We start from the raw sequence: 115,343 nt of genomic DNA, 5'->3' as shown, positions 1-115,343 counted from the left end.
CCGAAATCTATTGGTGTGGGTCAATACCAGCACGATGTAAGCCAATCTATGTTGGCAAAACGCCTAGATGCGATTGTGGAAGACTGTGTAAACGCGGTTGGTGTTGATGTGAACACTGCTTCTGCGGCGCTACTGACGCGCGTAGCAGGCTTATCAAGCACCATCGCGCAGAACATTGTCGACTTCCGCGATGAGAACGGCCGCTTCGAAGCACGTACAACCTTGAAGAAAGTACCTCGTTTAGGTCCTAAGGCGTTCGAGCAGTGTGCGGGCTTCCTGCGTATTATGGATGGTAAGAACCCACTTGATGCGTCTGCGGTTCACCCAGAAGCGTACCCAGTGGTCAAAGCGATTTCTGAGAAGAACAACAAAGATATCAAAGCACTGATTGGTGATTCAAGCTTCCTTAAAGGTCTGCATGCGGTCGATTACACCGACGATAACTTCGGCGTTCCAACCATTACAGACATCATCAAAGAGTTAGACAAGCCGGGTCGTGACCCACGTCCAGAATTCAAAACGGCGACCTTTGCAGAAGGTGTAAACTCGGTATCTGACTTGGAACCGGGCATGATTCTAGAAGGCGTGGTGTCTAACGTAGCCAACTTCGGTGCCTTCGTTGATATCGGCGTTCACCAAGATGGTCTTGTGCATATTTCTGCACTGACAGATCGTTATGTGTCTGACCCACGTGAAGTGGTGAAAGCAGGCGACATCGTCAAAGTGAAAGTGATGGAAGTGGACGTGCAGCGTAAGCGCATTGGTCTATCGATGCGTATGAACGACGAACCGGGTCAAGACAACCGCAGCCAACGCTCATCAGCAGCGCCACGTCGTAATGACCAACCGCAGCGTCGTCAGCCTCGCCGTGATGATTCGTCATCGAACAGCGCGATGGGCGGTGCGTTTGCTGCAGCGTTTGCTAAAGCGAAAAAGTAACCTTACCTAGGCTTCACCGCTAACGAGCTTTCATAACTAAAAAGAAAACGCTCCAATCAGTCAACCTGCTTGGAGCGTTTTTGTTTGAGTAGGATATTGAGTCGTCATAATACTGCTATCACTTCTGACGGGGTATGGGGAGCGACTGCATGACCATAATGAAACTTGATCACCTTCCTGCGCTTTTCCATTAATCCTTCATTGATCGCAGCATCCAAAATGCGCTTTGGTAAGCGAAAGCGGATCGCGTAGCCTTTCCCCTGGTCTTCACTATACGATTTGAGCGCAAGCAAACTAAAAAGCCGTTCTAGTGTATCTTCCGGCTCTTCTTGATAACGCGTGTCGACTTCCGTTTCCATATCATAATCAGGATGCTCTGAAGGATCCCAAGAAGACTGACGTCGGCGCTTGTCATCACCTTTTACTTTTCGCTCTGCATTGGTTTTGGCCAATGCGACCGTTGGCGTTACAGGCTCTCGGACTTTATTGTCGCGAGCTGCTTGTTCCGTCTGCACATTCACGGATGGGGCGATCAGTGGCACACTTACGTTGGTCGGTGACACAATCATTGCGAACCCTCCTCAGAGTCGCCCAACTCGTCAATATGGCTTAGCTTTATTGGCTAATAAAACCTCACCAGCTTTTATATCGACCACTTTTTAAACAACTTGAGGTGTTTCCGCTCGCACTTGCTCAATCGTGAGCAAACTCTCGGATTTGAACACAAAATTCGTCATGTTCGGTGATAAAAGGCGCATGAGAGGACTGATTAAAAACAAACTGCTGGGTATGAGGCAACTGTTCACTTAAATCGTTAGCTACTTTAATTGGCACCAACCCATCTAAACGGCCATAAAGACGCAACATTGGAACAGAAAGAGACGTCAACGCATCGCGCAGATCCACATCAGCAAGGATGTTTAGCCCAACCAACAGCGATTCAGGGTTTGGCTGAGGGCGCGATAGTATCGCTTGCTTGAGCTGTTTAACGTCTTTACGCGCTGATGGGCTGCCCATCGCTTGCAACGCCATAAAGCGCTCAATGGTCAGTGAGAAATCTTCTAGCAACTGAGAGGTGAACGCACTCAGTACATTCGGTTGAATGCCGCGCCACGGTTTTTCTGCGGCAAATTTTGGTGAGCTGGCAACCGTAATCAACTTAGCCACGCGCTCGGGCATATTTAATGCCACATGCGTCGCCACTAAACCTCCGAGGGACCAACCAAGCCAAATCGCTTTCTCTGGCGCACCTTGCACCACCAAGTTAGCAATATGGTCTAAATCTTCGGCATGAGATTCGGCGCTATGTCCGTACCCCGGAAGGTCAACCACATGAACTCGGAAATAAGGTTGAAGAGACTCGACTGTCTGCTGCCATACCGCACCATTCATGCCCCACCCATGAAGTAACACCAAATCTGGTCCCTGACCAAATGACTGCCAGTGTAATTTCGTGCTCATGCTCTCAATCTCTCCCACTTATTTTATTCCCTACGGCTTCAGCCAAGCGTTAGGCTGAGTAAAATATCACCATGAATAAACGCTATGTTATCTCATCACTGGCAAAACATCATGCATCGCGTATTGAGCAGTCAATGCGGCCTGTGTCGGCTCCCTATTCAAACACTAAGCCACACAAATACTCTGCGCTGGTGCGAGCACTGTTTAAAATACCTAACTCCGGTAAAACGATGTCAACGCTGCGGTTTATCATTACAGAAAGAAGAAATGAGTACGGATAGTATTTGTGGTGAATGTCTTTCAAAGCCACCGCCATGGCAAAAGCTATACACGTTAGGCGATTACGACTTTCCCCTTTCACGGGAAGTACAACGCTTTAAAGATCACGGAGAGTCTTGGCATGTAAAAGCATTAACCGAGCAACTGGCACAGCGCATCACCACGCCAGCTCCAATCATTACCAGTGTGCCATTGCACTGGCAGCGTTACCTGCGCCGGGGTTTTAATCAAAGTGATGTTTTAGCCCGACACCTCGCCAAGCAATTGCAGACTAATTTTGATGCGAAGGTCTTTCGTCGAGTAAAGCTCGCCCAATCACAGCGTGGTAATACCAAAACAAGCCGTGAACAAAACTTAAAAGGCGCGTTTATTCTCAATAAGCAACCTCACTCTTCCCATGTTGCCATCGTCGATGACGTAGTCACCACAGGCAGTACCGTCCGACAATTATGTCATTTACTACTTGAAGTTGGCGTAGAAAGCATCGATATTTACTGCATCTGCAGAACACCTGCTCCTCGTTCTCTCTAGATCGCTTCGCCATGCCTTAGCATCAAAAAGACTAGACCCATACGTCAACAAGAGTAGAATAGCAGCAGTAACCTACAAATTTACTCGGGTATTCGTCGTGTCAAATATTACTATTACAGAAACTGCGCAAACGCATTTCGCTAACCTTTTAGGTCAACAACCTGAAGGCACTAACATTCGTATTTTCGTTGTGAACCCAGGTACACAAAACGCTGAGTGTGGCGTGTCTTACTGCCCACCAGAAGCAGTAGAATCGACCGACACTGAACTCTCTTACAGCGGTTTTTCAGCTTACGTGGATGAGCTAAGCCTGCCATTCCTTGAAGACGCTGAAATCGATTTTGTTACCGATAAAATGGGCTCTCAGCTAACGCTAAAAGCACCTAACGCTAAAATGCGTAAAGTTGCGGACGACGCACCACTGGTTGAGCGCGTTGAGTACGTTATCCAAACTCAAGTGAACCCACAACTTGCTGGCCACGGTGGTCACGTAAACTTGGTTGAGATCACTGAAGACGGTGTTGCGATTGTTGCATTTGGTGGCGGTTGTAATGGCTGTTCTATGGTTGACGTAACACTAAAAGAAGGCATCGAGAAAGAGCTGCTAAACCAGTTCATTGGTGAACTAACCGCAGTTCGTGATGCTACAGAACATGACCGTGGTGATCACTCTTACTACTAAGAGTAAACACTGTCAGAAAATGGGAGGCTTCGGTCTCCCATTTTTGTATCGATACTGAGGTGATGCTGAGATGCTTAGCTCGACTCGTAAAATCCGCTAGAAACTCAGGCGGAGTTCTCATATATTAAGAATCTTACGCATCTCGTAAACGCCAACGACACCAAGGAGCCAGCGTCATGCCGAAACGAACCCCACCAGAGATACTCTCATGCCAGACGGTTGCAAAATCCAAACTGTTTGCTGTGGAAGCGCTCGACCTTCGTTTTTCCAATGGTGAGCACCGTACTTATGAGCGTATGAAGCCAAGTGGACGAGATGCTGTAATGGTAGTCCCTGTAACAGAACAAGGCGATTTATTACTGGTGCGTGAATACGCCGCTGGAACTGAACGTTACGAGCTAGGTTTCCCAAAAGGGCTGATTGACCCAGGAGAAACACCACACCAAGCTGCGGATCGTGAGTTAAAAGAAGAAATCGGCTTTGGCTGTAATCAGTTAACCCCGTTGAAACAAGTTATCCTCGCGCCATCTTACTTTTCGAGCAAAATGACTCTATTTTTAGGACAGGCGCTTTATCCAGAGAAGCAAGAAGGCGATGAGCCTGAACCACTGGAAATTGTGCGTTGGCCACTTGCGCAAGCCGAAGAGTTATTAACTCACATGGATTTCTGTGAAGCACGAAGCATCACAGCGCTAATGTTGGCACTGAAACACTTACCAAACACCACTCACAAGCATAACCAATAACGGTCATTAGAACCGAATAACACTGTGAGTAAGGACTATCACTTATGCCAATGACAAAAGATCTATCTCACCTACTTCCTCAAGTCATCGAGATTGCCCGCAGTGCTGGGCAAATGATCCTCGAAATATATGAAAAGAAGCAATACGAGGCCTACACCAAAAGTGACGAAACTCCCGTAACAAGTGCAGATATTGCAGCTCACAAGTTCATCACTGAACGCTTGAGTGATCTGACGCCTGACATTCCCGTGTTGTCAGAAGAAGACGCAGACATAAGCTTAGAGCAACGCGCTCAGTGGGAACGTTATTGGTTAGTCGACCCTCTTGATGGTACTCAAGAATTCATCGCTCGCAGTGGTGACTTTGCCACTATTATTGCGTTGGTCGACAACAATCGACCAACCATGGGCGTCGTTTACGGCCCTGTATCTGGCGTGACTTACTACGCTTATAATGGCAAAGGCGCCTGGAAAATTCCCGACATGTCGGACAGCGTCAAAATCCATACACACAAACACGAACAGCCAGAGCAAAGCATCGCAATTGCTATTAGTCGTCGCCAAGACATCAATCGTATTACTAACCGTATGAGCAGCGCCTGGAATTACGACTTAATACCGCTCGGTTCTGCAGCATTGAAAGCATGCCTCGTCGCGGAAGGGGCGGTAGATTGCTATCTCCGACTAGGTCCAACAGGTGAGTGGGACACCGCTGCGACACAATGCATTGTTGAAGAAGCTGGCGGACGTATTCTCAGCACGCAATTAGAACCGCTGTCATATAACGAGCGGGAAACACTAGAAAACCCGAACTTTATTGTTCTTGGTGATGCGGATTTACCTTGGAATGAGATTTTACAACGCAAAGATTAAGCGCCTTATCGGTAAAATTTAGAGCACAAAGTTCTAGCAATAGAAAGGCCACGAATATCTTCGTGGCCTTTTCTTTTTGACCTTCTGTACAGCACTTGGAGCATTTGGCCTACTATGTTCCAACTGCTTGCAAAGCTGAACGAAAGAAAAAATTAATTAAAAATCAATTAAAAATCAAGGCTTTAAACTTTCACTCATTCCCAATCAAGATCGAATGTACAGCGAATAGAGGTTTTAGCTTACGATGATCCAAAAGCAAAAAGAGCTGCGCAATAGCAGCTCTTTTAAGATATTGGATTTTGTCACGATAGGTTAGAAGCGCCCTTGGTAATTAAACTCATATTGACCTTGAGCATTCGGCTTACCCAACCATTTCAGTTGCTCCCCCATGCTGGATGGGAACTCTGCACCAGGTTTGAACCACGCTTTGGTTGAGTACCGTTGATTAGGCATCAGTTCAGCGGAAAACGCCGCAGAGACTTGTTTGCTGCTCTGCTCACCAGTTGCCGTCAATACACTATCCTGACAGTTTATATCGGCAATCACAGGACCGAGATCTAAGCTGCCAACGGGGCTTTGAATACCACTGGCATTCCATACTAAAGTGCCTTCACCGTTCTTACACCAAGGCACAGCATAAGTCGCATGACGAATATTCAGCTCAAGCTGCCCATCAACACCAACAGGCACAGGGAGGCGCGCTTGCTCAACAACTTTTACCGCCGGAATCGAGGCAACTAAGTTTTTGGCATAAGGGCCATCACTTAAGCTATAGCCGACAAAACCGCGCCCACGAACGTCCATTTCACTACCACGACCAAAGCGCACAGCAAACTCAGCTTTACCTGTCAGTAGACTCGACCATTGGAAATCCCAATTAACTTCTCCAAGGTTCTGGCGCTGCCAACGAATACTAGCAGCTTGACCTTGCCATACCGAACCGTTGGCTCCTTGAATGTCCAGGCCTCTCACTGTTGGTGCTTGTTGTAACACCCAAGAGACTGGTAATCCCATTAAAAGACTGACTGAAAAAAAGACGATAAAGATAACAACGTAAAGTACTGCTCGCTTCACCTTAACCTCGCTTAAACTGAAGGCGGTTTACATCGATCATGCCCGCTTGCTCTGTTCGGTCGATATCTAAAAATTCGACTTCAATACCCTGTTGCTCTTTCAAGTAACGTAACCAATCCACTAGTTGATTAAACGCGAGTGGTTTGATCCACACTTGAACGCTCTCATTACGAGGTTGTACGCGAATCAACTCAACTTTATAACGACGAGCTGAAGAAGAAACCAACTGATTCAACGGTTGACTAGAGTAGCTCACACCGCTGCTTTTTCGCAGTGCAGTGATGCCATCCGCTTTATCTTGTACCCAAGCTAGCAACTGTTTTTCGCTTTGAATACGTGACTGAGCTAGCTCCGCACGTTGGCTCATTGGCTGTAATAAACCCCAATAAATAATACCGATAGCGGCAATAGCGCCACATCCCATGACCAAACGCTGCTCACGCTGCGAGATGCTGCTCCACCAAACCTGAGCTTGAGAAATTAAGTTTTTCATCATCACCTCACAAACGCTTCAAAACAAAGCTGCCAACCACAACGTTATCGCTACGGTTCAACTGACCTTGCTCAACATTAAACTTCTCTGCCAATTTCACACGAGCCTGCTCAAAAGGTTGGAAGTCTGAACTACGAGCCTGAATACGTACTTCGCCACGTTGTCCGTCGTATTTAAAGCTAGTGATCTCCAAGTCACTGACCTGACCAAGCGTCGCGGGTAATGCCGCCAACCATGACAACATTGCCTGCTGACCACTTCCACCAGATAAGCGGCGCTCTTCATCATCCATTTGTCGTTTGAGGTAACTAACGGTAGGAATGCGTCGTTTATTTGGGAACACCTGGCGGAAAATACGCTCACTCTCCTCACGATACGCTTGAGCTTGTGCTTCGTACTTGTGGACCACGAGCAACTGCTGCGCAACCATAACGACGATAAGCACCCCCGCAGCAATGGTGGCTTTTTGCCAGAGCTTCCAGTATTTACCCCAAGAAGATTTCGGCTTGAAGATCCCAGTCAGCAAATTGGCTTTGCTTTCTGTCACCCCCTTCGCCAGTATAGCCATCGTCATTTCTTCTGGTTGCGGCTCCCATATTTCAGGTAACGCAGATTCCGGGACCGAGCTATAGCAATCGAGCTTCCAACCTCCATGATTTTGTAGATAAGAAGAGAGGTAAAGGTCTAACCAAGAAGCGTCGACAACCGCGCCCTCTGTCGCAGAGTGACGAATTAGCCATTGCTCGCCAATCATTGCAGCACTGCTGTGATCTCCACGAACCGGTAACGCAAGCACATCGGGTAAAATGCGTTTAATGGCGATACCTTGGCTTGAGAAACGTTGCAGTACAGTCTGAATCCAAGCACGTTCAACTGCGCAAATCTGCGCTTTATCCGCTTGTTTACCCAACACGCTAAAGTGCAGGCCATCAACGTCCTGAGCAACTTCGTCTTCCACTAAGTACGGTAACATCGCCTCGAATTGGCGTGTTGCACCAGGTGGTATATCCACTTGCGTCAGGACTACATCATTACTCGCCAACAGCGCCACAACTTGGCGCTGACCAGCATATGAGACCAATTCATCTAAGTGTTCCCATCCGGCGATTTCACCGCTAGCAATCACTTCCTGTTGATCTGTCGACCACACCACCCAAGGAATGGTACTTTGTTGTTCGCTACTCAGCCGAACGGTCAGAAACTCGCTCACTGATCCCTCCAAAACGACGGCGAACTACGGTCACCGTTTCTCTATTTGTACTTTGCAAAAGGCTTCGGATACGTACACGTGATTCATCCACCAACACTTGTGCATCCAATTCAAAAAAGGCGCTATCTACACCCAAATAGCCTTTGGCGTTTTTCTTTACATCTTCACTTAAGCCAGCCATTTCTGACTCTGCTAAAAATTCATCAATGCTATCCCACCCATCAAATGGGCGTTTTTCAATTAGCTGAATCGCATCACTACTGCTTAAGTTTGGTGAGAACATTGCCACCAAAATCGGAGCTTGCTCAACATCAATCGTATTCACGTTTAAACGCCAGTCATCACTTGGCAATGCACAGACCAACGGCTCCAATTTTTGGAAAATTTCACCACTCACCTGATAGACAGCCCGTAACTCGGAAGCATCTGCCATCCAACCATTTGGTGCCAAATAGGAAGGTTTCATCGCTTCATATGTGCTGTCTTCAACCCCAGTAGTCGAACGGACAGAGTCATCAGCATCAATGTATTCCCAAGTAGAGTCTGCAATGATTTCTGCTTGATATGGCTCGACATCCAACTCTTCTAATAGGCGCTGCAATACATTCACTAAATATGGTCTTGTAATTTGCTGACCCGTTGGTTGCACACGACTCAATACATTTAGATTAAAGCACGCTTGCTTGTCTCTAATTCGTCCCGCCGCTTGACCATAATCTAACGGATAGACTTGCTCTTTTATCGCCCACGGTTGACTCATATTAATCGTGTCGGTGTCTTTATAACTTTGCTCGATACCCACTTTTGCTAGCGCCTCGACGCCAAGGCTGTACCAATACGCTTGCTGGTAATTGATTTGATTAGCGCCTCGCTGAAACTGCAAGAACAAACGTTCTGACATACTGGCAGCAACCGTCGCCATAATCGCCAGCAACATCAACACTATAATCAAAGCAACACCGCGCTGACGGTTAACCATTATTGCTGTCTCCTGAACTTTCCTCTTTCTGACTCAATGTGCCATCAGGAGTGAGATAAGTGCGGACAATTTCTCCATAGTCTTTGAGAGTGAGAACAACAGAAACCGCTTTCGGCAGCGCTTTTTCTTCAGCCCACTCTTTTTTCCATTGCTTACCATCATAGAAACGCATATCAAATGACTCGACCTGCGTTAGCAATGGAGTAACAGTGCCTTGTTGCCCAACCGGCGTATCAGGGTAGCGCCACCATACTCGCTGCAGTGTTTCTTCTTTTAAGCGATAGCCAACCTTGGTTACTTCTCCACGAGGGAACTGCTGCTGAGGGTTGTGCCAACCTAAACGGGCAAACATCAGCCCTTTAGTATCGGAGTCCAACAGGTAATCGGACCAAAAAATTAGCCGGCTAGCAGGCTCTTCACCATTAGTACGTGTTTGACGCATCGCCATTTGACGAAAATCGTTATCCATCATCACCATGGCACGCTGAATTTCGTTTAAGCGTTGGGTTCGTTCTTGTGATAGCGCATTGCTACGCTGTACTTGCGATACCACTTGGTACGCAGCGACACTTAAACTGGCAAAGATGGCAATCGATACCAACACTTCAATAAGTGTAAAACCTTTTACCCTTTGGCGCGTATTTGCGCGGGGATTATTATTGCGCCACATAGCTTCGTACCGTTACTATAGGGCTCGCGCTTTTCTCTACCGAGACGCTTACATCAAATGCTTTCAGCAATGGCTGCGTCGTGGCGACTGGCGTGACTTTCCAGAACCAAGTGCGTCCTGCCAGCTCTTCTGTGCCGTTTTTCGCTTTGAGTTCTCCGGTATTCAACATCACATTTGCCATCTGATTATCCACAACCATGGCTGCAAACATTTTTTCTTCTAAATAACTGATTGTATTAATATGCTGGCTCACAGAGCGAATGACACTGATGGCAGCGGTAGCGAAAATTGCCAGTGCGACCAATACTTCCAGTAAGGTCATGCCTCTCGTCCGGCGATGACTCAAATTTAGGCGAGCTTGCTTAAAATTGCGCATTCTCATCCTCTTTCACTTCTTCGCCCGGAGCTAATAACAAAATTTGTCCACTTTCTTTGCCAATGACTCGCCAACCGTCATTAAAGGCATCACCATTTTGCGGAAAAAAAGACAGGGTAAATGGCGTGACTTCGGCGCTGGAAAAGATAAACACTTGCGGTGGCTCAATTTTCTTTTCGTCCTCTTCTTCTGCGAACATGTCTTCATCAAAAAGAGAACCTGGTTTGAATAAGCGCTCATCATTATCCCAAGCACCACCGCCGAGCTCGAGTTGTAGCGTAATATCTTCTTCTAGCTTGGTTTTGCTCGGAATCTGCTTTAATTTCAGAGGCTGCCAACCTTCTGAGGTTAAACTCAGTAGAGCGTAGGTCGATTTGGCATCATCCACTCGAACGCCAAAATCTTTACCGCTCAGCACCGCTTCTTCATTGAGCAGCTGTAAACGCTGAAAAAAGCTTTGAGCATACTGTTTGGAAAGATCTTTTTGGCTAGTCGGTAACGTCGAGATCACGGCCACAGCCGTAAGAGATAGCAAAACCAGCACCAATAGAATTTCTATCAATGTAAAACCGTTATGTTTTCGCATTTGTTTCATTAGTGCTGGCTTAGGCTCAATTATTGGAAGTCTTGCATGTTCCAGTTGCCAATATCTGCAGCTGGACCTTCTCCACCCTCTTGGCCATCTGCGCCTAGAGTGAAGATATCGATTGTACCGTTATCACCTGGGCTTAAGTATTGGTACTGGTTGCCCCAAGGGTCATTAGGAAGACGTTTGATGTAACCACCATCACGGTAGTTGCGTGGCTCTGGGTTAGATGGCTTACTAACCAATGCTTCTAGACCTTGGTCCGTTGTTGGGTAAACGCTGTTATCCAACTTGTACATATCTAAGGCATTTTCCAACGCGACAATGTCCGTAATCGCTTTTTGTTGGTCTGCCTTCTCTTTGTTACCCAATAGGTTTGGAACAACAAAACTTGCCAAAATACCTAGGATAACCACAACAACCATCACTTCTAAAAGTGTAAAACCCTGTTGTTTACTACGCTTAAACTTCATTTTTTTCTCCGAAAGTTAGATTAAAGCCATGCCGTTAGTAGACACGTCTTAATTCGAAATTATCCGCTCATCAAGTTATTCATTTCTAACATTGGCATCAAGGTCGCCATCACAATGAACAACACTAATCCAGCCATTAATGCAATCAGCGCAGGAGTAAACACACCCAGAGCAATATTGACTGTTGATTCAAAGTTTTGATCTTGGTTATCGGCTGCCCGCGTCAACATGCTCTCTAATTCACCACTTTGCTCACCACTGGCGATCATGTGTAGCATCATTGGTGGAAACAAGCGGGTTTGGTCCAACGCCTTACGCAGACTAGCGCCCTCTCGAACGTTATCCGCTGCAAGCAACACTTGCTGCTTCACATAACGGTTAGACATAACATCTACCGCAACGCGCATACCCTCTAGAATTGGAATCGCACTGGAAGTACAGATCGAAAGCGTTCGTGCGAATCGTGCGGTATTCAAACCTCGAGAGATCTTACCTATTAGCGGTAAGCTCAAGATTTTTCTGTCCCAAGCTAAGCGAAAGTCTGGCTTTTGCAACGCCAGTTTGAGGCCATAGAAAAGCACCACCAGCACAACGAAAATAATCAGCCCCCAATCTTGCACAAACTCACTGGCTGCCAGTAAAAATTGCGTCGATTGAGGTAACTCTTGGCCCATCTGAATGATGGGTTCAATGATTTTAGGAACCACTGTCGCCAATAAGAACGAAACGATGACAACCGCGAATACCACCAAAACTACAGGATAAATCATGGCTTGAAGCAATTTAGATCGCATCTTTTGGCGGTTTTCGACATAGTCTGCCAAACGCTCTAATACGGTATCGAGGTGACCTGATTTTTCACCCGCCGCAACCATGGAGCGGTACAGTTCATCAAACACGTGTGGGTAATCGGCAAAACTGTCGGCAAGCGGATAACCCTCTGTTACTTTCGAGCGAACCGCAGCCAACATAGAACGAATCCTCGGCTTTTCAGCCTGCTCAGAGACCGCACGCAAACACTCTTCCAAAGGCATTCCTGATTGGACTAGCGTAGACAATTGCCGTGTGATGAGTGCCAGCTCAGATGTCGAGATGCCGCGCTTAAAGCTGACTGAACCTGAAGACTTAGCCGATTTAGCTTTCGTCTCGACCACTTCAATCGGGATCATCCCTTGCTCTTTGAGTCGCTGGCGCACTTGTCGGGCGTTGTCCCCTTCTATCGTGCCTTTTTTATGCTTGCCTTTTGCATCTAGCGCTTTGTACTCAAATGCCGCCATTAGGTTTCCTTCGTCACTCGCATCACTTCTTCAAGTGACGTAATACCACGACGTACTTTGCTTAAACCATCACTGCGAATACTTGGCGTATGGGCGCGAACGGCTCTCTCAATTTCTTGTTCACCAGACTCTCGATGAATCAACTCTTGCACTTGCTCATCAACCATAATGAGCTCGTGGATACCTGTTCGACCTCGGTAGCCTTTTTGGTTACACGCTTCACAGCCTTTTGCTCGGTGCAGTTCTAACGGTTCATGCGCTTCCATACCAAACAGTTTTTTCTGTTCCGCATCGGCTTCATACGGCTCTTTACAGCTTGGACAAAGCGTTCGAACTAAGCGCTGCGCTAGCACCCCTAATAACGAAGAAGAAATAAGGAATGGCTCAATACCCATATCACGTAGACGCGTAATCGCACCCACTGCGGTGTTGGTGTGGAGAGTAGACATTACCAAGTGACCCGTTAAGGACGCTTGCACTGCAATTTGTGCGGTTTCTAAGTCACGGATCTCACCGACCATCACCACATCCGGGTCCTGACGCAGAATGGCACGCAAGCCACGCGCAAACGTCATGTCGACCTTTGGGTTCACCTGAGTTTGACCGATGCCATCAATATCAAATTCGATCGGGTCTTCAACCGTTAAAATGTTGCGTTCGTTGCTATTGATCTCTTGCAAGCCAGCGTACAAGGTGGTTGATTTACCAGAACCTGTCGGGCCCGTCACCAAGATGATACCGTGAGGGCGGCCAATCAAGTGACGGAAGTTGTCATGCACTGAAGGGGTCATGCCCAAACTATGTAAATCAAGACGAGTCGCGTTTTTATCCAACAAACGCATTACCACGCGCTCACCATGTGAGGACGGCATCGTCGATACACGCACGTCCACCGCACGACCACCGATACGCAACGAAATACGGCCATCTTGAGGCACACGCTTTTCTGCGATATCTAGTTTAGCCATAACCTTCACACGAGAAACCAGCAAAGGCGCTAGCTTACGACTTGGGGTCAGAACTTCACGCAATACGCCATCGACACGGAAACGAATCGAAAGGGTTTTCTCGAACGTCTCAATATGAATATCCGACGCACCTTCTTTGATCGCTTCGCCCAACATGGCGTTGATCAATTTGATGATTGGCGCATCGTCTTCCGATTCTAATAAGTCTTCATCATGCGGCAGTTCTTCAGCCAAAGAGAAGAAATCATCGCTATCAGCACCAATATCTTCCATCAACTGACGCGCTTCAGACGAGTCGCGTTGATATGCTTCAGTCAGCTTTTTATCAAAGGCTTCTTTATCGATAGGTTGCGGTACGAAGCTTTTCTTTAATACACGACGGACTTCAACCAGAGCCGCAGGGTTAAGCGGCTCGACATAGTAAAGAATAGGTGGACGCTCAGGATGCTCTGTCTCCAGCACCAGTTTAAAGCGGTTGGCAAAACTGAATGGCAGACGACGCATACTTGGCGCTGTGTCTAACATATCAACCATTAGTTGTTTTCCATTTGATCAATAAACGCTTGGATCTCTGTTGGGTGCTGACGCTCCTGGCCAAAGGCAGGCATAACCGGGATCTTCTCGTCAGCCATCAACTTCAACCCTTGATCCGCTTTGTAAAGCTGTTCTGCGCGAATAAAGTTGTATTTACGCTGCGTAATACCGTCGGCCGTCACACCATCGCGAATAATCGTCGGCTTGATGAACACCATCAAGTTACGTTTTTCTGTTTGCGTGCTAGTTGACTTGAACAGATGGCCAAGTACCGGAATGTCACCCAATAGCGGCACTTTGGACTCACTTTCAAGTGCGCGTTCATCGACCAAACCACCAAGAACCAACATCTGACCATCTTGGATCATGACAGAGGTGTTTAACTGTCGTTTAGCAAAGCGAACGTCAACCGCACCGTTTGCGCCTAATACGTTGGAAACTTCTTGTTCAATGTTTAACTGTACAGAGTCACCTTCGTTAATTTGTGGCACTACTTTGAGTTTGATACCGACTTCTTTACGGTCAACCGTTTGGAATGGATTGTCGTTGTTTGAGCCAGCCGTAGAGCCCGTAATAACCGGAACCTCTTCACCCACAATAAATGATGCTTCGCCATTATCCATTACGGTAATACTCGGCGAAGATAGAATGTTTGAGTTGGAGTCAGAAGCAACAGCACTAATTAGCGCTGTCCAGTCACCCATGACAATACTCATTGCCGCACCATTTACTCCGCTAAGTGCTGACGCTAGCGTAGAGTAGTCACCTGATTCAGTAACATCATATGGCGTTCGTTCGCCATTAGAGTTGGTATAGTATTCAGTTCGGGTTTGATCTTTTGCTTCTTCTAGACCAACCATCACCTGACCAATCGGGGCTCCTGAGTTACCGTACTGAATTACAGCACCCGTTTCTAATGAACCCCACTGAACACCTAGGTTAATACCATCACCTTCAGACATTTCGACAATTAACGCTTCAATAAGAACCTGAGCACGACGAATATCGAGTTGAGAAATGACGTCTTGTAATGCCATCATAATATCTGGTGGCGCTGTTAAAACTAACGAGTTAGTTGCAGCGTGAGCAGCAATGACGACCTCACCACGCGATGCACCTGATGTTTTCTGACCGGCTTGCTTTTCAGCTTGCAGGTTATCGGAAACACCTTTCAATACATCCACCAAGTCTTCAGCTTTCGCATTTTTCAGGTACACGACTCGGTTGTTACCTTTTGTCGCCATTTCAACATCAAGTTGACGAATTAAACGTTTCAAGCGGGCTCTTACTTTTGGATCACCAGAAATTAAAATCGCGTTAGTACGTTCATCGGCCACAATTTTAGGTTCAAGGAACTCTGGCGTGCTTTTCTGATTCGCACTTTTATTCAGTGCTTCGACAATGCGTACCATTTCAGCAGCAGATGCATTACGCAGCTCCACCAATTCAATTTCTTTATCACCGGCTTGGTCAACACGCTTGATGATCTCTGCTAAGCGATTCACTACTGCCGCACGACCAGTGATCAAGATAATATTCGCTGGATCATAATGAACCACGTTACCGGCACCGGCGTTATCAATCAGCTGACGAAGTAGAGGAGACAACTCTCGAACCGACACATTACGCACCGCGACAACTCGAGTGATAACACTATCGCCTTGCGCGCTGCCATCACCTAACACAGGGATTGCTGAGGTTTTTGAGTCTTTTGCTTTGATAACCTTAAGTACCCCATTGTCCATCTCTACGACTGCGTAACCGTATACTTCAAGGACATTAAGGAAAAAGCTGTAATATTGCTCTTCGTTAAGTACGTCATAGCTGCGGACATCGATCTTACCGCGTACTGAAGGATCAACAATGATGGTCTTTTCGAGGTTACGACCCACTATGTTGATGAATTCTTGAATATCAGTGCCTTTAAAGCTCGCACTAAATTCGTTTGCCATTGCACCTGGTACGCAGAGTAAACTTCCTGCTAGTAGCCAAGCACTTTTGCTGAACCAATGTTTCACGTATGTCTCCCTGAACTTACGCCGGTTGCCTAAGTCTTACAATTGGATATAGATATCGTACTGTTGGCCGTCTCGCTCAACAGTTAAATTTAATTCTTGCGGATCGCTCATCACTTGCATCAGTTGTACTGAAGAAGACGGATCACTTAAATCGATCCCGTTCAGTTGAACCGCAATATCACCAGGTTGTAGCCCTACATCATTAAATAATGCGGCATCACGACCAGGTGATACTCGATAACCAACAATGTCTCCGTCTTTTTTGACGGGTGAAATGGTGATGTATTTAAAAACGCTTTGTGGATCTTTCGCAATTTCCTCGCGGATTTGCTCTAATTTCTCTCCAACGTCAGACGTCGCTGCTTCTGCTCGCTGAGCTTGCGCCCTAGCTACCTGCGGCGATTCAGATAGCTTCTTATATTCTATACCTTCCATCATTAAGGTCTCGTCTCGACCTTGGTTATCAATGATGACGCGATCCACCAATACCGCTTTTAGTGTCGCACGTGTCCCTTCGATTTCTTCACCCAAACCGTACGTAGCTTGCTTACCTCGGTTAGCAATAACAGCAAGGCTGGTGTTGGCATCACTACTTGCAACCGCACCGACCAGCGTAAGGTTAAGGCGCGTCTTAGGGGCGTCTTTAACAATAGGCTGTTCTACAACCGCCGCTTTTTGCTCAGTGTATTTACCGAATAGGTTGGCATTCTGAAGGGCATTAAAATCTATCGCGTCGCCTTTATTGCTCGCAGCAACGCTACTCGCCGATGGACGCCATTGCGGCACTTCCGACGATTGAGGTATGGCTAACCACACAATTTTGCCAAGTATCCATCCGGTTATCGCAATAAACAGACAGGTAAGCAACAAGCTAAGTTTGGCTTGAATGGTATAATGATTGGACTTGATCTGAGCCAGTAGCGGTCTGCTTGATAATCCTGCACTTAGCTCTAAACGTTTCACTGAATGGATTCCTTTATTCTAACGTCCGTCATTTAAGCTATAACGATAGCTATCGACTTTAAATTGCTAAATTTGCAATAAAATTATTACTCAACAAAGAGCAGTGAACTATATCACAAGTTGTCTTTCATACCTTTTTCTTATGCAGTTTTTGCCAACTCCCTTGAAAAAAATACGCCTTGACTCCATCTGTAGGTGAATAATCCATCACTCATTGCCGTATTCGGGCAGTGATTAGATAGCGTAGTGTTCTATGAGTTCCCTAAATGAAGCCGTTAGGCTAGATAAATGGCTATGGGCCGCAAGATTTTACAAAACCCGCTCCATCGCGCGTAACATGGTCGATGGCGGTAAAGTCCACTATAATGGCCAACGAAGCAAGCCGAGTAAAATCGTTGAAGTGGGCGCTGAAGTCAGACTTCGTCAAGGCAACGAAGAAAAAATCGTGATAATCGAACAAATCTCAGATCAACGCCGAGGCGCTCCCATCGCACAAACCTTATATCGCGAAACCAATGAGAGTATCGCGAAACGTGAGGAACACGCGACTCAACGTAAGCTTAATGCCCACAACCCAAGTCCGGAACGCCGCCCAGATAAAAAGCAGCGCAGAGACATCATTAAGTTCAAACACCAATAAAAGCCGGAATTACCAACGAGGAAAGCACTCCATGGCAAATAATGTTTTAAACCGCTACCTATTCGAAGATCTTTCAGTACGTGGCGAGTTGGTACAATTGGATGAAGCGTACCAACGTGTTATCTCCAGCAAGGAATATCCGGCAGCAATAGAGAAACTGCTGGGTGAGCTACTCGTTTCAACTACTCTTTTAACTGCCACTCTTAAGTTCGAAGGTTCGATCACCATCCAGCTACAAGGCGACGGTCCTGTGTCTCTTGCCGTTATCAACGGTGACCATAACCAACGTGTTCGTGGCGTAGCTCGCTGGGAAGGCGATATTGCCGATGACGCAAACATTCACGATCTAATGGGTAAGGGCTACCTTGTGATCACCATCGAACCGAAAAACGGCGAGCGTTACCAAGGCGTCGTTGGATTAGAAGGTGACACTTTAGCAGAAGTGCTAGAAGGCTACTTTGCAAACTCAGAGCAGTTAAAAACGCGCCTATGGATCCGCACTGGTGAGCATGAAGGCAAAGCACACGCAGCAGGTATGTTGATTCAAGTGATCCCTGACGGCACTGGCTCTCCAGATGATTTCGAACATCTAGAGCAGCTCACTGACACAGTAAAAGATGAAGAATTGTTTGGTTTAGAAGCGAACGAGTTATTGTATCGACTATATAACCAAGACAAAGTACGTCTGTACGAGCCGCAACCTGTCGAGTTCCATTGTGGCTGTTCTCGTGAGCGTAGCGGTGCAGCAATCATCACCGTTGAGAAAGCTGAAATTTATGACATTTTGGCAGAAGTTGGATCAGTTTCTTTACATTGTGATTACTGTGGCACAACTTATACGTTCGACGAATCTGAAGTCACTGAACTGTATGCACAAGCTTCTACAGACAAGAAAACCCTGCATTAATTTACATAGCTTATCAAGCACGTAATTTACCCTACAAAAGGCCAGCTTAATGCTGGCCTTTTTGTGATCAACCCCTCGTAATAACTAGCCTCAAGCGTAATAAAACAACTGCTTAATTTTAAACAATTAATAATGATTTTGCCCTAGCGCAAAGGATTGCGTGCACGATAGACTATTCCCACCAATATGTGACGGGTTACCTAAAACCTTATTGAAATCATGGGTAAATTTTGAGCTATCTCCCTGTTTTCTCCCCGCCCCGTTGCTAGCATGGTGAGCAGATTAAAATTAAAACATTCTTACAAAATCCCTACAAAATCCTTATAAGGAGCACCTATGACCGTTATGGAACATACTAAGGCTGCAACACTTGATCTAACCAAGCACGGACTGCATAACGTAAAAGAGGTTATTCGCAACCCAAGCTACGAAATGTTGTTTGAGGAAGAAACGCGTGAAGACCTAACCGGTTATGAGCGCGGCGTGGTTACTGAACTAGGTGCGGTTGCCGTTGACACTGGCATCTTTACTGGTCGCTCACCAAAAGATAAATACATCGTCAAAGACGCTACGACAGAAGAACATATGTGGTGGACGTCTGATCAAGTGAAAAATGATAACAAGCCAATCACTCCTGAAGTGTGGGACGAGCTAAAAGAACTGGTCACAAACCAGCTTTCTAACAAACGCTTGTTTGTTGTTGACGGTTACTGTGGTGCAAACCCAGATACACGTTTGAGCATTCGTGTTATCACAGAAGTCGCATGGCAAGCGCACTTCGTTAAAAACATGTTTATTCGCCCGACAGAAGAAGAGTTAGCGACATTTGAACCAGACTTCGTGGTAATGAATGGCGCAAAATGCACTAATCCAAAATGGGAAGAGCAAGGCCTGAACTCAGAAAACTTCACCGTATTTAACCTAACTGAGCGCATGCAACTTATCGGCGGTACTTGGTACGGCGGTGAAATGAAGAAAGGTATGTTCGCGATGATGAACTACTTCCTTCCACTAAAAGACATCGCATCAATGCACTGTAGCGCTAACATGGGCAAAGATGGCGATGTAGCGGTATTCTTCGGTCTATCTGGTACGGGTAAAACGACCCTGTCGACTGATCCTAAACGTGCGCTAATTGGTGATGATGAGCACGGCTGGGATGATGACGGTGTCTTCAACTTCGAAGGTGGTTGTTACGCAAAAACCATCAAACTTTCGAAAGAAGCGGAGCCGGACATCTACAATGCAATTCGTCGTGATGCACTGCTAGAAAACGTAACAGTACGTGGCGATGGCTCTATCGACTTTGATGATGGTTCGAAAACAGAAAACACACGTGTTTCTTACCCTATCTACCATATCGATAATATCGTTAAGCCAGTATCAAAAGGCGGTCACGCGAATAAAGTGATCTTCCTATCAGCCGATGCATTTGGCGTACTGCCTCCAGTATCTAAATTGACACCTGAGCAAACTAAGTACCACTTCCTGTCTGGCTTTACCGCCAAACTAGCGGGAACAGAGCGCGGTATTACTGAGCCAACACCAACTTTCTCTGCTTGTTTCGGCGCGGCGTTCCTAACGCTCCACCCAACAAAATACGCGGAAGTACTGGTAAAACGCATGGAAGCAGCGGGCGCTGAGGCTTACCTAGTGAATACTGGTTGGAACGGCACTGGCAAACGTATCTCTATTCAAGATACACGCGGAATTATTGATGCCATTCTTGATGGTTCGATTGAAGAAGCACCAACTAAGCACATTCCAATCTTCAACCTTGAAGTACCAACGTCACTACCAGGTGTGGATCCTAGCATTCTAGACCCTCGCGACACGTACGTTGACCCACTTCAGTGGGAAAGCAAAGCGAAAGATTTAGCAGAGCGCTTTATCAATAACTTTGATAAATACACAGACAACGCTGAAGGTAAATCCCTGGTTGCGGCTGGTCCTCAGATTGATTAAATCGAGTAACAGCGACGTCGCGTAAACGCAGTGAAAAGTTGGCATTAACTTATCACCTTTACGTAGGCCAAGTTACAAAAATTGCTTCAAGCCCCTCTTTTGAGGGGCTTTTTATTGAATACCACAGAATATTGATACAAGCTAAAGCCTATCTAGTTTTATTTCATAACACACGTAGGTTCTAGCAAAGATGAAAACAGCGCGTCGAGTTCTACTTCTGTTACTGGTTATCTTAGTTGCCATTCCAGCCGCTACGATTGCGCTGCTAACAACATCTTACGCGGACGCAACCTGGCGCTTGCTGTCAAACACCTTTTCTCTTCCCTTCCGGGCCGGAAGCGTGCGTTATGGCTTTCCCTATCACCTAACTTTACAACGCGTGAACACCAGCGGAGACGATGCGTCTTACATCGAGCAAGTCGATTTATGGATGAATCCCGATGTTTATCGCGATGGTAAATGGATCGTTGATAGTTTATTGATTGATGGTATGAGCTTGCAGTATGGCGCACCAAAGCTCCCACCTTTAGACAACGTTTTATTCCATCAAATCGCGCTCAAAAATATTGATTACGCCGACGAGCAGTTCTCTGCCAATGGCATTGACCTTCAAATTCAATCACCACAATGGAATGGTCAATTAATACCATATGGCGAAGTTCAACTTGCAGCTGACCAACTCTATTGGAATGGCGAAGCCTTTAATCAAGTCTTAGTCGATATAGACTACAAACCGCAAGACAGTACGCTTTATGGCACCTCTTTTAACTGGCGTAACAGTCAAATATCTGGGCAAGGGGAGCAGTATCCTCAAGGCTGGTCTTTAGTAAATGTGACCATCAACAAGCTGAAACTGAGTAATACGCAGCGCCAATCACTGCTTGCAAAACCTTGGCACGATCTACCATTTAACATTAATCATATTAATAGCTTAGATTTGCTTAACGCCGATATTGAATGGGGCGACTGGCACTGGCAGAACTTGGATCTTTCTGTGGAAAACGCCACACTGCCACTGTCTCTCTGGAAGACAAAAGCTCAAGTGTCATTGCAGGCGGATAGCGTTCGATTCCAGCAGCAAACCGCAATAGAGCCACGTTTGAGTGCCGCTATCGAGCCAGGAGTAATCCAGCTCAACGAGCTCAGCTTAGATTGGCAGCAAGGTCGAGTGCAAGTTTCTGGATTGTTCACGCCAACACAATGGAAGCTCAAAGAAGCCTCTATTCAAGGCCTCAAGTGGGCAACACAGCCAGAAGACAACCTAAATTGGTGGCACGCCGCCACCAGCGAGTTAGAGCATGTTGCAATCGAACGACTCGACATTGAGCGCAGCCAAATTATCCAGCTATCTCACGAACCTTATTGGCAACTTTCCGGTTTAAATATCGAAGGGCAACAGCTTGATATTAAACAGTCGGCTCAACGTTGGGGCCTTTGGCAAGGCGAATTGGAAGTCAGCGTTGTCAATGCCAGCTATGACCAAATACTCACGTCTCACGCAGCACTTGCCATGCAAAGCAAAGATGGCTTTTGGCAATTGACTCGCCTTTTTGCGCCACTCGAGCAAGGCTACGTAGAAGGCATCGGACAAATAGATTTGAGTACCCCGAGCCAACCTTGGGCGCTCAACGTCAATGCTGATGGTATTCCCTTATCGCTCTTCCACGATTATTTTTTACCCGACACACTGGCTATTGATGGTTTTTCCGATCTCAGCCTCGATCTACAAGGGTTATCAGGTGATCGCAACATGCTGGCCTACAGCTTATCGGGTGAAGTGGAAGCCAATCTCCGAGATACCCGCTTGAAGTCCCAAGCGGATCATTCGCTCAAAGCCATTACCTTAAGTCCACTGCGTTTAAGCGCGCAACGAGGGGAAGTATCCATAAAGCCGGTCACAATCTCAGGAAAAGCCATAAGTGGTAAGGTTTGGGGAACATTTGATATGGCCAACAACCCGCTAAGTGGCATTACTTATCAATTGGAAGAGTCGTGCGGAAACATTGAAGGCGATCTACTAAGTGGTGAAACCCACCGTAATGAGTGCGTGAACGCATCAAAACTGGCCGAGCCTACTGATATTGAGACTCCACAGAAAAATGAACCTTCCATCGAGCAGCCAACCGTAATTGATAACATCAATTTGGAGACTCAAGAGGAAGAGCTTTACGAAGAAGTTATCGAAGAAGATGAAGTACCCGACACGAATTCCGCAGCAGAACAAACCCTCTCACCGACAGAGCAAGAAGGTGAAACAGATAAGCGCCCAGCAGATCAGTCGGCGTTTACCCCATCAGCAACTGAGTAACTGCGAGTAATTCGGTATCAGCATATAGGTACCGACAAAATCCACAGCGGGCGTGTCACCACTATAAATCACTACGTGAATAACGATGCGTGCTTTGCGTCCCGACTCCAATCGGTCTAGGTCACCACTGATCCCATCCAACGAAGTACTCGCCACGGGGTTTTGTTCGACTGGTTGACGATAACGAATCGAGCTGTCGGCTAACACAATATCACCGTGCAGCCCACGCTCTTTAAGCAGCAGCCACGTCATCCCCCACCCTGTCAGGGTTGCTAAGGTAAAAGCTGACCCGGCGAACATGGTGTTATGGGGATTAAGGTTAGGATTAAGCTGCGCACAGCATTCAAACTGGTAACCCGTGTACTGGTTAATTTTGATCCCCATTTTGTCGCTAATTGGGATTTGTTGCTCCCAGCGCTGTTGAAGCTCAGTACACCATTCAGGGCGACGTAACACATTGGCCATCGGATCCAGTTGCTTCACCATTTGCTGATGGCGCACAGGGCCACGCTCATCGGTTAGCTCGCCTCGACGCTCAAAGCCATTTTTTTCATAAAAGGCGATGGCATCTTCACGGGCATTACACACCAAGCGTTTCGCTCCTTCTTGGCGCGCTAACGACTCTAGTGCAACCAAAACCAGCGAACCCATCCCTTTGCTACGGCGATTATTTTTAACCGCCATATAGCGGATCTGGCCATCATTATCCGGCGTAATGTATAAACGTCCAATCGCCATAGGACGACCTCGACCATCAACAATCATGCGGTGATGGCTCATTTCGTCGTATTCATCGCGCTCAGAGCCGATCGGCATACGCCATGGCTCACGAAGCAGTTGCCAGCGAAACTGATAATACTTGTTTATCTGATTATCGGTTTTGGGAGTAATGAGTTTGAACATATCAATCCTTTGAAAGCACAACACTAATCAGTGTCGGAAAAATTACTCCAAGCCAATTCCATGAGCTTGGAGTTAAAGCTTAGACTATGGCGCCTGTGTTACCAGATTAGACCTGCAACCAAAACGTTACTGGACCGTCATTCACCAAGGACACTTTCATATCGGCAGCGAAGCGGCCACGCTGTGTGGGTAAAACTTCTTCACACAAGTCAGAAAAGTAATCATACAAGCGCTCTGCATCCACAGGATGCGCACCACGAGAAAAGCCAGCTCGCGTGCCTTTTTTTGTATCCGCTGGCAGCGTAAATTGAGAAACCACCAGCACTTTTCCTTCCACCTGTTTAACGTTCAGGTTCATCTTGCCTTCGTCATCTTCGAACACACGGTAGGTTGTAACACGCTCCATTAAACGCTTTGCTTTAGCTTCATCGTCGTCCTTCTCTACGCCCAATAAGACCAGCAGACCACGATCAATTTCTCCTACGACTTCACCATCCACACGGACGGCTGCTTCACTGACTCGTTGAATTAGCGCTATCACTACTCTCGCTTCCTTCATCTGTTAACTGAGATTCAGCGGTCGAGTGTATCATGTCTAAATCTTCACTCCAGTGCTCTCGCTCACCAAGCGCAGCCGTAACTTCCGCCCCCAATAACACGATCATCCAGCATAAATACACCCAAACAAATAAGATAGGAATCGCCGCTAACGCGCCGTAAATGAGCTGATAAGACGGAAACTGAGTGATGTAGAGTGCAAAGCCTTTTTTACTCAACTCGAACAGTATCGCGGCGACTGCTGCCCCCATGGCACCATGAGCGAGGTGTACTTTTTTATTCGGCACTAGAATATACAAGCCAAGAAAAGCAAAAAAGGACAGCAACAACGGTAGCCAACGCAGAAATAAATTAAACGCACCAGATAATGTCTCGTTCTCTAAAATTTGCAGCGAAGTCACGTACGACGTCGCCGCAATACTCGCACCGACCATGATCGGCCCTAACGTGAGTACCATCCAATACATAGAGAATGAAAAGACTAAACGGCGCTTGTCTTTAACTCGCCAAATGTAGTTTAAGTTCTTATCAATGTTGGAAATCAGCATGACCGCTGCGATGAATAAAAACCCACCGCCAACCGCGCTCATTTTGCCCGTATTCGCCACAAATTCCTGTAATGCCGTATGTACAGCTTCTCCAGAAGCTGGCACAAAATTCTCAATAATGTAGCCTTGCAGCACTTCACCAACGTTCGCAAAAACGGGAAATTTCGACAATATTGATAACAATACCGTCAGCATTGGCACGATGGATAACAAGGTAATGTAGGCAAGATAGCCCGCGTTCACATTCACACGGTCATGCGTTAATCGCTTAAGAAGATACTTAAAAAACGCGACGCAACTTGGCAGTAGATTGATTAATCTCGCCTTGTAACTCTCTGATAACTGGTTCATAGTTCATCCCATAATTAGCGCCGAGGACATAAGAATGCCTTATTTATTAGCAATTGTACTATCAATTTTCACTTTAACAGGGTGTCAATCTGCTTATTACTCAGCAATGGAGCAGGTTGGGTATCATAAACGAGATATTATGGTCGACCGCGTCGAAGATGCCAAAGAATCTCAACAAGATGCACAAGAAGAATTCACCAGTGCACTTGAAGCCTTATCTGCGATCACCAACTTTGATGGTGGTGAGCTAGAAAATGTCTACAACAACATCAATGACAAATACGAAGATAGCGAAAAAGCGGCTCAAGACGTACGTGACCGTATTGCTGCGATTGAAGACGTATCCGGCGCACTGTTTGATGAGTGGCAAGATGAGCTAGAGCTGTACTCGAGTGCGAAACTGCGTCGTTCAAGCGAGCAAAAGCTACGTGAAACCAAAGCCTCGTACAAAACCATGCTTAGCGCTATGAAGCGTGCAGAGAAAAAGATGACACCGGTACTGGATACGCTGCGTGACAACACGTTGTACTTAAAACACAACCTTAACGCTAGTGCGATTGGTTCTTTGCAAGGTGAGTTCTCTAGCTTAGAGAAAGACATTCAGTTTGCGATCAAACAAATGAACGAAGCGATTGCAGAGTCCGATAAATTCCTACAAAAGCTCAATCAAAAGTAAATGATTTAGACCTCCTCCTAGTGAGGAGGTTTTAGTCGGCGACCTTACCGAGTAAACCGATGACTCTTCGAACAAAGCCTACTCTCTCTGGCACAGTTCCCCATGGTACTTCTATCACTTCATAACCCAACTCAGTATAGACACTCACTAACGACTGATGAATCTCCAATGCTTCTTCAAAGCTGTGCGGACGCACTTCATCTTGCACGTAAATGGATGCTTCAGGTCGACAAGTAAACACCTGACTATGGTACCCAGCGCTTCCGGTTAAGAAAGCTTGGTCAACCTTACAGCCGCCCACTTGTAGATATGCAATGATGTCGGGGATGGCGCGATCAACAAACGCAACATCATGACAACGCGCATCACTCTTTTGTTTGTCCATCAACCCAAGGCATAACTTGGCAAACTCAGGTAAATTCGTCCACGGCAAAACACCATTTTCTAACTGGCTTTGCTGCTCAATCAAATCGCGAGACCCTTCAGGAAACGTGGCGTAACCACACGCGTCTAGCGCATTCAGCAGTGTTGTTTTTCCCGCACCAGGCCCACCGGTGATAATAATCGGGTTCATATTCAACTCCAGAAAACAAAAAGCCCCGAGCATAACTCGAGGCTTCTTCTTAATTGAATCGCTTAACGAAAATTATTTCGCGCCACGAGAAGCACGCTTACGGTCGCTTTCCGTTAGGAACTTCTTACGGATACGGATGCTTTCAGGCGTTACTTCTACTAGCTCATCGTCATCGATGAATTCTAGTGCTTGCTCAAGAGTCATCTTGATTGGCGGAGTAAGAACCTGTGCGTCATCGGTACCAGATGCACGAACGTTGGTTAGCTGCTTACCTTTCAGTGCGTTTACCGTTAGGTCGTTGTCACGGCTGTGAATACCGATAACCATACCTTCGTAAACTTCAACACCGTGACCGATAAATAGACGACCACGCTCTTGAAGGTTGAACAGTGCGTTAGTTAGCGCTTTACCCATCGCGTTCGCGATTAGTACACCGTTTACACGTTGACCGATGTTACCGCCTTTGTGCGGGCCGTAGTGATCAAACGTATGGTAAAGAAGACCTGAACCTGAAGTCAGTGTCATGAATTCCGTTTGGAAACCGATCAGACCACGTGATGGCATAACGAAGTCCATACGCACACGACCTTTACCGTCTGGAGACATGTCTTTCAGCTCACCTTTACGTAGGCCGATGTTCTCCATGATGCCGCCTTGGTGCTCTTCCATTACGTCGATAGTTACCGTTTCGAACGGTTCCATCAACTGACCATCTTCTTCTTTGATGATTACTTCTGGACGAGATACTGCTAGCTCGAAGCCTTCACGACGCATGTTTTCGATCAGGATAGAAAGGTGAAGTTCACCACGACCTGATACGCGGAATTTATCTGGATCGTCTGTTTGCTCAACGCGTAGTGCAACGTTGTGTACCAGTTCCTTCTCAAGACGCTCAAGGATGTTACGTGACGTTACGAACTTACCTTCTTTACCCGCGAATGGAGACGTGTTTACTTGGAACGTCATTGTTACTGTTGGTTCATCAACAGACAATGGTGGTAATGCTTCTACTGCGTTTTGTGCACAGATAGTGTCAGAAATTTTCAGCTCGCCAAGACCAGTGATTGCGATGATATCACCCGCGTTAGCTTGTTCAACTTCGTGACGCTCTAGGCCAAGGTAGCCCATTACTGTACCCACTTTACCGTTGCGAGTTTTACCATCAGCACCAATAATGGTTACCTGCTGGTTTGGTTTAACGCTACCACGAGTTACGCGAGCCACGCCGATAACACCAACGTAAGAGCTGTAGTCTAGCTGAGAAACTTGCATCTGTAGTGGACCATCAAGGTCAACATTTGGCGCGTCAACAACATCAACGATAGTTTGGAATAGTGGTTCCATGTTCTCGCCAGTTTCGCCTTCTTCTAGAGAAGCCCAACCGTTAAGTGCTGATGCGTAAACTACTTTAAAGTCTAGCTGGTCATCAGTTGCACCTAGGTTGTCGAACAGGTCGAACACTTGGTCCATAACCCAATCAGGACGTGCGCCAGGGCGGTCAATCTTGTTGATTACAACGATTGGTTTTAGACCGTGAGCAAACGCTTTTTGTGTTACGAAACGCGTTTGAGGCATTGGACCATCAACTGCGTCAACGATAAGTAGTACAGAGTCTACCATCGACATGATACGCTCAACTTCACCACCGAAGTCCGCGTGTCCCGGAGTATCTACGATGTTGATACGGTAATCGTTCCAGTCGATTGCTGTGTTTTTAGCAAGAATGGTAATACCGCGCTCTTTCTCGATGTCGTTCGAGTCCATGACTCGCTCTTCAGCTTCACCGCGAGACTCAAGCGTGCCTGATTGTTGTAGCAGCTTGTCAACCAACGTGGTTTTACCGTGGTCAACGTGCGCGATGATCGCGATATTTCTTAATTTATCAATCTGTGGAGTAGCCATGGATATTGATTCACTTAGATAGATGAAATGCCCCCACGCTGAGAACGGGTGCTCTCTGGCGACATTTGCTGATTAAAAAAACGGCCATAATGTACCAGATTTTAGCAAAAAGCCTAGAAATATGTGATCTACTCCCGAGCATTTCTGCGATTTTTACGCTTAATGCCCATTTTCTTCCTCAGAACGAATTGATTAAACGCAACTTTATTCTAATCGATGCATAATTCAAATTGACTCTTGCTCAAAAACTGGGCTGAATACGCAATGTACCTGTCACATTATGGTGCAACAATGATTTTTAGCACCATAATAGTGCAATCAAAGATCATTTTGGTGCAAGCAACTGCACCAAACTAGCATTCAAAAACACAATTGCTTGAAATTAATGGAATATTTTTTTTGGCACGGTTTTGGCTTTAGTTAAAACAGCATCGATTAATGAAAAGTCAAATTGATTAATCAATGCCAGGTTTCATGAATAATTCATAAATCGAGCTTTTACCGCTTATTAACACTGGAGGTTATCCAAGATGTCAGTAGAAAACGTTCTATCGCTGATCCAAGAAAACGAAGTTAAGTTTGTTGACCTACGCTTCACTGATACAAAAGGTAAAGAGCAGCACATTTCGATCCCTGCTCACCAAATCGACGCAGACTTCTTCGAAGAAGGTAAAATGTTCGATGGTTCATCAGTTGCTGGCTGGAAAGGTATCAACGAATCAGACATGGTAATGATGCCTGACGCATCTTCTGCTGTGCTTGACCCATTCACGGAAGACGCAACACTAAATATCCGTTGTGACATCTTAGAGCCTGCAACAATGCAAGGCTACGACCGTGACCCACGCTCTATCGCAAAACGCGCTGAAGACTTCATGCGTTCTACAGGTGTTGCAGATACTGTACTTATCGGTCCTGAGCCAGAATTCTTCCTATTTGATGACGTGAAGTTCTCGACAGACATGTCAGGCTCTTTCTTCAAGATCGACGACGTAGAAGCAGCATGGAACACAGGTTCTGACTACGAAGAAGGTAACAAAGGTCACCGTCCAGGCGTTAAAGGTGGTTACTTCCCAGTAGCTCCAGTAGATTCATCTCAAGACATCCGTTCTGCTATGTGTCTAGTAATGGAAGAGATGGGTCTTGTTGTTGAAGCGCACCACCACGAAGTGGCAACGGCGGGTCAAAACGAAATCGCAACTCGTTTCAACACGCTAACAACCAAAGCTGACGAAATCCAAATCTACAAGTACGTTGTACACAACGTTGCTCACGCGTTTGGTAAAACAGCGACGTTTATGCCTAAACCACTTGTTGGCGACAACGGCAGCGGTATGCACGTTCACCAGTCTCTAGCAAAAGATGGCGTAAACCTATTTGCTGGTGACAAGTACGGCGGTCTATCTGAAATGGCGCTTTACTACATCGGTGGTATCATCAAACACGCTCGTGCAATCAACGCATTCGCTAACCCATCAACCAACTCGTACAAACGTCTTGTACCAGGCTTCGAAGCACCAGTAATGCTAGCTTACTCAGCGCGTAACCGCTCTGCTTCAATCCGTATCCCAGTGGTACCAAGCCCGAAAGCACGTCGTATCGAAGTTCGTTTCGGTGACCCAGCGGCGAACCCATACCTATGTTTCGCAGCAATGCTTATGGCTGGTCTTGACGGTATCAAGAATAAGATCCACCCAGGCGAAGCGATGGATAAAGACCTTTACGATCTTCCAGCTGAAGAAGCAGCAGAAATCCCAACTGTTGCATACTCACTAAAAGACGCGCTAGCAGAGCTAGATGCTGATCGTGAGTTCTTAACAGCGGGCGGCGTATTCTCTGACGACTTCATCGATTCATACATCGACCTTAAGTCTCAGGACGTAGAGCGTGTGAACATGACAACTCACCCTGTTGAGTTCGAACTTTACTACTCTGTGTAAGGTCGACACTGTGTAAAATGTAAACACAGCAATAAAATATTAGGCTCGCCTCGCAGGCGGGCCTTTTTTGTATTCGCCACTCAAGCTTCGACGTTTAACATGAGGGGATAATAAAAATACGCTTAGAATTTTTCCTTACAGGTCAAAGAGCTAAGCCATTGAAACGTGAAATCATCGAACAAGAGAAGGTGAGCAATGAAAGTTCAGCTTATTCCATCACTGTGTGCACTCAGCGGATTGTTAATCGCCTCTATCGCCTTCGCGCAGGTCGCGTATACGTGGGTAGATGAAAATGGCGTGGTTCACTTTAGCGATACGCCAAACAAAGGAGCAAAAGCGATCGCACTGCCAAACCTTGAAGCCAGCGCACCAGCTCCTGAGGTAGAAAGTACTGAATCGCTCGCACCTCAGACTACGCCATCTACTGCATCACAAAACAAGCCAGATAAAACAACCGAGAAGCCTCTCCCATTACAACTCTCGATGCTGGCTCCCAAGCACAACGAGACCATCCGCAGCAATCGAGGCATCATCAATATTCAATTAGAAACCAATCGCAAGCTTGGTATCGGTGAGCAATTGCAATTGTTACTCGATGGAAAACCTTATGGTGCACCACAAAACCATATAGTGTGGCAGTTAAACAATATTGACCGAGGCACTCACACACTTGCTGTGCACGCGAAAAGAAGCGGCAAGCTTATTGCATCTACTAGCCCTATAACGGTGCATTTACATAGAGCAAGTGTTAAGCCGACCGTAAAAGGGGCAAAATAGAATATCTGGTGAAAAAAATCACATCACAGCGATGCTTTTCACTTTTTCTTCTAAGATTTATTCGCCATACTTAACGTTCAATTGCACCATTATTGTGCATCGCACAATCTTAAAGCAAAACAAGGACGTAATGTGGATACCAGTCTTCCTAGTGCCATTCTCAACAATATGGTGACAGCAACGCTGATTCTTGATGATGGATTGGCCATCCGTTATGCCAATCCGGCTGCCGAATTGCTGTTTTCTCAAAGCGCCAAACGAATTATTGAACAATCACTTTCTCAATTGATTCAGCATGCGTCGCTGGATCTCGCGCTGCTCACTCAACCGTTGCAAAGTGGTCAAAGCATCACCGACAGTGACGTCACTTTCGTTGTTGATGGCCGCCCTTTAATGCTAGAGGTGACGGTTAGCCCTATCACTTGGCAAAAGCAGTTGATGCTTCTGGTCGAGATGCGCAAAATTGATCAGCAGCGCCGACTCTCTCAAGAACTGAACCAACACGCCCAACAACAAGCAGCGAAGCTGTTAGTCCGAGGGCTTGCACATGAGATTAAAAATCCGCTTGGCGGCTTACGCGGTGCGGCGCAATTGCTAGAAAAAATGCTGCCAGAGCCCTCTCTCACCGAATATACACACATCATCATTGAGCAAGCAGACCGTTTAAGGGCGCTCGTGGATCGATTACTAGGACCGCAAAAGCCTGGTAAGAAGACACAAGAGAATCTGCACCAAATTCTTGAAAAGGTTCGCCAACTGGTTGAATTAGAGTCACAACGCTCAATCATCATTGAACGAGATTATGACCCAAGCTTGCCAGAGATTTTGATGGATACAGACCAAATCGAGCAGGCAATGCTTAATATCGTCAGCAACGCCGCACAAATTCTTAGCCATCAAGAACACGGGAAAATAACCATTCGCACCAGAACGGTGCATCAAGCCAATATTCACGGCAAACGCTGTAAACTCGCTGCTCGTGTCGAAATCACAGACAACGGCCCAGGTATTCCACCGGAACTACAAGACACGCTGTTCTATCCCATGGTCAGTGGCCGCGAGGGAGGAACTGGATTAGGGCTATCTATTTCGCAAAATTTGATCGACCAGCACAATGGAAAAATAGACGTAGAAAGCTGGCCTGGTCACACAACATTTACTATTTATCTGCCGATCTGAGTGCGCTAATGGACTTCAAGTCGCGTCAGTTTTTCGGTTTGCTGCAAGGATTACTACATGAGTAAAGGATATGTTTGGGTCGTTGATGACGACAGTTCAATTCGCTGGGTAATGGAGAAAACGCTCTCCTCTGCCAACATCAAATGTGAAACCTATGCCGATGGAGAAAGCGTGTTAATGGCGCTCGAACGCGAAGTGCCGGATGTTCTAGTATCAGACATTCGCATGCCAGGTATTGATGGGTTGGAGCTACTAAAGCAAGTACAGCGCGATTACCCAGACCTTCCCGTGATTATCATGACCGCGCATTCAGATTTAGATGCGGCAGTGAATGCGTACCAAAAAGGTGCTTTTGAATATTTACCAAAACCTTTTGATATTGATGAAACTTTAACTCTGGTTGAACGAGCCATTGCACACAGCCACGAAAACAAACGCGAGCAGCTCTCTCCAGAAGACATTCCAGCAGAAACGCCTGAAATTATCGGTGAAGCACCAGCGATGCAAGAGGTGTTTCGCGCCATTGGTCGTCTTTCTCGCTCCTCTATTTCAGTCTTGATTAACGGTGAATCGGGCACGGGTAAAGAACTCGTTGCTCATGCACTGCACCGTCACAGTCCACGTGCTAACAAACCTTTCATTGCGCTCAATATGGCGGCGATTCCCAAAGACTTGATTGAATCAGAACTGTTTGGCCACGAAAAAGGCGCGTTTACGGGGGCAAACAATGTTCGTCAAGGACGATTCGAACAAGCCAATGGCGGCACTCTATTTTTAGACGAAATCGGCGACATGCCATTGGACATTCAAACTCGTTTACTACGCGTTCTAGCTGACGGGCAGTTTTATCGAGTGGGCGGTCACTCTCCGATCAGTGTCGATGTACGAATTGTCGCGGCAACACACCAGAACTTAGAAAAGCTGGTGCACGAAGGTGACTTTCGTGAGGACCTATTTCATCGCTTAAACGTGATTCGCGTTCAGATCCCGGCACTGCGTGAGCGTAAGCAAGACATTGAAAAGCTTACACAGCATTTTCTTATCCGTGCGGCTGATGAGCTTGGTGTGGAAACAAAAACTCTCCACCCGTCGACTGTAGAGATTCTTAACCGCCTTGATTGGCCTGGCAACGTGCGTCAATTAGAGAATATTTGCCGTTGGTTAACCGTTATGGCCAGTGGTAGCGAGGTGTTACCAAATGACTTGCCAAGCGAACTACTAGAAGAGAAAAAATCCATTTCAGACTCTGCACATGGTAGTTGGCAAGAACAATTGGCGGATTGGGCACGGCATTCACTCGCAGCAGGAGATAAAGAACTACTTTCTTACGCTTTACCAGAATTTGAACGCATTTTATTAGAAGCAGCCTTAGAGCACACTAAAGGTCATAAGCAAGATGCCGCTAAAGTATTAGGCTGGGGGCGAAATACACTCACCAGAAAATTAAAAGAATTGTACTGACAATCACTTACGTGGTGCGTTAACAACGAGCGTCGTTTGTCACTCGATATTAATAAAAACATCAGTACAATTGTGGCGCACCACCATCTATGTGATTAGGCGATGTCTACTGCTACGACTCAAATTACACTGCGTACTGCTGTTCTGATTCCATTTGTCATGATCTTCTTACTGGCGATCGGTGTCATTGTCTACGTCCAAAAACAAAGTTACGAAGAAGTGGTCACGGATATCAGTGACAAGCAACTTTCCGTGTTAACCGAAAGTGTCCACGACCACCTCAATAGCTATCTACGTAAGCCTTTTACTGCGGTTATGGCTCTCGCGCACAACGTCAGCTATCACAACCTTTATCGCCCTCACGATACCTCAGACATTCAAAACTACCTGCTAAGTGCATTCAAAAATCTTTACCAATCGATACCGCAGTTGGATGTAATCGCATTTGGTTCAGAAAACGGCGACTTTGCAGGCTTTCGCCGCGAACTTTCCGACGATTACACCTTAATGGTGCAAGATCGCCACACCGATGGTGATCTGGTTATTTATGGAACCAACCATGTGAGTAACAACATTCGAACGGTTATCTCCCAATACGATCCTCGCACTCGCCCATGGTATAAGCCCGTTGCAGAGAGCCAAAACGCCACTTGGTCTGAAATTTATACCAATGCTGATGAACGCCAGGATATTACGCTATCAGCCATGACGCCGGTGTACAAACACGACCAATTTGCTGGTGTTTTGGTGACAGACATTCGTATCAATACATTCAACGAATTCCTGCGCGAGTTAAAATACAACACTAAAGCGTCGGTCTACATCATGGACCCAGATCATCGTTTAATCGCTCACTCAGGCCCGGGAAGCGTCATCTCATGGGGCACAAAATTTTCGGATAAAGGGCAGCGTTTGCTTGCCGCTGAAAACGCAGACCCGATCATCAAAATCAGTGCGAGCCGAGTCCGGTCTTTCGATCTCAACAACACCAAGCAACCTTATACTTTTTCATTTGAACATGATGGCCAACGTATTTTCAGTCGGCTAACCCCGTATCGAGACCAAGACGGCTTAACATGGTTTATCGGCACCTCCATTTCGGAGTCTGAGCTTCTCGGCCTGTTACCAAAAAGCCAGCAAGAGAGCTGGCTCGTTGGCATTATTGTAAGCCTATTTGGTATCGCCATCAGTTGGATCATTTTCAACCGAGTTACCAGACCAATTAACGCGACGGCCGCCGCCGCTCAGCACCTGGCAAATGGGGATTGGGATAGCGGCATGCCAAAGCCTGGTTATGTGTATGAGACAACCGTACTGGTCCATGCTTTTAATGAAATGGCGAACAATCTAAGAGCTTCATTCAAAGCATTGCGTGAACAGTTGGTTTATGACTCTCTAACACGCTTATATAGCCGTCAGGGTTTGGTCGAAATCTGTGAAAATCAGTCTGATCTTTGTCACGGCAGTTTATTTTTACTTGGTATCAACAAATTTAGAGATATCAACGACAGTGTGGGTCATCACAACGGCGACCAGCTGTTGGTCAGCATCGCTGAAAGGTTAAAACAGCAGTTTCGTGACAACGCATTATTGGCTCGGATTGGTGGTGACGAATTCGCGGTGTTTCTCTCAAATGTCGACACGGAAACCAAAATTAAACAAACCGAGCGTCGATTACAGCAACTCTTTTCCACCCCATTTATGGTGGAAGGCGAAAATGTAGTGATGAAGATTTCACTTGGTATTGTACAAACCCAGCCAAACGAAACCATGCCTTTATGGTTACGCAACGCCAGCATCGCATTAAGTTACGCTAAACAAGACTCACTGACTGGTGTTTGTCACTACAGCCCAGAACTAGCGAGCGCTTCAAAGTTTCGTACACAAATGCTGACCAAGATCCAAACTGGCATTGAAAACCGAGAGTTTATTCCTCATTACCAACCGATTGTGGATCTCGTCAGTGGCACAGTGTGTGGCGCCGAAGCACTTGCGCGTTGGCATAGCGACTCAGGTATGGTGTCACCATTAGATTTTATCCCAATCGCGGAAGAAAGCGGCATGATCAAAGCCATCGGCCAACAGATTCTGTTACAAGCTTGTCGCGACACTTACCAAGCGATCGAAAGCAAACAGTGGCCGTCGGACTTCCAACTGCATGTGAATATCTCCGTTAATCAACTATCCTGCCCAAGTTTTGTTGATACGGTGACAAGCGTATTGGATATCACGAAATTACCAGCAAGTAACCTCACACTAGAGATCACAGAATCACGTATCATTGATAGCGCACCGACCACACTAGAAAATATGACTAAACTGCGTGAAATGGGTATTGGTATCGCGATAGATGACTTTGGCACCGGCTACTCATCACTGGGTTACCTCCACTCTCTGCCGTTTACCTGCTTGAAGATTGATCGCACCTTCATCAATCAACTCACACAAGAAAACTTAAACAGTTCAGTCGTCGCTGCCGTCATCAATATCACAGCAGGTCTCAAAACTAATGTCGTCGCGGAAGGTGTCGAGGATAGCAATCAAGCACAATTACTGCGCTCTTTAGGCTGTAATCAGGTGCAAGGCTTCTACTACAGCCGCCCTATGCCACTAGAAGAATGGCCAACACATTTGGTGAACATGAAGTAGAAAAGAGCGAGAATCGTTGATTTCCTAGTCATCCTCTACTGACAATCTACCCAACTGTTATTTATACTTAACTGCAAATCTTACCCATGTATTGTCACAGATGATGTTTGGGCCCTGTTCCAGTTCATAACTATCCGGATCGACAAAATGATAACGAAGAACCTTCCTCTTACTGATTTGCACCGTCACCTCGACGGTAACATTCGTACTAAAACGATTCTTGAGCTAGGCCAAAAGTTTGGCATTGCCCTACCAGCGTACGATATTGAGTCTCTCACTCCTCACGTTCAAATTGTCGAAGCGGAACCCTCTCTTGTTGCTTTCCTTTCTAAGCTCGACTGGGGTGTTGCTGTCCTGGGCGATTTAGATGCGTGTCGTCGTGTCGCGTACGAAAACGTAGAAGACGCGCTAAACGCGCAAATCGATTACGCTGAGCTGCGTTTCTCTCCTTACTACATGGCGATGAAACACAAGCTACCAGTAGCGGGGGTTGTTGAAGCCGTCGTGGACGGTGTGCAAGCAGGTATGCGCGATTTTGGCGTGAAAGCCAACCTGATCGGTATCATGAGTCGCACATTTGGCACTGACGCATGTCAACAAGAACTGGACGGCATTCTGAGCCAGAAAGATCACATCGTTGCCGTCGACCTTGCGGGTGACGAGCTAGGCCAACCGGGTGATCGTTTTGTGTCTCACTTCAAGCAAGTACGCGATGCTGGCCTTGGGGTAACGGTCCATGCTGGTGAAGCAGCAGGTGCAGAGAGCATGTGGCAAGCAATCAATGAGCTGGGCGCAACTCGTATCGGTCACGGCGTAAAAGCGATTCACGATCCAAAACTGATGGATTACCTAGCAGAAAACCGCATTGGTATTGAATCTTGCCTGACGTCAAACTACCAAACAAGTACGGTAGAAACGCTAGAAAACCACCCTCTCAAGCAGTTCCTAGAGCATGGCGTTCTTGCGTGTTTGAACACTGACGATCCAGCGGTTGAAGGCATCGAACTGCCATACGAATACGAAGTAGCGGCACCAGCCGCTGGCCTGAGCCAAGACCAGATTCGCCAAGCGCAAATCAATGGCCTTGAGATTGCGTTCCTTTCAGAAGCAGAAAAATCGGAACTGAGAGAAAAAGTAAAAGATCGCGCTTAAATCCAGCGAAAACATAAAAAAATGCCAGCATCTGCTGGCATTTTTTATATCTTGAATCTGTATCTCTGATTAAATAACACGAGAGAACTGTTGCTGACGTGCCTTTGCTCGTAGGTATTTATCGAAGCTCATACAAATATTACGGATCAACAAACGACCTCGCAGCGTCACACGAATTTCATTATCATCCACTTCCACCAGCTCATCGTTAATAAAGGTCTGAAGTAGCTGCAAATCTTCTTTAAAGTACTGTTCAAACCTCACTTTAAACTCAGACTCAATGGCTTTCTTGTCTAACTTGAAGTTACAAATCAGCTGCTTAATCACTTCGCGACGGAGCAAATCATCAGAGTCCAGCGAGACCCCTTTCCATAGAGCGTGACGAAGTTCGTTGACTTGAGCGTAGTATTTCTTCAGCTCTTTCTGGTTTTGCGCGTACGCATCGCCGATCATCGAGATTGCAGAAACACCAAAGCCAACCAAGTCACATTCACCTTGTGTGGTGTAGCCTTGGAAATTGCGATGCAAAATACCTTCGCGCTGGGCAACAGCAAGTTCATCGTCCGGCAAAGCAAAGTGGTCCATACCGATAAATTGGTAGCCAGCACCAGTCAGTGTCGCGATGGTGTCTTGCAGAATCGCCATCTTCTCCTCTGCTTTTGGCAGGTCTTCGTCTTTAATCTTACGCTGCGCTGCAAATAGCTGTGGCATGTGCGCGTAGTTAAACACGGATAGACGGCCCGGCTGCATCTCTAGCACTTGTTCTAGAGTCTTGGCAAAAGATTCTTTGGTCTGCTTCGGTAAACCGTAAATCAAATCTAGGTTCGTCGAACGAAAGCCTAACTCTTTTGCGCGCGCAACCATCGCAACGATGAACTCTTCATCTTGCTCACGATTCACCAGTTTTTGCACTTCTTTGTTGAAGTCCTGCACACCGATGCTCAAGCGATTGAAGCCTTCACTACGCAGATGATCCAGCATGGTCAGCTCGATTTCACGCGGGTCAACCTCGATACTGATTTCAGCATCGCTACTAAAAGTAAACTCTTGGCGTAGCAGGCTCATTACACGCGTGATTTGCTTTTCAGAGAGAAACGTCGGTGTACCACCACCAAAATGCAATTGCGTCACGGTGCGACCCACAAGTAATGCAGCACGTTGACGAATTTCGTGTTCAAGCACGTCGAGGTATTCATCCGCTTTGTGCGAGTGGCGCGTAATGACTTTATTACATCCACAGTAGTAACAAAGCTTGTGACAGAACGGAATGTGTACGTACAGCGATAATGGGCGTTCTGGGTATTGAGTGCATGCCATATCATAATCAGAAATGGTGAACGCTTCATGAAACTCCAGCGCCGTTGGGTACGACGTATAACGAGGCCCGGAATAGTTGTACTTATCCAATACCGCTTGATCCCAGACGATTTGCTGTTTCGATTCAGTGTGTTGATTCGACATGGTGGTACTTTCCGTTAAATGCTAGGGCAACGAAAGCCGTCACCCGATATTCAGAGCCGCTATTTTGCCATACGACGATGACAAGCGTGGCAACGCCGACTGGCTTTTTAAGTATAAAACTAAAGAAGTGCTAGCGTGATCACGATACCCCCATTAGCCATAAGGAGACTATTGGAGGTCGCGCTTAAATCATCTGAATATTGATTTGATTATTCAGTGGCTGGACGTTTTTCTGCAACACTTTGAGCTCCTCAATAATCGCATCAGTGAGGCGGCTTTCCGCTTTATGACGCGTCAAGTTCTGTTGCATACGCTCTTTCTTGGCAAGTTGTTGGCGTTCTTCGCCACGCGCCATATCTTTCACGATGTGGTAAAGCTCAGAAATCGCAGGGTACGTTTTATCGAAATCAACGCGGTCTTCACCTTGTACATAATCCATGATGTTATACACACGGATACTGATTTCAGATAAATCGCACTGGCCTTGAATGCCCGCCTGACACAAGGTATGCACATTCTCAAAAATGTTGGCGTTACGTTTGTCTATCGCCAATTTTTGATGCTTCAGCTGCAATTCCTTTTGCTTTTTCAATTGAAGCAGAAGGTAACCTGCATAAGAAGCGAGTGCGATGATAATCACAACACCAGCAATAGCTAATAAGGTTACATTCATAGCTTAATTATCCTTTATAGTCGTCGAAATTAATGTCGTCGAAATCTGCCAGCAAGTCATCATCGTTGCGCGTGCTTTTCTTAGCAGGTGCAGTGAAATCTTCCTCTTCTTCAGGTTCCAACAAGCCTAGTTGGTCCATTAGCTTCTCAATGCGATCGAGTTTCTCATCGACGAATTTCTGTAGACCTGTGCCCAGGTTTTCACCCGCTTCAATACGGTCTAGCAACACGTTCAATTGCGCGTCATTTTCTAGCATCTCTAGTTCTTGCTCTGCCGACAAACGACGCTCTTGCTTCGTCATTTTCTTCGCAGGTTCAACAATCAGAGGTATTTTCTTTTTGCTGCCTAAGCGCGGGTCGCGATTTTGTGCAGCAGCTTGCTTTTTCTGCTCGTTAACTTCTGAGTTACGGTTACCCGTTTTCAGACCTTTACGCTTTTTAGCACGCTTGCGTAAGCGGCCTTCCACATCAGATTCTGTACGGTTACGAGTTACAACAAACTCAGGTGCACCAGCGGCACCCGGTTTTCTAGATTTTTTACTACGGCTCATTACTGGGGTTTCCTCAGTAAAATTACATCATTACCAATAAATTCGAGTTCGAGCTTATCCCGCTCTGCTAGGAACTGGAACGTGTCACGACTAAAGAACACTACGTGAGTGAGATCGTTCTTATAATGCCATGATTTGAAAGCCTCCACGTCGATGACCATTTTCGTCATCAGGCCTATCCAGCCCCCTGGCTTAACTAAATTCAACCATTGCTTCCACACCAAATCTGGGTGGTAGAGGTGCTCTATCACCTCTGTTGCTGTCATGAAGTCGTACGTTTTTTCTAAAACCGACGTATCAGGGTGGTAGTAGAGATCGTACAACGCCATGTTGTGCCCCGCCTCTTCCAGCATCAAGGAGAGCGTTGGGCCAGGACCACAACCAAAGTCAATACCATTTGATTGTGGAGAAATTCGCTCTGTGATCGGGTCAGCAATACGCGACAAAAAGCGTCGGTAACCCAAATCATCGGGGTTGTTCTCATGCAAATCATAGTGAGCTTTTTCGCTTTCCGCATCCAAACGTTGGTCTGGATTTACGAATACCAAGCTGCACTGCTCACATTGAAGATATTCACGACGCTTATCTTCAAAATAATGGTGAGTGCGCTGATTTTGGCATAAAGGACAGGTATGCATGCTGACTTCCTCAAACAGGGATGCGAAACATACCAGAAAGTGAACTCGGATTGGAGTGTTGTTGAGTATTTTTTCAGCAATTTTTGTTAAAAAACTTTGTTTACAACCTATAAAGCTAAATAAGTGCAGTAATATCAATTCAAGTTACGACTGAGCAAGTCAACGGATATAAAAAAAGCGACAGTCAGACTGTCGCTTTCTAAGTGCCATCAATTGGCGAAACTGTGTTGCACACATTTGGTGCACCAATGATCCCTTTGTTTTTAGAGCTTTCCCTGCCAAAAAGAGTTGTTTTTCATCTTCCTGATGAATTTTGGCTATCCGTTTACTTCCTGTCTACTGAGCAACTTCCTGTGCCTGATCCGTTTCACTGTCTTAACCGTCAGACGAGATGACCATCCTTATCTGATAGGCTCCCTACCTATCTAAATCCCTTTCTAAATCACCAAGCATCCGAGCTACATCCTTGGAGACCTAAACCGTGGTCTTAAATCCTTACATTCACCCCCTGTGAACGACTTCTACTTTACGCCATCCCGTTATACTCACAAGTAATGGGTTGAAAAAAAATCCGCCTATTTTTCTAAAAAATCAAAATTATCATTTAATCAAAAACTTAAAAACACTAACAAGAAAAAGTCAACATCAAGTATGGCAAATGTCTCACAAACTGCCGAGCCAACTATCGCTTTCGTATCCACACTCGACTGTGATATCTATCACGAACAAAAATGCCCTAGTGGATTTACTAGGGCATTTTTGTACAAGTTGCTCGAACGATGTAGGGACATCTACCCAACCAGCTCAAGATGCAGGATCTTGAGCGATTTAGGTATATTAGTGCAGACCGCCAACGTATTTAGACAGCACTTCGATATCTTCGTCTGTCATTTTCTTCGCGATGTCGCGCATCATGGCATTCATATCATTACCACGGTCGCCATCACGGAATTTTTCTAGCTGAGCTTTGATGTAGTCAGCATGCTGACCAGAAATTTTCGGGAAACCTGAAAGCTCAGTACCATTGCCACGAGGACCATGACATGCAATACATGCGGTTAGGCCACGTTCGGCATCACCAGCGGTATAAAGCGTTTTGCCTTTTGCTACTACATCTTCAGGTGTTGAGTTTTCTGAAACTGGTAGCGAAGCGTAGTAAGCAGATAGGTCTGCGATATCTTCATCGCTCAGTGGCATTGCCATACCACTCATTACAGGATCGTAACGACCTTGTTTACCACCACTTGTCATGCCTAGCTTAAGTTCTTTTAACTGCTTCTCAAGATACTTAGCGTGTTGGCCTGCGAGTTTCGGGTACGTTGTTATTGCACTGTTGCCATCTGCTCCGTGACAGGCGACACAGGTTTGTGATTTTGCTTTACCAGCCTCAATATTACCTTGGGCCCATACTGAGCAACTGGCTAAAAGACTCAAAATTAGCGCTAATTTCTTCATGACATTCCATTATAATTATCAAGCTTCCAGTACCACGGAATGTGAACATACCGCGTACACTCATGGTACAATAGGCGACCTTATGCCGAGCACGGTTATTTTACACATTTTCACAAAAAAGTAATCAATCGACTACACAAAGTCGAGATGGAGTTAACAGTGAGCGTAAAAATTCATTACCAAAATACGCATTTCATCACCAGCGCACCCGATATTCGTCACCTGCCGGAAGACGAAGGTGTCGAAATTGCGTTTGCAGGACGCTCAAACGCTGGTAAATCGAGTGCACTTAACCGTCTAACTAATCAAAAAAGCTTAGCCAAGACATCAAAGACACCTGGTCGTACGCAATTAATCAACCTTTTCAAAGTAGAAGAAGGTTGTCACATTGTCGATCTACCTGGATACGGTTTTGCTCAAGTACCGGTAGAGATGAAAAACAAATGGCAGAAATCTTTGGGTGAATACCTACAGAAACGCGAGTGCCTAAAAGGCTTAGTGGTTCTAATGGACATTCGTCATCCAATGAAAGATCTCGACCAACAAATGATTTTCTGGGCCATCGATAGCCACATTCCTGTGCAGGTTTTGCTAACCAAAGCAGATAAACTAAAAAGTGGTGCACGCAAACAAACTCTACTGAAAGTTCGTAAGCAAGTAGAAACTTTCGGTGGTGACGTTTCTGTTGATGTGTTCTCTTCACTGAAAGGATTAGGTGTCGATCAGCTACGTGCAAAACTGGATACCTGGTTTGCACCAGCACTAGCGCACCTGATAGAAGAAGACGAACAAGAGATACCAGCGAGCGATGAAGAATAATTAACAATATTTGTTAAATTTCTTCGACACGGCCCTGCCATTTGGTGGGGCTTTTGTTTATCTGAACTAAATAACAGGCAATAAAAATCCCCGCCTTCCTGGCAGGGATAACGGGAGAGAAAAATTGGTAATTATTGTTATGTGACGAAGCATTGCTGAACTGAGATTCGATTTCAATAGGTTAAAAAGCGCTCTTGTTTCCTGTGCATCACCAAACATTCACTCGAAAAACACCCAATAGCTTTACAATTCAGACAGTTAAGCCAAGCAAAGCTTCAAAAAAGATGTAACTTAGTTTCCTTCAAGAAAAAATAATAGTGTGACTGGCGTAAATTTACAGGATGAATAACGCGATAAATTTGAAGGAAAAATCGAGATTTTGCAGTGATTTAGAAAGGTCAAAAAAGAAGGTTTCTGAAGGCTTACTTTAAGCTACTGATCCAAAAGAATAATTTTCTTTCGTCCAATAAAAAACGCCCCAGTCAAAAACTGACTGGGGCGGCTGAATCAGCCTAATCCAATAACGTGAAACAAAAGGTCTGAAAGATAGAACATCTTACCTCTGTACCCTACGAGTATTAATGTACAACAATTGGTCAGAATTGCAAAGAATTTTTGTAGTTTTTTTTCATGAAATTTTTATTAAGCAACATCAAAGTTAACTTTGCGCTAGCTTTTTTAATCTCAAAAAAAAGCCAGCGTTTGTGCGCTGGCTCATAATTAATTGGTTATTTTGGTCTAAAAGTGACTAATGAGCTTGATCCCAGTTATCACCGTGACCTGCTTCTGCAACCAACGGTACTTTTAGCTCTGCTGCAGATTCCATCAATTTCTGTACTTTACTTTCAATTTCGGACAATGATGACTCTTCAACTTCAAAGACCAATTCATCGTGTACTTGCATTAATAACTTCACACGACCATTGCCTTCTTCCTGAATCCACTGATCAACCAACAGCATCGCTTTCTTAATGATGTCCGCAGCCGTACCTTGCATTGGTGCGTTGATTGCCGCACGTTCAGCAGCTTTACGACGCATCCCGTTGCGCGATTTGATTTCTGGTAAATGCAAACGTCGACCAAAAATCGTTTCAACATACCCTTTATCTGCTGCCGTGCTGCGTGTGTCTTCCATGTACTGCATCACGCCTGGGTAACGTTCAAAGTATGTATCCATGTACGCTTGAGCCTCACCACGAGGAATGCCTAATTGCTTCGCCAAACCAAACGCACTCATGCCGTAAATAAGACCGAAATTAACCGCTTTCGCACGACGACGTTGCTCACTTGAAACGTCTTCAATAGAAACACCCATGATTTCTGCTGCGGTTGCCGCGTGGATATCTTTGCCATCACGGAATGCATCCAACAACGCTTGGTCACCAGAAAGGTGCGCCATGATGCGAAGTTCGATTTGCGAGTAGTCGACCGCTAAGATTTTATGCCCTGATGGCGCGACAAACGCTTGACGAATACGACGGCCAGCTTCGTTACGAATTGGAATGTTCTGTAAGTTCGGATCAGTAGAAGATAGACGACCCGTTGCAGTCACTGCTTGGTGGTAAGAAGTATGCACGCGCCCCGTTGATGGGTTGATCATCTTCGGCAGTTTGTCGGTGTAAGTTGATTTTAGCTTCGCCAAACCACGGTATTCCAAAATCAGTTTTGGTAGTGGGTAGTCTAGCGCGAGTTCTTGCAGAACTTCTTCATTCGTCGATGGTGTGCCTGATGGCGTTTTCTTCACAACCGGTAAACCCATTTTTTCAAATAGGATGGCTTGTAATTGCTTTGGCGAGTTCATGTTAAACTCTTGCTCTGCAATTTCGTACGCTTTCTTTTCAAGCTCATCAAGGCGAGCGGTAATCTCGACCGACTGCGCACTCAGCTTCATTTCATCGATAAAGACCCCAGTGCGTTCAATGCGCGAAAGAACTGGCACCAACGGCATTTCAATCTCTTCGTAAACTGTCTTCAGGCTTTCATCCTGCTCGATATTAGCAAACAAGCGATTGTGCAGACGAAGGGTCACATCCGCATCTTCTGCCGCGTATGGCGATGCTTGTTCCAGTTCGATTTGGTTAAACGTAAGCTGATTTTTGCCTTTACCTGCAATTTGCTCAAAAGAAATGCAGCTGTGCTGTAGGAAGCGAAGCGCCAAGCTGTCCATATCGTGTTTACCGCCGACACTGTTGTAGATATACGATTCCAACATCGTGTCGTGCTTGATACCTTTTAGCTCAATGTCGTAACGAGCGAGTACAGACGCATCATACTTTAAGTTTTGACCGACTTTTGCTTTCGCTGCATCTTCAAGAATTGGCTTCAGCTGTTCTAGTACCCAATCACGATCAAGCTGTTCAGGCGCATCTAAATAGTCATGTGCAACTGGCACATAAGCCGCAATACCTTCATCGACAGCGAATGACAAACCAACTAGATTCGCTAGCATGTAATCTAGGTTATCGGTCTCCGTATCAAATGCAAACAGCTCAGCCGTTTGAAGTTTATCTAGCCAAGCATTGAAGGTTTCTTTATCCAGAATTGTTTCATATTGGCTGCGATCGATTGTTACCGCAGAAGTTTCCATCTCGGCTTGAGAAGAAGAAGCTTGTGAAGATCCCGCAAGCTCTACGGCCTCCACTGATCCAGAACCGCCTTCAAGTAGTTCATTCAACCAAGATTTAAACGTCAGTTGGCCATACAGCTTCACTAATTCGTCTTTATTTGGTTCCGCTTTCAGCAATGATTCTGGCGTTTCCTCAAGCTCAACATCCAATTTGATGGTCGCGAGCTCATACGAAAGCATGGCATTTTCTTTGTTGTCGATGAGCTTTTTCGCCATGGTTTTAGAACCACGGAAACCAAGCCCTGCAATATCATCGAGGTTTTCATACAACTTCGTCAGACCACCAATACCTTGCAGTAGTGCGGTCGCTGTTTTATCACCGACACCCGGTACACCAGGAATGTTATCTACTTTATCGCCCATCAGTGCTAAGTAGTCGATGATCAATTCAGGTGGAATGCCAAACTTTTCAACCACACCTTCACGATCCATTACGACGTTCGTCATGGTGTTGATCAAGGTAATGTTATCATCCACTAGCTGCGCCATGTCTTTATCACCAGTACTGATCAATACAGGCATGCCCTTTTGTGATGCTTGGTATGCTAACGTACCGATGACGTCATCCGCCTCGACGCCAGGAACACAGATCAGCGGCAAACCCATTGCACGAATAACATTGTGTAATGGTTCAATTTGACAACGCAGGTCATCCGGCATTGGCGGACGATTCGCTTTGTATTCTGCATACATATCATCACGAAAGGTTTTTCCCTTTGCATCGAAAACCACCGCGATGCGCTCAGACGCAAACTGACGCATCATGCTGCGTAACATGTTCACGACGCCGTAAATGGCATTAGTTGGAATTTCACCATTGCTCATGGTGCCCGGGTAGGCGTGAAAAGCGCGATATAGGTAAGAAGAGCCGTCGATAAGGATCAACGGATTTTCAGGAATACTTGCCATAATTGTCTGTATCCAATTCAGTACTTGAGAGATCTGCCTAGGATGCCATGACTGCTGATCTGAATCTATCTTGTTCGCTCGATCTAGGTCGCGTAAATTTTTCCGACTTTATTCACGAAAACACCACCTCCTGTGGATAACTCTGTTTATAGAAATTATCCACTGGTTATCCAATAACAAAAAACACAAGAAAGCACCAACCCAAACCATTGATTAATAACAACAAATTCGCATAACGGCGAGAAGATCAACGATCCTAAAATGATCATCGCATGTGGAAAAGATATTAATAGTGACGTCAAATAGAAATCGTAGAAAAGAAAAAAGCGACCCGAATGGGGTCGCCTAGCAGAAGTGGTAAAGCAAATTCTGTAAATAGAGCAGCTTAACCAAGAAGCTATAAATTACACTGGAAGCAATGTGAGCAATGTCGTGTCAAAAAGAATTCGTGCAAGTTCTCGGAAAAATGTTTCATCACTTCTCAACTTTCAGTTAATTAACTTCTGTTAATAAGTCACTCAACGTCCTTGTGAACTTTCCTCATTCCCTAAGACAGGTTTAATAATAATGATTCTCATTTCGTAGTCAACAGTTAAATGAGAAAAAATCTCATTTATTTTCACATTGCTTTAATGAAATGCACTCGAGATTCTCGAAGATTTACTTTTTCTTCAAACTTTTCAATTATATAGCCATTTCTCAACAACAAGCGAAGCATAGCCGGAAACTGGTTTCGAGATTTCACTTTTAATGTGTTGTAGCCTTGTTCTGCCACCCAATCCTCTTGAGCTTCCAAAAGCAGTTGTGCCACGCCTTCATTTCGAGCTTCAGGGACAACACCACCTAACCAGCTATAGAAAACACCATCCTCTAATTCGTAACCTATTTTGAAGCCGACAATCGTGCCATTTTTTTCTGCAACGAGGATTAAACTGTTTTTCTCTTCTAAACGTTGAGTCATGGAGTCTACCGTTTCTCCTTTCGAAAACTCGGTAACACGCGCCACAACTTGAAGTGCTTCTTCCAATGTGCCTTCACGAATCAGCATTGTCATTATTCTCTTCTCCAAAATAAAAATACCCAAGCACCTTGGATTGTTACTGTTGTAATCCGCCTGAGGTTACTTGGGTATATACAGACGAACAACTCTTGTTGGTCTGGTATTTCTCACTGAGCGATAATTACTCTTCTGTCGCTTCCGGAGTACGATTTAGGTGTTGAGCAGTTTGTGCATTCTCTTCTGCCAACCACTCAGCAACGTCTTTCGCAAAGTACGTTAAGATGCCATCTGCACCTGCACGTTTGAAGCACAATAGTGATTCCATCACAATTTCACGCTCTTTGAGCCAGCCATTCATGATCGCCGCTTTATGCATCGCGTACTCGCCAGAGACTTGATAAGCAAATGTCGGTACTTGAAGTTCAGTTTTTACTCGGCGAACTACATCTAAGTATGGCATACCAGGTTTAACCATCACCATGTCCGCACCTTCATTGATGTCTAGCGCCACTTCGTGAATCGCTTCATCAATGTTTGCTGGGTCCATTTGGTAGTTTTTCTTGTTGCCGCCTTTTAGATTTGAAGAAGAGCCAACCGCATCACGGAATGGTCCGTAGTAGTTCGATGCGTACTTAGCCGAGTAAGCCATGATTTGAGTATGAATGTAGCCCGCGTTTTCTAATGCTTCGCGGATCTTACCAATTCGGCCATCCATCATGTCTGAAGGCGCGACTACGTCAGCACCCGCTTCTGCATGAGACAAAGCCTGCTTAACCAATACTTCTGTGGTTTCATCATTCATTACGTAGCCATCTTCATCGATGATGCCGTCTTGGCCATGTGTCGTGAATGGGTCGAGTGCCACGTCTGTGATTACACCAATTTGAGGAATGTGTTCTTTAAGTGCTCGTACTGCTCGCTGAACCAAACCTTCTGGGTTGTAGGCTTCAGTAGCACATAAGCTTTTAGCGTCTTGGTTTACGACAGGGAAAAGCGCGATTGCTGGAACGCCTAGATTTGCAAGGTATTGTGCTTCTTCTAGCATTAAATCAATCGACAAACGCTCTACACCCGGCATGGACTCCACGCTCTCACGACGATCTTTACCCATAAGAATGAACATTGGGTAAATCAGATCATTAACAGAAAGTTGGTTCTCAGCCATCAAACGACGACTAAAATCGTGCTTACGTAAACGACGCATACGGCGTGCAGGGAATGGACCTTGAATTGATACAGACACCATTTTCTCCTTGTCTGGACGGTTATGATGATCAAATCATCTGGTGAACAAAATCATATCACTCTTGATGCATGTTGCGAGTGACAATCTGGAAAAAGGTAATGAAAAAAACTGAAAATGACCCAGCACTCACACTCAAGTATACTTCGAATACGAAACCAACCATGAAGCACAGAGAGTAACGATGATCGATACCCACGCGCACATCTATGCTAGCGAATTTGATAACGACCGCGATGAAGTAGTACAACGCGCCTTAACGCAAGGCATTAATAAAATCCTGTTGCCAAACATCGATCTGGACTCAATTGAGCCCATGCTAAAAACCGAAGCGGCATATCCTGACGTATGCCACTCAATGATGGGGCTGCACCCTTGCTATGTGGATAACAACGTTGAGCAAACGTTGGAGATCATCCGCGGCTGGTTTGAGAAACACAAGTTTATTGCGGTGGGCGAAATCGGTATCGACCTGTATTGGGACAAAACCTATCGTGCTGAGCAAGAAATGGCGTTCGTAGCTCAACTTAACTGGGCAAAAGAGATGGATTTACCGGTCGTTATCCACACTCGTGATTCGATTGAAGAAACACTCACTTTGCTACGACAAGAGCAAGATGGTCGTCTGCGTGGTGTATTCCACTGTTTTGGAGGCAGCTTAGAAGAAGCACAAGCAATCAATGAGCTAGGCTTCCACTTAGGCTTAGGTGGCGTATCAACCTTTAAGAATGGCGGGATGGATAAAGTCATTCCACATTTGGATATGCAGTGGGTCATTTTAGAAACCGACTGTCCATATTTAGCGCCGGTGCCACACCGTGGTAAACGTAATGAACCAGCCTACACTTCTCTCGTTGCACAACGTGTTGCCGACTTGCGTGATGTCGACATCGCAACCATCGATGCCATAACGACTGAGAATGCCAAAACGCTGTTTAATATTTAATTCACGAGAATTGAAAAAAGCGACGAAATCAACGTCGCTTTTTTATCACCTAAACTATTGAATGAACGATTCAACCCGTTGAAATAGTAGAACAATCCATACAAAATTATTGATAAACATAATAATTAACTAGCAACTCTACTTACTTCTCATATCGTCACTTTACTTCGTCCGCTTTGCAAAACTGTCGACAACTCGACACATTATTTTTCTATACTGATTTACGCCCATTAATTAGCACAAATGTAAAACAGCATGAATATGGAAGTTGAAGTGTGTACACATGGTGCTTACTTACAACGCGTACCGCGCAGTTTTTTTCAAAAGCTGCTGGGCATCAAGGAAGTATACGTATGCACAAAATGTGGTTACGTCATGAAAGTTAAGTAATTAGCCCAAGAAAAAACCAACCGCAAAAAAAAAGCGGCTCAATTGAGCCGCTTTTCACATCTAGATTAGCCTTATTCTTCGGTTTCCGCTTCTACTTCTTCGCTTCGACGAGTATAAAAACGCGCGAAGAACAAACCGACTTCAAACAGTAAACACATCGGAATAGCGAGTAAGGTTTGCGAGATCATGTCTGGTGGCGTTAACACCATACCTACGACAAACGCAGCCACTATAATATAAGGACGTTTCTGTCTTAAATCTTCTGGTGTAGTGGCCCCAGTCCAACACAACAAAATAATCGCAACAGGCACCTCGAATGCGATACCAAACGCCATAAATAGCGCCAGCACAAAGTCGAGATAACTCGAGATATCAGTTGCAAACTCTACTCCACCAAGAGAAATGGCGGTAAAGAAGCCAAACACCAATGGAAATACCACGAAGTAGGCAAATGCCACTCCACAGTAGAACAATAGCGAACTAGAGAACAGCAGTGGCATGATCAATCGACGTTCATGCTTGTACAAACCTGGCGCTACAAATGCCCACACTTGATACAAGATAAACGGCACCGCAATAAATACCGAAGCAATTAACGTCAGCTTAAGTGGCGTAAAAAAAGGTGACGCTACATCCGTAGCAATCATGGTCGCGCCTTCAGGTAGACGTTCTACTAAAGGTGCGGAAACAAACTCGTAAATGTGGTTAGAGAAATAAATTAGTCCGACAAACACGACCAACACTGCGAGGATTGAGCGCAGTAGTCGGTTGCGAAGCTCCAACAAATGACTAATTAAAGGTTGTGTCTGCTCGACGGTAGACATGGCAAACCTCTTATTAAAAACCAGATCAAAAAGGAGCTACCAATCACTAGTAGCTCCTCCTAATGAGACTATTCGGCTTTCTTATCTGCCGCTGTAACCTTGCTCTCTTGCGCTTTCTCTACCTTTTCTGCTGCTGGCTCTGTTTTTACAGGCTCAGCCTCTGAATCGGTGTTCTTTGCGTAAGGACGATTTACAGATTGCGCTGCCTTCTTCAACTCTTCAACTGAAGATTTCAACTCAGGGGACAAATCATCCATCCCCATTTGTTCTGCTTTGCGCAAGTTTTCTTGCAGCTCTTGGACTTTCAGCTCGTGTGACAATTCGTCTTTGACGCTATTTGCCATACTCTTAGCGGCACCGATAAAGCGAGACACGCTGCGAATAGCATGAGGCAAACGCTCCGGCCCAAGAACGACCAGACCAACAACAGATATTAATACCAGTTCCCAAAAACCGATATCAAACACGTTTTACGCCTGCTCTTTGTCTTTTTTCGTTTCAGGAGCAGCTTCTTTTTTCTGCTGCTCTTCTAGACTTTTTGGTTCGAAGTCTGCGTCTTTGTCATTTTTTGCAGGTTCATCTTCGCTCATCGCTTTTTTGAAGCCCTTAACGGCACCACCCAGATCGCCACCGATACCGCGTAGTTTCTTTGTTCCGAATAGCAATACAACAATTACAGCAATGATTAGAAGTTGCCAAACACTGATACCACCCATTCTCTTTACCTCGGGTCTTTAAACAAACAAAAATATTTCAAGAGTTTAACGTCTATTGACGATAAGCTCGCCAACTAAGCAGCCAAAATGTGACACCTGCGATACCGCAGGCCAACGAAAGCTGCTCAAAAGCATCGTTCACCAATATTGCCGAGCATACGACTAAAGTCGCGCCAACGCCAAACAAAAACTTTCCTGTCGCCTGCTGGCGCTTGCTCTGGCGATACCCTTGATAAAGCTGATCCATACGTTGATTCATCGCTTTACCTTGTTTCAGGCTATCGTAAAGTAGCTCTGGCAGTTCAGGTAATTTCTCTGCCCAAAATGGTGCGCGGTCTTTAATCGCATTCACTAGAGCTTGCGGCCCAACTTGATTCATCATCCATTCCTCCAGGAATGGTTTTGCGGTCTCCCACAAATCAAGTTGAGGATATAGCTGCCTACCAAGCCCTTCCACGTACAACAGCGTTTTTTGCAACAGTACAAGCTGTGGCTGAACCTCCATATTGAATCGACGTGCCGTGTTGAACAAATTCAACAACACATGACCAAAAGAGATTTCGCACAATGGCTTAGCAAAAATAGGCTCACACACAATGCGAATCGCGAACTCAAACTCATCGACATTGGTATCCGCAGGCACCCACCCTGAATCCACATGTAACTCCGCCACTCGGCGGTAGTCACGATTGAAAAACGCCAGGAAGTTTTCCGCCAGATAACGCTTGTCTTCGCTATTAAGTGTACCAACGATTCCGCAATCTAGCCCTATCCACATTGGGTTCTCTGGATGTTCGGGTTTGACGAACACATTACCCGGATGCATATCGGCATGGAAAAAGCTGTCTCGGAACACCTGAGTGAAGAACACACTCACACCGCGTTCCGCGAGCAATTTCATATTGGTGCCATTTGCTTTCAAGCCTTCAATATCAGAGACTTGAATGCCATATATTCGCTCAGAAACCATGACAGTTTCATTACTGAAGTCGGGAAAAACTTCAGGAACATACAATTCTTCGCTGCCCTCAAAGTTGCGGCGCAACTGAATGGCATTCGCCGCCTCACGTCGCAAGTCGAGTTCATCAAGCAGGGTTTTCTCGTACTCACGCACGACTTCAACTGGTTTTAAACGACGTGCTTCAGGCATCGCTCCGGCGACTATACGCGCCATTCGGTGCATCAGTTTTAGATCTGAATCAATGACTGGGCGAATATCTGGGCGGATAACCTTTAATACCACTTCTTGGTTAGTGTCTTTTATGCGCGCAGTATGTACTTGAGCAATCGACGCAGACGCCAGTGGTTTGATATCAAACTCGGTAAACCATTTTTCTAACGGACCTCCCAATGCTTGCTCCATCTGCTTTTTTGCCAACTCGCCATCAAAAGGCGCGACTTGGTCTTGAAGTAAAGCTAGGGGATCAGCGATATGCGGAGGAAATAAGTCACGGCGCGTCGACATCATCTGACCGAACTTAATCCAAACCGGCCCCAGCTCTTGCAGTGCTAAACGCAGACGTTCACCGAGTGGTTTTTCTGGGTGCTTGTTCTTAATCCAAAACAAGCTTTTGCGCAGTAAAAGCGGAGCTTTGGTCAGTTGGTGATCGGGAAGCAGCTCATCTAAGCCGTATTCCAGTTGTACTTTGGCGATGTGGTATAAGCGCTTTAGTTCTGCTGGCGTCATGGTTTCTCCAATGCAGGCTTATCTGCATCCAGCTTATTCAGCAAAGCCGTTAAACGAGCTTCAATGCGAGAAGCCTGGCTGCGAACCTCATCAACTTGGTCGCAGAAATAGGCCACTTCTAACGGAGCGGGAGCCAGTTTCCATTCTTCAGTCACTACTTGCGCAAGATGACGCTGGTGTTTTTCTGCTTGAGACGCAAGAAAGTTGCCGATGTTTTTTGAACCTTGCACAAAGGTATGTGCGGCGACATCGCCAGTCACGCGAGACAACCACTCTTCAACATCTGGTTTACAATCCACCATCAACTGAGAGAATTTCTGCGCCAATTGAATATCGCCTTCGAGTTCAAGTTTATCTTGTTTAATAAGACGAGTGATGTTGGCCTGATCGCGCAGCTCTGGTAACACACTCAAGTTGAGCGATAGGTAGCAGTTAGGCTGCCCTTCGTAATGACCAAGCACATCAATTTGCTGACTAAAAACGAATGTCAGTGTTTTATTGATCTCTTTCAGGTGAACTTGAATAACTTGACCTTTTAGACGCGCTAAACGACGGCCCAATGCAGGGTCGTCTTTGATCAGTGTATTCAGTGACGTTTCAATCACAGCGGTGATAAGTGGTTCAAATGGCATGCCGTTAACCCTTAGAATTTATAACCGCGATGCAAAGCCACAATACCACCAGTTAAGTTGTAGTATTTGGTGTTTTCAAAACCTGCGTCTTGCATCATGCCTTCCAGCGTTTCTTGGTCTGGATGCATACGGATTGACTCCGCTAGGTAGCGGTAACTCTCTGAGTCATTCGCAACTAGCTCACCGATTCTCGGCAACAAGTGGAATGAATATGCGTCGTATACTTTAGATAACGGCTCTAGCACTGGTTTTGAAAATTCCAACACCAATAGACGGCCGCCAGGCTTCAGTACGCGGAACATTGAACGAAGCGCTTTGTCTTTGTCTGTCACATTACGCAAACAAAAACTGATGGTGATAACATCAAAATAATCATCAGGGAACGGCAGTTCTTCTGCGTTGGCTTGAACATAATGCACGTTACCCACAATACCGTTGTCACGCAGTTTATCGCGACCAACGTTAAGCATTGAGTTATTGATATCGGCAAGGATGACATGGCCTTCATCGCCAACAATGCGCGAGAATTTCGCCGTCAAATCACCCGTACCACCACCTAGGTCAAGAATACGTTGGCCAGGGCGAGCACCACTACAATCGATAGTGAAGCGCTTCCAAAGGCGGTGAATACCACCAGACATCAGGTCATTCATGATGTCGTATTTTGTTGCCACGGAGTGGAATACTTCGGCAACCTTAGTCACTTTTTCGTCTTTTGCCACTGTAGAGAAACCAAAGTGAGTGGTTTCATTCTCTAACGCTGTATTGGATTGCAAACTTGTGTCCGTCATTCTAATTCCTCTTAGGCAGCGCTTTCCTCTACGGGGCGTTTGTTGACAAATAAAATCGCCCACTGCACTGCGGGCGATTAGTTTACTTTATCCTCAGCCGGATGTCTTTCTACTAACGGGTCATTTTCTGAAAATGCATCACTCTGCGCTAACTGCGCGAGGTCGGAAGAAATCGGTCGTTTAATTTCAACTCCCAAGTGTTTAAAGCTTTCGGCTTGGCGAATCACATTTCCGCGCCCTGTGGCAAGCTTGTTCATCGCACCTTGATAGCTTTGATTCGCCTTATCCAGCGCACCGCCGAGCCCCTCCATGTCGTCTACAAACAATCGTAATTTGTCGTAGAGTTTTGTCGCACGCTGCGCAATCATTTTGGCGTTTTCATTTTGGCGTTCATTGCGCCATAGATTATCAATGGTGCGCAATGCCACCAGCAACGTTGTTGGGCTCACCAAAATGATGTTTTGCTCCATCGCGTCTTTAATCAAGCTCGGATCGGCTTGAATCGCGACTTGGAACGCCGGCTCAACCGGGATAAACATCAGAACATAGTCCAAACTCTGAATACCTTTGAGTTTGTGGTAGTCCTTCATGCTTAACCCTTTGATATGTGCACGTAGAGCAGCTAAGTGCGCATTCAAAGCCTGATCGCGCTCAGCATCAGTTTCGGCGTTGAAGTAGCGCTCATAGGCAACCAGCGCCATTTTAGAATCCACAACCACTTGTTTGTTTTGTGGGAGATGCACAATGACATCAGGTTGGTAACGCTTGCCTGCTTCATTTTGTAAGTTCACCTGAGTCTGATATTCGTGCCCTTCACGCAAGCCAGATTCGGCAAGTACCCTAGCGAGCACCACTTCGCCCCAGTTACCTTGCTGTTTGTTGTCCCCTTTCAACGCTTGGGTCAAATTAACCGCTTCGCGCGTCATTTGTTCGTTCAAACGTTGCAGGTTTTTCAGCTCATGCACTAGGGTATGGCGCTCTTTAGCTTCTTGGCTAAAGCTGTCATTAACGTGCTTTTTGAACCCTTCTAACTGTTCTCTAAGCGGTGACAACAAGCCTTCTAAACTCTGACGGTTTTGCAAATCGACCTTCGCGGTTTTTTCTTCAAACAGTTGATTTGCCAAGTGCTCAAATTGTTGTTTCAAGCGTGCTTCTGCTTGTTCTAAAATTTGCAGTTTTTCGGCATTAGCTTGGTTAATTTGCTCATGGCGAGCTTGCTGTTCACGCAGCTGCGTTTCTAGACGTGATTTGTGTTCACGCATTTGACCAAGCTCATCAAAGTATTGCTGGCGCTCTTGCTTTACGGCCTCGAAGTAACGCAGTTTTTCCATAGCTGCCATCAGCTTTCCGTGCGTTTGACGCACTTCAAACGCGGCTTTATCGCGCTCATCATCTAATTCATCCAACTCTTGCTGGGCATCGGCAAGGCTTTGCTTGACCTGTTCAAGTTGCTGTTGATGAAGCTGTTTTTCTGAAACAAGTTGTTGCTCGAGAAGCTGAGTTTGGGTGATAAAACGCTGTTTCACCCACCAACCGGCAGCGACACCACTAAGCGTGGCAGCACAAAGAGAAGAGAGAATGAGAGATTGGTACTCAAGAATCCATTGCATAATAGCGAGTTAGCCTGTGTTTTGTATCTATAACAATGGTATTTAGACACTGGATAAATGTCCAGTTTGTTGGATGAAAAATCCTCGCATACACTAGGCCTTCCTATAATATTCTTTCTTCCGCTCAAATTATCCAAACCGAGCGGCACATCATCACGCAGAGGCATCATGAACGAGCGTCGCGCCCTAGGATTTGGGCTCTCAGCAGTATTACTTTGGTCTACCGTTGCAACCGCATTTAAACTCACGTTGGCAGAATTTACGCCGATTCAAATGCTATGCATTGCCAGCATCGTCTCTGCGATTGCACTAACAGTAATCTGTGGTGTGCAAGGTAAATTGGGCCAGTTAAGCGCTACATTTTTCTCAAACCCTTGGTATTACCTACTGCTTGGGTTGATTAACCCTTTGGCGTATTACGTTATTCTGTTCAAGGCATATGACTTGCTGCCCGCATCTCAGGCTCAAGCGATCAACTACAGCTGGGCCATCACCTTAACGCTAATGGCCGCTGTTTTCTTAGGGCAAAAGATCCGTGGTAAGGACTGGCTGGCTTGCGGTTTTAGTTATGTCGGCGTGATAGTGATTGCCACACAAGGCAATCTTTTAGGCATGGAATTTGAGAGCCCGTTGGGTGTTGGTCTTGCGCTGCTATCAACACTGCTGTGGGCCGGTTACTGGATTTTAAATACCAAAAATAAGGCCGACCCTGTGGTTGGCGTTCTGCTCGGCTTTTTGGTCGCTATTCCATTCGCCATTGGTTTAAGTCTTTATGAAGGTGCGAACTGGCAGATGATCTCAGCTAAAGGCTGGGCAGCGGTGACGTATGTCGGACTGTTTGAAATGGGGATCACTTTCGTTTTGTGGCTGAGCGCACTCAAATCAACGCAAAACACCGCGCGTATCAGTAATCTGATCTTTGCTTCTCCATTTATCTCACTCATGTTGTTAGCTACCATCATCGGCGAAGAAATTCATCCTTCAACCTTGATTGGCCTGGTATTGATCATCAGTGGCTTAGTCATTCAGCAAGTCTCATGGGGTAAGAAAACCAAAGCGGTAAACGCTTCTTAATCACCTATCAAAAGCCCTAAAAAAAGATGCAATAAGTTGGATAAAAAAGAGATATAGATAACATTTTAATGATAGAAAGCACTTTACGCTGCTAGGATTTAGCTACGCGTTGGATACGATACTCACAAAGCCCAATAGCTTACGCTAGATTCTAATATAATTACCTTTGGGCGATTTAGGACTCGTTATTAATTTATGTTTCGCTTCGCTATTCCTTCGCCTTTGATGGCAGACTGGCAACACGCTCTGCGACAATGCTGTGATGTAACTCAAGCTCAGGGACAGCTTTATACTCTGAGCGATACTCAGCAGTGGCTATCGACTGAGGTGTCCACCTCAACCCAAAATCATCGTGCTATCGTCGATGTGATAACGCAAGTTGTCGATCACTTTACGCCGACAGATTTTACAGTTAGCCATACCCCCTTTGAAGAGCAAACCTTGAGCATTGGACCGATTTGGCTACCTAATGGCGAATTGCTTGCCGTACTGACACTGACTCACCCTAATGATCAATCAACGGTTGTTTCGGCATGGCTAAGCGCAATCGCGGGGCGGATCAGCTTTGATATCAACTTGCACTGTCAGCAAGAACAAACGCGACATCAAAGCGCGGAAATAAAGCCAACACCTACACTACAAGAGTTTATCGACTGCCTTGAAGACCACGTATGGATAAAAGGCATGGATGGCCTTTATTCGATGACCAACCGAAGCGTAGAAAACGCGTGGCAAAAAACCAACAGTGAAATCATTGGAAAAGACGATTTTGCCCTGTTTAGCCATGAACGTGCGGAAAAATTCATTGATGCCGATAAATTGGTGGTAGCCACTGGCACGCAAAATATTGTTGAAGAATGCCGTCAAATTGATGAAAACAATAACCCCACTTGGCTAGAAACCATTAAGTCTCCTGTCCGTGATCATGCGGGAAACTTAATCGGCATTCTGGGGATGACACGTAACATCACCCGCCGAAAAATGGTAGAAACGCAGCTCTCCTTAGCGTCCCAAATTTTCAACAATTCGCAAGAAGGCATGGTCATTACAGACCGCAATGCCAACATCATTGATGTAAACACGGCTTTTACCCAAATTACAGGTTACCGCCCTGAAGAGGTGATAGGAAAAAACCCACGAATTCTGCGCTCAGGCCATCATGATCAAGGCTTCTATCAACAGTTGTGGCATCAACTCGAAAACAAAGGCCAATGGAAAGGCGAATTCATCAACAGAAAGAAAGATGGCAGCATTTATCCGCAATTAGCGACCATTAGCGCCGTAATGGACGATAAAAACCACCTTATTAACTACATTTGTGTGTTTGAAGATATCTCTGTGCGTAAGGCACACGAAGAAAAGCTGCAGCGCATGGCTTTTTACGATCCATTAACCAATCTACCTAATCGCACCCATTTACTCAGCTTACTCGAACAACACATCGAAACCGGACACAAAAACCAGCAGACGTTTGCCACCCTATTCTTAGATATCGACCATTTCAAACACATCAACGATAGCATGGGCCACTTCTGTGGTGACCAATTGCTGTCTAAGTTAGCGATTCGTCTGCAAGATGTGCTTCACCTCAATGCGCATGTGGCTCGCATTGGCGGCGATGAATTTGTGATTATTTTGCCAGACATCTATAGTGATGTTGCCTTACTGGAAACCGTCGGCGATATTCTAAGCGTATTCCAGCAACCATTCGACTTAGCAAATCACGACTCACTTCGTGTCTCGACCAGTATTGGTATTGCCTTGTACCCAAGAGACGGTCAAGACAGTGAAACCTTACTGAAAAACGCAGACACCGCGATGTACTTAGCGAAGAAAAATGGACGCAACGGCTACGCGTTTTACTCACCGGATTTGACCGATAAATCCGTATCCCATGTACGCATTCAATCCGCTTTGCATCAAGCAATAGAAAAACAACAACTCCGGTTAGAATTCCAACCGCAATACAATTTGGAACAAAATACGATTGTCGGCGTGGAAGCTTTATTGCGCTGGCAGCATCCAGAGTTTGGCCTTGTACCACCAGCAGACTTTATTCCAATTGCAGAAAAAACAGGGCTGATTCAAAGCATTGGTGAGTGGGTGTTACAACACGCTTGTTTGCAAGGTAATGCTTGGCTGGACCAGGGCATCGAGTTTGGCAAAATCGCCGTCAATGTTTCTGCGTTGCAGCTTCAGCAGTCAAATTTCATTCAGCGATTAAGTACTATCCTCGATAACACCGGATACCCTGCCCAACGGTTAGATTTGGAGATCACAGAGAGCTTTTTACTGATCGACCCTCAACAAGCCATTGCATCGTTAAATCAATTACGAGAGCTGGGTATTGAGATTTCTCTGGATGACTTTGGAACTGGCTATTCGTCTTTGTCTTACTTGAAAGGTTTGCCAATCAACAAACTGAAAATTGACCGCTCATTTGTCAGTGATGTCCCAAGTAATAGCGACAGCAACGCGATTGTGAATGCCATTATTGCCATGGGAAAAACGCTGTCGTTGAAAGTCGTCGCGGAAGGGATAGAAACTCGGGAACAAGCCGATTATTTATTCGAAAAAGGCTGTATTTATGGTCAGGGATATTTATTTAGTCAGCCAGTGAGCGCTGAAAAACTGTTTCGTTGAACCAGCTTGCTCCTCAAGTCACTCTCGCGGTGCCACGTCCGCGGAGGTGATTTGCTTTGCTTGATTTTGGGCTGATTGGCACAGCTCTAGGCGATCAACCAAAATATTGATACAAACCAGCAACGGCACACCGATCAATAGTCCCATTCCGCCCCAAAGCCAGCCCCAAAAAACAAGCCAAACAAAAATCACTAATGGGTTTAAATTAAACCTTTTCCCCAATAGTGTTGGTGTAACAAACTGACTTTCAATCAAATTGAGCAGTAAATAGATAGACACAACCGTCAGCATAAAACTGACCGACTCCAACTGAAGATAAGCAACAAAGCCAAAGCTCATCATGGATATGACAGGGCCGAGGTACGGCGCAAAATTCATCACGCCTGCAAATGCGCCCCATAGAAATGGATCTTCAAGGCCTAGAACAAAAAACACGGCCCCGACACTCAACCCCAGCCCAGCATTCACTAAAGTGATGGTGCCAATGTATCGAGATAGGTCTTTCTGTAGCGCTTTGACCAACTCAATCGCTTGGCGCTGTTTGGCGAACCCATGTAAGTAAGACACTGACTTTCGAAATAAGCTTCGTCCATGATTGAGCATAAAGTAAACCATAAACAGCACGATCATCGCTTGTGTCAAAATCGTCGGCGTAGTGGTCGCGAGCGTTTTTACCAAAGAAAATACGGTGTTGTTCCCGACCTCATCCATACTCATATCGTTGGCGATATTCAATGGAGTATTAAGGTGATCAGCCGAAGCTTTAGTAACTTCGCTTACTTCTTGCGACACATTTTTCACGATACTGGGCAGCTCAGACCACCATTGCTTGGCGGGCTCCGACATGGCGGCAAGACCAATAATTGAGGCGCCAACGAGGAATGACAGCGTCAACACGACGGTAATAGCACGTGGTAAACCTTTGTCTTCAAGATAATTAATGAAAGGGCTGCACAGCAGAGAAATAAAGGTGCTAAGCACAATAGGTAACAATATTGGCTTGGCAAAATACAGCCCTGGGACGAGTAACAGGACGAGAAGCGTTGCACCAATCGCAGTGTTGGCAGGAATGTTCAATTTCGCTGTCATAATAAGCTCAGAATCGGTAAGAAAATTTTGCGGTGAAATCCGCTATTAGAGTGGTTCGCCCTCTGTCGTCGCAGCGTTGCTTACTTGTGTTGCTGCATTTCCATTTTGCTCCGCATCTGACTCATCCAGAGAAGCTGCCGCGACCGGCTTTGTGAGCGAATCGGTAATATCAGACACGCTGCTAACCAATAGCCCCATTGACGAAATAGAAGAAGTCAGTCGAGACAATCGACCTGCTTTTGCTGCGGTAACGGCAACGACAGCACTAATGCCTAATGTCGTCCAAGGGTTTTCTCTCACAAACTTCTTGGTGGTAAACGTGAACATTTCCATCGACAAACAACATTGCTCTAGAGATGCTTTACCTTCCATCCGCTTGATCCGCATGGCTCGATTGAGCTTTTGTAGCGAGCGCATCCCACCCCTCCTGTAATTGTTCTGTCGTATTTTTGAATCCAAGAAATCCAACTAAACGCTTCTGCCACCAGGCTAAAGCAAATAATGCCAAGCCTAATGATGTGATAAATACACCCACGGCAACATACACGTTGGCAGTTAACTGATAAGCCACCACCCCAGAGGCAAGGCACAAACTGAATACGAACAATACCGACAATAGGGTAAAAACAACGGTACACAGCAAAATCTGACGCACTGCGGACACGTTAACTTTCATCTCCAAGAGGAACAAATCCAACGTTGAACCTGACCATGCTTTTAGCGATGTCGTCAGTTGGTCCAATTGCGCAAGAATGCTGCTCAAACCATTAATGGTTTGTTGGATATCCTGTTCTTCTGCCCCATCAGGGGCTCGGCCGCTGTCTGAAGCCGCCGAGCCTGATTGCTGATTGGTAACTTGCCCTGAGTTATTCATGTGAAGCCTCGCCTTTCTGTTGTGTGGCTTAATCCTTGGTGACCACTATTATTTGATCAGCTTCGAAACCGCCCAACCAGCAAGGAAGGCGCAGCCTATGCTCAGCAATGGGCGCTCCTTGATTACATTTTCTGCCGACTTAGTCGCCTGCTGAACTTGCTGCGCACCGACATCCAGCTTCTCTTTGGCTTGGTCTTTCATCGCGCCAACGGCTTCCGTCGTGGCTTGTTCCGCTAAGTGATATGCTTCTTCTAACTGCTCTTGAGGTTTTACTGTGCTTTCTTTTGTAGTAGCCATAACTAGCCTCCATTAATGAGTTGAATAGTGAATCAAGTGAAACAATGTTTGACCTCACTTACTCCCTACAAAGCCATATCCATGCCAGAATTTTAAATTATTGTTTTTTATTGATTTTATTTTTATTTCGATAAAAAGCCGTATCTGTACGTGTAATTCTTTCCAGGCTTTCCCCGCCATTCTTGTAATTTTTTCTTAGCGCCTTACCGACTGTTAGCAAGTTATTGCAAAACAAGATATTAAGTCACTGATTAATAAGACTTAAAGTTCATTGGCATACAACCTGCAATTGAAGATGAACATCGTGTTTGTATTCCATACGCTCAAACACCCCTATCACCAGTAAATAAGGAGTGGCATATGAAAAATGAAAACATCGCCTCAATCATTGAGCTTATCGAAAGCGGAAATGAAATTTACAACAAGGCCATCGAGAACATCGACAACACTTCTTTGAATAATGTGTTGGTAGAACTGCTCAGAGTACGTGAGCGTGCAGTCATTGAGCTCACTCCCTACTCTCTAGCAAGTAACAATGAAGAATCTGCCGACGACACTCCGGTTTCCTACACCATCAAGGCGCGTGAGGTCTACAGCGACGTGATGAAGGAAGTGTCCTCTGACAAAGAGTCTATGTATTTAGAACAGCTTGAAGGTGTCGAAAGCAAGGTACTCAAAGAGATTGAGAATTTGATTACTTCCCACCCAGAGCAGGCGGATAACTCGGTTCTGCTGAAAGTTCGTAGCGATATAAAAAGTTGCAAAGAAAAACTCAGCAGCATCAGCCTTATTAGCTAAAACCTGGTGGTCGCCCTTGCAATAAAGCTCGGTATTGAGCAAAGAAATGGCCAACTTGCTTTGGCCATTTCTGACAAGCCCACAGGCGCATTAACATAACCGTCACGAGAAATGTCCCACGACAATAATCACAAATAAAGAGGTCACTATGACATTGGATAACAATCGAGTAAGGGAGCTACTCGTAAAAATGACACACCATCGCCAAACGTGTTTGCCTCTCGTTAACCCGCAATCACATATGACACTCGCAAGAGCGGCATATCGATTCGTGAAAATAGAAAAAGTGATGATCAAAAAGATGGCGAAGCTGTTTTTCGACCAAGATGGTGAACAATTCATTGCAGAAAATGCCACCGAATACGGCGTTGCCGAGCTAGGTAATTACAAAGAAATGCATTTTATGAATAAATTACTGTTAGATGATTTAAAAGCCCTGCTTAGAGCCATTGACGACACCAACTTAACCGCACTTGTTTCTTATTGGTTAGCTGCTTTACAAGTTGAAAACGATGAAATTGAAAAGCACTTACCTCAGGGTGAGTAATTATACTCGCCCTTCTTTCTTCACTTTGTTTAACCCTCATCCCCAATCAACCTAATAAAAAGGTGCAGATAGACAAAAGCCGCTGCATCTACGCAGCGACCTTGATAGCCTTTTTACGACGCACACCAAATCATCAAACAGCACAGAAAAAGCGCCATGTAGAATACGAAGCAAATGGCGCGTTATCCGCGGATTATCTGTGTTAAAGCGAAGCTGATTTACGTCTCTGGCTTGGAACAAATACGTTCAATGACTTTGGACGCAGCTTGATTGCCAGTTGCTCATCAGAATACAGTTCACCATCAATCACATATTCAATCGGTTTATTCGCAGAAATAGTGACGCTCTGAGCCGTCGCGTATTGAAAATGTGTCGATTCTTCCTGTGCGCCTACGCTCGTTAATGTCAGATCCGACAAGGCGATAAGACGTCCGCCTAAAGACTCGGTGTTATCTAAATATGTGATATGCAGCTTGCCATCATCAGGCTGCGGCGCATCACCACCTTGGGCAAGCAACGTACTAAATGGAGCGATATTCGCAACGACAAAACTATGGACGTCAAGCGTTTGTGTATTCTTGTCGTGGTTTCCATCTTCAGTTGGAGCGTCTAACGATACGGTTAAAGCTTGCGTTTCTTCCGCCACTACAGCATTAAAAAAGCCGGTGAGGTAAGCGAGTTGTCCAAAAACATTTTTCTCTTCTCGCTGAGCGTGCTCGATCATTTTCTGTTCTAGCCCAATGCCTAAGACCAATAAAATAAGCCGCTGATTACATTCCGCAGTATCAATACGTTGGCAGTGTCCGCCAAGCAACGCTTCACACGCTTTTTCGACCGGTGAGAATTTTGCGCCAACGCCATAGAGCACATGACATAACGCATTGGCAGTTCCGAGCGGAACAATACCGAGTTTTAGGTCGGTATCCACCAATTGGCTCGCCACCTCTGTTACTGTGCCATCGCCACCAGCTACGATGATTTGCTTAGCTCCACTTTCTTTTGCCTGTTGTGTTAGCTGCTCGGCGCTGAGGTTTGTGGTGGTTTGATGAATACTCAAGCGATATTTTTTGGTTAGTTCACGAATCAGGTGCTGTTCGTTTTCCTCCCATTTTCCGCCACCTGCAACAGGGTTAACCACCATCCAAGTGGATTGATCCAGCCCTAGTACGCCTTTTTCACTGATCGCTCGTAACGTTCTAATCTGTAATTTATTCAATCTCGCGGTACTGCGTACGTCATTGATTTTTTTCATCACGGATTCAACCGTCAGTGACGGGTCTTTGCTCAGTAAATACGCCGCCACAACAAACACTGAACGACCACGCCCTAACGCACAATGCACAACCACTGCCCGCGAGCACGAGATTTGAGTATCAATCCAGTTAATCGCATGGCGAAGGCGCTCTAGCGTTGGGGCTTTGTGGTCGAGTACCGGAATCGAAAGGTAATGAAACTGCTTGTCGGTCATCGCACTTTCAAGGCCTGCAAATTCTGCGGTGACATCGACAATACAAGAGATTTCATTGGATTCGAGAAAATCTAAGTCACTCTGAAACAAACGGCGAGATAGGTATAAATTGTCGCTGACTTTTTGGATTGGAGGCACTGTATCACGCCGTCTTTCCCAGGCGTTATACGCTCTAGCCCCCAATAGAAATGGGATGAATGCCCAGCGAATCCACCTGACAATCTTGCCATCTTGGTTTTTTCTAAAAATAGAGGGAATGTCGAATACGTAGGCTACGCTGACCAACGCTAAAGAAAGCGATATCCATAAGAACAGCAAACTAACGATAATTTGAGGCGTATAGATAGCGGCCAATAAACTGATCAGAGCGCCAAGAATATAATATTTGATGATAAACATTCGCTCTCCTTGCTTTCAGCGAGTGCACTTTTTAGTGGAAGTTAGAATACGCGGGGGATTGAGCTTGGATACATGAACTTTAGTAAACGCCTTGATTGAGTGCCTTCCCGTGCCGAAATGGCACGAAAAGGTCCAACACTCTACCTAGCTTACCATCTCTTCAACATAACCATCCGCTAGTTTCATTTTCTGCTTATCGGTCATTACCTTACCGGCTAACTGGAAGAAACGCTGCTCTTCTTCCTCAAGATGGTGCAACACTTTGTGACGCAAGGTTTTCATTAGGTTGAGCCACGCTGGCGAGCTCATATCGGTTGCATCAAGCTGTGCAATCACTTTATCAATTTCATGATGCTCTGCGATGCCATGGCGAGTGAGATCAATGGTCTTATCACTATCTATTAAAGGCGCGTAGAAAAACCGCTCTTCTGCCGCTGCGTGCTGTTCGAGTTCCTCTTTAAGGTTGTGATAAAACTCTTCACGAGCGGGGGAATCTCCAGACGTTTCCATCAGAGCATCGAGTAAAAGGCGTTGCTTTTCATGACTCTCTTTCAGTACATCAAATATGTTTTTCATCTTTGACTCCTTATCTGATTGTAAACAATTGGGACAAAAGGAAGGGCGGTGATTGACCGCCCCTCTCTTACATAGCTATGCGTAAAAAACCTAACCTAATTCGGCTAACAGTCTTGGTCTTCAGCGTTTAGGTTTTCTTTAATGTTTTCACATTCATCTTCAATCGCATTTTGGGTTTCTTCGGCGGCTTCATCTATCTTTTTGCCGGCCTGTTCCATTGGCCCTTCTTCACTACAAGCTGCCAACGCAAACACCAAACCGAATACTGCGGCGATACGGTAAATAAATGACGTAAGTCGCATGGAATCTCCTATCTATTTACGTTTTTTCTTCCCAGTAGAACAATCACTATTGATACAATTAATGACAGTAGGAATAGGTAAAATATCACTTGCGCGATAGAGGCAGCAGCTCCTGCAATACCGGTAAAGCCTAATAGTGCAGAAATTAGTGCCAGTGCCAGAAAAATAAACATCCAACGAACCATAGTGTTACCTCCTAATAAAAGTGGGTTAAATCACTCGGCTCGCTATTATTGAACCACTTCTAGCTTATCAATCACCTTATTTACGTCATTGGTGTTATTTGCAATTGAAATTGCAAGATCATGCTCCGCATCTGAATTAACTTTACCTGCCAACGTTACCGTTTTGTGTTCTGTCGTTACATCAATATCCGTACCACTCACATTGGTATCCATTAGTAGGCGCGTTTTAACTATAGTCGTGATTTTAGAATCGGTCAGTGTAGCTAAAGCTTCTGAATCAGTTTCTTTCTTGCCTTCATTCACTACTGACAATTCGTTGTTTACTTTTTTCACACCATCAAGACCAGTAACAAGCTCTTCGGCAAGTGATTTTTCAAGATCATTGTTTACCGAACCAGAAAGGGTAACGACCTGATTCTCTACATCGGTATTGATATCAAAAGAGTTGAGATTGCTGTTTAGCAGTAGTGTGGTTTCAGCTTTACCATCTAGCCAAGCGTCCATGGATTCTTTTTCCCATTTATCACTCGCTAAGACTGCTGTAGATGAAGTAGCAAGAACTGACGTAAGTACAATTTTAGCTGCGATGTTATTCATGGTAATTCTCCTTTATTGACGTTGCACTTCCCTAGGAGCAAACCATGTGCCAACTTTATAACTCATTGTTTTTAAGTGACTAATAAAGGAAAGAGGTAAAAATGAGATGAGCAATAAAGTATAAGCATGAATTATTTACACGTAAAAAATGTAATTTTTAATCGGTGATAAAGCCTCCGTCACTTGTGCCTAAATAACCTGATAAAACAGAAAGGCTATTTCCCCAGAATCAATTAATAGCAAACTTATTATTTTAAAAATAAAAATCTGAACAAAAGGAAATATCTACTGATGGCTCTCACCGATATATATCAAAAAGGGGCTAACAACATAAAAATACCGAACAAATCCTTAAATCTATGCTGACAATATTTTGTCTTGTGAAGTGAGAATAATCCACGTACATTGTTTCTGTCATAGTAAAGAGGACATTTCTATGTCGATGCCAAGCCTGTTTCTAAGAATACAAGATCCATCACTTAAAAATGCCATCGCTTCTTGCCAGGAACTGAACAAATTTCGTCTGCATGACATCGATGCCGCAGACCAATGGATTGAAGATTTTCTACAACTCAAACCGGAAGTTGCGATTGTTGAAGTCGCCCACTTTACTAGTGCAGATTATCAACGTCTTTCTAATATCGAAGACATCTACGATATGGACTTGATCATCATTAGCTCAGGCGCTCCAAACGAGAACTTGGATAAGCTGATGAACTTGGGTGCTATTTTTCACTACAGAAAGCCCGTTGATATTGCCATTCTGACGGACACCCTGAGCGAAGTCAGCCAATACTATCAACACAAACAAGATCAAGGGCGTAAAGTGTCCACCAGCGATCTTGACCAATTTGGTCTTTTGGTCGGCTCTTCCTCTCCGATGCATCAGCTCTATCGTATGATCAGGCGCGTTGCTAAAACAGAAGCCAACGTCCTTATTGTCGGTGAAAGTGGATCAGGCAAAGAACTGGTGGCGCAGACCATCCACTTAGCGAGTGAGCGTAAACAACAGCCCTTTATAGCGATTAACTGTGGTGCCATTAGCCCTGAATTAGTTGATAGCGAACTGTTTGGCCATGAGAAAGGCGCTTTTACCGGAGCAAATAAAACTCACCAAGGTGTATTTAAGCAGGCAGAGGGCGGCACCCTATTTTTAGATGAAATCACCGAGATGCCTATCGAGCATCAAGTGAAGCTATTGCGGGTGCTAGAAACCGGAGAGTATCGCCCAGTTGGCAGTAATACAGTTCATATCGCTAATACTCGCATCATTGCTGCTACAAACCGTGATCCTAAAATCGCCATTGAGGAGCAGTTCCTGCGTGAAGATCTGTTTTTCCGGTTATCGCATTTCCCATTAACGATACCGCCACTGCGAGAACGAGGCGGTGATATCGTCGGTCTGGCCAAGCACTTTATTGCACACCGCAACGCCAATGAGGCAAAAACCAAAACGATTCTTGACTCTGCGATCCAAAAAATCGCTGCACACGACTGGCCAGGTAATGTCCGTGAGCTCAAACACACGATCGAGCGTGCATTTATTTTGGCTGATGACACCATCCGAGATGAACACCTTATCTTCGACACACCACCATTGGAAACAGGCACCAGCATCGAAGACCTTGTTCCGGCGGGCGTTTCGCTAGAAGAGCTAGAAAAAGCCGCCATTCTCAATACCCTTGAAGAGAATCAAGGTAATAAAACGGAATCAGCGCAGGAGTTAGGCATTAGCGTGAAAACGCTCTATAACAAACTCGAAAAGTATCAAGACGAGTAACTCGCTATGGGAATACAAAAAGAGCACTGACTTTTATTCAGTGCTCTTTTTGTATCTTATCTTTTATGCAGTTAGGCTGCGTTTGGTGTTTGATTAAACCCACTGCCCAGCAACAAAACCGCTCGACCAGCACCACTGAAAATTGTAGCCCCCTAGCCAACCAGTCACATCCATCACTTCACCAATAAAATAAAGCCCTTTAATGTCTTTGCATTCCATGGTTTTCGAGGATAAGTGATCAGTATCGACACCGCCGAGTGTCACTTCCGCAGTTCGGTAGCCTTCAGTGCCATTCGGGGCGATATCCCAATGCTCTAGACGCTCCACAATCGCCGCAAGCTCCTTTTGATTGAACTGTTTTAGCGGTTTATCGACTAGCTCTTTACGTTCAATTAAGACTTCAACCAGACGCTTAGGCAGCACTTTGGCAAGCGTATTCTTGAGTGACTGATTTGGATGCTTCTCACGACTGCGTTCTAATAACTCAGCAACATCATCGTTTGGCACAAGATTGATCAACACCTTTTGTCCGGCCCGCCAGAATGAAGAAATCTGTAACACTGCTGGACCAGATAACCCACGATGTGTGAACAACAGGGCTTCTTTGAACATGGTGCCATCTTCAGCCGTAATTTCCGCAGGTACCGCGATACCAGATAACTCAGCAAAGTCTTCTTTGTCTTCTTTATGCAGAGTAAATGGTACAAGCCCTGCCGTGGTTGGGATAACTCGAAGACCAAATTGTTCCGCGACTTTATAACCAAATGGTGTCGCTCCCAGTTTTGGCATCGACAAGCCACCTGTTGCGATAACTAAAGACTCACATTCGACAATCTCAGTACCAGCATGCAAACGAAAGCCTTCATCAATTTTTTCAATCGAATGAACATCGCATTGGTAACGCTGCTCGATGTTCGGCATGTCACACTCAGCTAACAACATCTTCACGATATCTTTGGCCGTAAATGCATCGACACAAAACAACTGGCCGTGATCACGCTCTTCGAACTCAATGCCATGTTTACACACCATCGAGATGAAATCCCAGTTAGTGTATTGGGAGAGCGCCGACTTAACAAAGTGCGGGTTTTGACACAAATAGTGATTAGCTGAAACGTCGTAGTTAGTGAAGTTACAACGACCACCGCCCGAGATAAGGATTTTACGTCCTGGCTTTTTAGCATGATCGAGCACCAAAACACGGCGGCCTCGCTTGCCTGCTTCTGCAGCACACATTAAACCTGCTGCGCCTGCGCCAATTACAACAACATCAAATTTCTTACTCATCGGTAGCTCTTAGACTGATTGGTATCGAATCAAAATAAAAAAGGATGTGCACATTGCACATCCTTGCTTTCTAGGCGCGACATTCTACCGACAAATACCGAAAGGGAAAAGCGCTTAAACTCTAAGCGCTCTGTATGTCCGCAAAATCTCAGACAGAACAACTTCTGGATTATTGACTCTTAGAGAATGAAGGCCGCAAGTAGCGTCACGCCGAGCAACGCGGTCGATAGAACAAACAATTCACGCACTCTTTCACACTTACCAGTAAAAATTTCATCGTGGTGATGATGATATTCTTTACTTTTAATGTAGTGATACAACCTCACCTGCTTGGTGACATTTCCATGAGTGGTAAAAAAACCATTACCATCAACTTGCTGATATAACAGCGGATGCGCTTCACGCATGATATAAATTAGAGAACGAAGAGCGGTGAGATACCGGACCATATTAACTCCAGTTACCACCATTAGCGCAAATAAGATTGTGTCTCCACTGATCATCTTTTCCTCCCTACATCTTCAACAATGCTCAAGAGAAAAAGACGATCAACACTTCGTCTTTACCCGCTACTTACAACGTCCCAAAACGCGTTTACGCAGCTGGAGCATCCATGATTGAAGATGAACCTTCTTTCGCCATTTGTGCTAGATCTTTGTCAATGAAGAACAACGCTTTACCGTCTTCACCTACCAGTTCGATCTTATCTAAAATCCCTTTAAACAACTTCTCTTCTTCGTGCTGTTCTGACACGTACCACTGTAGGAAGTTAAACGTTGAGTAGTCTTGGCTAGTAAATGCAACGTGCGCCAGTTTGTTGATTTTTTCCGTGATCATTTGCTCATGTTCAAATGTCTCGCGGAAAACGTCACCTAGGCTCGCAAAGTCATGCTTTGGCGCATCAATAGCGCCTAAGATTGGCATTGAGCCAGTTTCACTCACGTAAGTGAATAGGCGTTGCATGTGCTCCATTTCTTCTACGGCGTGAGCGCGTAAAAATTCAGCCGCACCTTCAAAACCTTTGTCTTCACACCAAGCACTCATTTGTAAGTATAGATTGGATGAGAAAAATTCTAGGTTAATTTGCTCATTCAATTGTTCGACCATAGTTTGAGACAGCATGTTAACTCCTATTATTGTGCATGCAATATACCCAAGTAACCTCGAAATAAATGACGCTGCGAGAATAGCTTGGTCTGGCAGACACGGCGAAGTTTCACTTCAACTCTAGTCAGTAACACTACGCTTATTTCAGCATATCAAAGTCACTTGGGTATAACGCCACTATAACATGATTACTGAGACAAGACTTTGTACCTACGGCACCGATATGAGATCACTTCAGCAAATTTTTTTTGGGGTTGGTGCTAATCTAAAACTATGACCTTACAAGGAGATAGCAATATGAGTTACAAACACATACTTGTGGCAGTCGACCTTTCAGACGACAGTAAAGTGTTGATTAAGAAAGCCGTATCACTGGCTAAACCTCTGGATGCGAAAGTCTCTTTTATTCACATCGACGTGAACTACGCAGAACTCTACACCGGGCTTATCGATATCAATATGGCAGAAGCGCAACATCAAGCAATGGAAGCATCGCGCACACAATTGGCAAACTTCGCTGAATATGCGCAATACCCAATTGCCCATACTTTAGTCGGTAGTGGCGATTTGAGTAATGAGCTGTGCGATACCATTCAAGATTACAGTATTGATTTGGTGGTTTGTGGTCATCACCAAGATTTCTGGAGCAAGATTCTATCTTCGACTCGACAGCTGATTAACTGCTCACCAGTCGATATGCTGGTCGTACCGCTAAAAGACTGATTGGCGCAGCGATAAAACTTGGTTAGACTGCGGGCACATTTGTTGTTGATAAAGATTCTCATCCATGGCTTATCTATCCGCAGTTACCCTACTTTGGGCATTCTCATTTAGCCTGATCGGCGTTTACCTCGCCGGTCAGGTTGATTCTTGGTTCTCGGTGTTCATGCGCGTGGCACTGGCGAGTTTGGTTTTCATTCCCTTTTTGAAATTCCGTGGCGTTAGCAAATCCCTAATCGCGAAACTGATGACCGTCGGTGGCTTCCAGCTCGGCTTGATGTATTGCTTCTACTACCAATCTTTTTTGCTCCTTTCCGTGCCAGAAGTATTGCTGTTCACCGTATTCACACCCATTTACGTCACGCTAATCTATGACTTCTTGAAAGGTCGCTTTTCACCTTGGTACTTAGTTACCGCTGCAATAGCCGTATTTGGTGCCGCCTGGATTAAATTTGCAGGCATTAATGAAGATTTCCTACTGGGCTTTTTGGTCGTACAAGGAGCAAACCTCTGCTTTGCCATCGGTCAGGTGGGCTACAAATATATCATGGAGAGTGAACCCGTCGATTTGCCACAACACACCGTGTTTGGCTACTTCTACTTAGGTGCACTTTGTGTAGCAACCGTGGCTTTCGCGCTCATGGGTAACCTCGACAAACTACCAACCACTACAACGCAATGGGGCATTCTGACATACCTTGGGTTGATTGCTTCTGGTTTTGGTTACTTTGCTTGGAACAAAGGCGCGACTATGGTGAACGCAGGTGCACTGGCAGTAATGAACAATGCATTGGTTCCGGCGGGCTTGATTGTAAACATTGTGATTTGGAACCGCGATGTTGATGTCATGCGACTCGCCATTGGCGGTGCGATCATCATGCTATCCCTATGGATTAACGAAACCTGGGTGAAAAAGCGCGTCGAAATGAGCTACGCCAATAAGTAACGCCATCGCTACTAACAAATATTCCAGCAATAAAAAACGCTCTCCGACTGGAGAGCGTTTTTTGTTTGATTAATGCACTTTGGCTTGTGAGATTGCGTTTATCAAAGCATTAGGTGGCGTTGGCAGCAACACTTCTAGTTTCGCATTGCGCGCTTCAAGCTTGCGCTGACGCTTAAGTAACTTTTGTTGTTTTTTCGCCACTTTTAGCAACTTCTTTTGCTGCTTATAGTGCTTTTTCAGTGTTTTTTTCGCTTTCTTGAGCGATTTTTTATCCGCTAAATCAAACCATACTGGTGCGTCGGCTCTTACTGGCTCCGGAGATTTTTCGGCTTGTTTTTTCTCTTTCACACGCTCAACAACACGCCTCACAATCGCGGCTTTTTCGTTGCTTTGTTTAGTGATCACTGGAATCGCTTGTGCTGGCAGAGCTTCAACCAATAAGCCACATGCTTGTTGCTCACTCAATGGCTTGTCTTGGCATTTTTGTGGAGGAATTGCGGCTGGCTTACAAAGGGTATCTTTGGCCGATGAAGAGCGTGCGCAAGAACGACAAACGAATTTTGGTGCGACAACTAAACGATGGATATCACCAAGTTCTGCCGCGATCTGTTTGCGACTCATTTTACATAAACGTTTAGCCATTCTACTACTCCAGCTTCCCAGTTATCGACCGCATCACAACAAGTGAAATAATAATAATTCTTAGTTAGATATACAGTCAGGGAAGGGAATTAGCAAGAGAAAACTATCAATAGAGACGAGGAAAGAGAGGCTGAGTCACAGCACGACACACCGTACTGTGACAAGAAAAGTTGAGCCGTCAGGAAGTTATGCCATCGATGCTTTAACGTAGACATCGAAGCGATTTTTTTTCGTTTCAATCGCCATGGTCGGTTTTTTCTCGTTCAGCCAGTTAGCATAATCTGGGCGTTTAACTACTACACGCTTTGTGGCTAACGCCATGGCTGGTTCTAGCAGACCATCGGCGTCCAAATCGGCGCCAACCAACGATTGGAAAACGCGCATTTCTTTTTTTACGAGCGCCGACTTCTTTTTATTTTCTGGGTGCGGATACATCGGGTCAAGATACACCACATCTGGCTGGACAAAGTCTTTATCTTGCGCCAATTGTTCCAGCGCATCATGGCTAGAAGCATGGATTAGCGACATGCGCTCAGATACCCAGGTGCCGATTTCTGGGTCTTGTTTCGCTCGATCCAAGCCATCATCTAACAAAGCCGCTACGACTGGATGACGCTCGACCATCTGCACTTTACAACCTAGCGAGGCGAGCACAAACGCATCACGACCAAGACCTGCCGTGCCGTCTAACACGGTTGGCGTTGCCCCTTTGTTCAACCCCGCAGCTTTCGCAATTGCTTGGCCTTTACCACCACCGAACTTGCGACGATGACCTACCGCACCACCAATCAAATCCACAAAGATTGCACCCAGCTTTGGCTCATCCACTTTACGTAGCTCCAAACGCTCGGTGGTTAGCACCAAAGCAAAATCGCTATCGTCAGTGTGTGACAGCTGCCAACGCGCAGCGAGTTCATCAAGATGAGATTGTTGAGACGGGTTTTCACAGATCAATTGCAGTTGCAAAAGGAGGCTCCAATAAAAATCGAGGTAACTGGCGCTGAGTGTATACCTAAGTTACCTATTAATGCTAGGTTGAGCTTGCTACGCAGAGGTTATACAACCGTCAGTTGCTCCACTAGCTCAGAAAGCGGCTTAGGATGACCAATACCGTAGCCTTGACCGTAGTCCACACCGAGGTCTATCAAATGCTGCATAACCTGGTCATTTTCGACAAACTCCGCCACCGTCACTTTACCTAGTTGCTTCGCCAAGTCATTGATTGAACGAACCATCACGCGGTCCATTTCATTTACGTTGATATCTTGCACGAAAAGACCATCAATTTTCACGATATCGACAGGAAGTTTCTTTAAGTAGCCAAATGAAGACAATCCAGATCCGAAATCATCCAATGCAATCATACAACCCAAAGCCTTTAGCTTGGTAAACAGCTCAATGGCTTGATCCAGATTGCTCATCGCCGCTGTCTCGGTGATTTCTAAGCAGATTTTTTCACACGGCAGAGTCGAACTTTCCAATCGCTCCAATAAGAAGTCAATAAACTCTTGATTCCCCATAGATTGACCTGAAAGGTTTATCGAACAGCGACCAAGCTGTTCAACCACCTCAGGACGCTGTTCAAACCACTCTAGCGTTTGAGTAATAACCTGCTTATCAATCCAATGGGCAATGTTGTAGCGCTCGGAAGCAGGGATAAACAGCGCAGGAGAAACATAATCACCGTACCCATTGCGAATACGCACCAAAATCTCAAAATACATTTGAGTCTCGTGCTTTTGTAAGCTTTTTATCGGTTGAGCAAACAGTTCTAAACGTTGATTCGACAATGCCTCATGCACCAAATTGACGCTCTGCATTTCCATCTGACGACGCTGCAACTCTTCGTTATCTAAGCTGAATAGATTATAGCGGTTACGGCCTTGCTCTTTAGCGGCGTGACAAGCAGAGTCTGCTTGAGCATGCACCATTTGTGGCGTATCAGCGGTATGATCGATGATACGGATACCAATTGAGCAACTGATGAACAGGCGTGTGTCTTCCCAAATAAAGAGGTGTTCGCTTAGTGTCGAGATGATCAGTTTGGCAATATTGATGGCGCCATATTCGTCACAGTCTTTGAGTAACACCGCAAACTCATCGCCTCCCATTCGAGCCAAGATGGAATTGTACGGCAGAACGCCTTCCAGCATACTGGCGCAGAATTGAATCGCCGCATCACCTGCATCATGCCCAACCGTATCATTGAGGACTTTTAGTTGATCTAAGTCGAGGTACAACATGGCGTGGACTCGACGATGGCTGTCCACTTCGCACAGTGCGGTCTTAAGCTCTAGTTCAAAATGGTTTCTGTTGTAAGTCCCCGTCAGTAAGTCATAGCGAGCTTGGTATTCCAATTTCTCGGAGAGCAGTTTGGTTTCGGTAATATCTTCGCCCACAATCAGCAGTTGCTCAGATTCACTCAGCGGACGAATATTCTCGCGCACCCAAACACGATGACCATTTGCATGACGATACTCGACTTCACGTCGCCAAACACCATGCACTTGCTGGTTGGGTTGCAATAACACTTGGCGAGGGAACAGCACTTTGTCATCAAAATAGAACTCCCTCAGGCGATGTCCGAGCATGTCCATCGGTTTGTAGCCAAGAAGTAGTTGAGCAAATCGATTCACTTCTTGAATTCGGTTATTACTATCAAGCGTCACCATCATCACAGGCTGCTGCTCGTAATAGTTGCGTAGAGTTGACTCACGTTGGTAGAGCTTGTCCTCCATCAATTTACGACTGGTAATATCGCGCGCTTCAAACAAGTATTGCTTATGATTCCCTACTTGCTGAGAAAAAGGCTTGAGCGAAACTTCTAATACCAAGGCGCCGTGTTCTTTACTCCAAATTTCAGCTTCAAACGTCGACACTTGATGGTGAGGCGCATGGAAATACTCCTCTAGCAGCGCTTGGGCTTTCTCACTCCAGTTGGGATGAAACCAAAGTGGTCGGTCTAAACGCAGTCCTTTGTGATAAAGTAAGGATTGAAGGTGATCGTTGCCCGATTTAAGCACACCGTTGGCATCCAAAATGCCCATATACTGCATGCTCTGATCGAAAATCGATTCTAGAATAGCCTGGCTTTCTCGCGCAGCGCTCTCACTTCGACGCATCCGCTGTAAATAATAACCCATCAGCAAAATGACCACCGACATCACCACAAACAGGCTACCAAACAGGCGAATTTCCTTGGCAAAACGTTCAGAAAGCTTCATTGGCTTATTAAAAAATACCGCAGAAACCTCTTGTTCAGCCCCCAATCCCCAACGCGCTACCGCTTGGTAATCGAGCTTTATTTCAGAATCACTTTTTTTCACCGCAGGCAGAGGCTGATCAGGGTTATCCAAAACGAATTCAAGCATCTCTGCACTCTCAATACCATGCCGATAACCACTTTGAATAACCCCTCCAACTGCGCCATGACCCAAACCAATGTCATGCACCATAAACAGCGGCGCGTTTGAGACTTTGTTGACACCAACCCAGTCACGCTCGCTGCCAACCATACCTTGTTTATCTCGGTAATAGGTCCAGAACAAGACGACTTTATCGGAACTCAGTTTTGCGACTTGTTGTTTTAGATCGATGATACTGTCTGGGACAACTTGTACAATTTTGTCTCGATATTGCGGGAACTTGAGGACAAAATTGTCGATTTGATAACGCAACACCTCACCGGTCACCGAGTGGTCACTGACGATGAGAACTTGTGTGTAGTTCGGATGTAAGCGCTCAATAAGAGCGAGATTCGCTTCCAAATCGACATCTTCCATGACTCCGGTTGCATTCAGAGAACGATGTAAAGAAGGATGGTAGTTATTAATGCCGTTAAATATAACTGGGGTGTCTTTGATGATTGGGGCTAAACGCTGCATGAGTTCAAGCGCATTGTTATCGCTCACTAAAATGGCATCGAATCGCTCTTTGCGTAATTTCGTAAGATATAAGGATTTTAGTTGTGCAAAAAACTGCTCACTCTGGTTACGTTTCGAGTCTAGATAGAGCACACGCATGTCCAGCGCTCGATCGCCCAGCTGTTGCTCGATGCCTCGCTGTATGGAGTCCGTCCAGAAAAAACCCTGATGATAGGAGTGCACGACCAACACCTTCGGATCTGAGGCCGTAGCAAACGCGCTCCAACATAGCGCGGCAATAACCAGAAAACGCTGCACATTATCTCCATAGCTCGGAGTTAACCCGCAGTTACTCCTGCCAAACCTTGTGAATCCTATCCGCTATGAGTATAAAAGGGAGGTAAAACTCTATCCCTAACGGAAATCATAGTATGAATGCGAGCCTGCCGAAACTCGACGACCTTGACCGCGCAATATTAAAAACACTGATGGCTGACGCCAGAACGCCCTACGCAGAAATGGCAAAGCAGTTCGATGTCAGCCCTGCCACTATCCATGTGCGTATCGAGAAGATGAAGTCGGCGGACATCATCGAAGGAACGGAGGTGATCATCAATACCAAAAAGCTTGGCTACGATGTGTGCTGCTTTATTGGTATTAACCTCAATGCAGCTCGTGATTACCACTCCGCGTTAGAAAAACTCAACGCGCTCGACGAAGTCGTTGAAGCTTACTACACCACGGGCGCGTATAACATATTCGTCAAATTGATGTGCAAATCGATTGAAGAGCTGCAATTTGTACTGATCGACAAGCTGCAAGCCATTGATGAGGTTCAGTCCACGGAGACATTGATATCGTTGCAGAACCCGATCAACCGCAACGTAAATCCGTAAAATTTTTTATAAAAACTGTACAAAAAAGGCCAACCGAACGGTTGGCCTTGATGTTTTTTGCTCAATTTACGCCGCAATACCCGAGTGGCGCAACAGTGCATCGATTTGTGGCTCGCGGCCACGGAAGCGCTTGAACAGCTCCATTGGCTCTTCACTGCCCCCCATTTCTAGGATGTTGTTCAGGAAGCTTAGACCCGTCTCTTTGTTGAAGATGCCTTCTTCTTCAAAGCGAGAATACGCGTCTGACGACAGCACTTCAGCCCATAGGTAGCTGTAGTAACCCGCACTGTAGCCACCAGCAAAAATATGGCCGAAGCTGTGTGAGAAACGCGCCCACTCAACCGCAGGAACTACCGCGACTTTCTCTTTCACTTTCGCCAGAGTTTCCAGTACACGCGCACCCACTTCAGGGTCATATTCGGTGTGAAGCGTGAAGTCGAACAAGCCGAATTCTAGCTGACGCAAAATACCCATCGCAGATTGGAAGTTTTTCGCTGCGAGCATTTTGTCTAGCATCGCTTTAGGTAGCGGCTCACCTGTCTCATAGTGACCAGAAATGAACGCCAGCGCATCCTCTTCCCAACACCAGTTTTCTAGGAACTGACTTGGTAGCTCAACCGCATCCCAAGGCACGCCATTAATACCTGAAACAGCACCTGTATCAACTTGCGTCAACATGTGGTGGATTCCATGACCAAACTCATGGAATAGCGTCACGACTTCATCGTGCGTGAACAGTGCTGGTTTGTCGCCCACTGGACGGTTGAAGTTACACGTTAGATACGCAACCGGCGTTTGCAGCTCGCCAGATAGCGTAACGCGACGACCACGACAATCATCCATCCACGCGCCGCCACGTTTGTGTTCACGAGCGTAGAGATCTAGGTAGAAACTGCCACGGAGTGTGCCTTCAGCATCAAAGATATCGAAAAAGCGCACGGACTCATGCCAAGTGTCTACGCCTTCGCGCTCAGTAACGGTCATGCCAAACACGCGGTTTAGCACTTCAAACAGACCGCTCACGACTTTTGACTCTGGGAAGTATGGGCGCAGTTCTTCATCCGAAATTTGGAACAGGTGCTGCTTTTGTTTCTCGCTGTAGTAAGCGATATCCCAAACGTTCAGCTCTTCAACACCAAACTCACTTTTCGCAAACTGACGTAACTCTTCGACTTCACGTTCACCTTGCGGTTTCGCTCGTGTCGCTAGGTCATTCAGGAAGCCCAGCACTTGATCCGGCGTTTCAGCCATCTTTGTTGCTAACGACTTTTCACTGTAAGTATTGAAACCTAGCATACGTGAAATTTCATGGCGCAGTTTTAGCTGCTCAGTAATGATTTCTGAGTTATCCCATTTGCCTGCGTTTGGACCTCGATCAGAAGCGCGCGTCACGTACGCTTCGTACACTTCTTTACGCAACTCTTGGTTATCGCAGTACGTCATGACAGGTAGGTAAGATGGGATATCTAGCGTAATGAGGTAACCATCTAACTCTTTTGCTTCTGCGGCAGCTTTCGCTGCTGCCAGCGCCGATTCTGGCATACCTGCTAGGTCTTTCTCGTCTGTGATGTGCTTGGTCCAACCCATGGTGGCATCCAGCACATTGTTAGAGAATTTAGAGCTCAGCTCAGACATACGTTTGCTGATCTCGCCGTAACGGTGCTGCTCATCGGATGGCAAACCAATGCCTGATAACTCGAAATCACGCAGTGCATCAGTGATGGTTTTCTGCTGGGCACGAGTTAACGTTGCAAATTCTTCGCTCGCTTTGATGGTTTTGTACGCTTCGTACAACCCTTTATGCTGACCAACCCAAGTGCCGTACTCTGACAAAATTGGTAGGCAACTTTCGTAAGCTTCACGTAGCTCTTCGCTGTTCACTACCGAGTTCATGTGACCCACTGGCGACCAGATGCGGCTTAAGCGATCATCCGCTTCTTCAATTGGCGCAATCACACTGTCCCAAGTTGGGTGAGCGTTGTCTTGTAGAACTTCATCGATTTTTGCTCGGCAGTCAGCAATCGCTTGCTCAACGGCAGGCTTGATGTGTTCTGGTTTAATTTGAGAAAACGGAGGTAGGTCCGTAAACGTCAGAAGAGGATTAGACATGAATAATTCCTTTTGTGTTTTGACTCTGTGATTGCCTGTCTATTTTGTGTAGATAGGCCAACTCAATGTACAGACGAGCCAGCAACATGGATTGGGGGAGCTCCGTTCCCTTTCTCTATGCCGCGATGACCATCTTATAGTCAACCAGCGCTACTCTGTCCTTGAGTCTTGTTATACCTAAATGAGATTTCACACCCTTTTGAGTGCGAGAAACTCACCTAGTTCAATTCGATTACCAATAGTAAGTGTGGGTGACTTAAAGAAATTTCAATAGCGTCCCCTTATCAGAGGAACAGATTTGATTGGAAGTTCTACATCTTTAAGTTACTTGAGTATAATACCGCCATAGAGTGAAAATCACAGACCACACTCAGACAAAGAGTGTTTCGAGAGTTTAATTTGTTAAGTTACCGCCACAGCTTCCACGCTGGCAACCATGCCGACGTGGTCAAACACATCGTTCAAAGCCTCATTCTTGATGCGCTGAAACAAAAAGATAAGCCATTCGTTTATCACGATACCCACTCGGGTGTGGGCCGTTACGATCTGACTCACGAATGGTCTGAAAAAACGGGCGAATACAAACAAGGCATCGCACGTATTTGGGATAACCCAAGCATTCCCGAAGACATCAAAAGCTACATCGATGCCATTAAAGTGCTCAACAACGGCGAGAAACTGCGTTACTACCCAGGCTCACCACGTGTGGCGCGCGCGCAAATCCGCCCACAAGATCGCATGGTGCTGACCGAGTTGCACCCGGCCGATCACCCATTGTTAGAGCAAGAATTCCATCGTGATCGCCAAGTGAGCATCTTCAAAGAAGACGGATTCCAACGCCTCAAAGCAAGCTTACCGCCACAAGAACGTCGTGGTTTGGTGCTGATTGACCCACCATACGAACTCGCGAAAGAGTACCGCGATGTGGTGCGAGCGATTCATCAGAGCCATAAACGTTGGGCAACCGGTATCTACGCGATTTGGTATCCAGTGGTAAACCGTCACGACATCGAAGATATGATCGAAGGTTTGGAAGCACTCGGTATTCGTAAAATTCTGCAAATCGAGTTAGGTGTTGCACCAGATACCAACGAGCGCGGCATGACGGCATCCGGCATGATTGTGATTAACCCGCCATGGAAACTGGAAAGCCAGATGAAAGAGATTCTGCCATTCCTGCAAGACGCGATCGCACCAGCAACTGGCCACTGGAAAGTGGACTGGATTGTGCCAGAGTAAGCACTTCAGTACTGCTATCTTCAAGCGCAACGATATTCTCGTTGCGCTTTTTTATGCTCTCACCTTCTCCCTCCAGTCGTGCTTATTCTTCTTTTTGTGCCTCTCATCGCTATTTGTCATAAGTATTGTCGCTTTTTCCCATTTAGGAATTAGTCGAATTCGATTTATGATAGTGGGATAACGGTGGCATTGAGTTCGGGCAAGGTCATCCCAATCTATCTATGTACCAGATAAAATTTATAAGCTCTTGGAGAAAGTAATGGCGACTCATTTTGACTATATCTGTATCGGTGGCGGCAGTGGCGGCATCGCATCTGCAAACCGTGCGGCGATGTACGGCGCGAAAGTTGCGCTAATCGAAGCTCAAGACCTTGGCGGTACCTGTGTAAACGTAGGTTGTGTACCGAAAAAAGTGATGTGGCATGGCGCGCAAATCGCAGAAGCAATGAACCTGTACGCAGAAGATTACGGTTTTGATGTCGACGTGAAAGGTTTCGACTGGAGCAAACTGGTTGAGAGCCGTCAGGCATACATCGGTCGTATTCACCAATCTTACGATCGCGTTCTTGGCAACAATAAAGTAAACGTGATTAAAGGCTTTGCTAAGTTTGTTGACGAAAAAACTGTCGAAGTAAACGGTGAACACTACACAGCAGATCACATCCTGATCGCGGTTGGTGGTCGTCCTACTATTCCAAACATTCCAGGCGCTGAATACGGCATCGATTCAAACGGCTTCTTCGACCTAGCAGAGCAACCAAAACGCGTTGCGGTTGTTGGCGCAGGCTACATCGCAGTTGAAATTGCTGGCGTACTGCACGCGCTAGGTACAGAAACGCACCTGTTCGTACGTAAAGAGTCACCACTGCGTAGCTTCGATCCAATGATCATCGATACGTTGGTTGAAGTGATGGACGCAGAAGGTCCAAAACTGCACACCCACTCTGTACCAAAAGAAGTGGTAAAAGAAGCCGATGGCAGCCTAACTCTGCACCTAGAAAACGGTGAAAGCCAAAACGTTGACCAACTGATTTGGGCAATCGGTCGTCACCCTGCGACAGACGCAATCAACCTAGCGTCAACCGGTGTGGCAACGAACGAAAAAGGCTACATCAAGGTAGACGAATACCAAGAAACCAACGTGAAAGGCATCTACTGTGTGGGTGACATCATGGAAGGCGGTATCGAGCTAACGCCAGTAGCAGTGAAAGCGGGTCGTCAACTTTCTGAGCGTTTGTTCAACAACAAACCAAACGCGAAGATGGACTACGATTTGGTACCAACTGTGGTATTTAGCCACCCACCAATCGGCACTATCGGTCTTACAACGCAAGAAGCAGAAGAGAAGTACGGCAAAGACAACATCAAAGTCTACACATCTGGCTTTACTGCGATGTACACCGCTGTTACTAAGCACCGTCAACCATGTAAGATGAAGCTTGTATGTGCGGGCGAAGAAGAAACGGTTGTTGGCCTACACGGCATCGGTTTCACGGTAGATGAAATGATCCAAGGCTTCGGCGTAGCAATGAAGATGGGCGCAACCAAAGCAGACTTCGACTCTGTTGTGGCTATCCACCCAACGGGCTCTGAAGAGTTCGTAACGATGCGTTAATTACGCTCTAATCGCATTGCTGATTTCAGTGAATCATTTGAAAAGGTCATCTTAGGATGACCTTTTTTTGTTATCCCATGCTTAACTCGCATTCTCTAATAATGTGCGAATAAACTCGGCTTTAATAGCACTCTCTTGCTTACCATCATGAATCAGACACAAGTCTGCACGCAGTGACTCTTTCAGCTTGATAAAACGAATCCCATGCCAATGATGCTGAGAAAACGTCGACGGCACCAACGTCACGGTATTGCTGTTTGCCACATACGCCATCAAGGTGCTTGGCTCCACCACTTGTTTGCCAATATGGGGGGAAAAGCCTTCTTGCAGACAGGCATTGATGATGAAGTTTGCCGAGGCAGAATTCGCCAAACTCATAAACGCAAACTCACACGCCTTTAAATCTTGGAGCCGCAGCAAAGATTTGCTGGCTAACTCATGTTGCTCCGACACCGCCACCACAAACACATCTTTGCCCAAAGACACCGACTGATACGGATAAATGTTGAGTGCATCGGCAAAACGTACAATGCCCACGTCGATTTTCTTCTCACTCAGATGCTTCTTTTGCGTCTCTGGGTTAAGGTCAAAAATGTCGGCGTGATAAGTGCTATGCTCAGCATGGAAGCGCTGTAACAAACGATCAAATCCGCCCCAAAATGCACTACTTACCACACCAACTCGCAAGATATTTCTCTGGTTCAAACCCACTTGCTGCACTTGATTGAGTGAGACATCCAAGGTCTGAAAAATCAGTTGGCATTTGGATTCCAACAATCGTCCGGCCTCCGTTAGCATGACGTTTCTTGAATCACGCTCAAACAGTTTGACGTTAAGCACCTCTTCCAACTCTTTGATGCGATTGCTCAACGGCGAATTGGTGATATTAAGGTTCTCGGCCGCCTTAGTGAAATGCTTGGTTTGTGCGACCTCGTAAAAGTAACGCAGCATCTTCAGCGTCACGCGCTCAAATGGTTCTGACTTCATGCATTGAGTCCTAGCGAATTTCATCATCCTCTTTTTAAGGATGATAGTAGCGAATAAAGCAAAGATAACCAGCGCAGAAAGTCACACAATGGAATCAACACACAACCAGAAGGTGACTAACATGAATCACGATCCAGTAATCGGCGCGCTACAAACCATTCGCGAACGCAAACCAAACTTCCAACCTAAAGCGGCGTTTATTTTAGGCTCAGGCTTAGGCGTATTGGCAGACGAGCTACAAGACAAAGTGGTCATTCCATACGAAGAGCTCGAAGGCTTTCCGGTTAGCACCGTGCAAGGCCACTCTGGTGAGTTGGTACTTGGCACCATGGGCGGCGTAGACGTAGTGTGCATGAAAGGTCGCGGTCACTACTACGAACACGGCTCAATGAAGGTCATGACAACACCCGTACGAACCTTTAAAAAGCTGGGCTGTGAGTTTCTGCTCGTCACCAACGCGGCAGGCTCACTTCGCCCTGAGCGTATTGATGTCGGCTCTCTGGTGGTATTTCATGACCACATCAACACCATGCCTGAATCGCCAATGATCGGTCCGAATGATGAAGAGTACGGCCCGAGGTTCTTCAGCCTCGCCAATGCGTACGACAAAGACCTGCGCGCAGAAGCGTTTGAAGTCGGCAAAGCCAATGGTATTCACCTCAATGAAGGCGTGTTTGTCTCTTACACAGGCCCCAACTTTGAGACCGCAGCCGAAATCCGCATGATGCAAATCATCGGTGGTGATGTGGTGGGTATGTCGGTCGTGCCAGAAGTGATTTCTGCGGCGCATTGCGGCTTACCCGTATTGGCAGTATGTGCGATCACCAACATGGCAGAAGGCTTGGGAGATGTAGAATTGTCTCACGCCCAAACATTGAAGTGCGCGAAGCTAGCCGAAGCAGATTTCATTCGCTTTATTAAGCGCTTTATGAAGCATCACTTCTAAAGCCGTTTCATTCCAAAAAGCAAAAGGGTCATCAAGTAACTTGATGACCCTTTTTCGTATCACGTTTTCTAACGTTCGGGGGTATTTCGGAGCCGTTTGTGCGTTTTACTTAACTGCGCGCACCAATTCAGCAATGCCTTCCCAATCGCCGTTGTCCATCATTGCGGTTGGCACCATCCAAGTACCGCCACAAGCTACAACCGATTTCAGCGCTAGGTAATCTTCCACGTTGGATGGGCTTACGCCACCTGTTGGCATGAATTCCACTGGGTAAACCGCCGTGAGTGCTTTCAACATGTTTACGCCGCCTGATGGCTCAGCAGGGAAGAACTTCAACGTACGCAGACCCATTTCCATCGCTTGCTCAACCAAGCTTGGGTTGTTTACACCCGGTACGATAGTCACGCCACGTTGCTGACAGTATTTCACTGTGGTTGGGTTGAAGCCTGGGCTAACGATAAAGTCCACGCCCGCTTCGATTGCGATATCCACTTGTTCTGTGGTCAGAACGGTGCCCGCGCCAATCAACAGTTCTGGGTACGCTTCACGCATGATGCGAATCGACTCCGCCGCCGCTTCGGTGCGGAATGTCACTTCCGCACATGGTAAACCGTTTTCTACCAACACTTTTGCCAGTGGCAGAGCATGTGCTACGTCGTTGATTGCGATAACTGGGACGATTTTGATTTCTCTTAATCGTTGTTCAAGTGTTGTCATGGGGAACCTCTAAAGAATAAAGCTTAATGTTGCGACGATAATAAACGCGATACCGCCAAGTAACGTTTCCATTACCGTCCAAGTTTTTAATGTGGTTTTCTCATCCATCTCAAGCAGACGAGAGACCAACCAGAAACCAGAGTCATTGAAGTGAGACAGTACCGTTGCACCACCCGCAATCGCGATTACGATAAAGCAAAGGTCGAGTTCACTCAAACCTGTTGATGCTGCCACAACTGGAGCGATAAGAGCCGCCGTAGTGGTTAGCGCTACGGTTGCCGAGCCTTGAGCAACACGCAGACAGGTTGAAATCACAAACGCCGCCACAATCACAGGCATACCTGTGTCTGTAAGAACGTCAGCCAGTGCATCACCAATACCGCTTGAGCGCAGTACGCCGCCAAACATGCCACCTGCACCCGTGACTAGAATAACACCACAGATAGGAGCCAATGACTCACCACATAATTTTTCTAGTTTTGCCATGCCGTAGTCTTTGGCAAACACAGCCAGACAGACAATCAAAGTAATCAGCAACGCAACTGGGGTTTTACCTAGCATACGTAGGAACTCAACCAGTGCCGTTTTGCCATCAATCAAACCTGCAACCGCCAGTGTGTTCAATACCGTATCCAAACAGATTAGCAGGACTGGCAGCACAAGGATGGTCATAACCGTGCCAAATTTTGGTGCGTTGCGCTCATCCACCATCGCTTCGCCATTAAAGAAGGCTTTAGATAGTGGGATATCGAATTTTTTGCCCGCGTACAAACCAAATAGGTAAGCGCCAAGGTACCAAGTTGGAATAGCAACCAAAATACCCACCACCAATAGCAGACCGATGTTTGCGCCAAGGAATTCTGCCGCTGCAACCGGACCTGGGTGTGGTGGAACAAACGCGTGCATAACCGCAAAAGCACCAGCTGCAGGCAACGCGTATTTAATTGGTGAGCCACCAAAACGAGCCGCCACACTTAGGATGATTGGCATCATCACTACAAGGCCAGCATCGAAGAAGATTGGGAAGCCAAACAGTAATGAAGCGACGCCCAAAGCAAATGGTGCGCGCTCTTTACCAAAGCGACCAATCAAAGTGTCTGCCAGCACTTTCGCACCGCCAGTCACTTCAAGAATTTTACCGATCATCGCACCGAGACCAACCAGCAATGCCACGGAAGCCAGCGTGCCGCCGAAGCCGCCCATCATGGTCGATACGACTTTCTCTGAAGGAACGCCAGTGGCGATTGCCGTACCTAAACTCACCATAGTAAGGGAAGCAAAAGCATGGACTTTCAGTTTAATGATCAGAACGAGTAACGCTGCAATGGCAAGGCCTGCAATCGTCAGTAGGAACGTAGGATCTGGGGCTTGGGTTAATTGCTCCATAGGTTCACCTTTAAGAATTATTGTTTGTGTTATGGTTCACATTTATTTCAGTTACCGGTAACATGTTACCGATAACATGAATAAGATAAACCCATATTTTAAAGTGAATTCAAAAATTGAGATCACGCGCAAATTTGGTTATGAGGATAAGTTATGGCTGGTAGTAGTGTCATCGTTATGGGCGTTTGTGCTAGTGGTAAAAGCACAATTGGTGAGCATCTAGCGAAAAAGCTAGGGCGTAAATTCATTGATGGTGATGATCTTCATCCACGAGCGAACATTCAGAAAATGGCATCGGGCCAGCCTCTGAACGATGATGATCGCAAGCCATGGCTAGAACGCATTCGTGATGCGGCGTACAGCCTAGAAAGCAAAAACGAACACGGCATTATTGTCTGTTCAGCACTGAAAAAGATTTACCGCGATCAGATCCGCGAAGGCAACGACAACGTGACCTTCCTGTTCCTTGATGGCGATATGGAGTTGATCCTTAATCGCATGCGTATGCGCAAAGGCCACTTCATGAAAGAAAACATGGTGAAGAGCCAATTCGAGACGCTAGAGCGCCCAGACAACGAGCCTCAAACTCTGATCGTCAGTATCGACGGAGACATCAGCGACGTGGTGGAACGCTCTGCCGCTGAGCTAATCAAAATGCAAGCGATCGAGGTGGCGTAATGACTCACTCTGTTGTTCTTGAGGTCACACAACGCTTGACCGAGCGCAGCCGTGAAGCGCGCGCTGCCTTTCTTGCTCGCACCGAAGTGCAAGCCGAAGCTGGCAAAGGCCGTGTTGGTTTATCTTGTGGTAACTTAGCCCATGCAGTCGCCGCTTCTTGCTCTTCTGAAAAGAAAAATATTCTCGATTTTACTCATGCCAATGTCGCGCTGATCAGCGCCTACAACGACATGTTGAGCGCCCACCAGCCGTACCAAGACTACCCAGCACAAATCAAAAAAGTGCTGGCGGACTACGGCCATACGGCGCAAGTCGCAGGTTGTGTGCCAGCGATGTGCGATGGGGTGACTCAAGGTCAAGCAGGCATGGATATGTCGCTGTTTTCGCGTGACTTAATTGCGCAATCAACGGCGTTGTCTTTGAGTCACAATGTCTTTGATGCCACATTACTGCTTGGCATCTGTGACAAAATCGCACCGGGGCAACTGATGGGCGCGCTGTCTTACGCACACCTACCAACGGCGTTTGTGCCAGCGGGTCTGATGGCAACAGGCATCAGCAACGAAGAGAAAGTCGACGTGCGCCAAAAATACGCAGCGGGAGAAGTCGGCAAAGACGCTCTGCTGGATATGGAGTGTCGCGCTTACCACTCTGCGGGTACGTGTACATTTTACGGCACCGCCAATACCAACCAGTTGGTGTTCGAAGCCATGGGCTTGATGCTGCCAGGTTCGGCATTCATTCATCCCCATACCCAACTGCGTAAAGCGTTAACCAATCACGCGGCTCTGAAAATCGCCTCAATGACGGCGGGTTCTGCACACTTCCGTCCGCTGGCCGAGGTGGTCACAGAAAAGAGCTTGGTCAACGGCATCATCGCTCTACTCGCATCTGGCGGCAGTACCAATCACACCATTCATATGATCGCCGTGGCGCGTGCTGCTGGCATCTTGCTCACGTGGCAAGACATCAGCGATCTGTCGGATGTGGTTCCTTTGTTAGCTCGCGTTTACCCGAACGGCCCAGCCGATATGAACGCGTTCCAAGACGCGGGGGGCGTGCCCGCGTTATTGCACCGCTTGAACCAATCCGAGCTTTTGCATCGCGATGTGAAACCCGTGTTTGGTGAATTTGAAGACCAAATGACGCTACCGAGCCTTGTCGATGGCCAACTGACCTGGACATCGTGCCAAGGCAGCCAAGACGGTGACGTGATCGCCAAACCAGACGCCACATTCCAAAATACTGGCGGCACTCGCGTATTGACTGGCAACTTAGGCAAAGCCGTGGTGAAAGTGTCTGCGGTGAAAGAAGAGCAACGCGTGATTGTTGCACCAGCGATCGTATTCCAATGCCAACACGAAGTGGAGGCCGCGTACAAACGTGGCGAGCTGAACAAAGACTGCATCGTTGTGGTCACACACAACGGCCCAGCGGCAAACGGCATGCCTGAACTACACAAGCTGATGCCAATTTTAGGGAACGTGCAAAAAGCGAGCTTTAAAGTCGCGCTAGTGACGGACGGTCGTTTATCTGGTGCATCCGGTAAAATTCCGTCTGCGATTCACGTTTCTCCAGAAGCCATTCGTGGTGGCGCGATTGGTTTAGTGCGCAACGGTGATTTGATTCGCCTTGATTGTCAAACGGGCGAACTGAACAACTTAAGCGACACCACTGGTCGCGAGTTGATTCATTTCGATACCGAATCGACCCAACAAACTTGGGGACGAGGCTTGTTTAGCGTGATCCGCCAAAACGTATCGAGTGCAGAAGAAGGCGCAAGCTTTATTGTTTAAGGCGAGAAGAAAAACCTCGTCATTCCGACGAGACTAAGCAAGATCAGGAATCTAATATCAACGAGCTGTGAAGCCAGAGAAAGTCCCCTCTGCCACTGCACTTTTTGTTGGTAGATTCTGAATCACACTCGTTCCTCGCTATTCAGAATGGCAAGCTTTGGAGTTGGCCTCGGTTCTTTCTAGAAACGAATGAATCCGTCATTCCGACGAGCCTAAGCAAAATCAGGAATTTAATATCAGCGTGCAGTGAAGTCAGAGAAAACTCCTCTGCCACTGCACTTTTTGTTGGTAGATTCTGAATCACACTCGTTCCTCGCTGTTCAGAATGACGAGCTTTAGGATTGGCCTCGGTTCTTTCTAAAAAACGAATGAATCCGTCATTCCGACGAGCCTCAGCAGGATCAGGAATCTAATATCGACATGCTATGACGTCAGAGAAAACTCCTCTGCCACAGCACTTTTTGTTGGTAGATTCTGAATCACGACCGTCCCTCGCAGTTCAGAATGGCAAGCTTTAGGATTGGCCTCGGTTCTTTTTAAACGAATGAATCCGTCATTCCGACGAGCCTAGGCGAGATCAGGAATCTACTATCAACGTGTTGTGAAGCTAGAGAAAACTCCTCTACCACTGCACTTTTTGTTGGTAGATTCTGAATCACGCCCGTCCCTCGCTGTTCAGAATGACGAGCGTTGGAATTGGCCTCAGTTCTTTCTAAAAACGAATGAATCCGTCGCTCCGAAGAGCCCAAGCAAGATCAGGAATCTAATATCAAGGTGCTGTGAAGCCAGAGAAAACCCCTCTACCACAGCACTTTTTGTTGGTAGATTCTAAATCACACTCGTCCCTCGCAGTTCAGAATGACGAGCTTTAGGATTGGCCTCTGTTCTTTCTAAAAAGCGAATGAATCCGTCATTCCGACGAGCCTCAGCAGGATCGGAATTTAATATCAACGTGCTGTGAAGCCAGAGAAAACTCCTCTACCACTGTACTTTTTTGTTAGTAGATTCTGAATCACGCTCGTCCCTCGCTGTTCTAAATGACGAACTTTAGGATTGGCCTCGGTTCTTTCTAAAAAACGAATGAATCCGTCATTCCGACGAGCCTCAGCAAGATCAGGAATCTAATATCAACGTGCTGTGAAGCCAGAAAAAACACTTCTGCCACAGCACTTTTTGTTGGTAGATTCTGAATCACGACCGTCCCTCGCAGTTCAGAATGGCAAGCTTTAGGATTGGCCTCGGTTCTTTTTAAACGAATGAATCCGTCATTCCGACGAGCCTAGGCGAGATCAGGAATCTACTATCAACGTGTTGTGAAGCTAGAGAAAACCCCTCTTCCACAGCACTTTTTGTTGGTAGATTCTGAATCACGCTCGTCCCTCGCTGTTCAGAATGACGAGCTTTGGGATTAGCCTCAGTTCTTTCCAAAAAACGAATGAATCCGTCATTCCGACGAGCCTAGGCGAGATCAGGAATCTAATAGCAAAATGCTGTGAAGCCAGAGAAAACCCCTCTTCCACAGCACTTTTTGTTGGTAGATTCTGAATCACGCTCGTCTCTTGCTGTTCAAAATGACGAACTTTAGGATTGGCCTCTGTTCTTTTTAAAAATGAATGAGTCCGTCATTCCGACGAGCCTAGGCGAGATCAGGAATCTAATATCAAGGTGCTGTGAAGCCAGAGAAAACCCCTCTTCCACAGCACTTTTTGTTGGTAGATTCTGAATCACACTCGTCTCTTGCTACTCAGAATGACGATATCTAGCATTCATTAAATTACATCAAGCGGTCTTCATCACTACGACGGCAGCAATCACCACAAAGATACCAAACCAGCCGATTGGCTTGAGTTTCTGCTTAAACAGCAAGGCTCCACCCACTGCGGTACCCAAGATACCGATCGCACCCCAAGAGGCATAAGCAATGGCTAAGTCGATCTCTTTCACCGCTTGTGCCAACAGCGTGAATGCTGTCAGTACCAACACAATCGCCGCAATGCCCCAGCCTTTATATTTAAAACCTTTTGAGCGTGTCAGCGCCATATTGGCCATGATATCGACCAAGGCAGCCATCACGACAAATCCAAATGACATCGTAAAAAATTGACTCATGATTCGCACCTTGTACTAGTAGAAAATGAACGTTCTTTTGCCGGTTTATCGGCATTTTTCTTGGCGTTAGGTTGACCATGTGATTCCCCTAAGGTCACACACACAATGCCAACAACGGCTAACATCAAACCAAACAACTCTTGATGGTTTAAGTTGGCATCAAAGGCGATGATCGACACCACGGTGATCAACGAGATACCTAACCCTTCCCAGACAGCGTATGCCACACCGATAGATATTTTCTTCGCGGCAAACGCAAGAAAGTAGTAAGAGATTGCGATCAGCACATACATTACGATGTAGCCCCACCACCCGTGCCCTTGTCCGATAAGAGACATAGTGCTGGTGCCAGCTACTTCGGCAACGATGGCGAGCAATAAAAATAGACGTGCAACTAGCATGATTAATCCTCCATCAGAAATTAAAAAAATGCATAACGGAGAATGGTGAATGTCGCGTACCTGTATCGACATTCAAAAAGTTAAAAAGATAAAAATGAGCCACTTCTCCTGACTATTTGAGATAAGATTAGCGCTGGGTAGGAAAAAGAGACAGGTAATTGAGATATTCATTTTTGAATATCTTAAGAAGTAAGTTGTCTATGTAATCACACAATATTGATAAGGTTAAAGCATCTACTCTCTCATTCAGCCGATGCCATAAGGTGACGTCACTGCGTAAAAATCAGCGGCGTATTGAGGGTTTGTCGCACCACTTTATGTAGGTGTCTGTGCAAAGGATGGTTGCGGTTGGTTTGAAGGAAACCGCCAGAGACAACAAACTGGCTAAACTCACGATTAACGGGTGGCATTGCGTAAGAGGCGAGTTCTGGCATCAACAATGCCGAGCTTTGACTGGCATACATAATCGCGTCGGTTTCTTGCAACATTTGGCAAGCCAAACGCAAATTATAGGACTTCAGTAACACTACTGGCTCATAACCCATGCGTCGATACTCGGACTCCACGGTACAAAGCGGTTTATATGACGCAGGCGCAGGCAAAGAGACGAGTGGTAGTTTGGACACCGTGTCCCAATCATTGCTGACTTTCGACAACGTTGGGTGGTTTTTGCGCGCCAAAATCACTCGTTTTTCAACGAATAACGGGCGCATGTAAATGTCTTTCGACAGCTCGGTCTCTTGGTCAAGAATGCAGTAATCGTGCTCACCTTCTAACATTTCATCGTGCGAGTAAGTATTCCAGCTGGAAAAGGCAAAGTGCGCTTTGGGAAAGGCTCGATGACAACCAGTGAGCAGTCGCTGCCCTTGCTCATCCATCAAATAAGGGTCAGTTACAATCGCAATCTGCCCTTGGTATTGCAGTGGGTCGAACACTTCAAATTCTTGCACCACTTTTTCCAGTGGTGCAACCATATTGTCGAACTCGGCGGCGAGACGAATCGCCATGGGTGATGGCTCTACCCCATGTGCTTTACGCACAAAAAGCGGGTCATCAAACACTTGCTTCAACTTCATCACGCCGCGGCTGGCGCTCGGTTGAGAAATGCCAAGCTGCATTGCGGCCAGCTTGATGCTGCGGTTTTCCACCACAGCTTTTAATAAACGCATTAAGTTGAGATCCAATGCATCCAGCTGATGTGCCATACCCTAACCTACCAATACCATTGATGAGCGAATACAAAGAGCAGTTAACAATTAGTTAAACACTCTCTCCCGACGTGATCTGATAACCCATATCGAAGACTTTTTCTTCTTGCGTTTCGCCTTTCAGGCGCGCAATTAATAGCTCTGCGCTCTTTACACCAATTTGGAAACGCGGCGTATCAACGCTGGTCAGTTTCGGGCTGATGGTTTGACCGATATCCAGCGCGTTATAGCCCGCCACTGCCAATTGCTGTGGAACTTGAATGCCACGTTGCTGCGCACTCAGCATGGTGCCAATTGCGATGTCATCGTTGGTACAGAACACCCCATCGAGCGTTGGGTGCATTTCCAGTGCGCGTTCGAGCAAATCATGCGCTAAAGAAAAACTAGAATGATCACCAGTTAATACATGTTTGGGTTCTAGCCCTGCTTCTGTCATCGCGCGATCGTAACCTTGCATCCGCAATTTGGTTCGCGTATCCAGACGCGCGCCAAAATAGACGATTGTACGCTTCCCCGTATCTAGCATCTGCTTAACCACGGTGTACGACGCATCTTCATGATCGAGTCCAACCGCCATATCAATCGGCTCCGATGGCAGTTCCATGGTTTCGACCACCGGAATGCCCGCATTTTTGATCATCTGTAATGTACGCGGCGTGTGATGGCTTTCAGTTAGAATAAGTCCATCGACTTGATAAGAGAGTAATGACGCGATCTTGCGCTCTTCTTCAAGCTCATCGTAGCTAAAATGCGCTAAAAGCGTCTCATAGCCATTGGCTTTGGTCACCATCTCTATGCCCTGAACAAAGGAAGCAAAAATTTGGTTGGACAAAGACGGCAGTAAAATACCAATGGCTTTACTGGAGGACTTTGACAACATCGCCGGTGCACGGTTTTCGATGTAACCCATCTCTTCAATCGCAGTCGCAATCTTAGCCCGAGTCTTTTCTGCCACCGACTCAGGGTTACGCATATAGCGTGAAACGGTCATCTTCGTGACGCCAACCTGGTCTGCGACATCCTGCAATGTCGTACGCGTTTTCTTATTCTGTTGAGCCATAAATATGTGATTTATCAGTAATGTTACAAGTAACATTATGACGAATAGACTCTCTGCCGACAAGCTCAGTGAAAATAATTCGCAAAATGAGATGAATATCAGTGGTAGAGCGTATTAGCAAACGCATCACAAAGAAACGCCACTTAAATAGCGATAATATTTGAGACCGCAAAAAAGCCCCGAACTCGGGGCTTTCTTCTATATTTTGACCGCAATATCTGAGTCGTTATTTCACGCACACCACGTTCAACAATGAGGTCCCGGTGAGCTGATTGGGCTCACGATCGGCGAACAAACCTTTCTTATCTTTGCCCCAATACGGCAGTTGCAGTGGCCATTGATTTTTTTCCATCACCCCAGACGCCCTCAGCGCTTTAAACTCTGCAGGGTTAGCTAAGTTCATACCCAGTTGCTGACATACTTTGTGCGAGTTTTCGTAGTTGAGGCGGTTCCACGGCTTACCATGTTCCATGTAAAACTGATTATGGTGATCGAGTAAATATGGGACCACGTACGTTTTGCCCTGCACTGAAGTTCTCAACCGAACTTCAATGTCATCATTTCCAGTGACAATTGGCTTCGCTTTGGTCTTAGCAACAGGCGTAGACGAAGAGCTATCACGCGAACTTTTTGCCTTGGTATCTGGCTTCTCTGCCCGCGCTTTAAAGGCGTCGGTATCAGCTCGCACAGCAGGAACTGGCGCGGGTTTCGGGGTCACCGTCGGTGTTGGCTTAACCGAAGATGCGGCTGATTTCGACGATACAGTAGATTTAGGTGTAGGTGGTGTTACTGGTTGTTTCGTCCCTTTCCCAACCACTCGGATGAACGCCTCTTTGTAATTCGACAAGGTTTTGACTCCTCGTAAGTCATCCCTCGCATCAGACAATGCCTTGTAAGGTCCAATCAAACAGCGATAGCCTTTGGATTCAGGCTTCATCCATACGTCAGTCGTGATTTTACTATAGAGAGGCTTAGCTTTCGCGAGAGACATAGGCTTGGGTAGCAATCCGCATTGAATCCAGTAAAGGTAGTTGCCCCCCTGCGGCACTTTCTTTCCCCATACTCCGTTACCAATTGGGCACGTTTTCTCAAGCATCGGTAATTCTTTCTCGCTGGCTTGAGTGGCTTGGCAAAGGAACTCCTCCGCCGATACTGGGCTAGAAAACTGGGCGCATACTAGCAACAAACCCAAAGCCAGGCTTGCTTGGAAGATACGAGATGGGTGTTGTGCCTTCTTCATTTCCATACACTTCACTCTAAATTAGTGGGTAAGGTCATTATGGCGGCAAAGCGCCAAAAAAATGTGAACAAAGAATAACTAGCAAAAAAAGAGCCGGAATTTGCATCCGGCTCTCAGTTTAGGAAGGAATTAAGTGAATTTACAACGCTTGGTGGGAAAATTCTTATCCTTTGTACAGTTTCGGGTTGAATACATCACGTAGCCAGTCGCCCAACAGGTTGATAACCAAAACCAATGTTACTAGCACGATGCCAGGGAAAGCAGTAATCCACCATGCACCAGAGAAGATGTAGTTAAAGCCGATGCTGATTAGCGCACCCAGTGACGGCTGATCGACTGGCAGACCCAAACCTAGGAATGACAGCGCCGCTTCCGACATGATCGCGTTCGCTACCTGTACCGTCGAGATAACCAAGATTGGCGATAGACAGTTTGGCAGAATGTGACGGAACATGATTCGCGGAGCTTTAAAGCCCATCACACGCGCCGCTTCGACGTATTCTTTCTTCTTCTCTGCCAATACCGAGGCACGAATAGTCCGTGCGTATTGCGGCCATTCAGCCACACCGATGATCACCACCAGCATCACCACCGCGTATTGGCTGTAAAAATCGCTGCCAAAGCTGGCTTTGAAAATGGCCGATACGATGATCGCCACCATCATGGTTGAGAACGATAGTTGAACATCCGCAAAGCGCATCAAGAAGCTATCGATACGACCACCGAAGTAACCCGCCGACAAACCAATGATGATACCCAGAATCAACTGAAGACCGACGGCTAAAAAGCCGATCGTCAAAGACAAACGAGAGCCGTAAAGAATGGTCGATAAAATATCGCGGCCTTGCTCATCAGTACCAAGAACAAAACGCTCATCGCCCTCTTCCATCCAAGACGGTGGTAGCTCTGAATCCATGATGTCGATAGACGTCAGATCGTACGGGTCTGTTGGCGCAAGAATCGGTGCAGCCAATGCCAATACTAAGAACATCATAAAGACGGTAAAACTCGCCATCGCCACTTTGTCGCGTTTGAAGTAATACAGAAAATCTGACTCTTTGAAACGCTGCCACGCTGATGGAGCAGGAGCTGGTGTTAAATTTGATTGGCTCATGATTAAGCTCCTTTTCCAGTTAGGTTCACAGTTGGGTTGATGATGCCGTACAGCAAGTCAACGATGGTATTGGTTACCACGAAGATCAGACCAACAAAGATAACGTAGGCAGTGATCAGCGGTGTATCTACACGGTTGATTGCCTCTAGGAAAAGGAAGCCAGTGCCCGGCCATTGGAACACGGTTTCAGTAAGAATGGTGTAGGCCACCATGGTACCAATCTGCACGCCACCTACCGTCAATACTGGTAGCATGGTGTTCTTAAGTGCATGTTGGTAATAAATCTTTTGTAAGTTCAAACCTTTTGCTTTGGCGAACTTAATGTATTCCGAACTCAGTACTTCCAGCATTTCTGAACGTACCAAACGGATGAACAACGGCAGCATGATAGACGCTAGCGCAATACAAGGTAGGATGAGGTGCTTGATACCATCAATGGTAAAGAAGCCAGATTCCCAACCGAGTACGTTAGCGGTTTCACCTCGCCCATAGGAAGGCAGCCAGCCGAGTTCGATGGAGAAGACGTACATCAGCATGATTGCGGTTAGGAACACCGGAATCGAGATGCCGACACTACTCATCGCCATAACAAATTTGGTAAAGACACTCTTCGGGTGAATCGCGGAATACACCCCGAGTGGTATAGAGAAAACGATAATGATGAGCGTCGCGCCAAACACGAGCTCTAATGTTGCCACCAGCTTATCGAGGATCACCTCAACCGCAGGTCGCTTGAAAAAATATGAGGTACCCAAATCACCTTGCAGTGCATTACCCACAAAGCGCGTGTACTTTGTGATAAAGGGATCGTTCAGGCCCAAGTCGTCGCGTAGCGCTTGACGCTCCGATTCCGAAACCGACTGACCTACAAGCTCACGCAGCGGATCACCCAGGTTGTCCTGAATGGCAAACGCCACCAAACTGATCACAAACATCACTATCAGTGCCTGAAACAGGCGCTTGACCAGAAACGAAAACATTCCTTGCCCCTTAACTATCCATAGATCTCTAAATTAGAGAGAAAATTCAGTCTAAATAACCCACTCAATCCGACTGAAACAAAACTGAGTCGAGTGCTTTAAGTTGAGGAGGGAAATCCATCCCTCCTCAAAGTCGACTAACCGTGATTATTCAACCACTAGGTCACCGAAGTAAGGCATTACCATTGGGTTAACGATGTCTGCCGCTTTCACGTTAGACTTCGCACCCCACGCTTCACTTTGCCAGTGTAGCGGTACGAATGCTGCGTCGTTGTATAGTGTTGCTTCTACACCTTTCAGCATTTCTGCACGTTTCGCAGGATCCGTTTCTACGTTCGCAGCTTCAACCACTTTGTCCATTTCTGGGTTTGAGTAGTAACCACAGTTGTACTGACCACGACCGGTTTCTTCGTTACGAGTCATCGTTAGGAACTCGTTGAAGTTCGCTGAGTCTTCTGTATCTGAGTGCCAACCGATCATCAGCATGTCTGCCGCACACTTGTCGAACTCTGGCCAGTATTGCGCTTTTGGCATGGTCTTCAGATCAACCTTGATACCGATCTTAGACAACATTGCCGCTGCCGCTTGTGCTACTTTCGCATCATTCACGTAACGGTTGTTTGGTGCGATCATCGTTAGCGTCAGGCCATTTTCGTAACCCGCTTCTTTCATCAGTTCTTTCGCTTTCTTCAAGTCGTAGCGAGGAACCAGTTTGTCATCGTGACCCACGTAACCTGCCGGGCTTTGCTGACCAGCAGCCGTTGCGAAGCCTTTCATGATTTTCTTCACGATACCTTCGTTATTGATTGCGTGAACAATCGCTTGGCGAACGCGAACGTCTTTCAATGCTTCGTTGCTGTTTTGGTTTAGTTGGAACGTGATGATACGAGTACCAGGTAGCGTAACTAGGTCGATGCCGTCAGCATCTTCAACGCGTTTGTGGTCGTTTGGCGCTACAGGGTGAATCATGTCAACACCGCCAGAAAGCAGCGCTGCTACACGAGTTGCGTCTTCTTTAATTGGCACAAGCGTTAGCTTATCAACGTTACCTTTCGACTCTTTGTCCCAGTAATCTTTAAAGCGTTCAAATTCCACTTTTACGCCCTGTTCACGTGAAGTCACAATGAATGGACCCGTGCCAGATACGTTAGTCGATGCAAATGAGTTACCGTGCTTCACTAGCTCAGACTTGTCTTTGCCGTCCGCAGTTTTGCCCGTGTAGAACTTGCTGTCCATTGGGAAAATGTACGTTGCGGTTTGCAGCACTAGTGGGTAAGGACCTTTAGTTACAAGATCGAACGTGTTGTCGTCAACTTTGACGATTTTTTCGTACGGGTCGAAGATGTTTTTAAAGTCAGGAGAGCTTTGTAAACGCTGGAACGTCCACACGACGTCGTCAGCCGTTAGAGTATTGCCAGAATGGAATTTCACACCTTCACGCAGTTTGAAACGAACAGTCGTATCGTTAATACGTTCCCAGCTTTCTGCTAGGCGAGGCTCGAAATCCATTTTTTGAGTAAAGCGAACCAACGGATCAAATACCATGTGTGACATTTGCAGTGTGCCACCTGATAGCTGCTCATGTGGGTCAAGCGATACTGGGTCAGCTGCATAGCCAACTTTGATATCTGCTGCCATTGCGTTAAAGCTTAGGCCCGCAGCCATTAGCGCCACTGCTAATTTGCTTTTCATGGTTTTCATTTGCATAACTCCTTCATGCGGGGATACGGATCCCTTGTTGTTGTGTTTGCGTCTTTGTTATGACTAAAGGTTAGCCAAGCGAATTGCTTGGTTTATGCCGTTTCGATCTCTTCTCGCAAGCCAGTAAACTCCGGCATCAGAGAAATCAATTTTTTGCTGTATTCGTGTTGAGGTGCCGTGAATAACTGTTCTGTTGGGGCCACTTCTAAAAGTGTACCCATTTGCATCACACCTACTCGGTCACACATCTGACGAATAACAGGTAAATCGTGGCTGATAAACAACATAGTCAAGTTCAGCTCACTTTGCAGATCTTTCAGCAAGTTTAGAATTTGTGCCTGTACCGATACGTCCAGTGCTGAGGTCGGTTCATCACAAATCAAAAGTCGAGGACGAGTCGCCAACGCACGCGCAATAGAAATACGCTGACGCTGACCACCGGAGAATTCATGAGGGTACTTAAGCCCAGCCATTCGACCCAAACCAACATGATCCAATAGGTCATTCACGATTTGGCGAGTTTCCGACTCGTTTTTCGTCAATTTATGGAAACGGATTGGCTCAGCAATAATATCGAATACCTTCATACGAGGGTTCATTGAAGTATATGGGTTTTGGAACACCATCTGCATTTGACGACGCATCGGGCGGCGCTCTTTCTCAGAGGTTAAAGCGGTCAGGTCAATGCCCTCGAATTTCACCTGACCAGAGTTAGGTTGGTATAAACCAGCAATCACACGTGCAATGGTCGATTTACCTGAACCAGACTCGCCCACCAAACCAAAGGTTTCGCCTTCGTGCACTTCAAAGCTCACATTATTAGATGCTTGCACGTATTCTCGGCGGCTCTCGAACAAAGAGTCTTTGGTCACAAAGCGAAGATTGACGTTCTTCACGTCCAAAAGCGGGCCAGTGTACTCACGCTCATCTTGGCTTTGTCCTAACCAGTGGTTCTTGATATCGAGTGGCTCCATTTCCGCCGCTTCTTCGATATAGCTTACTAACGGGAAACGATCTAGCTTTCTGTCTGAACGTGGTACCGCTGAAATTAGACTGCGAGTATAAGAGTGATCAGGATCGCCCAATACTTTGGCTGTTGGTCCAAACTCCACCAAGTCACCACGATACATTACCGCCACGCGATCGGTGACGTTGGAGACGACACCCATATCGTGAGTAACCAACATACAGCCGACATTGTTCTTGATACACAGCTCGCGGATCAAGTTGAGGATTTGGTCTTGGATAGAAACGTCTAACGCCGTAGTTGGTTCGTCCGCAATGATGAGATCAGGCTCACCAGCCAAAGCAATGGCAATGACAACACGCTGACGCATACCACCAGAGAATTGGTGCGGGTACTGCTTTAAGCGGTTTTCTGGTTGAGGAATACCAACCTGCTGCATAAGAGAAAGCGCGCGCTGATACGCCTCTTCATCAGAGACCTTCATGTTGGCGTGGATCGTCTCTTTCAGCTGTTGCTCAACAGTAAAAAGTGGATTGAGCGAGGTCATCGGATCTTGGAAAATAAAACCTATTTTCGAGCCGCGAACCTTACGCATCGCTTCTGGTGATAGGCCAGAAATTTTTTCTCCATCCAAGAAAACATCGCCGCTAGCAACGCGACCTGGAGGGCTAAGCAAATCAATAACGGCGTTACCAACGGTGGATTTACCCGCACCTGATTCGCCAACAACACCCACGATTTCACCACGTTCAATATGAAAAGAAAGTGACTTCACGGCAGCGTGAACGCCGTGTCGGGATGGGTATTCAATACGAAGGTTTTTCACTTCTAATAGTGACATTTCAGACCTCTACTGCCTTGTCTGTGGTATCGAATCATGCCAAAGGCACCATTCATCACCTGAATGAATCCGTTCAAATTCAGAATAATACTCTGAAATCTTAATGCGGAAATAATTTGGCAAAAATCACACAAAAAAGCAACAATTAAAGTATATTCCGCCGAAAAAACATTAAATAAACGCACAATTAGCGAATAAAAATTCATTAACAAGTATTTAACCATTTTCATATCACACTATTTTTGTGCGTCATGCACCAATAAAACTAGAAAAATGCTCTAAAAGTAAACATGAGCTAAACAAGATCATTAACCATATTATTCATGTGTATTTATTAACATTTAACAAACAATATCATATGCAAAAAGTGTTTTTTCAACATAAAAAACTATTAATAAAATAGTCGGCAAATACAAAAAGCCAAACTTAGGAAGAGAAAGGATAGGTCAAAACGTGAACAAAACAGCAAAACCACACAAATCCTGCTCCAACGCAGATTATGCGCCACTTAAGCGGTTTATTGACTAAGCAAAGGAAAGTACCGCTATCCTCATTCGTACGTCATAAGAAAACTCGCCGATTTTAACCCTTTACGACACAATTGAGAGTGGGATAATAGATGAACAGTGTCAAAGCCAAGCCGTAAATAAAAGGAGCCCCTGTGCTTAAAGCGATTTTTTTTGATATGGACGAGACTTTATGTGCAACGTCACAAGCCGATAAAGTTGCAGGACAAGCGTTTACAACTTGGATTCATAAGACCTACCCACAAGTTACCGAACCAAAAGCGTTTTTGCAGCGCTACTTGCAGGGTGTATACAAAAAGCTGAATGCTGAGTTCCCTCACCTTGTGGCTCTGCTACCCGATGAAAATGCCTTCCGTTGTGGCCTGATCCAAAACATCTTGGCGGAGCAAGGCGTCAGCATCACTGCAAAAGAGGCTCAACAAGCTCAAGACTACTTTGACTCTGCACGTATGGGCGCGTTCACTTTCTTCCCTGGTGTAAAAGAAATGCTCAGCGACCTTCGTCAACATTACAAACTCGTCGTGATCACTAACGGCCCGATTTTTTCTCAACACCCTAAATTAAACGCGACACAAATGAGCAACTGGGTGGACCATATTATTGTGGGAGGAGAAGAGCCAGAAGAGAAACCTGCTACAAGTATTTTCCAAAAAGCGCTCGACTTGGTCGAAGTAAAACCAGAAGAGGCTCTACACGTGGGCGACTCTTTACCTGCTGACATTGCTGGCGCTAACAATATGGGCATTTTGAGTGTGTGGGTGAATGCGACAGGCGCAAGTAACTCAACAGATATAACGCCAAGTTTTGAAATCCAAGAAACGGTAGAACTGAAAGAAATCCTTAAAACACTCGCCCAATAAAATCAGCGGATTAGAAAACTACAAACCCCTAGACACTGCTCTGGGGTTTATTTTGTCTGCTCGAAAAGCATTTAGATCATAGGTGGTCAAAAGCCCCTAGAGCTGTACACTTTTGGGGAAAATTGAAATGGAATGCCGATTCTTTTCAGGAGAGATGTAAAAAAGCCCCAGTCTTTCGACTGAGGCTTCAAATAGTGGTCGGTGAAGAGTCGAATTCTAACTTCAGGCGAACCCCACTTGGGTTCAAATCCATTGATACATTACCGACTAATACAGTCCAAGCGAGATCATAAACTCTAAAACGACGAAAGCCTGCTAAAAAGCAGGCTTTCTAATAGTGGTCGGTGAAGAGGGATTCGAACCCCCGACCCTCTGGTCCCAAACCAGATGCGCTACCAAGCTGCGCTATTCACCGAACTGTATTTGCTGATTTTCTCAAATCAGACAGGACACTTCAACTAAGAAGTCACCTTAATTAATGGGGTGGCTAACGAGATTCGAACTCGCGACCACCGGAATCACAATCCAGGGCTCTACCAACTGAGCTATAGCCACCATCAATTTTTTCTGTTTACCGCTCTATATAGCCATAAACTAAATAGTGGTCGGTGAAGAGGGATTCGAACCCCCGACCCTCTGGTCCCAAACCAGATGCGCTACCAAGCTGCGCTATTCACCGACGATGTTTTATCTTGATTGAATCAAGATTGGGAGCAATGCTACCGCATTCAATCTAAAAAAGAAAGAATGGGGTGGCTAACGAGACTTGAACTCGCGACAACCGGAATCACAATCCGGGGCTCTACCAACTGAGCTATAGCCACCACTGATTTTTACCGATGTATCCTCCGAGGCAATGGTACGCCCGAAAGGATTCGAACCTTCGACCTTTGGCTCCGGAGGCCAACGCTCTATCCAACTGAGCTACGGGCGCATGCCCTATCGGCGGAGTGGAATAATACGGATATCACACTATGCCGTCTAGTACTTTTTTTACTTTTTTTATCGTTTGGTCTCTTTTTCGACAGTTATCTTCCGTTAAAGTGGATTTTTGATGTGATTCACGCCCTGTCATGGATAACTTGTTGTTTATTGCAACAAGTTATCGGGATATAATCACCCATTATTTACATTGATTTAACAGCTGCAACCAAGTTGTCTAATCATTCTATGCCATTCAGTGGAATTTAATGATTTCTCTGCTCGGCATTAATACTCTAACTATATAAATAGGTAAGTCACTTACCTCGGGAATGTGAAGTGGGTTTAATGGATATGTCTCGACAAATGATTAGCGTTTTGTTCGCTGCCTTAACGTTTTCTACGGCAGCTTTAGCTTCTGACATCAGCCAAACTGAATACGATGCGATCGCAGAACGCATCCAACCTGTCGGTGATGTTTATCTAGCGGGTTCTGAGCCAGTGAAAGAAGAGCCAACCGGTCCACGTGATGGCGCCACAGTTTATGGTACTTTTTGTATTGCTTGTCACGCATCTGGTGTAAACGGCGCACCTAAAACAGGTAATGCCGATGATTGGGCACCACGTATTGCACAAGGCAAAGATACGTTAGTGAAGCACGCATTAGAAGGCTTCAATGCGATGCCAGCCAAAGGAACCTGTATGGACTGTTCTGACGATGAAATCATCGCAGCAATTGACCACATGATTGAAGGTCTATAAGTAAAGACATCAACGAAAAAGGCTTGCCAGTTGGCAAGCCTTTTTGTTTTTAGTCAGTGAGAACAGGGTTACTTTACTTCTTAAACATTGCTCGAATATTGGCAATGTGTGCTTGACCTTTCGCCATACGCTCTTCTGCTGATACTGGCTTTTTGTTTACTTCCCATTCAACGTCATCAAATGGCAACTCATCCAAAAAGCGGCTTTGAGTCGGTTTGATCAACTCGCCGAACTGCCGACGCTCTTTGCACATAGTGAAAGTCAGTTCACGTTGCGCGCGAGTAATACCAACGTACATCAGGCGACGCTCTTCTTCCACGTTATCTTCATCAATACTGGTTTGGTGCGGTAAAATACCTTCTTCGGACCCAATTAAGTATACATATGGGAACTCAAGGCCTTTTGATGCGTGCAAGGTCATCAGTTGTACTGCATCACTGTCTTCATCTTCTTCACCGCGCTCCATCATGTCACGCAAGGTCAAACGTTGAACGACTTCTTTTAACGTTTTCTCTTCTTGATCGTAGTTGTCACCCTCTAGGTCCGCCACTATCCATGAATAAAGGTCAGAAACGTTCTTCATTCTCATTTCAGCGGCTTTCGGACTTGCTGAAGTTTCGTATAGCCAATCTTCATAATGGATATCACGAACTAGCGAACGAACCGCTTCGACGGTATCACCACGCTCAGCTTGATCAGCAATCGCCACTAGCCATTGGGTGAAACGACGCAAGTTTTCTAGGCCACGTCCCGTTAGGTGCTGTTCGAGCCCCATTTCAAAGCTCGATTCAAACAGGCTCTTCCCTCGCATATTGGCATAACTGCCTAATTTCTCTAACGTTACTGGGCCAATTTCACGTCGCGGAGTGTTCACAATGCGCAAAAATGCATTGTCGTCATCCGGATTAACCAAAACGCGCAAATACGCCATGATGTCTTTAATCTCTGCGCGCGCAAAAAACGAGGTGCCGCCAGAAATTTTATACGGTACACGGTTTTGCATCAGAGACTTTTCAATCAAACGTGATTGGTGGTTACCACGATATAGAATCGCATAATCTTTATATTCGGTACGGTTTAGGAACTTATGCGCAATTAGTTCACCCGTTACGCGCTCTGCTTCGTGCTCTTCATTTTTAGCCAACAACACTTTGAGTTTTTCACCGTCAGGAATTTCAGAGAACAAGGACTTCTCATAGACGTGAGGGTTGTTAGCTATCAAAATGTTGGCCGCTCGCAGGATTCGACTCGTTGAACGGTAGTTTTGCTCTAGCTTAATCAAACGCAAATTCGGATAATCTTCACCCAGCAACACGAGGTTCTGAGGTTTCGCACCACGCCATGAATAAATAGACTGATCGTCATCCCCTACAACCGTCAATCGCCCACGTTCTCCGACGATTAATTTGACCAGCTCATACTGACTAGTGTTGGTATCTTGATACTCGTCAACCAGTAGGTAACGGATACGATTCTGCCAACGCTGACGAACGTCTTCATGATTACGTAAGAGTAAAACGGGCATCAAAATTAGGTCATCAAAATCGAGCGCGTTATAGGCTTTCATTTGCTTTTGGTACATATCAAAACAGAACGCAAACAATTGTTGCTGTTCACCTTGCGCACGCGCTTTGGCTTGCTCTGGCGTCAACATGTCGTTTTTCCAGTTGGAAATACAACTCAGAAGCTGACGTAGCAGATCTTTATCACCATCAAGCTGCTTTTCGGTAAGTTCTTTGAGTAGCGCTAGCTGGTCTTGGTCATCAAACAGTGAGAAGCCCGCTTTCAACCCTAAATGCTTGTACTCACGCTTGATGATGTTCAATCCTAAAGTGTGGAATGTTGATACCATCAAACCTTTAGACTCACCTTTCCCTAACGTTTGACCTACACGCTCCTTCATTTCACGTGCTGCTTTGTTGGTAAACGTCACCGCCGCAATGTTACGCGCTTTGTAACCACATTGCTGAACCAGATAAGCGATTTTATTGGTAATAACACGAGTTTTGCCCGAGCCAGCACCAGCTAGCACTAGGCATGGACCAGACACGTATTTCACGGCTTCATCTTGACTAGGGTTCAGCTTCATAGAAATTCTCTGCGGGTGATGAATGTGGCGCCTATGATAAAGGGGTGGCCTCGTGAAAGCTATGCTGATTTCTTGTAATTTTCACACCAATTAAGTGCAATATTCTGTTGCATAAATGGCGGGTATTTAAGCTATAATGAATGAACGTTCATTCACTAAAGGGTGACATTATGAAGGATAACCCTGCTGTAGATAAACGAGAACAAATCTTAGTCGCTGCTGAACAACTCATTGCTGAATCTGGTTTTCAAGGGCTTTCCATGCAAAAGCTCGCCAATGAGGCAGGTGTCGCAGCAGGGACGATTTACCGTTATTTCTCAGATAAAGAACATCTTTTAGAGGAACTACGCCTTAACGTTGCTAAGCGTGTTGCTACTGCGGTGCAACTAGGTGTTAGTGAAGAGATGCCTTTAAAACAGCGTTATCGAACCATGTGGCTCAATATTTGGAATTTAGCGAGCTCGAACTTAAGTGCGATCAGCAACCGAGTCCAATATGAGTCTTTACCCTGTTCAAATAGTAGCAAAGCTCGGGAACTTGAGAGACAAATGTTTGCCCAAGTAGATCTTCTTTTTAATCAGGGTAAAGATGAGGGAGTATTCAAGCTTCTCGATAACGAAGTACTTTCTGGATTAAGTTTTGAGGCAAGTGTTGCACTTGCTCGGAAACACGCTTTGGGATTTTATCAACTGGATAAGACGGCATTAGAGGCCGCTATTGAAGCCAGTTGGGATGCAATTATTAAACACTAACTTGGAGTTCTTAATAGAATGAAAAAGTGGACTTTCTTTATGTTACTTATCGCCGTTCTCTTGTTCGGCAGCGTGATAGGTTTCAATTTATTTAAGCAACAAAAGATCGCTGAATACATGGCAAACCGTCCTGAACCTGAGTTCCCAGTAACCGTGACAGAAGTGCAAGCGGTGGATTGGGTACCAGTCATCGAGGCAATTGGTTTTATCGAGCCAAACCAAGGCGTGACGGTAGCGAACGAAACGAGCGGTGTTATCGATAAAATCGCGTTTGATTCCGGTACTCAAGTTAAATCGGGTCAGCCATTAGTGTTGCTTGATTCTGAAGTCGAAAAAGCAAATTTGAAGAGCTCGCAAGCTAAGTTGCCAGCGGCAGAAGCGAAATACAAACGCTACCAAGGCCTATTCAAAAAAGGCTCTATTTCTAAAGAAGCGTATGACGAAGCAGAAGCAAACTACTTCTCCTTAAAAGCGGATATTGAAAGCCTGAAAGCAACCATCGACCGACGCGAAATCAAAGCGCCATTTGATGGTGTGGTAGGTATTCGTAACGTGTACCTCGGTCAGTACCTACAGGCGGGCACCGATATTGTTCGCCTTGAAGATACCAGCGTGATGCGCTTGCGCTTCACCGTGCCACAAACCGATATTTCACGTATCAATATCGATCAAGAAGTGGATATCTTTGTTGACGCTTATCCAGACCAACCTTTCAAAGGGTCTATTTCTGCGATTGAACCAGCTGTAAACGTACAAAGTGGCTTGATTCAGGTTCAAGCGGATATCCCTAACAGTGACGGCAAACTACGTAGTGGTATGTTCGCGCGTGCAAACATCATTCTGCCTAAATTAGAAAATCAGGTCACGCTACCTCAAACCGCGATCACATTTACGCTGTATGGCGACAATGTTTACATCGTAACAGAAGAAGATGGCGAAAAACGCGTTAAGCAGCATGTGGTAAAAGTTGGCGAACGCTCTAAAGATATCGCACACATTCTAGAAGGCGTGAAGCCAGGTGATGTAGTGGTGACATCGGGTCAAGTCCGTTTGAGTAACCATGCGAAAGTAAGCATTGTCGAAAGCGATGCAACTACCCCACCTGCTGAAACACCAATGCTTTAAGTTGGAGGCATCATGCGCTTTACAGATGTTTTTATAAAACGTCCAGTTTTAGCGGTATCGATCAGCTTTTTGATTGCATTGCTTGGTTTGCAAGCGGTGTTCAAAATGCAGGTTCGTGAATACCCTGAAATGACGAATACGGTGGTCACCGTGACCACCAGTTACTACGGTGCAAGTGCCAACTTGATCCAAGGCTTTATTACTCAGCCATTGGAGCAAGCGGTAGCGCAAGCCGATAATATTGATTACATGACTTCGCAATCGGTACTGGGTAAATCGACCATTACTGTCAACATGAAGTTGAATACTGATCCAAATGCGGCGTTGTCTGACATTCTGGCGAAAACCAACTCGGTACGTTCACAGCTACCAAAAGAAGCCGAAGACCCAACCGTAACCATGTCGACAGGTTCGACAACGGCGGTACTGTACATCGGCTTTACGAGTGACGAGTTATCTTCAAGCCAGATCACTGACTACCTTGAGCGTGTAATCAACCCGCAGTTGTTCACCGTAAACGGTGTGTCCAAAGTTGACCTGTATGGTGGTATGAAGTACGCACTGCGCGTATGGCTAGATCCTGCCAAAATGGGCGCTTTGAAGTTGACCGCAACCGATGTGATGAGCGTTCTTAACGCCAACAACTACCAATCTGCAACCGGTCAAGCGACGGGTGAGTTCGTGCTTTATAACGGTAGCGCAGATACTCAGGTATCAAACGTTGCTGAACTTGAAGCATTGGTCGTGAAAACTGGTGAAGGGGATGTCATCCGCCTAGGTGATATCGCTAAAGTAACGCTAGAGAAGAGTCACGACGTTTATCGCGCAAGTGCAAACGGTCAAGAAGCTGTGGTTGCAGCGATCAACGCAGCGCCAAGTGCTAACCCAATCAACATTGCAGCAGACGTACTTGAACTGTTGCCTCAGCTCGAGCGCAACCTACCAAGTAACATCAAAATGAACGTAATGTACGACTCAACTATCGCCATCAACGAATCGATTCATGAAGTAGTGAAAACGATTCTTGAAGCAGCAGTAATCGTACTTGTGGTTATCACACTGTTCCTAGGTTCATTCCGCGCGGTAATCATTCCTATCGTGACCATCCCACTTTCATTGATTGGTGTGGCAATGGTGATGCAGGCAATGGGTTTCTCTTGGAACTTGATGACGCTACTGGCGATGGTGCTTGCCATCGGTCTAGTGGTGGATGACGCGATCGTTGTACTAGAAAACGTTGACCGTCACATCAAAGAAGGGGAATCGCCATTCCGAGCTGCAATCATTGGTACGCGTGAAATTGCGGTTCCAGTTATCGCGATGACATTGACGCTAGGTGCAGTGTACGCGCCAATCGCATTGATGGGTGGTATCACCGGTTCATTGTTCAAAGAGTTCGCTTTGACACTGGCAGGTTCAGTATTCGTATCCGGCATCATCGCTTTGACACTATCACCAATGATGTGTTCGAAGATGCTGAAAGCGAACGAGAAGCCAAGCAAGTTTGAGCAAAAAGTTCACCATATCCTTGATGGCATGACCACTCGTTACGAAGGCATGTTGAAAGCGGTAATGGCTCATCGTCCGGTTGTTATTGCGTTTGCAATCATTGTATTTGCAAGCTTACCGGTCTTGTTCAAGTTTATTCCTAGCGAACTAGCACCATCTGAAGATAAAGGTGTGGTCATGCTGATGGGTACCGCCCCATCAAACGCGAACTTGGACTATATCCAAAATACCATGGATGACGTAAACCAAATACTCTCAGATCAACCGGAAGTGGAATACGCACAGGTCTTTAATGGTGTACCAAACTCAAACCAAGCGTTTGGCCTAGCAACATTGAAGCCTTGGAGTGAACGAGAGGCAAGCCAATCTGAAATCACGAAACGTGTGGGTGGCCTAGTATCAAGTGTACCTGGTATGTCTGTCACTGCATTCCAAATGCCAGAGCTTCCAGGTGCAGGCTCAGGTCTACCTGTTCAGTTTGTAATTACAACACCAAATAGCTTCGAGAGCTTGTTTACTATCGCTAGCGATATTCTAACCGATGTTGCAAGTAGCCCAATGTTTGTCTATTCCGACCTGGATTTGAACTACGATTCAGCAACGATGAAGATCAAGATCGATAAAGACAAAGCGGGTGCCTACGGTGTGACTATGCAAGACATTGGCATCACCCTCAGCACGATGATGGCAGATGGTTATGTAAACCGAATCGACCTGAATGGCCGCTCGTATGAGGTGATCCCTCAAGTTGAGCGTAAATGGCGTCTAAACCCAGAATCGATGAAGAACTACTATGTACGCTCTGTGGATGGTAAAGCGGTTCCATTAGGCAGTCTGATTACCATTGATGTGGTGGCTGAGCCTCGCTCTTTGCCACACTTCAACCAGCTAAACTCAGCGACTGTGGGTGCAGTACCATCGCCTAGTGTTGCTATGGGTGACGCAATCGACTGGTTTGAGAATATTGCACAAACCAAGCTGCCTGCAGGCTATAACCACGATTACATGGGTGAATCTCGTCAGTTTGTAACGGAAGGTAGTGCCTTGTATGCAACCTTCGGTCTTGCACTTGCGATCATCTTCCTCGTTCTGGCGATTCAATTTGAATCACTCCGCGACCCTATTGTCATCATGGTATCTGTACCTCTGGCAATCTGTGGTGCCTTGATCGCATTGGCCTGGGGTACAGCCTCGATGAACATCTACTCGCAGGTTGGTTTGATCACGCTGGTCGGCCTAATAACCAAGCACGGTATCTTGATCTGTGAAGTAGCCAAAGAAGAGCAGTTACATAATAAACGGTCTCGTATTGATGCGGTGATGGAAGCTGCGAAAGTGCGTCTTCGCCCTATCCTAATGACCACTGCTGCGATGATCGCAGGTCTTATCCCGCTGATGTACGCAACAGGTGCAGGTGCCGCGCAACGTTTCAGTATCGGTATCGTCATCGTTGCTGGCCTTGCAATCGGTACACTGTTCACACTATTTGTACTACCTGTGATTTACAGCTACCTAGCTGAAAAACACAAACCTCTGCCAGTATTTGTTGAAGACAAAGACTTGGAGAAGTTAGCGCGAGTTGACGAAGCGAAAGCAGCTCATCGTGAATTAGCGGATAACAGATAAGCTATTAAGGCATTCAAAAAGGTCACTTCGGTGGCCTTTTTTATTGCCGCTCTCTTTTTTGCCATCTAAGTGGCGACTTTCACGTATCATTTACTTAAAATGAGGACAAATCAAAAGGAGTTTTAGCCACTATGTTTGACCCAAAGAAATTAGAGCAAATTGCTAAACAGATTCACGACTCAATGCCTCAACCTGTAAAAGAGTTGGGCTCTGATGTCGATCAGAAAGTTCGTCAAGTAATCCAAGGCCAGCTAAACAAGCTAGATGTTGTAAGTCGCGAAGAGTTTGATGTTCAAACTCAAGTTTTACTACGTACACGTCAAAAGCTAACAGAAATGGAACAGAAGTTGGCGCAACTTGAAGAAAAGCTTGCTGAAAAATAAGTATCAAAGCGCTCCTCACAAAGGAGCGTTTTTCTTATCGGCGCGCAGATAAATCGGCTAAAAACAAAAAGGCTTGGTCAACGGCGACCAAGCCTTTTGATTAGATGTTGTGTTTTATTTTGTATTTATCACTCCAGTCTGCCTGGAGTTTATCTACTGCGTTACTTGAGACTAAGTAAATTACGCTGTATTAAGGTTTCATTTCTAGGAGAAGGCGCGGACTTTACGATAGTAAACGAGCACCTTCGACACCGAAATGGAGCCTTAAGGCCAGTCATTTAGCCGCCCACCGCGATACGCTTCATATCAGTCATGTAACCACGTAGCTCTTCACCGATGTACTCTACAGGATGGTTACGGATTGTTTCATTCACAGCGATAAGAGTCGCGTTATCCACTTGGTTAGACGTTTCACCTAAACCTTTACCAATTACGTCAGTATTTACGGCTGGCATAAACTTCTCACGTAGAAGCGGCGTTGCTACGTTAGCGAACAGGTAGTTACCGTATTCCGCAGTGTCTGAGATAACCACGTTCATCTCGTATAAACGCTTACGTGCGATAGTGTTTGCGATAAGTGGCAGCTCGTGTAGAGACTCGTAGTAAGCAGACTCATCGATGATGCCAGATGCCGTCATCGCTTCGAATGCTAGCTCAACACCCGCACGAACCATAGCAACCATCAAGATACCGTTATCGAAGTACTCTTGCTCAGAGATTTCTACGTCAGTTTCTGGGTAGTTTTCGAAAGCAGTTTCACCTGTTTCTGCACGCCAGCCTAGTAGATTTGCATCGTCGTTTGCCCAGTCAGCCATCATAGTGCTAGAGAAGTGACCGGTGATGATGTCATCCATGTGCTTGTTGTATAGCGGACGCATCAGTTCTTTTAGCTCTTCAGAAAGCTCAAATGCTTTCACTTTTGCAGGGTTAGTTAGGCGATCCATCATGTGAGTGATACCACCAAACTTCAGTGCTTCAGTGATGGTTTCCCAACCGTATTGAAGAAGCTTACCAGCGTAGCCAGGATCGATACCATCAGCAATCATCTTCTCGTAACACACGATAGAGCCAGCCTGTAGCATACCACAAAGGATAGTTTGCTCACCCATTAGGTCAGATTTCACCTCAGCAACGAAAGAAGACTCTAGACAGCCAGCACGGTGACCACCGGTTGCTGCTGCCCAAGCTTTCGCGATATCCCAACCTTCACCTTTTGGGTCGTTCTCTGGGTGAACAGCGATAAGAGTCGGTACACCGAAACCGCGCTTGTATTCTTCACGAACTTCCGTACCTGGACATTTAGGTGCAACCATTACTACCGTTAGGTCTTTACGGATTTGCATGCCTTCTTCAACAACGTTGAAACCGTGAGAGTAACCTAGTGCTGCGCCTTCTTTCATCAACGGCATTACCGTCTCAACAACGTTTGTGTGCTGCTTATCTGGAGTAAGGTTTACTACTAGATCAGCTTGTGGAATTAGCGTTTCGTAGCTACCTACCTCAAAACCGTTGTCTTTTGCGTTTTTGAATGACTGGCGTTGCTCATCAATCGCGGCTTGGCGAAGCGCATAAGCAACGTCTAGACCAGAGTCGCGCATGTTCAGACCTTGGTTAAGACCTTGAGCACCACAACCTACAATGACTACTTTCTTACCTTTCAGATAATCCGCTTCTGAAGCGAACTCACTGCGGTCCATAAAACGACAACGACCTAATTGGTCCAACTGCTCGCGCAAGTTTAGGGTATTGAAATAATTAGCCATCTGGGTGCTCCTTTGAGATTCTTCCATTGAGGTCAGTAATTGCCTTACCGAATAACTTCATACTAAAACAGACATGAGATTGCTTAAAGTGATATATTCACAATTAGTTATTGCAATTTATGCAACATGGAAATGAAAATTTAATGAATATCAAAAGCCTGCAACTTTTCATTCATCTCTGTGAGAGTAAAAGTTTCGCCAAGACCGCAGCGGCAATGCATATTAGCCCTTCAGCCTTAAGCCGACAGATACAAAAATTAGAGGAGGAAACCAGCCAACAATTGTTTTTACGCGACAACCGTAGCGTTGATTTAACTATCCAAGGTAAAAAGCTAGTCCCAGTAGCCTTAAAGATTCTTGGCGAATGGCAGCAGTATCAGAGTCACCTGAAGGGAACCGAGGATGAATTGAAAGGAGAAATCCGTCTCTTTTGTTCTGTTACTGCAAGCTACAGCCATCTTCCGGAGCTAATCTCTGACTTTCGTATTCAGAACCCTTTCATTGAGTTCAAACTATCAACCGGCGATCCAGCTCAAGCGATCGACAAAATACTAGCAGATGAAGCCGATATTGCCATATCAGCCAAGTCAGAACAGATGCCAAATAAAATCGCATTTGAAACGATCAGTGAAATCCCACTTTCTGTCATCGTACCTGTTGGGGTTAGTGCGTTTGCTGAAGAGCTACAAAAAGAAAAACCAGACTGGTCGGTCATTCCATTCATACTCCCAGAAGCAGGAACGGCAAGGGACAGGGCCAATACTTGGCTCAAACAAATGAAAATAAAGCCAAAGATCTACGCACAAACCTCCGGACATGAAGCCATCGTAAGTATGGTTGCATTGGGGTGTGGAGTAGGTATCGCACCTGATGTTGTAATCAACAACAGTCCGGTAAGAGAAAAGATAAATCGTTTAAAAGTCTTACCAATTAAACCTTTTAAACTTGGTGTTTGCTGCAACAAAACTCAGCTGGAGAATCCGCTTGTTAAAGCCTTTTGGAAGGTTGCAGAGAGCAAGTATATCGCACCTTAGATGAACACTTTTTAGGTATAAAGTGAGCTAATTTTAAAACTCTATAGATGCAAAAAAGCCCGCTCTTTCGAGCGGGCTTCTTAAATTTAAAGCCTGGCGATGTCCTACTCTCACATGGGGAAGCCCCACACTACCATCGGCGCTATTTCGTTTCACTTCTGAGTTCGGCATGGAAATCAGGTGGGTCCAAAACGCTATGGTCGCCAAGCAAATTCTT

At 46.0% G+C, this 115,343-nt stretch carries 102 protein-coding genes, 5 tRNA genes and 1 rRNA gene (1 of these 108 running past the window's edge); 38 read left to right on the top strand and 70 right to left on the bottom strand.

All coding sequences use genetic code 11. The annotated features are described in order from the left end of the window. On the top strand, positions 1-939 hold the 3' end of the coding sequence (locus tag R7E29_RS22875; RefSeq protein ID WP_005379317.1) for a Tex family protein. It extends 1,383 nt beyond the left edge of the window; only the last 939 of its 2,322 coding nucleotides appear in the window; its start codon lies off the left edge, out of view; it ends in the stop codon at positions 937-939. Positions 940-1,043: 104 nt separating this feature from the next. Here the strand turns inward: R7E29_RS22875 and R7E29_RS22870 are convergent, their stop codons facing one another. Together R7E29_RS22870 and bioH are read right to left on the bottom strand one after the other, a co-directional pair. Further along, positions 1,044-1,508 (bottom strand): hypothetical protein, encoded by a 465-nt coding sequence (locus R7E29_RS22870; protein WP_005379316.1) that lies wholly within the window; start codon positions 1,506-1,508, stop codon positions 1,044-1,046. Between the two features lie 124 nt (positions 1,509-1,632). Then, a complete protein-coding gene (gene bioH, locus R7E29_RS22865; RefSeq protein ID WP_021707605.1) occupies positions 1,633-2,400 on the bottom strand; it encodes a pimeloyl-ACP methyl ester esterase BioH in 768 nt (255 codons plus the stop codon). An 84-nt stretch (positions 2,401-2,484) separates the two neighbouring features. Between bioH and R7E29_RS22860 the strand changes: the two genes are divergently transcribed. The 4 genes from R7E29_RS22860 to cysQ all read left to right on the top strand — a co-directional run bounded on the left by R7E29_RS22860 (position 2,485) and on the right by cysQ (position 5,510). Next, positions 2,485-3,210, top strand: a complete 726-nt coding sequence (locus R7E29_RS22860; protein WP_054576828.1) for an amidophosphoribosyltransferase — start codon at positions 2,485-2,487, stop codon at positions 3,208-3,210. A gap of 97 nt (positions 3,211-3,307) precedes the next feature. Further along, positions 3,308-3,892, top strand: a complete 585-nt coding sequence (nfuA, locus tag R7E29_RS22855) for a Fe-S biogenesis protein NfuA (protein ID WP_005379313.1) — start codon at positions 3,308-3,310, stop codon at positions 3,890-3,892. Positions 3,893-4,068: 176 nt separating this feature from the next. After that, the gene (nudE, locus tag R7E29_RS22850; RefSeq protein ID WP_005379309.1) at positions 4,069-4,638 is read left to right on the top strand and encodes an ADP compounds hydrolase NudE; all 570 of its coding nucleotides are present in this window, start codon (positions 4,069-4,071) and stop codon (positions 4,636-4,638) included. A gap of 44 nt (positions 4,639-4,682) precedes the next feature. After that, positions 4,683-5,510 (top strand): 3'(2'),5'-bisphosphate nucleotidase CysQ, encoded by an 828-nt coding sequence (gene cysQ, locus R7E29_RS22845; protein WP_005379308.1) that lies wholly within the window; start codon positions 4,683-4,685, stop codon positions 5,508-5,510. Positions 5,511-5,822: 312 nt separating this feature from the next. Here cysQ and R7E29_RS22840 read toward each other — a convergent pair whose 3' ends face one another. The 12 genes from R7E29_RS22840 to gspC are packed head-to-tail and all read right to left on the bottom strand — an operon-like array spanning position 5,823 to position 17,131. Next, positions 5,823-6,584, bottom strand: a complete 762-nt coding sequence (locus R7E29_RS22840) for a type II secretion system protein N (RefSeq protein ID WP_054576827.1) — start codon at positions 6,582-6,584, stop codon at positions 5,823-5,825. A gap of 1 nt (position 6,585) precedes the next feature. Beyond that, the gene (locus R7E29_RS22835) at positions 6,586-7,077 is read right to left on the bottom strand and encodes a type II secretion system protein M (RefSeq protein ID WP_054576826.1); all 492 of its coding nucleotides are present in this window, start codon (positions 7,075-7,077) and stop codon (positions 6,586-6,588) included. 7 nt (positions 7,078-7,084) lie between these two features. After that, positions 7,085-8,287: a type II secretion system protein GspL gene (gspL, locus tag R7E29_RS22830; RefSeq protein WP_318083112.1), complete on the bottom strand. Its 1,203-nt coding sequence runs from the start codon at positions 8,285-8,287 to the stop codon at positions 7,085-7,087. Next, on the bottom strand, positions 8,256-9,266 hold the full coding sequence (gspK, locus tag R7E29_RS22825; protein ID WP_054576824.1) for a type II secretion system minor pseudopilin GspK: 1,011 nt from the start codon (positions 9,264-9,266) through the stop codon (positions 8,256-8,258). The genes gspL and gspK overlap by 32 nt, the downstream gene beginning before the upstream one ends. Continuing rightward, positions 9,259-9,936, bottom strand: coding sequence for a type II secretion system minor pseudopilin GspJ (gspJ, locus tag R7E29_RS22820; RefSeq protein WP_054576823.1), 678 nt, complete (start codon positions 9,934-9,936; stop codon positions 9,259-9,261). The genes gspK and gspJ overlap by 8 nt, the downstream gene beginning before the upstream one ends. Further along, positions 9,923-10,312, bottom strand: coding sequence for a type II secretion system minor pseudopilin GspI (gene gspI / locus R7E29_RS22815; RefSeq protein WP_170960382.1), 390 nt, complete (start codon positions 10,310-10,312; stop codon positions 9,923-9,925). Before gspI ends, gspJ begins: the two co-directional genes overlap by 14 nt. Then, on the bottom strand, positions 10,299-10,898 hold the full coding sequence (locus R7E29_RS22810; RefSeq protein WP_017635010.1) for a prepilin-type N-terminal cleavage/methylation domain-containing protein: 600 nt from the start codon (positions 10,896-10,898) through the stop codon (positions 10,299-10,301). Before R7E29_RS22810 ends, gspI begins: the two co-directional genes overlap by 14 nt. Before the next feature lie 29 nt (positions 10,899-10,927). Continuing rightward, positions 10,928-11,371: a type II secretion system major pseudopilin GspG gene (gene gspG, locus R7E29_RS22805; protein WP_005379298.1), complete on the bottom strand. Its 444-nt coding sequence runs from the start codon at positions 11,369-11,371 to the stop codon at positions 10,928-10,930. A gap of 59 nt (positions 11,372-11,430) precedes the next feature. Then, positions 11,431-12,648 (bottom strand): type II secretion system inner membrane protein GspF, encoded by a 1,218-nt coding sequence (gene gspF / locus R7E29_RS22800; protein WP_033905910.1) that lies wholly within the window; start codon positions 12,646-12,648, stop codon positions 11,431-11,433. Then, complete coding sequence (gene gspE / locus R7E29_RS22795; protein WP_005379296.1) at positions 12,648-14,150, bottom strand: type II secretion system ATPase GspE; 1,503 nt, start codon at positions 14,148-14,150, stop codon at positions 12,648-12,650. Before gspE ends, gspF begins: the two co-directional genes overlap by 1 nt. Continuing rightward, the gene (gene gspD, locus R7E29_RS22790) at positions 14,150-16,168 is read right to left on the bottom strand and encodes a type II secretion system secretin GspD (protein WP_005379295.1); all 2,019 of its coding nucleotides are present in this window, start codon (positions 16,166-16,168) and stop codon (positions 14,150-14,152) included. Before gspD ends, gspE begins: the two co-directional genes overlap by 1 nt. 36 nt (positions 16,169-16,204) lie before the next feature. After that, positions 16,205-17,131: a type II secretion system protein GspC gene (gene gspC / locus R7E29_RS22785; RefSeq protein ID WP_005379294.1), complete on the bottom strand. Its 927-nt coding sequence runs from the start codon at positions 17,129-17,131 to the stop codon at positions 16,205-16,207. A 253-nt stretch (positions 17,132-17,384) separates the two neighbouring features. On the opposite strand from gspC, the gene hslR reads away from it, so the two are divergent. The 4 genes from hslR (at position 17,385) to R7E29_RS22765 (ending at position 22,951) form a co-directional block, all read left to right on the top strand. Continuing rightward, positions 17,385-17,771, top strand: coding sequence for a ribosome-associated heat shock protein Hsp15 (hslR, locus tag R7E29_RS22780; protein WP_005379292.1), 387 nt, complete (start codon positions 17,385-17,387; stop codon positions 17,769-17,771). Between the two features lie 31 nt (positions 17,772-17,802). Beyond that, positions 17,803-18,678: an Hsp33 family molecular chaperone HslO gene (gene hslO, locus R7E29_RS22775; protein ID WP_031780788.1), complete on the top strand. Its 876-nt coding sequence runs from the start codon at positions 17,803-17,805 to the stop codon at positions 18,676-18,678. Between the two features lie 336 nt (positions 18,679-19,014). Continuing rightward, the gene (pckA, locus tag R7E29_RS22770; RefSeq protein ID WP_054576821.1) at positions 19,015-20,643 is read left to right on the top strand and encodes a phosphoenolpyruvate carboxykinase (ATP); all 1,629 of its coding nucleotides are present in this window, start codon (positions 19,015-19,017) and stop codon (positions 20,641-20,643) included. A 190-nt stretch (positions 20,644-20,833) separates the two neighbouring features. Then, positions 20,834-22,951 (top strand): AsmA family protein, encoded by a 2,118-nt coding sequence (locus R7E29_RS22765; protein ID WP_054576820.1) that lies wholly within the window; start codon positions 20,834-20,836, stop codon positions 22,949-22,951. Here R7E29_RS22765 and R7E29_RS22760 read toward each other — a convergent pair. From R7E29_RS22760 to R7E29_RS22750, 3 genes are all read right to left on the bottom strand, one after another. Then, on the bottom strand, positions 22,937-23,854 hold the full coding sequence (locus R7E29_RS22760; protein WP_005379283.1) for a bifunctional GNAT family N-acetyltransferase/hotdog fold thioesterase: 918 nt from the start codon (positions 23,852-23,854) through the stop codon (positions 22,937-22,939). The two genes, R7E29_RS22765 and R7E29_RS22760, sit on opposite strands and share 15 nt — an antisense overlap. Positions 23,855-23,960: 106 nt before the next feature. Next, positions 23,961-24,395 carry a D-aminoacyl-tRNA deacylase gene (dtd, locus tag R7E29_RS22755; protein WP_005379282.1) on the bottom strand — a complete coding sequence of 145 codons (435 nt, stop codon included), beginning with the start codon at positions 24,393-24,395 and terminating at the stop codon, positions 23,961-23,963. Next, positions 24,367-25,311, bottom strand: a complete 945-nt coding sequence (locus R7E29_RS22750) for a virulence factor BrkB family protein (protein WP_005379281.1) — start codon at positions 25,309-25,311, stop codon at positions 24,367-24,369. The genes dtd and R7E29_RS22750 overlap by 29 nt, the downstream gene beginning before the upstream one ends. Positions 25,312-25,345: 34 nt before the next feature. Here R7E29_RS22750 and R7E29_RS22745 point away from each other — a divergent pair, with 34 nt between their 5' ends. Continuing rightward, positions 25,346-25,987 (top strand): DUF2959 domain-containing protein, encoded by a 642-nt coding sequence (locus tag R7E29_RS22745; protein ID WP_005382972.1) that lies wholly within the window; start codon positions 25,346-25,348, stop codon positions 25,985-25,987. Positions 25,988-26,018: 31 nt separating this feature from the next. Here the strand turns inward: R7E29_RS22745 and R7E29_RS22740 are convergent, their stop codons facing one another. Further along, entirely contained in the window at positions 26,019-26,561 is a 543-nt protein-coding gene (locus tag R7E29_RS22740) for an AAA family ATPase (RefSeq protein ID WP_054576819.1), read from the bottom strand. Between the two features lie 72 nt (positions 26,562-26,633). Continuing rightward, a complete protein-coding gene (gene typA, locus R7E29_RS22735; protein WP_005379276.1) occupies positions 26,634-28,463 on the bottom strand; it encodes a translational GTPase TypA in 1,830 nt (609 codons plus the stop codon). Between the two features lie 530 nt (positions 28,464-28,993). Between typA and glnA the strand changes: the two genes are divergently transcribed. The 6 genes from glnA to add all read left to right on the top strand — a co-directional run bounded on the left by glnA (position 28,994) and on the right by add (position 37,621). Beyond that, the gene (gene glnA, locus R7E29_RS22730; RefSeq protein ID WP_005379275.1) at positions 28,994-30,403 is read left to right on the top strand and encodes a glutamate--ammonia ligase; all 1,410 of its coding nucleotides are present in this window, start codon (positions 28,994-28,996) and stop codon (positions 30,401-30,403) included. A gap of 195 nt (positions 30,404-30,598) precedes the next feature. Beyond that, positions 30,599-31,180 (top strand): DUF4124 domain-containing protein, encoded by a 582-nt coding sequence (locus R7E29_RS22725; protein ID WP_017635013.1) that lies wholly within the window; start codon positions 30,599-30,601, stop codon positions 31,178-31,180. A gap of 132 nt (positions 31,181-31,312) precedes the next feature. Continuing rightward, the gene (gene glnL / locus R7E29_RS22720; protein ID WP_017821940.1) at positions 31,313-32,359 is read left to right on the top strand and encodes a nitrogen regulation protein NR(II); all 1,047 of its coding nucleotides are present in this window, start codon (positions 31,313-31,315) and stop codon (positions 32,357-32,359) included. 57 nt (positions 32,360-32,416) lie between these two features. Next, positions 32,417-33,820: a nitrogen regulation protein NR(I) gene (gene glnG / locus R7E29_RS22715; RefSeq protein WP_005379267.1), complete on the top strand. Its 1,404-nt coding sequence runs from the start codon at positions 32,417-32,419 to the stop codon at positions 33,818-33,820. Positions 33,821-33,922: 102 nt separating this feature from the next. After that, entirely contained in the window at positions 33,923-36,469 is a 2,547-nt protein-coding gene (locus R7E29_RS22710; RefSeq protein WP_025768297.1) for an EAL domain-containing protein, read from the top strand. Between the two features lie 147 nt (positions 36,470-36,616). Beyond that, positions 36,617-37,621, top strand: coding sequence for an adenosine deaminase (gene add / locus R7E29_RS22705; RefSeq protein WP_005382965.1), 1,005 nt, complete (start codon positions 36,617-36,619; stop codon positions 37,619-37,621). Positions 37,622-37,690: 69 nt separating this feature from the next. On the opposite strand, the gene hemN is transcribed toward add, so the two are convergent. From hemN to R7E29_RS22680, 5 genes are all read right to left on the bottom strand, one after another. Beyond that, a complete protein-coding gene (gene hemN / locus R7E29_RS22700; RefSeq protein ID WP_025768296.1) occupies positions 37,691-39,082 on the bottom strand; it encodes an oxygen-independent coproporphyrinogen III oxidase in 1,392 nt (463 codons plus the stop codon). A 184-nt stretch (positions 39,083-39,266) separates the two neighbouring features. Beyond that, positions 39,267-39,755 (bottom strand): DUF2489 domain-containing protein, encoded by a 489-nt coding sequence (locus R7E29_RS22695; RefSeq protein ID WP_005379254.1) that lies wholly within the window; start codon positions 39,753-39,755, stop codon positions 39,267-39,269. Positions 39,756-39,762: 7 nt separating this feature from the next. Then, on the bottom strand, positions 39,763-40,305 hold the full coding sequence (yihI, locus tag R7E29_RS22690; RefSeq protein WP_025768295.1) for a Der GTPase-activating protein YihI: 543 nt from the start codon (positions 40,303-40,305) through the stop codon (positions 39,763-39,765). Further along, positions 40,305-40,943, bottom strand: coding sequence for a class I SAM-dependent methyltransferase (locus R7E29_RS22685; protein WP_005379250.1), 639 nt, complete (start codon positions 40,941-40,943; stop codon positions 40,305-40,307). Before R7E29_RS22685 ends, yihI begins: the two co-directional genes overlap by 1 nt. 837 nt (positions 40,944-41,780) lie before the next feature. Continuing rightward, positions 41,781-42,398, bottom strand: coding sequence for a c-type cytochrome (locus tag R7E29_RS22680; protein ID WP_005379248.1), 618 nt, complete (start codon positions 42,396-42,398; stop codon positions 41,781-41,783). 159 nt (positions 42,399-42,557) lie between these two features. On the opposite strand from R7E29_RS22680, the gene yihA reads away from it, so the two are divergent. After that, the gene (gene yihA / locus R7E29_RS22675) at positions 42,558-43,217 is read left to right on the top strand and encodes a ribosome biogenesis GTP-binding protein YihA/YsxC (protein ID WP_017635019.1); all 660 of its coding nucleotides are present in this window, start codon (positions 42,558-42,560) and stop codon (positions 43,215-43,217) included. Between the two features lie 748 nt (positions 43,218-43,965). Here the strand turns inward: yihA and polA are convergent. The 3 genes from polA to hemB form a co-directional block, all read right to left on the bottom strand. Beyond that, positions 43,966-46,752, bottom strand: coding sequence for a DNA polymerase I (gene polA / locus R7E29_RS22670; RefSeq protein WP_054576817.1), 2,787 nt, complete (start codon positions 46,750-46,752; stop codon positions 43,966-43,968). A 619-nt stretch (positions 46,753-47,371) separates the two neighbouring features. Continuing rightward, entirely contained in the window at positions 47,372-47,806 is a 435-nt protein-coding gene (locus tag R7E29_RS22665) for a GNAT family N-acetyltransferase (RefSeq protein ID WP_005379245.1), read from the bottom strand. Between the two features lie 127 nt (positions 47,807-47,933). Then, positions 47,934-48,995: a porphobilinogen synthase gene (gene hemB / locus R7E29_RS22660; RefSeq protein WP_031777176.1), complete on the bottom strand. Its 1,062-nt coding sequence runs from the start codon at positions 48,993-48,995 to the stop codon at positions 47,934-47,936. A 184-nt stretch (positions 48,996-49,179) separates the two neighbouring features. On the opposite strand from hemB, the gene R7E29_RS22655 reads away from it, so the two are divergent. After that, the gene (locus tag R7E29_RS22655; protein WP_054576816.1) at positions 49,180-49,941 is read left to right on the top strand and encodes a TatD family hydrolase; all 762 of its coding nucleotides are present in this window, start codon (positions 49,180-49,182) and stop codon (positions 49,939-49,941) included. Between the two features lie 461 nt (positions 49,942-50,402). On the opposite strand, the gene tatC is transcribed toward R7E29_RS22655, so the two are convergent. The 7 genes from tatC to rmuC form a co-directional block, all read right to left on the bottom strand. Then, positions 50,403-51,155, bottom strand: a complete 753-nt coding sequence (gene tatC, locus R7E29_RS22650) for a twin-arginine translocase subunit TatC (RefSeq protein ID WP_005379234.1) — start codon at positions 51,153-51,155, stop codon at positions 50,403-50,405. Positions 51,156-51,223: 68 nt separating this feature from the next. Then, positions 51,224-51,622, bottom strand: a complete 399-nt coding sequence (gene tatB / locus R7E29_RS22645) for a Sec-independent protein translocase protein TatB (protein ID WP_033905892.1) — start codon at positions 51,620-51,622, stop codon at positions 51,224-51,226. A gap of 3 nt (positions 51,623-51,625) precedes the next feature. Continuing rightward, positions 51,626-51,871 carry a Sec-independent protein translocase subunit TatA gene (gene tatA, locus R7E29_RS22640; protein WP_005382958.1) on the bottom strand — a complete coding sequence of 82 codons (246 nt, stop codon included), beginning with the start codon at positions 51,869-51,871 and terminating at the stop codon, positions 51,626-51,628. A 52-nt stretch (positions 51,872-51,923) separates the two neighbouring features. Next, a complete protein-coding gene (ubiB, locus tag R7E29_RS22635) occupies positions 51,924-53,558 on the bottom strand; it encodes a ubiquinone biosynthesis regulatory protein kinase UbiB (protein WP_005379226.1) in 1,635 nt (544 codons plus the stop codon). Continuing rightward, on the bottom strand, positions 53,555-54,190 hold the full coding sequence (locus R7E29_RS22630) for an SCP2 domain-containing protein (RefSeq protein ID WP_005379213.1): 636 nt from the start codon (positions 54,188-54,190) through the stop codon (positions 53,555-53,557). The genes ubiB and R7E29_RS22630 overlap by 4 nt, the downstream gene beginning before the upstream one ends. An 11-nt stretch (positions 54,191-54,201) precedes the next feature. Then, positions 54,202-54,981 (bottom strand): bifunctional demethylmenaquinone methyltransferase/2-methoxy-6-polyprenyl-1,4-benzoquinol methylase UbiE, encoded by a 780-nt coding sequence (gene ubiE / locus R7E29_RS22625; protein WP_005379210.1) that lies wholly within the window; start codon positions 54,979-54,981, stop codon positions 54,202-54,204. 77 nt (positions 54,982-55,058) lie between these two features. Next, positions 55,059-56,591 carry a DNA recombination protein RmuC gene (gene rmuC, locus R7E29_RS22620; RefSeq protein WP_005379209.1) on the bottom strand — a complete coding sequence of 511 codons (1,533 nt, stop codon included), beginning with the start codon at positions 56,589-56,591 and terminating at the stop codon, positions 55,059-55,061. Positions 56,592-56,759: 168 nt separating this feature from the next. Between rmuC and R7E29_RS22615 the strand changes: the two genes are divergently transcribed. Both R7E29_RS22615 and R7E29_RS22610 read left to right on the top strand, forming a co-directional pair. Then, positions 56,760-57,665: a DMT family transporter gene (locus tag R7E29_RS22615; RefSeq protein ID WP_017635023.1), complete on the top strand. Its 906-nt coding sequence runs from the start codon at positions 56,760-56,762 to the stop codon at positions 57,663-57,665. A gap of 195 nt (positions 57,666-57,860) precedes the next feature. Continuing rightward, complete coding sequence (locus R7E29_RS22610) at positions 57,861-60,308, top strand: EAL domain-containing protein (RefSeq protein WP_054576815.1); 2,448 nt, start codon at positions 57,861-57,863, stop codon at positions 60,306-60,308. A gap of 18 nt (positions 60,309-60,326) precedes the next feature. Here the strand turns inward: R7E29_RS22610 and R7E29_RS22605 are convergent, their stop codons facing one another. The 4 genes from R7E29_RS22605 to R7E29_RS22590 are packed head-to-tail and all read right to left on the bottom strand — an operon-like array spanning position 60,327 to position 62,568. Continuing rightward, complete coding sequence (locus R7E29_RS22605; protein WP_054576814.1) at positions 60,327-61,397, bottom strand: AI-2E family transporter; 1,071 nt, start codon at positions 61,395-61,397, stop codon at positions 60,327-60,329. Positions 61,398-61,442: 45 nt separating this feature from the next. Next, positions 61,443-61,769, bottom strand: coding sequence for a hypothetical protein (locus R7E29_RS22600; protein ID WP_005379200.1), 327 nt, complete (start codon positions 61,767-61,769; stop codon positions 61,443-61,445). Continuing rightward, positions 61,759-62,271, bottom strand: coding sequence for a phage holin family protein (locus tag R7E29_RS22595; protein WP_047103713.1), 513 nt, complete (start codon positions 62,269-62,271; stop codon positions 61,759-61,761). Before R7E29_RS22595 ends, R7E29_RS22600 begins: the two co-directional genes overlap by 11 nt. A 48-nt stretch (positions 62,272-62,319) precedes the next feature. Next, on the bottom strand, positions 62,320-62,568 hold the full coding sequence (locus tag R7E29_RS22590; protein ID WP_005379196.1) for a hypothetical protein: 249 nt from the start codon (positions 62,566-62,568) through the stop codon (positions 62,320-62,322). Between the two features lie 360 nt (positions 62,569-62,928). Between R7E29_RS22590 and R7E29_RS22585 the strand changes: the two genes are divergently transcribed. Together R7E29_RS22585 and R7E29_RS22580 are read left to right on the top strand one after the other, a co-directional pair. Next, positions 62,929-63,366 (top strand): DUF2383 domain-containing protein, encoded by a 438-nt coding sequence (locus tag R7E29_RS22585; RefSeq protein WP_005379194.1) that lies wholly within the window; start codon positions 62,929-62,931, stop codon positions 63,364-63,366. A 148-nt stretch (positions 63,367-63,514) separates the two neighbouring features. Next, a complete protein-coding gene (locus R7E29_RS22580) occupies positions 63,515-63,913 on the top strand; it encodes a hypothetical protein (RefSeq protein WP_005379193.1) in 399 nt (132 codons plus the stop codon). Positions 63,914-64,115: 202 nt separating this feature from the next. Here R7E29_RS22580 and R7E29_RS22575 read toward each other — a convergent pair whose 3' ends face one another. The 5 genes from R7E29_RS22575 to R7E29_RS22555 form a co-directional block, all read right to left on the bottom strand. After that, positions 64,116-65,780, bottom strand: coding sequence for a diacylglycerol kinase family protein (locus tag R7E29_RS22575; protein ID WP_053307270.1), 1,665 nt, complete (start codon positions 65,778-65,780; stop codon positions 64,116-64,118). A 144-nt stretch (positions 65,781-65,924) separates the two neighbouring features. Further along, complete coding sequence (locus tag R7E29_RS22570; RefSeq protein WP_017821107.1) at positions 65,925-66,356, bottom strand: hemerythrin domain-containing protein; 432 nt, start codon at positions 66,354-66,356, stop codon at positions 65,925-65,927. Positions 66,357-66,460: 104 nt separating this feature from the next. Further along, a complete protein-coding gene (locus tag R7E29_RS22565; protein WP_005379178.1) occupies positions 66,461-66,658 on the bottom strand; it encodes a hypothetical protein in 198 nt (65 codons plus the stop codon). Positions 66,659-66,666: 8 nt separating this feature from the next. Next, on the bottom strand, positions 66,667-66,843 hold the full coding sequence (locus R7E29_RS22560) for a DUF1328 family protein (protein ID WP_005379177.1): 177 nt from the start codon (positions 66,841-66,843) through the stop codon (positions 66,667-66,669). Between the two features lie 45 nt (positions 66,844-66,888). Next, on the bottom strand, positions 66,889-67,440 hold the full coding sequence (locus R7E29_RS22555) for a BON domain-containing protein (RefSeq protein ID WP_047103707.1): 552 nt from the start codon (positions 67,438-67,440) through the stop codon (positions 66,889-66,891). 436 nt (positions 67,441-67,876) lie between these two features. Here R7E29_RS22555 and R7E29_RS22550 point away from each other — a divergent pair, with 436 nt between their 5' ends. Then, positions 67,877-69,220: a sigma-54 interaction domain-containing protein gene (locus R7E29_RS22550; protein ID WP_005382945.1), complete on the top strand. Its 1,344-nt coding sequence runs from the start codon at positions 67,877-67,879 to the stop codon at positions 69,218-69,220. A 93-nt stretch (positions 69,221-69,313) separates the two neighbouring features. Here R7E29_RS22550 and R7E29_RS22545 read toward each other — a convergent pair whose 3' ends face one another. From R7E29_RS22545 to ftnA, 3 genes are all read right to left on the bottom strand, one after another. Beyond that, positions 69,314-70,507, bottom strand: coding sequence for an NAD(P)/FAD-dependent oxidoreductase (locus R7E29_RS22545; protein WP_005382944.1), 1,194 nt, complete (start codon positions 70,505-70,507; stop codon positions 69,314-69,316). Positions 70,508-70,686: 179 nt separating this feature from the next. Continuing rightward, complete coding sequence (gene uspB, locus R7E29_RS22540) at positions 70,687-71,010, bottom strand: universal stress protein UspB (protein ID WP_005379169.1); 324 nt, start codon at positions 71,008-71,010, stop codon at positions 70,687-70,689. Positions 71,011-71,101: 91 nt separating this feature from the next. After that, entirely contained in the window at positions 71,102-71,629 is a 528-nt protein-coding gene (ftnA, locus tag R7E29_RS22535; protein ID WP_005379167.1) for a non-heme ferritin, read from the bottom strand. 282 nt (positions 71,630-71,911) lie between these two features. Here ftnA and uspA point away from each other — a divergent pair, with 282 nt between their 5' ends. Both uspA and R7E29_RS22525 read left to right on the top strand, forming a co-directional pair. Next, positions 71,912-72,337 (top strand): universal stress protein UspA, encoded by a 426-nt coding sequence (uspA, locus tag R7E29_RS22530; protein WP_005379165.1) that lies wholly within the window; start codon positions 71,912-71,914, stop codon positions 72,335-72,337. 64 nt (positions 72,338-72,401) lie between these two features. After that, on the top strand, positions 72,402-73,280 hold the full coding sequence (locus R7E29_RS22525) for a carboxylate/amino acid/amine transporter (protein WP_025768287.1): 879 nt from the start codon (positions 72,402-72,404) through the stop codon (positions 73,278-73,280). A 69-nt stretch (positions 73,281-73,349) separates the two neighbouring features. Here R7E29_RS22525 and R7E29_RS22520 read toward each other — a convergent pair whose 3' ends face one another. The 3 genes from R7E29_RS22520 to R7E29_RS22510 all read right to left on the bottom strand — a co-directional run bounded on the left by R7E29_RS22520 (position 73,350) and on the right by R7E29_RS22510 (position 78,103). Next, complete coding sequence (locus tag R7E29_RS22520) at positions 73,350-73,922, bottom strand: hypothetical protein (protein ID WP_171343024.1); 573 nt, start codon at positions 73,920-73,922, stop codon at positions 73,350-73,352. 186 nt (positions 73,923-74,108) lie between these two features. Continuing rightward, positions 74,109-74,888, bottom strand: a complete 780-nt coding sequence (locus R7E29_RS22515; protein WP_005379162.1) for a class I SAM-dependent methyltransferase — start codon at positions 74,886-74,888, stop codon at positions 74,109-74,111. A gap of 89 nt (positions 74,889-74,977) precedes the next feature. Continuing rightward, positions 74,978-78,103: an EAL domain-containing protein gene (locus R7E29_RS22510; protein WP_213906612.1), complete on the bottom strand. Its 3,126-nt coding sequence runs from the start codon at positions 78,101-78,103 to the stop codon at positions 74,978-74,980. Between the two features lie 113 nt (positions 78,104-78,216). On the opposite strand from R7E29_RS22510, the gene asnC reads away from it, so the two are divergent. Continuing rightward, positions 78,217-78,681 carry a transcriptional regulator AsnC gene (gene asnC, locus R7E29_RS22505; protein ID WP_005389595.1) on the top strand — a complete coding sequence of 155 codons (465 nt, stop codon included), beginning with the start codon at positions 78,217-78,219 and terminating at the stop codon, positions 78,679-78,681. 66 nt (positions 78,682-78,747) lie between these two features. Here the strand turns inward: asnC and prlC are convergent, their stop codons facing one another. After that, the gene (prlC, locus tag R7E29_RS22500; RefSeq protein ID WP_017635033.1) at positions 78,748-80,790 is read right to left on the bottom strand and encodes an oligopeptidase A; all 2,043 of its coding nucleotides are present in this window, start codon (positions 80,788-80,790) and stop codon (positions 78,748-78,750) included. A gap of 399 nt (positions 80,791-81,189) precedes the next feature. Between prlC and R7E29_RS22495 the strand changes: the two genes are divergently transcribed. Beyond that, the gene (locus R7E29_RS22495; protein ID WP_005379158.1) at positions 81,190-82,029 is read left to right on the top strand and encodes a 23S rRNA (adenine(2030)-N(6))-methyltransferase RlmJ; all 840 of its coding nucleotides are present in this window, start codon (positions 81,190-81,192) and stop codon (positions 82,027-82,029) included. Positions 82,030-82,288: 259 nt separating this feature from the next. Further along, positions 82,289-83,644: a glutathione-disulfide reductase gene (gene gorA, locus R7E29_RS22490; RefSeq protein WP_005379157.1), complete on the top strand. Its 1,356-nt coding sequence runs from the start codon at positions 82,289-82,291 to the stop codon at positions 83,642-83,644. A gap of 81 nt (positions 83,645-83,725) precedes the next feature. Here gorA and R7E29_RS22485 read toward each other — a convergent pair whose 3' ends face one another. Then, positions 83,726-84,631, bottom strand: coding sequence for a LysR family transcriptional regulator (locus R7E29_RS22485; RefSeq protein WP_025622053.1), 906 nt, complete (start codon positions 84,629-84,631; stop codon positions 83,726-83,728). A gap of 121 nt (positions 84,632-84,752) precedes the next feature. Between R7E29_RS22485 and xapA the strand changes: the two genes are divergently transcribed. After that, the gene (gene xapA, locus R7E29_RS22480) at positions 84,753-85,577 is read left to right on the top strand and encodes a xanthosine phosphorylase (RefSeq protein WP_005379149.1); all 825 of its coding nucleotides are present in this window, start codon (positions 84,753-84,755) and stop codon (positions 85,575-85,577) included. A 105-nt stretch (positions 85,578-85,682) separates the two neighbouring features. On the opposite strand, the gene R7E29_RS22475 is transcribed toward xapA, so the two are convergent. Both R7E29_RS22475 and R7E29_RS22470 read right to left on the bottom strand, forming a co-directional pair. Then, the gene (locus R7E29_RS22475) at positions 85,683-86,294 is read right to left on the bottom strand and encodes a bifunctional 4-hydroxy-2-oxoglutarate aldolase/2-dehydro-3-deoxy-phosphogluconate aldolase (RefSeq protein ID WP_005394384.1); all 612 of its coding nucleotides are present in this window, start codon (positions 86,292-86,294) and stop codon (positions 85,683-85,685) included. 9 nt (positions 86,295-86,303) lie between these two features. Further along, positions 86,304-87,680, bottom strand: a complete 1,377-nt coding sequence (locus R7E29_RS22470) for a GntP family permease (protein WP_005478622.1) — start codon at positions 87,678-87,680, stop codon at positions 86,304-86,306. 153 nt (positions 87,681-87,833) lie between these two features. Between R7E29_RS22470 and R7E29_RS22465 the strand changes: the two genes are divergently transcribed. Together R7E29_RS22465 and edd are read left to right on the top strand one after the other, a co-directional pair. Continuing rightward, positions 87,834-88,358, top strand: coding sequence for a gluconokinase (locus tag R7E29_RS22465; protein WP_005467756.1), 525 nt, complete (start codon positions 87,834-87,836; stop codon positions 88,356-88,358). Beyond that, on the top strand, positions 88,358-90,154 hold the full coding sequence (edd, locus tag R7E29_RS22460; RefSeq protein ID WP_025768272.1) for a phosphogluconate dehydratase: 1,797 nt from the start codon (positions 88,358-88,360) through the stop codon (positions 90,152-90,154). The genes R7E29_RS22465 and edd overlap by 1 nt, the downstream gene beginning before the upstream one ends. A 1,779-nt stretch (positions 90,155-91,933) precedes the next feature. Here edd and R7E29_RS22455 read toward each other — a convergent pair. The 9 genes from R7E29_RS22455 to R7E29_RS22415 all read right to left on the bottom strand — a co-directional run bounded on the left by R7E29_RS22455 (position 91,934) and on the right by R7E29_RS22415 (position 101,775). Beyond that, the gene (locus R7E29_RS22455) at positions 91,934-92,263 is read right to left on the bottom strand and encodes an SMR family transporter (protein ID WP_005478614.1); all 330 of its coding nucleotides are present in this window, start codon (positions 92,261-92,263) and stop codon (positions 91,934-91,936) included. After that, entirely contained in the window at positions 92,260-92,664 is a 405-nt protein-coding gene (locus R7E29_RS22450) for an SMR family transporter (protein WP_005379135.1), read from the bottom strand. The genes R7E29_RS22455 and R7E29_RS22450 overlap by 4 nt, the downstream gene beginning before the upstream one ends. A gap of 269 nt (positions 92,665-92,933) precedes the next feature. Then, on the bottom strand, positions 92,934-93,869 hold the full coding sequence (locus R7E29_RS22445) for a LysR family transcriptional regulator (RefSeq protein WP_005379132.1): 936 nt from the start codon (positions 93,867-93,869) through the stop codon (positions 92,934-92,936). A gap of 55 nt (positions 93,870-93,924) precedes the next feature. Next, on the bottom strand, positions 93,925-94,932 hold the full coding sequence (locus tag R7E29_RS22440) for a substrate-binding domain-containing protein (protein WP_005379123.1): 1,008 nt from the start codon (positions 94,930-94,932) through the stop codon (positions 93,925-93,927). Between the two features lie 226 nt (positions 94,933-95,158). Further along, positions 95,159-96,178 carry an SPOR domain-containing protein gene (locus tag R7E29_RS22435; protein ID WP_017636150.1) on the bottom strand — a complete coding sequence of 340 codons (1,020 nt, stop codon included), beginning with the start codon at positions 96,176-96,178 and terminating at the stop codon, positions 95,159-95,161. 157 nt (positions 96,179-96,335) lie between these two features. Next, complete coding sequence (locus R7E29_RS22430) at positions 96,336-97,286, bottom strand: ABC transporter permease (RefSeq protein WP_054730225.1); 951 nt, start codon at positions 97,284-97,286, stop codon at positions 96,336-96,338. Between the two features lie 2 nt (positions 97,287-97,288). After that, positions 97,289-98,266 carry an ABC transporter permease gene (locus tag R7E29_RS22425; RefSeq protein ID WP_005379110.1) on the bottom strand — a complete coding sequence of 326 codons (978 nt, stop codon included), beginning with the start codon at positions 98,264-98,266 and terminating at the stop codon, positions 97,289-97,291. 147 nt (positions 98,267-98,413) lie between these two features. Continuing rightward, complete coding sequence (locus tag R7E29_RS22420; protein ID WP_005379109.1) at positions 98,414-99,967, bottom strand: ABC transporter substrate-binding protein; 1,554 nt, start codon at positions 99,965-99,967, stop codon at positions 98,414-98,416. 92 nt (positions 99,968-100,059) lie between these two features. Then, positions 100,060-101,775, bottom strand: a complete 1,716-nt coding sequence (locus R7E29_RS22415; protein WP_005379108.1) for a dipeptide ABC transporter ATP-binding protein — start codon at positions 101,773-101,775, stop codon at positions 100,060-100,062. Between the two features lie 661 nt (positions 101,776-102,436). On the opposite strand from R7E29_RS22415, the gene R7E29_RS22410 reads away from it, so the two are divergent. After that, the gene (locus tag R7E29_RS22410; RefSeq protein WP_005379107.1) at positions 102,437-103,162 is read left to right on the top strand and encodes an HAD family hydrolase; all 726 of its coding nucleotides are present in this window, start codon (positions 102,437-102,439) and stop codon (positions 103,160-103,162) included. Positions 103,163-103,500: 338 nt separating this feature from the next. Here R7E29_RS22410 and R7E29_RS22405 read toward each other — a convergent pair. The 5 genes from R7E29_RS22405 to R7E29_RS22385 form a co-directional block, all read right to left on the bottom strand. Next, positions 103,501-103,577: transfer RNA gene (locus R7E29_RS22405), tRNA-Pro, on the bottom strand. A gap of 64 nt (positions 103,578-103,641) precedes the next feature. Further along, positions 103,642-103,717 (bottom strand) — tRNA-His (locus R7E29_RS22400). A 47-nt stretch (positions 103,718-103,764) separates the two neighbouring features. Beyond that, positions 103,765-103,841, bottom strand: a tRNA-Pro gene (locus R7E29_RS22395). A 69-nt stretch (positions 103,842-103,910) separates the two neighbouring features. After that, positions 103,911-103,986: transfer RNA gene (locus tag R7E29_RS22390), tRNA-His, on the bottom strand. Positions 103,987-104,019: 33 nt separating this feature from the next. After that, positions 104,020-104,096 (bottom strand) — tRNA-Arg (locus R7E29_RS22385). Positions 104,097-104,431: 335 nt separating this feature from the next. Between R7E29_RS22385 and R7E29_RS22380 the strand changes: the two genes are divergently transcribed. Beyond that, positions 104,432-104,845, top strand: coding sequence for a c-type cytochrome (locus R7E29_RS22380; protein ID WP_005384252.1), 414 nt, complete (start codon positions 104,432-104,434; stop codon positions 104,843-104,845). Positions 104,846-104,918: 73 nt separating this feature from the next. On the opposite strand, the gene rep is transcribed toward R7E29_RS22380, so the two are convergent. After that, the gene (rep, locus tag R7E29_RS22375) at positions 104,919-106,934 is read right to left on the bottom strand and encodes a DNA helicase Rep (RefSeq protein ID WP_005379104.1); all 2,016 of its coding nucleotides are present in this window, start codon (positions 106,932-106,934) and stop codon (positions 104,919-104,921) included. Between the two features lie 170 nt (positions 106,935-107,104). Between rep and R7E29_RS22370 the strand changes: the two genes are divergently transcribed. The 4 genes from R7E29_RS22370 (at position 107,105) to ubiK (ending at position 112,329) form a co-directional block, all read left to right on the top strand. Beyond that, positions 107,105-107,686: a TetR/AcrR family transcriptional regulator gene (locus tag R7E29_RS22370; RefSeq protein ID WP_005384254.1), complete on the top strand. Its 582-nt coding sequence runs from the start codon at positions 107,105-107,107 to the stop codon at positions 107,684-107,686. Positions 107,687-107,704: 18 nt separating this feature from the next. Further along, positions 107,705-108,811, top strand: coding sequence for a multidrug efflux RND transporter periplasmic adaptor subunit VmeC (vmeC, locus tag R7E29_RS22365; protein ID WP_005379101.1), 1,107 nt, complete (start codon positions 107,705-107,707; stop codon positions 108,809-108,811). A gap of 12 nt (positions 108,812-108,823) precedes the next feature. Beyond that, positions 108,824-111,946 carry a multidrug efflux RND transporter permease subunit VmeD gene (gene vmeD, locus R7E29_RS22360; protein ID WP_005384257.1) on the top strand — a complete coding sequence of 1,041 codons (3,123 nt, stop codon included), beginning with the start codon at positions 108,824-108,826 and terminating at the stop codon, positions 111,944-111,946. Positions 111,947-112,077: 131 nt separating this feature from the next. After that, complete coding sequence (gene ubiK, locus R7E29_RS22355) at positions 112,078-112,329, top strand: ubiquinone biosynthesis accessory factor UbiK (protein ID WP_005379099.1); 252 nt, start codon at positions 112,078-112,080, stop codon at positions 112,327-112,329. A gap of 278 nt (positions 112,330-112,607) precedes the next feature. Here ubiK and ilvC read toward each other — a convergent pair whose 3' ends face one another. Beyond that, positions 112,608-114,092, bottom strand: a complete 1,485-nt coding sequence (gene ilvC / locus R7E29_RS22350; RefSeq protein WP_005379098.1) for a ketol-acid reductoisomerase — start codon at positions 114,090-114,092, stop codon at positions 112,608-112,610. Between the two features lie 143 nt (positions 114,093-114,235). Between ilvC and ilvY the strand changes: the two genes are divergently transcribed. Then, positions 114,236-115,126: an HTH-type transcriptional activator IlvY gene (gene ilvY, locus R7E29_RS22345; protein ID WP_005379097.1), complete on the top strand. Its 891-nt coding sequence runs from the start codon at positions 114,236-114,238 to the stop codon at positions 115,124-115,126. Positions 115,127-115,217: 91 nt separating this feature from the next. Here the strand turns inward: ilvY and rrf are convergent. Further along, positions 115,218-115,334: ribosomal RNA gene (gene rrf / locus R7E29_RS22340) — 5S ribosomal RNA — on the bottom strand. Positions 115,335-115,343: the final 9 nt, after the last annotated feature.

Origin of the sequence: Vibrio sp. Vb1729, from assembly GCF_033338655.1 — a bacterium.
GTDB lineage: Bacteria > Pseudomonadota > Gammaproteobacteria > Enterobacterales > Vibrionaceae > Vibrio > Vibrio alginolyticus.
The sequence above is the reverse complement of the archived record's forward strand: the minus strand, read 5'-3'. Positions and strand labels throughout refer to the sequence as shown.

Bases quoted from the DNA above. Each gene is read 5' to 3' on its own strand.
- uspA (WP_005379165.1), top strand. From the start codon at position 71,912: ATGAGTTACAAACACATACTTGTGGCAGTCGACCTTTCAGACGACAGT.
- R7E29_RS22520 (WP_171343024.1), bottom strand. From the start codon at position 73,922: ATGGCTAAACGTTTATGTAAAATGAGTCGCAAACAGATCGCGGCAGAA.
- bioH (WP_021707605.1), bottom strand. From the start codon at position 2,400: ATGAGCACGAAATTACACTGGCAGTCATTTGGTCAGGGACCAGATTTG.
- typA (WP_005379276.1), bottom strand. From the start codon at position 28,463: ATGGCTACTCCACAGATTGATAAATTAAGAAATATCGCGATCATCGCG.
- hslR (WP_005379292.1), top strand. From the start codon at position 17,385: ATGAGTTCCCTAAATGAAGCCGTTAGGCTAGATAAATGGCTATGGGCC.
- R7E29_RS22435 (WP_017636150.1), bottom strand. From the start codon at position 96,178: ATGGAAATGAAGAAGGCACAACACCCATCTCGTATCTTCCAAGCAAGC.
- R7E29_RS22580 (WP_005379193.1), top strand. From the start codon at position 63,515: ATGACATTGGATAACAATCGAGTAAGGGAGCTACTCGTAAAAATGACA.
- R7E29_RS22585 (WP_005379194.1), top strand. From the start codon at position 62,929: ATGAAAAATGAAAACATCGCCTCAATCATTGAGCTTATCGAAAGCGGA.
- R7E29_RS22590 (WP_005379196.1), bottom strand. From the start codon at position 62,568: ATGGCTACTACAAAAGAAAGCACAGTAAAACCTCAAGAGCAGTTAGAA.
- R7E29_RS22860 (WP_054576828.1), top strand. From the start codon at position 2,485: ATGTTATCTCATCACTGGCAAAACATCATGCATCGCGTATTGAGCAGT.
- R7E29_RS22420 (WP_005379109.1), bottom strand. From the start codon at position 99,967: ATGAAAACCATGAAAAGCAAATTAGCAGTGGCGCTAATGGCTGCGGGC.
- R7E29_RS22765 (WP_054576820.1), top strand. From the start codon at position 20,834: ATGAAAACAGCGCGTCGAGTTCTACTTCTGTTACTGGTTATCTTAGTT.
- R7E29_RS22555 (WP_047103707.1), bottom strand. From the start codon at position 67,440: ATGAATAACATCGCAGCTAAAATTGTACTTACGTCAGTTCTTGCTACT.
- R7E29_RS22570 (WP_017821107.1), bottom strand. From the start codon at position 66,356: ATGAAAAACATATTTGATGTACTGAAAGAGAGTCATGAAAAGCAACGC.
- R7E29_RS22485 (WP_025622053.1), bottom strand. From the start codon at position 84,631: ATGAAGTCAGAACCATTTGAGCGCGTGACGCTGAAGATGCTGCGTTAC.
- R7E29_RS22575 (WP_053307270.1), bottom strand. From the start codon at position 65,780: ATGTTTATCATCAAATATTATATTCTTGGCGCTCTGATCAGTTTATTG.
- polA (WP_054576817.1), bottom strand. From the start codon at position 46,752: ATGGCAAGTATTCCTGAAAATCCGTTGATCCTTATCGACGGCTCTTCT.
- ilvY (WP_005379097.1), top strand. From the start codon at position 114,236: ATGAATATCAAAAGCCTGCAACTTTTCATTCATCTCTGTGAGAGTAAA.
- gspJ (WP_054576823.1), bottom strand. From the start codon at position 9,936: ATGTGGCGCAATAATAATCCCCGCGCAAATACGCGCCAAAGGGTAAAA.
- R7E29_RS22545 (WP_005382944.1), bottom strand. From the start codon at position 70,507: ATGAGTAAGAAATTTGATGTTGTTGTAATTGGCGCAGGCGCAGCAGGT.
- add (WP_005382965.1), top strand. From the start codon at position 36,617: ATGATAACGAAGAACCTTCCTCTTACTGATTTGCACCGTCACCTCGAC.
- R7E29_RS22695 (WP_005379254.1), bottom strand. From the start codon at position 39,755: ATGAATGTAACCTTATTAGCTATTGCTGGTGTTGTGATTATCATCGCA.
- R7E29_RS22600 (WP_005379200.1), bottom strand. From the start codon at position 61,769: ATGGAAGGTAAAGCATCTCTAGAGCAATGTTGTTTGTCGATGGAAATG.
- vmeC (WP_005379101.1), top strand. From the start codon at position 107,705: ATGAAAAAGTGGACTTTCTTTATGTTACTTATCGCCGTTCTCTTGTTC.
- edd (WP_025768272.1), top strand. From the start codon at position 88,358: ATGACTCACTCTGTTGTTCTTGAGGTCACACAACGCTTGACCGAGCGC.
- rep (WP_005379104.1), bottom strand. From the start codon at position 106,934: ATGAAGCTGAACCCTAGTCAAGATGAAGCCGTGAAATACGTGTCTGGT.
- xapA (WP_005379149.1), top strand. From the start codon at position 84,753: ATGAATCACGATCCAGTAATCGGCGCGCTACAAACCATTCGCGAACGC.
- R7E29_RS22565 (WP_005379178.1), bottom strand. From the start codon at position 66,658: ATGCGACTTACGTCATTTATTTACCGTATCGCCGCAGTATTCGGTTTG.
- R7E29_RS22550 (WP_005382945.1), top strand. From the start codon at position 67,877: ATGTCGATGCCAAGCCTGTTTCTAAGAATACAAGATCCATCACTTAAA.
- R7E29_RS22630 (WP_005379213.1), bottom strand. From the start codon at position 54,190: ATGCCATTTGAACCACTTATCACCGCTGTGATTGAAACGTCACTGAAT.
- R7E29_RS22440 (WP_005379123.1), bottom strand. From the start codon at position 94,932: ATGGCTCAACAGAATAAGAAAACGCGTACGACATTGCAGGATGTCGCA.
- gspF (WP_033905910.1), bottom strand. From the start codon at position 12,648: ATGGCGGCATTTGAGTACAAAGCGCTAGATGCAAAAGGCAAGCATAAA.
- gspK (WP_054576824.1), bottom strand. From the start codon at position 9,266: ATGGTTAACCGTCAGCGCGGTGTTGCTTTGATTATAGTGTTGATGTTG.
- gspG (WP_005379298.1), bottom strand. From the start codon at position 11,371: ATGAAGTTTAAGCGTAGTAAACAACAGGGTTTTACACTTTTAGAAGTG.
- rmuC (WP_005379209.1), bottom strand. From the start codon at position 56,591: ATGCAATGGATTCTTGAGTACCAATCTCTCATTCTCTCTTCTCTTTGT.
- R7E29_RS22685 (WP_005379250.1), bottom strand. From the start codon at position 40,943: ATGCATACCTGTCCTTTATGCCAAAATCAGCGCACTCACCATTATTTT.
- glnA (WP_005379275.1), top strand. From the start codon at position 28,994: ATGTCAGTAGAAAACGTTCTATCGCTGATCCAAGAAAACGAAGTTAAG.
- R7E29_RS22810 (WP_017635010.1), bottom strand. From the start codon at position 10,898: ATGCGAAAACATAACGGTTTTACATTGATAGAAATTCTATTGGTGCTG.
- hslO (WP_031780788.1), top strand. From the start codon at position 17,803: ATGGCAAATAATGTTTTAAACCGCTACCTATTCGAAGATCTTTCAGTA.
- gorA (WP_005379157.1), top strand. From the start codon at position 82,289: ATGGCGACTCATTTTGACTATATCTGTATCGGTGGCGGCAGTGGCGGC.
- R7E29_RS22615 (WP_017635023.1), top strand. From the start codon at position 56,760: ATGAACGAGCGTCGCGCCCTAGGATTTGGGCTCTCAGCAGTATTACTT.
- R7E29_RS22560 (WP_005379177.1), bottom strand. From the start codon at position 66,843: ATGGTTCGTTGGATGTTTATTTTTCTGGCACTGGCACTAATTTCTGCA.
- R7E29_RS22610 (WP_054576815.1), top strand. From the start codon at position 57,861: ATGTTTCGCTTCGCTATTCCTTCGCCTTTGATGGCAGACTGGCAACAC.
- R7E29_RS22665 (WP_005379245.1), bottom strand. From the start codon at position 47,806: ATGACAATGCTGATTCGTGAAGGCACATTGGAAGAAGCACTTCAAGTT.
- R7E29_RS22465 (WP_005467756.1), top strand. From the start codon at position 87,834: ATGGCTGGTAGTAGTGTCATCGTTATGGGCGTTTGTGCTAGTGGTAAA.
- hemN (WP_025768296.1), bottom strand. From the start codon at position 39,082: ATGTCGAATCAACACACTGAATCGAAACAGCAAATCGTCTGGGATCAA.
- R7E29_RS22415 (WP_005379108.1), bottom strand. From the start codon at position 101,775: ATGTCACTATTAGAAGTGAAAAACCTTCGTATTGAATACCCATCCCGA.
- R7E29_RS22740 (WP_054576819.1), bottom strand. From the start codon at position 26,561: ATGAACCCGATTATTATCACCGGTGGGCCTGGTGCGGGAAAAACAACA.
- R7E29_RS22760 (WP_005379283.1), bottom strand. From the start codon at position 23,854: ATGTTCAAACTCATTACTCCCAAAACCGATAATCAGATAAACAAGTAT.
- uspB (WP_005379169.1), bottom strand. From the start codon at position 71,010: ATGATCAGTGGAGACACAATCTTATTTGCGCTAATGGTGGTAACTGGA.
- R7E29_RS22455 (WP_005478614.1), bottom strand. From the start codon at position 92,263: ATGAGTCAATTTTTTACGATGTCATTTGGATTTGTCGTGATGGCTGCC.
- ilvC (WP_005379098.1), bottom strand. From the start codon at position 114,092: ATGGCTAATTATTTCAATACCCTAAACTTGCGCGAGCAGTTGGACCAA.
- R7E29_RS22750 (WP_005379281.1), bottom strand. From the start codon at position 25,311: ATGAACCAGTTATCAGAGAGTTACAAGGCGAGATTAATCAATCTACTG.
- pckA (WP_054576821.1), top strand. From the start codon at position 19,015: ATGACCGTTATGGAACATACTAAGGCTGCAACACTTGATCTAACCAAG.
- R7E29_RS22725 (WP_017635013.1), top strand. From the start codon at position 30,599: ATGAAAGTTCAGCTTATTCCATCACTGTGTGCACTCAGCGGATTGTTA.
- R7E29_RS22595 (WP_047103713.1), bottom strand. From the start codon at position 62,271: ATGAATAACTCAGGGCAAGTTACCAATCAGCAATCAGGCTCGGCGGCT.
- cysQ (WP_005379308.1), top strand. From the start codon at position 4,683: ATGCCAATGACAAAAGATCTATCTCACCTACTTCCTCAAGTCATCGAG.
- R7E29_RS22835 (WP_054576826.1), bottom strand. From the start codon at position 7,077: ATGAAAAACTTAATTTCTCAAGCTCAGGTTTGGTGGAGCAGCATCTCG.
- R7E29_RS22680 (WP_005379248.1), bottom strand. From the start codon at position 42,398: ATGAAGAAATTAGCGCTAATTTTGAGTCTTTTAGCCAGTTGCTCAGTA.
- yihI (WP_025768295.1), bottom strand. From the start codon at position 40,305: ATGAGCCGTAGTAAAAAATCTAGAAAACCGGGTGCCGCTGGTGCACCT.
- R7E29_RS22380 (WP_005384252.1), top strand. From the start codon at position 104,432: ATGGATATGTCTCGACAAATGATTAGCGTTTTGTTCGCTGCCTTAACG.
- R7E29_RS22870 (WP_005379316.1), bottom strand. From the start codon at position 1,508: ATGATTGTGTCACCGACCAACGTAAGTGTGCCACTGATCGCCCCATCC.
- R7E29_RS22745 (WP_005382972.1), top strand. From the start codon at position 25,346: ATGCCTTATTTATTAGCAATTGTACTATCAATTTTCACTTTAACAGGG.
- gspI (WP_170960382.1), bottom strand. From the start codon at position 10,312: ATGCGCAATTTTAAGCAAGCTCGCCTAAATTTGAGTCATCGCCGGACG.
- R7E29_RS22655 (WP_054576816.1), top strand. From the start codon at position 49,180: ATGATCGATACCCACGCGCACATCTATGCTAGCGAATTTGATAACGAC.
- ubiE (WP_005379210.1), bottom strand. From the start codon at position 54,981: ATGACGGACACAAGTTTGCAATCCAATACAGCGTTAGAGAATGAAACC.
- R7E29_RS22525 (WP_025768287.1), top strand. From the start codon at position 72,402: ATGGCTTATCTATCCGCAGTTACCCTACTTTGGGCATTCTCATTTAGC.
- gspE (WP_005379296.1), bottom strand. From the start codon at position 14,150: ATGGTTGATATGTTAGACACAGCGCCAAGTATGCGTCGTCTGCCATTC.
- R7E29_RS22370 (WP_005384254.1), top strand. From the start codon at position 107,105: ATGAAGGATAACCCTGCTGTAGATAAACGAGAACAAATCTTAGTCGCT.
- ubiB (WP_005379226.1), bottom strand. From the start codon at position 53,558: ATGACGCCAGCAGAACTAAAGCGCTTATACCACATCGCCAAAGTACAA.
- ubiK (WP_005379099.1), top strand. From the start codon at position 112,078: ATGTTTGACCCAAAGAAATTAGAGCAAATTGCTAAACAGATTCACGAC.
- glnG (WP_005379267.1), top strand. From the start codon at position 32,417: ATGAGTAAAGGATATGTTTGGGTCGTTGATGACGACAGTTCAATTCGC.
- nudE (WP_005379309.1), top strand. From the start codon at position 4,069: ATGCCGAAACGAACCCCACCAGAGATACTCTCATGCCAGACGGTTGCA.
- R7E29_RS22430 (WP_054730225.1), bottom strand. From the start codon at position 97,286: ATGAGCCAATCAAATTTAACACCAGCTCCTGCTCCATCAGCGTGGCAG.
- R7E29_RS22450 (WP_005379135.1), bottom strand. From the start codon at position 92,664: ATGCTAGTTGCACGTCTATTTTTATTGCTCGCCATCGTTGCCGAAGTA.
- R7E29_RS22445 (WP_005379132.1), bottom strand. From the start codon at position 93,869: ATGGCACATCAGCTGGATGCATTGGATCTCAACTTAATGCGTTTATTA.
- R7E29_RS22710 (WP_025768297.1), top strand. From the start codon at position 33,923: ATGTCTACTGCTACGACTCAAATTACACTGCGTACTGCTGTTCTGATT.
- tatC (WP_005379234.1), bottom strand. From the start codon at position 51,155: ATGTCTACCGTCGAGCAGACACAACCTTTAATTAGTCATTTGTTGGAG.
- vmeD (WP_005384257.1), top strand. From the start codon at position 108,824: ATGCGCTTTACAGATGTTTTTATAAAACGTCCAGTTTTAGCGGTATCG.
- prlC (WP_017635033.1), bottom strand. From the start codon at position 80,790: ATGTCTAATCCTCTTCTGACGTTTACGGACCTACCTCCGTTTTCTCAA.
- R7E29_RS22425 (WP_005379110.1), bottom strand. From the start codon at position 98,266: ATGTTTTCGTTTCTGGTCAAGCGCCTGTTTCAGGCACTGATAGTGATG.
- asnC (WP_005389595.1), top strand. From the start codon at position 78,217: ATGAATGCGAGCCTGCCGAAACTCGACGACCTTGACCGCGCAATATTA.
- R7E29_RS22605 (WP_054576814.1), bottom strand. From the start codon at position 61,397: ATGACAGCGAAATTGAACATTCCTGCCAACACTGCGATTGGTGCAACG.
- R7E29_RS22475 (WP_005394384.1), bottom strand. From the start codon at position 86,294: ATGACAACACTTGAACAACGATTAAGAGAAATCAAAATCGTCCCAGTT.
- tatA (WP_005382958.1), bottom strand. From the start codon at position 51,871: ATGGGTGGTATCAGTGTTTGGCAACTTCTAATCATTGCTGTAATTGTT.
- ftnA (WP_005379167.1), bottom strand. From the start codon at position 71,629: ATGCTGTCTCAAACTATGGTCGAACAATTGAATGAGCAAATTAACCTA.
- R7E29_RS22470 (WP_005478622.1), bottom strand. From the start codon at position 87,680: ATGGAGCAATTAACCCAAGCCCCAGATCCTACGTTCCTACTGACGATT.